Source organism: Vibrio sp. 1CM24A (genome assembly GCF_023161725.1).
Lineage (GTDB): Bacteria > Pseudomonadota > Gammaproteobacteria > Enterobacterales > Vibrionaceae > Vibrio > Vibrio coralliirubri.
The window spans coordinates 1-115343 of sequence record NZ_JALNTS010000005.1 but is presented as its reverse complement, the minus strand read 5'-3'; the positions used below and the strand labels follow the sequence as shown (position 1 = coordinate 115343).

Annotated in this window: 102 protein-coding genes and 1 tRNA gene (1 of these 103 running past the window's edge); 40 read left to right on the top strand and 63 right to left on the bottom strand. The window is 44.5% G+C overall.

Features of this window, described 5'->3' with window-relative positions; translation table 11 throughout:
* Positions 1-595 carry the 5' portion of a response regulator gene (locus MSG38_RS12565; RefSeq protein WP_048610462.1) on the bottom strand. 509 nt of this gene lie to the left of the window's left edge, so the window shows 595 of its 1104 coding nt (coding positions 1-595); it begins with the start codon at positions 593-595; its stop codon lies off the left edge, out of view.
* Positions 596-823: 228 nt separating this feature from the next.
* Here MSG38_RS12565 and MSG38_RS12560 point away from each other — a divergent pair, with 228 nt between their 5' ends.
* A complete protein-coding gene (locus tag MSG38_RS12560; RefSeq protein ID WP_017067604.1) occupies positions 824-1699 on the top strand; it encodes a LysR family transcriptional regulator in 876 nt (291 codons plus the stop codon).
* Between the two features lie 101 nt (positions 1700-1800).
* Here the strand turns inward: MSG38_RS12560 and purF are convergent, their stop codons facing one another.
* From purF to fabB, 10 genes are all read right to left on the bottom strand, one after another.
* Positions 1801-3315 carry an amidophosphoribosyltransferase gene (purF, locus tag MSG38_RS12555; RefSeq protein WP_017066676.1) on the bottom strand — a complete coding sequence of 505 codons (1515 nt, stop codon included), beginning with the start codon at positions 3313-3315 and terminating at the stop codon, positions 1801-1803.
* Between the two features lie 34 nt (positions 3316-3349).
* A complete protein-coding gene (locus MSG38_RS12550) occupies positions 3350-3841 on the bottom strand; it encodes a CvpA family protein (RefSeq protein ID WP_009848678.1) in 492 nt (163 codons plus the stop codon).
* A gap of 61 nt (positions 3842-3902) precedes the next feature.
* Positions 3903-4475, bottom strand: a complete 573-nt coding sequence (locus MSG38_RS12545; RefSeq protein WP_048611509.1) for an SPOR domain-containing protein — start codon at positions 4473-4475, stop codon at positions 3903-3905.
* On the bottom strand, positions 4476-5738 hold the full coding sequence (folC, locus tag MSG38_RS12540; protein WP_048611507.1) for a bifunctional tetrahydrofolate synthase/dihydrofolate synthase: 1263 nt from the start codon (positions 5736-5738) through the stop codon (positions 4476-4478).
* A gap of 42 nt (positions 5739-5780) precedes the next feature.
* Positions 5781-6707: an acetyl-CoA carboxylase, carboxyltransferase subunit beta gene (accD, locus tag MSG38_RS12535; protein ID WP_017062348.1), complete on the bottom strand. Its 927-nt coding sequence runs from the start codon at positions 6705-6707 to the stop codon at positions 5781-5783.
* Positions 6708-6883: 176 nt separating this feature from the next.
* Positions 6884-7678, bottom strand: coding sequence for a tRNA pseudouridine(38-40) synthase TruA (gene truA / locus MSG38_RS12530; RefSeq protein WP_004734161.1), 795 nt, complete (start codon positions 7676-7678; stop codon positions 6884-6886).
* 194 nt (positions 7679-7872) lie between these two features.
* Complete coding sequence (locus tag MSG38_RS12525; RefSeq protein WP_248401956.1) at positions 7873-12708, bottom strand: FimV/HubP family polar landmark protein; 4836 nt, start codon at positions 12706-12708, stop codon at positions 7873-7875.
* A gap of 207 nt (positions 12709-12915) precedes the next feature.
* A complete protein-coding gene (locus MSG38_RS12520) occupies positions 12916-13929 on the bottom strand; it encodes an aspartate-semialdehyde dehydrogenase (protein WP_010436890.1) in 1014 nt (337 codons plus the stop codon).
* Positions 13930-13941: 12 nt separating this feature from the next.
* Positions 13942-15075: a 4-phosphoerythronate dehydrogenase gene (locus tag MSG38_RS12515; protein ID WP_248401955.1), complete on the bottom strand. Its 1134-nt coding sequence runs from the start codon at positions 15073-15075 to the stop codon at positions 13942-13944.
* A gap of 483 nt (positions 15076-15558) precedes the next feature.
* On the bottom strand, positions 15559-16770 hold the full coding sequence (gene fabB, locus MSG38_RS12510) for a beta-ketoacyl-ACP synthase I (RefSeq protein WP_017062353.1): 1212 nt from the start codon (positions 16768-16770) through the stop codon (positions 15559-15561).
* A 56-nt stretch (positions 16771-16826) separates the two neighbouring features.
* Here fabB and mnmC point away from each other — a divergent pair, with 56 nt between their 5' ends.
* Positions 16827-18977, top strand: coding sequence for a bifunctional tRNA (5-methylaminomethyl-2-thiouridine)(34)-methyltransferase MnmD/FAD-dependent 5-carboxymethylaminomethyl-2-thiouridine(34) oxidoreductase MnmC (mnmC, locus tag MSG38_RS12505; protein ID WP_248401954.1), 2151 nt, complete (start codon positions 16827-16829; stop codon positions 18975-18977).
* A gap of 146 nt (positions 18978-19123) precedes the next feature.
* Here the strand turns inward: mnmC and MSG38_RS12500 are convergent, their stop codons facing one another.
* The 3 genes from MSG38_RS12500 to MSG38_RS12490 form a co-directional block, all read right to left on the bottom strand.
* On the bottom strand, positions 19124-19645 hold the full coding sequence (locus MSG38_RS12500; RefSeq protein ID WP_248401953.1) for an NADPH-dependent FMN reductase: 522 nt from the start codon (positions 19643-19645) through the stop codon (positions 19124-19126).
* A gap of 177 nt (positions 19646-19822) precedes the next feature.
* A complete protein-coding gene (locus MSG38_RS12495; protein WP_017063425.1) occupies positions 19823-20086 on the bottom strand; it encodes a YfcL family protein in 264 nt (87 codons plus the stop codon).
* 9 nt (positions 20087-20095) lie between these two features.
* Positions 20096-20626: an elongation factor P hydroxylase gene (locus MSG38_RS12490; protein WP_248401952.1), complete on the bottom strand. Its 531-nt coding sequence runs from the start codon at positions 20624-20626 to the stop codon at positions 20096-20098.
* A 299-nt stretch (positions 20627-20925) separates the two neighbouring features.
* On the opposite strand from MSG38_RS12490, the gene MSG38_RS12485 reads away from it, so the two are divergent.
* Positions 20926-21549 carry a trimeric intracellular cation channel family protein gene (locus tag MSG38_RS12485; protein ID WP_004734183.1) on the top strand — a complete coding sequence of 208 codons (624 nt, stop codon included), beginning with the start codon at positions 20926-20928 and terminating at the stop codon, positions 21547-21549.
* A 113-nt stretch (positions 21550-21662) separates the two neighbouring features.
* Here MSG38_RS12485 and aroC read toward each other — a convergent pair whose 3' ends face one another.
* Positions 21663-22748, bottom strand: coding sequence for a chorismate synthase (gene aroC / locus MSG38_RS12480; RefSeq protein WP_004734182.1), 1086 nt, complete (start codon positions 22746-22748; stop codon positions 21663-21665).
* Positions 22749-23046: 298 nt separating this feature from the next.
* Here aroC and MSG38_RS12475 point away from each other — a divergent pair, with 298 nt between their 5' ends.
* Positions 23047-23550 (top strand): GNAT family N-acetyltransferase, encoded by a 504-nt coding sequence (locus MSG38_RS12475; RefSeq protein WP_248401951.1) that lies wholly within the window; start codon positions 23047-23049, stop codon positions 23548-23550.
* 112 nt (positions 23551-23662) lie between these two features.
* On the opposite strand, the gene MSG38_RS12470 is transcribed toward MSG38_RS12475, so the two are convergent.
* Positions 23663-23739, bottom strand: a tRNA-Arg gene (locus MSG38_RS12470).
* A gap of 211 nt (positions 23740-23950) precedes the next feature.
* Between MSG38_RS12470 and folD the strand changes: the two genes are divergently transcribed.
* Complete coding sequence (gene folD, locus MSG38_RS12465; protein WP_248401950.1) at positions 23951-24808, top strand: bifunctional methylenetetrahydrofolate dehydrogenase/methenyltetrahydrofolate cyclohydrolase FolD; 858 nt, start codon at positions 23951-23953, stop codon at positions 24806-24808.
* Between the two features lie 126 nt (positions 24809-24934).
* Here the strand turns inward: folD and MSG38_RS12460 are convergent, their stop codons facing one another.
* From MSG38_RS12460 to MSG38_RS12440, 5 genes are all read right to left on the bottom strand, one after another.
* Positions 24935-26749: a sodium:proton antiporter gene (locus tag MSG38_RS12460; protein ID WP_248401949.1), complete on the bottom strand. Its 1815-nt coding sequence runs from the start codon at positions 26747-26749 to the stop codon at positions 24935-24937.
* A 185-nt stretch (positions 26750-26934) separates the two neighbouring features.
* Positions 26935-28134, bottom strand: coding sequence for a NupC/NupG family nucleoside CNT transporter (locus tag MSG38_RS12455; protein WP_248401948.1), 1200 nt, complete (start codon positions 28132-28134; stop codon positions 26935-26937).
* A 205-nt stretch (positions 28135-28339) separates the two neighbouring features.
* A complete protein-coding gene (locus MSG38_RS12450) occupies positions 28340-29260 on the bottom strand; it encodes a LysR family transcriptional regulator (RefSeq protein WP_017063421.1) in 921 nt (306 codons plus the stop codon).
* Positions 29261-29412: 152 nt separating this feature from the next.
* Positions 29413-30411: a lytic murein transglycosylase gene (locus MSG38_RS12445; protein ID WP_048615080.1), complete on the bottom strand. Its 999-nt coding sequence runs from the start codon at positions 30409-30411 to the stop codon at positions 29413-29415.
* Between the two features lie 30 nt (positions 30412-30441).
* Positions 30442-30732 (bottom strand): YcgL domain-containing protein, encoded by a 291-nt coding sequence (locus MSG38_RS12440; protein WP_017062372.1) that lies wholly within the window; start codon positions 30730-30732, stop codon positions 30442-30444.
* Between the two features lie 219 nt (positions 30733-30951).
* On the opposite strand from MSG38_RS12440, the gene minC reads away from it, so the two are divergent.
* The 3 genes from minC to minE are packed head-to-tail and all read left to right on the top strand — an operon-like array spanning position 30952 to position 32718.
* Complete coding sequence (gene minC / locus MSG38_RS12435; protein ID WP_248401947.1) at positions 30952-31614, top strand: septum site-determining protein MinC; 663 nt, start codon at positions 30952-30954, stop codon at positions 31612-31614.
* Positions 31615-31635: 21 nt separating this feature from the next.
* Positions 31636-32448, top strand: a complete 813-nt coding sequence (gene minD / locus MSG38_RS12430; RefSeq protein WP_008221225.1) for a septum site-determining protein MinD — start codon at positions 31636-31638, stop codon at positions 32446-32448.
* A gap of 6 nt (positions 32449-32454) precedes the next feature.
* Entirely contained in the window at positions 32455-32718 is a 264-nt protein-coding gene (gene minE / locus MSG38_RS12425) for a cell division topological specificity factor MinE (protein ID WP_010436847.1), read from the top strand.
* Between the two features lie 129 nt (positions 32719-32847).
* Here the strand turns inward: minE and rnd are convergent, their stop codons facing one another.
* The 8 genes from rnd to MSG38_RS12385 all read right to left on the bottom strand — a co-directional run bounded on the left by rnd (position 32848) and on the right by MSG38_RS12385 (position 40836).
* Entirely contained in the window at positions 32848-33966 is a 1119-nt protein-coding gene (gene rnd, locus MSG38_RS12420; protein ID WP_050620928.1) for a ribonuclease D, read from the bottom strand.
* Positions 33967-34109: 143 nt separating this feature from the next.
* The gene (gene fadD / locus MSG38_RS12415) at positions 34110-35804 is read right to left on the bottom strand and encodes a long-chain-fatty-acid--CoA ligase FadD (RefSeq protein ID WP_017062375.1); all 1695 of its coding nucleotides are present in this window, start codon (positions 35802-35804) and stop codon (positions 34110-34112) included.
* A gap of 106 nt (positions 35805-35910) precedes the next feature.
* Positions 35911-36762 carry an alpha/beta hydrolase gene (locus tag MSG38_RS12410; RefSeq protein WP_248402018.1) on the bottom strand — a complete coding sequence of 284 codons (852 nt, stop codon included), beginning with the start codon at positions 36760-36762 and terminating at the stop codon, positions 35911-35913.
* A 49-nt stretch (positions 36763-36811) separates the two neighbouring features.
* Positions 36812-37372, bottom strand: a complete 561-nt coding sequence (locus MSG38_RS12405; protein WP_248401946.1) for a Slp family lipoprotein — start codon at positions 37370-37372, stop codon at positions 36812-36814.
* Positions 37373-37407: 35 nt separating this feature from the next.
* The gene (locus tag MSG38_RS12400) at positions 37408-37713 is read right to left on the bottom strand and encodes a chromosome partitioning protein ParA (protein ID WP_248401945.1); all 306 of its coding nucleotides are present in this window, start codon (positions 37711-37713) and stop codon (positions 37408-37410) included.
* Between the two features lie 72 nt (positions 37714-37785).
* The gene (gene tsaB, locus MSG38_RS12395; protein ID WP_050052397.1) at positions 37786-38487 is read right to left on the bottom strand and encodes a tRNA (adenosine(37)-N6)-threonylcarbamoyltransferase complex dimerization subunit type 1 TsaB; all 702 of its coding nucleotides are present in this window, start codon (positions 38485-38487) and stop codon (positions 37786-37788) included.
* Positions 38488-38546: 59 nt separating this feature from the next.
* Positions 38547-40475, bottom strand: a complete 1929-nt coding sequence (locus tag MSG38_RS12390) for an ATP-dependent DNA helicase (protein ID WP_048611472.1) — start codon at positions 40473-40475, stop codon at positions 38547-38549.
* A gap of 160 nt (positions 40476-40635) precedes the next feature.
* A complete protein-coding gene (locus MSG38_RS12385; protein WP_050052396.1) occupies positions 40636-40836 on the bottom strand; it encodes a hypothetical protein in 201 nt (66 codons plus the stop codon).
* A gap of 282 nt (positions 40837-41118) precedes the next feature.
* On the opposite strand from MSG38_RS12385, the gene purU reads away from it, so the two are divergent.
* A complete protein-coding gene (gene purU / locus MSG38_RS12380; RefSeq protein WP_048611587.1) occupies positions 41119-41952 on the top strand; it encodes a formyltetrahydrofolate deformylase in 834 nt (277 codons plus the stop codon).
* Between the two features lie 312 nt (positions 41953-42264).
* On the opposite strand, the gene MSG38_RS12375 is transcribed toward purU, so the two are convergent.
* A complete protein-coding gene (locus MSG38_RS12375) occupies positions 42265-42861 on the bottom strand; it encodes a VOC family protein (protein ID WP_248401944.1) in 597 nt (198 codons plus the stop codon).
* 347 nt (positions 42862-43208) lie between these two features.
* Between MSG38_RS12375 and argS the strand changes: the two genes are divergently transcribed.
* Both argS and MSG38_RS12365 read left to right on the top strand, forming a co-directional pair.
* Positions 43209-44942: an arginine--tRNA ligase gene (gene argS, locus MSG38_RS12370; RefSeq protein ID WP_017063415.1), complete on the top strand. Its 1734-nt coding sequence runs from the start codon at positions 43209-43211 to the stop codon at positions 44940-44942.
* A gap of 530 nt (positions 44943-45472) precedes the next feature.
* Positions 45473-45901, top strand: a complete 429-nt coding sequence (locus MSG38_RS12365; RefSeq protein ID WP_248401943.1) for an HIT domain-containing protein — start codon at positions 45473-45475, stop codon at positions 45899-45901.
* A gap of 133 nt (positions 45902-46034) precedes the next feature.
* Here the strand turns inward: MSG38_RS12365 and MSG38_RS12360 are convergent, their stop codons facing one another.
* The 5 genes from MSG38_RS12360 to znuA form a co-directional block, all read right to left on the bottom strand.
* Positions 46035-46265, bottom strand: a complete 231-nt coding sequence (locus MSG38_RS12360) for a FeoC-like transcriptional regulator (RefSeq protein WP_050052394.1) — start codon at positions 46263-46265, stop codon at positions 46035-46037.
* Positions 46262-48535 (bottom strand): Fe(2+) transporter permease subunit FeoB, encoded by a 2274-nt coding sequence (feoB, locus tag MSG38_RS12355; protein ID WP_248401942.1) that lies wholly within the window; start codon positions 48533-48535, stop codon positions 46262-46264. Before feoB ends, MSG38_RS12360 begins: the two co-directional genes overlap by 4 nt.
* Complete coding sequence (locus tag MSG38_RS12350; protein WP_004734203.1) at positions 48536-48757, bottom strand: FeoA family protein; 222 nt, start codon at positions 48755-48757, stop codon at positions 48536-48538.
* 636 nt (positions 48758-49393) lie between these two features.
* Positions 49394-52777, bottom strand: coding sequence for an AraC family transcriptional regulator (locus MSG38_RS12345; RefSeq protein WP_248401941.1), 3384 nt, complete (start codon positions 52775-52777; stop codon positions 49394-49396).
* Positions 52778-53024: 247 nt separating this feature from the next.
* Positions 53025-53909, bottom strand: coding sequence for a zinc ABC transporter substrate-binding protein ZnuA (znuA, locus tag MSG38_RS12340; RefSeq protein WP_048617863.1), 885 nt, complete (start codon positions 53907-53909; stop codon positions 53025-53027).
* Positions 53910-53992: 83 nt separating this feature from the next.
* Between znuA and znuC the strand changes: the two genes are divergently transcribed.
* Both znuC and znuB read left to right on the top strand, forming a co-directional pair.
* Positions 53993-54772 carry a zinc ABC transporter ATP-binding protein ZnuC gene (gene znuC, locus MSG38_RS12335; protein WP_248401940.1) on the top strand — a complete coding sequence of 260 codons (780 nt, stop codon included), beginning with the start codon at positions 53993-53995 and terminating at the stop codon, positions 54770-54772.
* The gene (gene znuB, locus MSG38_RS12330) at positions 54772-55557 is read left to right on the top strand and encodes a zinc ABC transporter permease subunit ZnuB (protein WP_019820476.1); all 786 of its coding nucleotides are present in this window, start codon (positions 54772-54774) and stop codon (positions 55555-55557) included. Before znuC ends, znuB begins: the two co-directional genes overlap by 1 nt.
* A 113-nt stretch (positions 55558-55670) precedes the next feature.
* On the opposite strand, the gene sucD is transcribed toward znuB, so the two are convergent.
* The 8 genes from sucD to sdhC form a co-directional block, all read right to left on the bottom strand.
* Complete coding sequence (gene sucD / locus MSG38_RS12325) at positions 55671-56543, bottom strand: succinate--CoA ligase subunit alpha (RefSeq protein ID WP_004734209.1); 873 nt, start codon at positions 56541-56543, stop codon at positions 55671-55673.
* The gene (gene sucC, locus MSG38_RS12320; RefSeq protein WP_010436793.1) at positions 56543-57709 is read right to left on the bottom strand and encodes an ADP-forming succinate--CoA ligase subunit beta; all 1167 of its coding nucleotides are present in this window, start codon (positions 57707-57709) and stop codon (positions 56543-56545) included. The genes sucD and sucC overlap by 1 nt, the downstream gene beginning before the upstream one ends.
* A gap of 206 nt (positions 57710-57915) precedes the next feature.
* Complete coding sequence (gene odhB / locus MSG38_RS12315) at positions 57916-59124, bottom strand: 2-oxoglutarate dehydrogenase complex dihydrolipoyllysine-residue succinyltransferase (RefSeq protein WP_017056410.1); 1209 nt, start codon at positions 59122-59124, stop codon at positions 57916-57918.
* 21 nt (positions 59125-59145) lie between these two features.
* Positions 59146-61962 (bottom strand): 2-oxoglutarate dehydrogenase E1 component, encoded by a 2817-nt coding sequence (sucA, locus tag MSG38_RS12310; RefSeq protein WP_048660852.1) that lies wholly within the window; start codon positions 61960-61962, stop codon positions 59146-59148.
* A 97-nt stretch (positions 61963-62059) separates the two neighbouring features.
* On the bottom strand, positions 62060-62773 hold the full coding sequence (locus MSG38_RS12305; RefSeq protein WP_010436773.1) for a succinate dehydrogenase iron-sulfur subunit: 714 nt from the start codon (positions 62771-62773) through the stop codon (positions 62060-62062).
* Between the two features lie 12 nt (positions 62774-62785).
* Positions 62786-64552, bottom strand: a complete 1767-nt coding sequence (gene sdhA / locus MSG38_RS12300) for a succinate dehydrogenase flavoprotein subunit (protein ID WP_048606450.1) — start codon at positions 64550-64552, stop codon at positions 62786-62788.
* On the bottom strand, positions 64553-64900 hold the full coding sequence (gene sdhD, locus MSG38_RS12295) for a succinate dehydrogenase, hydrophobic membrane anchor protein (protein ID WP_010436768.1): 348 nt from the start codon (positions 64898-64900) through the stop codon (positions 64553-64555).
* Positions 64894-65286: a succinate dehydrogenase cytochrome b556 subunit gene (gene sdhC, locus MSG38_RS12290; protein WP_017061948.1), complete on the bottom strand. Its 393-nt coding sequence runs from the start codon at positions 65284-65286 to the stop codon at positions 64894-64896. Before sdhC ends, sdhD begins: the two co-directional genes overlap by 7 nt.
* 417 nt (positions 65287-65703) lie before the next feature.
* Here sdhC and MSG38_RS12285 point away from each other — a divergent pair, with 417 nt between their 5' ends.
* The gene (locus tag MSG38_RS12285) at positions 65704-66993 is read left to right on the top strand and encodes a citrate synthase (protein WP_048617859.1); all 1290 of its coding nucleotides are present in this window, start codon (positions 65704-65706) and stop codon (positions 66991-66993) included.
* A gap of 574 nt (positions 66994-67567) precedes the next feature.
* Here MSG38_RS12285 and MSG38_RS12280 read toward each other — a convergent pair.
* Entirely contained in the window at positions 67568-68326 is a 759-nt protein-coding gene (locus tag MSG38_RS12280) for a Nif3-like dinuclear metal center hexameric protein (RefSeq protein WP_048606455.1), read from the bottom strand.
* A 90-nt stretch (positions 68327-68416) separates the two neighbouring features.
* On the opposite strand from MSG38_RS12280, the gene MSG38_RS12275 reads away from it, so the two are divergent.
* Positions 68417-69175, top strand: a complete 759-nt coding sequence (locus MSG38_RS12275) for a DUF1853 family protein (protein WP_248401939.1) — start codon at positions 68417-68419, stop codon at positions 69173-69175.
* Positions 69176-69296: 121 nt separating this feature from the next.
* Here MSG38_RS12275 and pgm read toward each other — a convergent pair whose 3' ends face one another.
* Positions 69297-70943, bottom strand: coding sequence for a phosphoglucomutase (alpha-D-glucose-1,6-bisphosphate-dependent) (pgm, locus tag MSG38_RS12270; RefSeq protein WP_248401938.1), 1647 nt, complete (start codon positions 70941-70943; stop codon positions 69297-69299).
* A gap of 91 nt (positions 70944-71034) precedes the next feature.
* Entirely contained in the window at positions 71035-71574 is a 540-nt protein-coding gene (seqA, locus tag MSG38_RS12265; protein ID WP_019820493.1) for a replication initiation negative regulator SeqA, read from the bottom strand.
* 93 nt (positions 71575-71667) lie between these two features.
* Between seqA and MSG38_RS12260 the strand changes: the two genes are divergently transcribed.
* From MSG38_RS12260 to fldA, 3 genes are all read left to right on the top strand, one after another.
* The gene (locus tag MSG38_RS12260) at positions 71668-72429 is read left to right on the top strand and encodes an alpha/beta fold hydrolase (protein WP_048606465.1); all 762 of its coding nucleotides are present in this window, start codon (positions 71668-71670) and stop codon (positions 72427-72429) included.
* A gap of 108 nt (positions 72430-72537) precedes the next feature.
* The gene (locus MSG38_RS12255; protein WP_004737900.1) at positions 72538-72756 is read left to right on the top strand and encodes a DUF2788 domain-containing protein; all 219 of its coding nucleotides are present in this window, start codon (positions 72538-72540) and stop codon (positions 72754-72756) included.
* 58 nt (positions 72757-72814) lie between these two features.
* Positions 72815-73348, top strand: a complete 534-nt coding sequence (gene fldA, locus MSG38_RS12250) for a flavodoxin FldA (RefSeq protein ID WP_010436745.1) — start codon at positions 72815-72817, stop codon at positions 73346-73348.
* 96 nt (positions 73349-73444) lie between these two features.
* Here the strand turns inward: fldA and MSG38_RS12245 are convergent, their stop codons facing one another.
* Positions 73445-73951: a DUF4442 domain-containing protein gene (locus tag MSG38_RS12245; RefSeq protein WP_019820496.1), complete on the bottom strand. Its 507-nt coding sequence runs from the start codon at positions 73949-73951 to the stop codon at positions 73445-73447.
* Positions 73952-74158: 207 nt separating this feature from the next.
* Here MSG38_RS12245 and fcrX point away from each other — a divergent pair, with 207 nt between their 5' ends.
* Entirely contained in the window at positions 74159-74608 is a 450-nt protein-coding gene (gene fcrX / locus MSG38_RS12240) for a ferric iron uptake transcriptional regulator FcrX (RefSeq protein WP_048606469.1), read from the top strand.
* A gap of 54 nt (positions 74609-74662) precedes the next feature.
* Positions 74663-75280 carry a prepilin-type N-terminal cleavage/methylation domain-containing protein gene (locus tag MSG38_RS12235; RefSeq protein ID WP_248401937.1) on the top strand — a complete coding sequence of 206 codons (618 nt, stop codon included), beginning with the start codon at positions 74663-74665 and terminating at the stop codon, positions 75278-75280.
* 132 nt (positions 75281-75412) lie between these two features.
* Here the strand turns inward: MSG38_RS12235 and glnS are convergent, their stop codons facing one another.
* Together glnS and nagE are read right to left on the bottom strand one after the other, a co-directional pair.
* Positions 75413-77080 carry a glutamine--tRNA ligase gene (gene glnS, locus MSG38_RS12230; protein WP_059019902.1) on the bottom strand — a complete coding sequence of 556 codons (1668 nt, stop codon included), beginning with the start codon at positions 77078-77080 and terminating at the stop codon, positions 75413-75415.
* A 302-nt stretch (positions 77081-77382) separates the two neighbouring features.
* Complete coding sequence (gene nagE, locus MSG38_RS12225) at positions 77383-78942, bottom strand: N-acetylglucosamine-specific PTS transporter subunit IIBC (protein WP_048606474.1); 1560 nt, start codon at positions 78940-78942, stop codon at positions 77383-77385.
* A 475-nt stretch (positions 78943-79417) separates the two neighbouring features.
* On the opposite strand from nagE, the gene nagA reads away from it, so the two are divergent.
* The 4 genes from nagA to asnB all read left to right on the top strand — a co-directional run bounded on the left by nagA (position 79418) and on the right by asnB (position 85346).
* Positions 79418-80554, top strand: coding sequence for an N-acetylglucosamine-6-phosphate deacetylase (nagA, locus tag MSG38_RS12220; protein WP_248401936.1), 1137 nt, complete (start codon positions 79418-79420; stop codon positions 80552-80554).
* 2 nt (positions 80555-80556) lie between these two features.
* A complete protein-coding gene (locus MSG38_RS12215) occupies positions 80557-81771 on the top strand; it encodes an ROK family protein (RefSeq protein ID WP_017062194.1) in 1215 nt (404 codons plus the stop codon).
* A gap of 82 nt (positions 81772-81853) precedes the next feature.
* Complete coding sequence (locus MSG38_RS12210) at positions 81854-83440, top strand: cation:proton antiporter family protein (RefSeq protein ID WP_048606478.1); 1587 nt, start codon at positions 81854-81856, stop codon at positions 83438-83440.
* Positions 83441-83675: 235 nt separating this feature from the next.
* Complete coding sequence (gene asnB, locus MSG38_RS12205; protein WP_017062196.1) at positions 83676-85346, top strand: asparagine synthase B; 1671 nt, start codon at positions 83676-83678, stop codon at positions 85344-85346.
* 80 nt (positions 85347-85426) lie between these two features.
* Here the strand turns inward: asnB and rfaH are convergent, their stop codons facing one another.
* Positions 85427-85933 carry a transcription/translation regulatory transformer protein RfaH gene (gene rfaH, locus MSG38_RS12200; RefSeq protein ID WP_248401935.1) on the bottom strand — a complete coding sequence of 169 codons (507 nt, stop codon included), beginning with the start codon at positions 85931-85933 and terminating at the stop codon, positions 85427-85429.
* 502 nt (positions 85934-86435) lie between these two features.
* Between rfaH and MSG38_RS12195 the strand changes: the two genes are divergently transcribed.
* Positions 86436-87833 (top strand): peptide MFS transporter, encoded by a 1398-nt coding sequence (locus MSG38_RS12195; protein WP_017062198.1) that lies wholly within the window; start codon positions 86436-86438, stop codon positions 87831-87833.
* Between the two features lie 123 nt (positions 87834-87956).
* Here the strand turns inward: MSG38_RS12195 and hemH are convergent, their stop codons facing one another.
* The 3 genes from hemH to htpG form a co-directional block, all read right to left on the bottom strand.
* Positions 87957-88919, bottom strand: a complete 963-nt coding sequence (gene hemH / locus MSG38_RS12190) for a ferrochelatase (protein WP_050633832.1) — start codon at positions 88917-88919, stop codon at positions 87957-87959.
* Between the two features lie 277 nt (positions 88920-89196).
* A complete protein-coding gene (adk, locus tag MSG38_RS12185; protein WP_048617835.1) occupies positions 89197-89841 on the bottom strand; it encodes an adenylate kinase in 645 nt (214 codons plus the stop codon).
* Positions 89842-90229: 388 nt separating this feature from the next.
* Positions 90230-92134, bottom strand: a complete 1905-nt coding sequence (gene htpG, locus MSG38_RS12180) for a molecular chaperone HtpG (RefSeq protein WP_248401934.1) — start codon at positions 92132-92134, stop codon at positions 90230-90232.
* Between the two features lie 270 nt (positions 92135-92404).
* On the opposite strand from htpG, the gene MSG38_RS12175 reads away from it, so the two are divergent.
* The 4 genes from MSG38_RS12175 (at position 92405) to MSG38_RS12160 (ending at position 95044) form a co-directional block, all read left to right on the top strand.
* Positions 92405-93316 carry a transcriptional regulator gene (locus tag MSG38_RS12175; protein WP_048617831.1) on the top strand — a complete coding sequence of 304 codons (912 nt, stop codon included), beginning with the start codon at positions 92405-92407 and terminating at the stop codon, positions 93314-93316.
* Position 93317: 1 nt separating this feature from the next.
* On the top strand, positions 93318-93833 hold the full coding sequence (locus MSG38_RS12170) for a regulatory protein ToxS (protein ID WP_017066005.1): 516 nt from the start codon (positions 93318-93320) through the stop codon (positions 93831-93833).
* A 116-nt stretch (positions 93834-93949) separates the two neighbouring features.
* Positions 93950-94705 carry a sulfite exporter TauE/SafE family protein gene (locus MSG38_RS12165; protein ID WP_248401933.1) on the top strand — a complete coding sequence of 252 codons (756 nt, stop codon included), beginning with the start codon at positions 93950-93952 and terminating at the stop codon, positions 94703-94705.
* Between the two features lie 18 nt (positions 94706-94723).
* On the top strand, positions 94724-95044 hold the full coding sequence (locus MSG38_RS12160) for a SelT/SelW/SelH family protein (RefSeq protein ID WP_248401932.1): 321 nt from the start codon (positions 94724-94726) through the stop codon (positions 95042-95044).
* Positions 95045-95068: 24 nt separating this feature from the next.
* Here MSG38_RS12160 and yfcE read toward each other — a convergent pair whose 3' ends face one another.
* From yfcE to MSG38_RS12135, 5 genes are read right to left on the bottom strand one after another with little or no spacing between them, the layout of a single operon-like run.
* Positions 95069-95614 (bottom strand): phosphodiesterase, encoded by a 546-nt coding sequence (yfcE, locus tag MSG38_RS12155; RefSeq protein WP_017068995.1) that lies wholly within the window; start codon positions 95612-95614, stop codon positions 95069-95071.
* Between the two features lie 47 nt (positions 95615-95661).
* A complete protein-coding gene (locus MSG38_RS12150) occupies positions 95662-96069 on the bottom strand; it encodes a CBS domain-containing protein (RefSeq protein ID WP_017062206.1) in 408 nt (135 codons plus the stop codon).
* Positions 96066-96416 (bottom strand): P-II family nitrogen regulator, encoded by a 351-nt coding sequence (locus tag MSG38_RS12145; RefSeq protein WP_017062207.1) that lies wholly within the window; start codon positions 96414-96416, stop codon positions 96066-96068. Before MSG38_RS12145 ends, MSG38_RS12150 begins: the two co-directional genes overlap by 4 nt.
* Positions 96406-97200, bottom strand: coding sequence for a DUF1538 domain-containing protein (locus tag MSG38_RS12140; protein ID WP_248401931.1), 795 nt, complete (start codon positions 97198-97200; stop codon positions 96406-96408). Before MSG38_RS12140 ends, MSG38_RS12145 begins: the two co-directional genes overlap by 11 nt.
* Positions 97197-97931 carry a DUF1538 domain-containing protein gene (locus MSG38_RS12135; RefSeq protein ID WP_019820230.1) on the bottom strand — a complete coding sequence of 245 codons (735 nt, stop codon included), beginning with the start codon at positions 97929-97931 and terminating at the stop codon, positions 97197-97199. The genes MSG38_RS12140 and MSG38_RS12135 overlap by 4 nt, the downstream gene beginning before the upstream one ends.
* 289 nt (positions 97932-98220) lie before the next feature.
* Here MSG38_RS12135 and MSG38_RS12130 point away from each other — a divergent pair, with 289 nt between their 5' ends.
* The 6 genes from MSG38_RS12130 (at position 98221) to MSG38_RS12105 (ending at position 103336) form a co-directional block, all read left to right on the top strand.
* Complete coding sequence (locus MSG38_RS12130) at positions 98221-99135, top strand: TIGR01777 family oxidoreductase (protein ID WP_048606498.1); 915 nt, start codon at positions 98221-98223, stop codon at positions 99133-99135.
* Positions 99136-99178: 43 nt separating this feature from the next.
* Positions 99179-100006: an SDR family oxidoreductase gene (locus MSG38_RS12125; protein WP_248401930.1), complete on the top strand. Its 828-nt coding sequence runs from the start codon at positions 99179-99181 to the stop codon at positions 100004-100006.
* A gap of 396 nt (positions 100007-100402) precedes the next feature.
* Positions 100403-101257 (top strand): co-chaperone YbbN, encoded by an 855-nt coding sequence (locus tag MSG38_RS12120; RefSeq protein WP_050647344.1) that lies wholly within the window; start codon positions 100403-100405, stop codon positions 101255-101257.
* A 197-nt stretch (positions 101258-101454) separates the two neighbouring features.
* Complete coding sequence (locus MSG38_RS12115; protein ID WP_017063395.1) at positions 101455-102384, top strand: SPFH domain-containing protein; 930 nt, start codon at positions 101455-101457, stop codon at positions 102382-102384.
* Between the two features lie 3 nt (positions 102385-102387).
* Complete coding sequence (locus MSG38_RS12110) at positions 102388-102837, top strand: NfeD family protein (RefSeq protein WP_017061926.1); 450 nt, start codon at positions 102388-102390, stop codon at positions 102835-102837.
* 319 nt (positions 102838-103156) lie between these two features.
* Positions 103157-103336: a hypothetical protein gene (locus MSG38_RS12105; protein WP_017061927.1), complete on the top strand. Its 180-nt coding sequence runs from the start codon at positions 103157-103159 to the stop codon at positions 103334-103336.
* Between the two features lie 64 nt (positions 103337-103400).
* On the opposite strand, the gene cueR is transcribed toward MSG38_RS12105, so the two are convergent.
* From cueR to zipA, 5 genes are all read right to left on the bottom strand, one after another.
* Positions 103401-103793, bottom strand: coding sequence for a Cu(I)-responsive transcriptional regulator (gene cueR, locus MSG38_RS12100; RefSeq protein ID WP_048606508.1), 393 nt, complete (start codon positions 103791-103793; stop codon positions 103401-103403).
* 93 nt (positions 103794-103886) lie between these two features.
* Positions 103887-104702 carry a DUF2057 family protein gene (locus MSG38_RS12095; protein ID WP_248401929.1) on the bottom strand — a complete coding sequence of 272 codons (816 nt, stop codon included), beginning with the start codon at positions 104700-104702 and terminating at the stop codon, positions 103887-103889.
* A 98-nt stretch (positions 104703-104800) separates the two neighbouring features.
* Complete coding sequence (locus MSG38_RS12090) at positions 104801-105940, bottom strand: porin (RefSeq protein ID WP_061038745.1); 1140 nt, start codon at positions 105938-105940, stop codon at positions 104801-104803.
* 525 nt (positions 105941-106465) lie between these two features.
* A complete protein-coding gene (ligA, locus tag MSG38_RS12085) occupies positions 106466-108478 on the bottom strand; it encodes an NAD-dependent DNA ligase LigA (RefSeq protein WP_132762032.1) in 2013 nt (670 codons plus the stop codon).
* 92 nt (positions 108479-108570) lie between these two features.
* A complete protein-coding gene (gene zipA / locus MSG38_RS12080) occupies positions 108571-109614 on the bottom strand; it encodes a cell division protein ZipA (protein ID WP_050653762.1) in 1044 nt (347 codons plus the stop codon).
* Positions 109615-109843: 229 nt separating this feature from the next.
* Between zipA and cysZ the strand changes: the two genes are divergently transcribed.
* The 5 genes from cysZ (at position 109844) to crr (ending at position 114841) form a co-directional block, all read left to right on the top strand.
* A complete protein-coding gene (cysZ, locus tag MSG38_RS12075; RefSeq protein ID WP_029235129.1) occupies positions 109844-110602 on the top strand; it encodes a sulfate transporter CysZ in 759 nt (252 codons plus the stop codon).
* Positions 110603-110835: 233 nt separating this feature from the next.
* On the top strand, positions 110836-111804 hold the full coding sequence (cysK, locus tag MSG38_RS12070; RefSeq protein WP_017061934.1) for a cysteine synthase A: 969 nt from the start codon (positions 110836-110838) through the stop codon (positions 111802-111804).
* A gap of 302 nt (positions 111805-112106) precedes the next feature.
* A complete protein-coding gene (locus tag MSG38_RS12065) occupies positions 112107-112364 on the top strand; it encodes an HPr family phosphocarrier protein (protein WP_004734263.1) in 258 nt (85 codons plus the stop codon).
* A 136-nt stretch (positions 112365-112500) separates the two neighbouring features.
* Positions 112501-114225, top strand: coding sequence for a phosphoenolpyruvate-protein phosphotransferase PtsI (gene ptsI / locus MSG38_RS12060; protein ID WP_017061935.1), 1725 nt, complete (start codon positions 112501-112503; stop codon positions 114223-114225).
* A gap of 106 nt (positions 114226-114331) precedes the next feature.
* Entirely contained in the window at positions 114332-114841 is a 510-nt protein-coding gene (gene crr, locus MSG38_RS12055) for a PTS glucose transporter subunit IIA (protein WP_004737851.1), read from the top strand.
* Positions 114842-115343: the final 502 nt, after the last annotated feature.

The following is a 115343-nucleotide window of genomic DNA, read 5'->3' as shown; positions in this document are numbered from 1 at the left end:
ATCCTTGTCGCGTATCTTTCTCTGGAAGCAACGCATGCAGTAAGTCTTTTGCTGCGCTTGGATTATCTTGAAGGTAATTCAGATGCCAATGCAGTTCTTGGTCTTCAGGGATCTCCCCCCCGTCATCCACACAGAACCATTGGCTCGAAAAATCTCGTTGGTCTGAAATGTTATCGAACGAATCTGTCAATGTATTCGCAATCGCACTTCCTAGGTGACGGTGATCCTCTAACGGTTTCGCTAAGAAGTCTTTAATACCAAATCGCAAGGCTTTCGCCACATCAGACATATCATCAGTGCCGGACACAACGATCATAGGCAGTGACGGGTACTCTAAACTGAGCTCTTCCACAAGCTCGATACCATCAAGTATTGGCATTGATAAGTCACACACAATTAAATCTGGCGCTGAGTCTCTAAGTTTCTGCAAAGCGTCCAGTCCATTTTCAGCCTCAACCACTTTATAACCGACCTTGTCTAGGTACGCGCTGGTTATACGGCGAAAAATAGGATCATCATCAACCAACATCACGCATTTTTGGTTAATTACTTCCTGAGCCGAGGTCATTACTGGCTGACTGTGAGTTTTGTACATAATCTATAACCTCACAAAACTAAGTCGAATTATTATTGTTATCTGTTCTAAGAACTAATATAAAACTTAGTAATAAAATGCTAAATACACAAATTTGCACTCTTTACTGGTAATTCGTGACGAGGGTTGGAATACTTGTAAATAGTGCAACGAGTTGACGTAACGCAAACATTGATCTCACTGTTACGTATAAATTAGATGAGATTGTAAACAAATGTGTCTGGATTTATGAAATTAGATGATTTAAACCTCTTTCGACTCGTCGTTGAAAATGGGAGCTACACCGCAACATCGCGCAAGACTATGATTCCGGTTGCGACCATCACACGACGCATCCAAGCCTTAGAAGATTCTTTGAACCTTAGGCTTCTCAATAGACACGCGCGTAAACTTTCTTTAACAGAGGCAGGCGAACGTTTCTTCAATGAATGCTCTCCGCTGTTGCAACGTCTCTCTTCTACTGCAGAAGAGTTAACTGACGTGTGTAAAGGCGCTTCCGGTAAGATTCGTATTACGGCACCCTCAAATCTGACCAAGCGCATGATGATGCCAATGTTCAGTGAATTCATGACTCAATACCCTGATATCAATATTGAGCTGATGATGAACAACCAAGCGGATCAGCTGGATCCAACGGAGTGGGACGTGATTTTCCGTGTCGGACCGCAGCGTGATTCAAGCCTAATCGCTCGAAAAATCAGTGAAGTCAAAGATATTCTTATCGCGAGCCCTGAGTACTTAGCGAAGAACCCAGCTCCAAGCCATGCTGAAGAGCTAGCGAACCATTCGCTACTTAAAGGCTACCCGCTGATTAAGTGGCAGCTGAGTAATTCGAATGAAGAGACGGTGGTAAATAGCGAGAAAGGCCGTTTCAACGCCAATGCGCTTAATGTCGTGAGACAAGCGTGCTCAGAAGGCCTAGGTATCACCCTGATGCCTGACGTGATGATTCGTGAATACATTGAAGATGGCAGCTTAGTGCAAGTCTTAGAAGACTGGAGCGCTAACCCTCGTGATATTTACATGCTTTATAACCACAAAGACCATCTACCAGAGAAAGTGAGATTGTTTATTGATTTTGTGATCGCATACCACATTCATTAAGGTTAATCCCCTTCTCTATAAACAAAAAAACCAGAGCCGATGCTCTGGTTTTTTATTTTCTGTATCGCTAGCGAAACTCTGTATGACTAACGAAACGCTAATTAAGCGCCTTCGTTGTGTAACTCTAGGTTAGCAAGATCTTGTTGAATCTCACGCTGAACCTTTGAGTCGTCATTACGCAAAGAGTCTAGGAAATCTAGGTACGCTTGGTCGATATCGCCCGTTACATACTCGCCGTTAAATACAGAAGTATCGAAACGAGAAATGTCTTGATTGCCCATGCCCACTGCAGAAATCAGATCTGGTAGTGTTTGGAAAATCAATGCGTCTGCGCCAATCTGCTTACAAATCGTTTCGTTATCACGACCATGAGCAATCAGCTCTGTCGCGCTCGGCATATCAATGCCGTAAACGTTAGGGAAGCGAACCTCTGGAGCCGCTGAAACCATGAAGACCTTGTTTGCGCCAGAATCACGAGCCATCTCAATGATTTGCTCTGATGTTGTGCCGCGAACAATAGAATCGTCAACCAGAAGAACGTTCTTACCTTTAAACTCAGAGCGGATTGCGTTGAGCTTACGGCGAACTGACTTCTTACGCTGTTGCTGACCAGGCATGATGAACGTGCGACCAACATAGCGGTTTTTCACGAAACCTTGACGGTATGGCTTATTGATCGCTTGAGCGATTCGTAGCGCAATATCGTTTGATGTTTCAGGGATTGGGATAACCACATCAATATCTAAGTCTGCGTACTCTTCTTTAATACGCTTACCAAGCATCTCACCCATCTCAACGCGTGCGCTGTAAACCGAGATTTTGTCGATGAATGAATCTGGGCGTGCAAAGTATACAAACTCAAAGATACATGGGTTTAGTTGAGGATTGTCTGCGCATTGCTTAGTGAAAAGCTCACCGTCGAACGTTGCGTAGATAGCTTCACCTGGTGCTACGTCGCGCATGAAGTCGAAACCAACAGCATCGAGTGCTACCGATTCAGACGCAACCATGTACTCTGTTTTACCTTGAACTTCACGCTTACCAAGACACAGTGGACGAATACCGTGTGGGTCACGGAATGCGATCATACCGTGGCCGATGATCATCGCCGTTACAGCGTAAGCACCACGAATTGTACGGTGCACATTTGCCACAGCACGGAAAACGTCATCTGAAGTTACGTTACCTTTAACGGTATCGATCTCATGAGCTAATACGTTCAGTAGAACTTCAGAGTCAGAGGTTGTGTTTACATGACGACGGTCTTTTTCGAACAACTTCTCACGAACTTCGTTTGCGTTCGTCAGGTTACCGTTGTGCGCCAACGTAATGCCAAAAGGAGAGTTTACGTAGAAAGGCTGAGCTTCAGACGCACTTGAACTACCCGCAGTAGGATAACGAACATGGCCAATACCAACTTCACCTTGTAGGCGCTGCATGTGTTTTGCTTCAAAAACATCTTTTACTAAACCGTTCGCCTTACGCAGACGGAAACGATTGCTTTCTATGGTACAAATACCAGCGGCATCTTGGCCACGATGCTGCAATACCGTTAAAGCGTCATAAATAGACTGGTTTACAGGTGTTGAACCCACGATTCCAACAATACCACACATGTCCTAATCCTCGATTTTTCGACATTAACTGGCGCTAGAGCGCGCCAGATAAGAAACTAGATGTTGCTTGTAAATGCTCGAAGAACGGCGCAATGATTCGACTAAATTCCGGAACCAATTGCGAATTCTTCCACCACTCAGAACTTGGGAATGCAGTAAACGCATCCATGAAAAACAACACTGCAGAAACAATCAAAACACCACGTAAGCCACCAAAGACGACACCGAGGATTCTGTCTGTACCTGACAGGCCTGTTTTCTGAACTAGTTGACCGATGACATAGTTAACTAAGGCACCCACAACTAACGTTGCAACAAACAATGCTGCTATCGCAGTTCCGTTTCGAAACATCTCATCTTCGATATTGGTGAAGTACATCGCTAATTTAGCGTAGTACTGGCTAGCAATAAAAAATGCTCCAAACCAAATAACGAGTGACAAGGCTTCTTTAGCGAAACCACGGACTAAACTGATCACGGCAGAGAAGCCGATCACGCCTAAAATGACAAAATCTAACCAATTCATGAATTCTTCATCTTAAGTTGGCGCGCATTTTAACAGAAAAAATGCTGACGCAAACGTTTTCTTATGGATTTAACGGTTTAAATTTGAGCAATTGGCCTTTTGAACCCGTAATTTTTTCTAATTCCTTAATTTGTCGCTCAAGTTTGGATTTAGAGACATCCGGGCCAATAATTACTCGCGTAAATGTTTTTTCTTGCTTGGTGTGAGCCTGATAACCACGCTTTTGCAGATCCTTAACAACGTTTTTTGCATTGTCAGCATTCTTCAAAGCCATCAATTGAATAATCCAAGCACTGTCTTGGTATTCATTTTTTTCCGGTACTGGCTTAACCACGACTGCTACTTTATCTGCTTCTTTTTCAGAAACCGATGCCGTTTGCGAATCTGAATTATCAGTACGACCACTTTCAACCACTTGCTCAACCGGAGAATCTGGTAGCGCTATCTGATCTTCAACGGGATCGAGTACTTCAAACACTTCAACATTACTATCAAGCTCAGGCTTAATCGGAATGCTTGCAAACTCTTCTTTATAGTGGAGCTTCTTACCATCTAGCACATCGGGTAATACAATCACGCCAATGGCCACTAAAATGATGGTGCCGACTAATCGGCTTTGGAATTTACTTGCCATTTAGTTTCCTTTTTTCTGCCAATGCTCCAACACTTCACCCACGGTATGGAAAGAACCGACAACCAACACAACATCGTCACCTTTAACAGAAGCTAAAGCCGCTTCAAAAGCTGTGACAGGGTTTGAATGCTGTTCTACGCCTTCTGGTAGGCTTTGACACAGTTCAGCGGCTGTCGCAGCGCGTGGCCCTTGCAATGAAGCTGGATACCAATGAGTTGCGATTGGCGCTAATACTTCCAATGTCGCTGGGATATCTTTGTCATGAAGCATGGCGACTACAACGTGTAAATTTTTACCTGCATACTTTTTCGTAACTTGCTGCGCAAAGTATTCAGCAGAATGCGGGTTGTGCGCCACATCCAGCACAATCACGGGTTGTTCGCTAATTTGCTGCATACGCCCTGGAAGCTGCGCATTCTTCATGCCGTTAACCACGTTCACGTCACTAATACTAAGCTCTGATGTGCCCAATGCCATTAATGCTGTTGCCGCGTTAGGTAACGGCAGGCTTGGAATAGGTAGTGATTCTAGTTGGAATGCCCCACTGCGCCAGTTCCACGTATCACCGTCAACATCATAAGTGTATTGAATACCGACTTGGTAGAACTCAGCCTTAATATCATCAGCGTGCGCTGCAACCGTTGCTGGTGGCTTGGGTTGACCACAGATAGCGGGGTTACCGCTGCGATAAATGCCCGCTTTCTCAAAGCCAATCACATTAATGTCATCACCTAGCCAGTCAACATGGTCGACAGCCAAACTAGTAATCACAGAAACATCATGCTCAACGATATTGGTCGCGTCTAAGCGCCCGCCTAAACCCACTTCTAAAAGCACAACATCAACCGCTTCAGTTTGAAATGCACGTAACGCCGCTAAAGTGCCATATTCGAAAAAACTCAGGCTGATTTCGCCACGCTCTTTCTCAATGAAATCGAAAGACTGAACCATCTTTTCATCAGATAGATCTTGGCCGTTGATACGAACACGTTCGTTATAGCGAATTAAGTGAGGAGAGCTGTAGACACCAACTGAGTAACCAGCGTCCAATAGAATCGCTTCCATCAGTGCACATGTTGAGCCTTTGCCATTGGTTCCGGCAACAGTAATAACATGTTGAGCAGGTTTGGTGAGGTTTGCCTTAGAGGCGACGGCCTGAACTCGGTCTAATCCAAGATCAATAGCGCTTGTGTGGATGTTTGATAAATAATCAAGCCACATCTCCAAAGAGGATGTGGCTTGAGGAATAGGTTGTTGACTCATCTAACTCATAACCATAATAAAGTTGGTTTGTTAGAAGGTACTTTACCCTTTTTCTGGCGCTTCTGGTACTTCATAAGTAGCTTCATTCGGTGAATCGTTCACAGAAACTACTAATGGTGAAGGCTGGTTGGTCATTTTAGCAACAAGGCTTGCAACGCGCTGACGCATCTCACGACGGTCAACGATCATGTCGATAGCACCGTGGTCTAGTAGGAACTCACTGCGTTGGAAACCTTCAGGAAGGTCTTCACGTACCGTTTGTTCGATTACACGACGTCCAGCAAAACCGATCAGTGCTTTTGGCTCACCAATGTTGATATCGCCAAGCATTGCCAAACTTGCAGAAACACCACCCATTGTTGGATCAGTCATGACTGAAACAAACGGTAGGCCTTTCGCAGACAAACGCTCAAGCGCAGCACTGGTTTTCGCCATTTGCATTAGAGACATCAATGCCTCTTGCATACGAGCACCACCACTTGCAGAGAAACACACTAAACCACAGTTGTTCTCGATAGCAGCATCTACCGCTTTCACGAAACGAGCACCAACAACAGAACCCATTGAGCCGCCCATGAATGAGAATTCAAAAGCACACGCTACGATAGGTAAACCCAATAGTTCGCCTTTCATTGCAACTAATGCGTCTGTTTCACCACTGTTCTTTTGAGCAGCAGAGATACGTTCTTTGTAACGCTTAGAGTCTTTAAACTTCAGCTTGTCTTGTGGCTCAAGATCAGCACCTAGTTCAACACGCTCACCTTTGTCTAGGAATGTATCCAGACGGCGACGTGCTTTCATGCGCATGTGATGGTCACATTTTGGACATACTTCTAGGTTACGCTCTAGTTCAGCATGGTACAGAACCTGCTCACAAGAAGTACATTTAGTCCAAACACCCTCAGGGATAGACGCTTTACGAGATGTTACGATGTTGCTTTTTTCTAAAATCTTTTCAAGCCAACTCATGGAAGACCTTTTTGTTTCGATTCTTCCGCTTGATTGCGAAAGAAATAAATTTGGGAATTATGCGTGGGAATTAAAGCACATAAAACAGCGACTGTAGATAAAAAACTGGTTGTACCTATTTTCTGGGACTATCTTACGCACTAAACCGTAATAATTTTTGAACCTAAGTCTCACATTTAGTTCAAATTATCCGGTAAAAATAGAGGACCAATTGGCTCTCGTGGTAGCTCAAAATGTTCAGGATAATCAACATCCACCAGATACAAACCTTCCGCTTTTGCAGTTGCGCCGGCTACTTTTCGATCTTTAGCTTCTAAAAGCCACTGGATCCACTCTGGTTTCTGCTCACCTTTACCTACGGCAATAAGGCTACCAGTAATATTCCTCACCATGTGGTGAACAAACGCATTCGCTTTAATATCGATCACAATGTAGTGTCCATGACGAGTCACATTCAAGTGAATCATGTTTCTCCATGGGCTACGAGATTGACAATGTGTTGCCCTGAACGAAGTGAAGTCATTCTCACCAAGTAAGTACTGACCCGCTTCATGCATTTTTTTCTCATCAAGATGACCATGATAATGGCTCACACCTGAATTCAAAATGCCTGGGCGTAGTGCATGGTTAAAGATAATGTAGCGATAACGGCGAGCTGTTGCAGAAAAACGAGCATGGAAATCCTCATTCACTTCTGTCGCCCAACGAACCGCAATATCTTTCGGCATGTTGGCATTCGCGCCCATTGTCCATGCCACCATTTTACGATCGACATTAGTTTCAAAGTGAACGACTTGTCCCGTACCGTGAACACCGGCATCTGTACGACCTGCGCACATAACTTCTACAGGGTGATTCGCGACAACTGAAAGAGCCTTTTCCAATTCTTCTTGGACACTTTTCACGTCTCGTTGGCGCTGCCAACCAAAGTAGTGGGTACCGTTATATTCAATACCTAAAGCAATTTTCATGTTCTTGTTCTCTTTGAAAATGGGCGAGAAGTATATACGGAAATCAGTGCTAGCCCAAATAGGATGGGGCTAAAACTTTAATAAACAATCAGCATAGACCGAGACGATGCTGTTGAAAAACCAAATCAAGCAATAGTGCTCTGCACCGCCTTAAAATAAAGGGTAGCCAACGCTACCCTTTCTGATTTGTAAATTTATCGACCGTTTAACGTATCGATAAGATTTTTTGCCTCTCGACGAATATCATCGCTGCCATCAACGATTGCCTCTTCTAGAAGCTTAATTGCCCCTTGCGAGTCACTCATCTCGATGTAGATTTTGGCCAAATCAAGCTTACCCGCAGCTTCTGCATTGCTGTCGACATCATAATTGCCAATATCACCGATAACATCAGGGAATTCGTTTAGACCAACATCCAGTTTAAGCTCTTCATCGTCTGGGTTAATGACTTCTTCACCTTCTTGCTCGACTTGAGCCATCAGTTCATCAATCGTCATGTACTGCTTATCACGACTGTTGCCTGATTCGGTTAGGTTGTCTTGTTGAGCCCAATTCTCTTCTTTGATTTTCGGTTCAGCTTGCTGCTCAGCCGATGCCCAAATCTCTTGTTGGTCATCAGGCACATCATTATGCATGCTCGATTGTTGCTCTGGTGCTAGGTTAAAGCCTTTCCAGTCTTCGCCGCCAACTTCAAGCATGGCGTCAATATCTAGCCCTGCGCTATCAATCGAAGTTGCGTCCAATGGCTTATCAAACATGTTATCGACAGAGTCTTGAACATCTTCAGAAAGCAACTCAGCTAATGCTGTCTCATCAAAGTCATCAAAGCCTTCTAGTGGCTCGTCTTGAACCGCTGCAGGCGTTGAGTTTGGCTCTGAAGCCGCGCTCAGTGATTGTTCTGGCTGTGAAAAACCAGCCGGTTCAGAGTCTTCAGCGTTCGAGAAATCACCAGCCTGACTGTAGCTCTGCGGATTTGAGAACAAATCATGCAACGCATCTTGCTCTTCGCCTTGTGGGCTGAAAGAAGTCAGTGGTGTTGGCTTCTCTGCAAACGCATCGGAGATGGCTTCGTCTTCACCGTATTCCGGTAAATCAAACTCATCAAACTCTACGCCTTGGTCTTCCGCTACCGGCTCAGCATTGCTTTGCTCAATATCATCTAAAACAGAGTCCGCTTTTGCGCTTTCTTCATCGTACTCAGGAAGCTCAAGGTCATCGAACTCGAACTTCTCGGTGTCAGGCGCTAAGTCTTGCTCTAGCTGCGCTTCATCTGGTTCACTCACCACTTCCGCTAACGCATCGTCTTCACCAAACTCTGGAAGTTCGAAGTCATCGAATGAGAACTCTTCTTCGCTTTCTGGTTGCGCAGTATCAGCCTTTGGTGCGGCATCTAGCTGAGGCTCAGCGGTAGGTTGTGATTCAACACTTGGTTGAGCATCAATAGCTGGCGTTATTGGTTCAGGTGTTGATTCAGCATCAGCTTCCGCTAGTGCGTCTTCTTCACCAAACTCTGGTAACTCGAAATCATCAAACGAAAACTCTTCGTCGTCTTGCCCCTGAGCTTTAACTTGGGCTTCAGTTTGAGGTTCAACACTTGGTTGAGCATCAATAGCTGGCGTTACTGGTTCTGGTGTTGATTCAGCATCGGCTTCCGCTAGTGCGTCTTCTTCACTAAACTCTGGCAATTCAAAGTCATCAAACGAGAATTCTTCTTCGCCTTCTTGTCCTAGAACTTCAGCTTGTTCTGCTACTTCCGCTTGTGGTGTAGCTTCAACTTGCGGTTCAGCATCTAACTGAGGTTCAGCGACTGGTGTAACTAGCTCTGGTGTTACGTCAGTTTCCGCTAATGCTTCTGGTTCAGACGCCTCATCTTCAATCAGCCAATCATCGTCTTGTGGCACACCAAATTCATTCGGAATGATCTCTGGCATGTTTGCAGCACGAACTGGCTCTGGCTCTGGCTCTGGCTCTGGCTCTGGCTCTGGCTCTGGCTCTGGCTCTGGCTCTGGCAAGGATTCAACGACATCTTCAAGCTGATCGCTACCTTGGATTTTCGGTTCAAAGTCAAAATCAGAGGTAACGTTCGCTGGCGACTCTACATCGTCGATGGCTTCAGCTAACCAGTCTTCAACCGTATCTTCTTCATCTTCAGAGATATCATTTAAAGAGGATGGCGAAGTTTGTTCTTGTATGTCGGTTTCTTTTGGTTCTGGTTCTGGTTGTGCGATTTGTTCTTGAACTCGCTCTTCAAAATCTGGTTTATCAAAATCAGAATTCTCAGATAACAGCGAGTCGATATCCAATTCATCATCTTCAACCGATGATGCGCTTTCTTCCGCTGATACTTCGTTGCTGCTTGAAAGAGGCGCTTGCTCTGGTTCAACCGTATTGTCAATTGATGGTTCAACAGGCTCTTCTATCGCTGGAAACAAATCATTGTCATCAGAAGTCATTAACTCATCAAGCAAAGCATCCGTTGCCGGTGCGACACCGAACAAATCATCGATAAAACCATCACGATTAAAGGCTTCATCATTTTCTGGCTTAATGTCAGAACTTTCTTGAGTCATTTCAGAATCTAACGATTCATCAGTAACGACTTCAGGTTGTGGTGTTTCACTAATGTCCGATGCTTGCTCAGGCTCAACTTCGGATGTTTCCGAGGTTAACGGAGTAAGCTCAACGTCTGAGTCCTTTTCAGGCTCATCGTTGACGTTGTCAAAACCAAAGGCTGCATCTAACTCTTTATCAAATGTCTTATCTTCAGATTCAAGCTCGTCTTCAATGCCACTTGTCAGTAAGTCATCAAACGGGTCTAGAGATTCTGATTTTGGTGCATCCGCTGAAAGCTCATCATCTGACAATTCACTATCAAGGAAGTCATCCAGTAAGTCGGTACTTTCGGCGTCAAGTTCGAAATCATCATCGTCAGAATCACCTATCAATTCATCTAAAGTTTCCGTGCTATCTTCCGCAATGTTTAGATCATCATCGCTCGATAGGCCAGAAAGCTCTTCAAGCTCAGACAGAGAATCAAAGCCAAGAGGTTCGCTTTCAGACTCATCATCCGAATCGTCCCCTAGCATCTCATCAAGAAGGTCTGTCGAGTTACTTAGGTCTACGTCATCGCCTGCCAGTTGCTCATCAAGCAGATCAACGCTGTCTTGAGGTTCTTCATTAACGATGGGCTTATCGAACTGAGACAGAATGTTTTCGATATCATCATCAGACGCCAAACCACTGTTTAGGTTAGTGGCAATCTCATCGTCGCTATCGAGGTTGAAAGGGTTATTCGCTTGATCGTTCTGAGCGGCAACCTGGGCAAAGATGTCATCAATATCATCATTCGCTGTCGGTGAAGCTGGCTCAGGGGACTGTTGTTCAGAGATTAGAGCATCAATATCAAAGTCGTCATTGCTCAAATCAGCAGGCTTAGTCTCACTTTGTTGCTCAGAGATAAGCGCATCGATGTCAAAATCATCGCTTGCTGGTGTTTCAGTGCTAGAAGGCGAATCACTTTGCTCTTCCGAAATCAGAGCATCAATATCGAAGCTATCATCATCTCCGTCATCAAGAGCAAACAGATCATCTAATAAAGATTGGTCTAGCTCGTTGGAACCGAGATCTTCAGTTTCAGACTCTTGAGATAGTAAAGCTTCAATGTCATCAGCAGACATTGCGTTATCATCAGAAAGGTCGAAGTCGACATCATCAGTATCGACGGCGCTTTCCGCAGTTTTGTCTAGCGCACGCTCCATCTCTTCAAGACCAAGCGCCTTCTCTTCGCCATTAACACTAATGCCGTTGCTGCTGTCTAAGTCTAGATCGTCGAAGTTGGTGTCTAAATCGCCGTTTTCGCCAATGCTAGCAAACGGGTCATCGTCTTCACCATCTAAATTGAAATCAAGATCAGATTCATCTAAACCAGCAAAGACATCGTCTTCCTCCGCTAGCGCTTGATCGTCAAACAACTTGTTGGCGTCATCTTCCGTACCAAACAAGTCATCGTCTAAAGACAGCTCGTTAAGGTCATCCATCTCGTCGCCCAATGTAATAGGCGCAACGGTGCTTGGTTCTGGCTGGAGCGGTTGTTCTTGAGTCGTCTGCTGTTGCTCATCATTTTTAGAACGACGACCCAACAGCATCACAACGATCAAACCAATGAGCAGGCCTGGAATAATCGCTAGAGCCGCCACTAACCAACCATTCGATAACAGTTCGTCCATGGCACTTGGTGCCATTTTTTCAATTTCAGCGTTCTTTCTGCGCTCTTCATCAAGCAGTTTTTCCACTTCACTACGAATGCGATCTTCATCACTGAGCTCAGTTTTTAGCTCATCCACTTCCGATTGAACATTCGATAACATCAAACGAAGTTGGTGATTTTTCTCTTCAAGTGACAACAGTTCAGTTTCTGAAAGCTCTAGCTGCTTCTCTAACTTGTTCATCTCTTGGGTTGGTGCAGATTGAGCTAGAGAGGATTGAGTTGTAGACAATAGCTTTTTAGCGGTTTCAGTAGTGCTTACTTGCTTAGCAGGAGCAACATTTTTTGCATCAGAACTCGGCGCTTTGGGTTTTGAAGCGACAGGCTTACTTGCGGGAGCATCAAGCTTAGCAAGATGTGAGTTCATGATGTTGATAGCTTGCTGTGTGGAGCTTGCACGTGCTTGCTCTAAAGAAGGCACACGTAAATTACTGGCAGGCAGCAGGCTATGGATATTCTGATTTTCAAACGCTTGTGGGTTTAAGCGATAAATAGCCAACAGGGTTTGTTGGACTGACACGGAGTTATCAGGGCGTAACTTTGAAGCAATAGACCACAATGTTTCTGAGCCGCGAGTTGGACCATAGAAACGTGAAGGCTCAGCGCTATTCGATTGCGCTCTTTGAAGAGGTTCTGAAAACGTAGGCGCTGATTGTATCTGGCCATTAGGCCCTACAACTCGAATGGAATCTGCACGAACAACGGAAATCTGAGTCGCAAGGATAAAGGCAAAAGGCATTAACCACGGCTTGAAAATTTGAAACATAAAAGGCTCAGCTAGGTGCTTAAATTCGGAAAAGTGATGATCTATTAAATATATCGGATAAATGACGTAAAACTATAGAGATGAAAACAAAAAATGTGTTGCAGCAACAATATTCGCAGCAATTTCACACAATTTGACTAACAATATTTTTAATCGATTAAAAAAGCCCCACTAAAGAGTGAGGCTTGTTTATCAAAGCAATAAAGCTTAGAAGTAATCGCGAATCAGAACTTCAGCGATTTGAACTGCGTTTGTTGCTGCGCCTTTACGAACGTTATCAGCGACAACCCACATGTTCACGCCGCTGTGATGGCTGATGTCGTTACGAATACGACCAACCATTACGTGGTCTTTACCACCAGCATCACGAACTTGAGTTGGGAAGTCTAGCGCTTGGAATACTTCAACACCTTCTGTGTTCTCTAGAAGCTGAACCACTTGCTCTGCACCGATTGGTGCGCGAGTTTCAATGTGTAGAGATTCTGCGTGACCGTAGAATACTGGTACACGAACACAAGTCGGGTTCACTGTGATTGAAGAGTCAGCAAAGATTTTTTGAGTTTCCCAAACCATCTTCATCTCTTCACGCGTGTAGCCGTTCTCTGTAAATTCATCGATTTGAGGGATACAGTTGAAAGCGATCTGCTGTGAGAACGCTGAATTTTCAGCTGGCATACCGTTAAGAAGCTTAGCCGTTTGACCCGCTAGCTCATCGATACCTGGCTTACCTGCACCAGACACAGATTGGTAAGTTGAAACGTTAATACGCTCAAGGCCCACTTCATCGTGAATTGGTTTTAGCGCTACTACCATTTGGATAGTCGAGCAGTTAGGGTTCGCGATGATGTTACGGTTACGGAATTCAGCAATTGCTTCAGGGTTCACTTCTGGCACAACCAGGGGAACATCGTATTCGTAACGGAAACGTGATGTGTTATCGATAACAACCACACCTTCATCAGCCGCAATTGGAGCCCAACGCTCTGAAAGCTCACTACCTGCAGAGAAAAACGCAATATGTACTTGAGACCAATCGAAGTCTTCTACGTTTTGTACTTGTATTGTTTTGCCGTTAAAACGGGAAGTTTTGCCTTCACTACGTTCACTTGCTAGTAAGTGCAGTTCACCGACAGGGAATTTACGCTCTTTAAGTACTTCAAGAATGGTTTCACCAACCGCACCAGTCGCACCTAAAATAGCAATATTAAATTCTTGGCTCATTGTTTCTCTCTTTTATAAAGTTGGCTTTACCATAAAACCGAGTTTAGATAACGGCGTTAAATTACAAGATTCGTCGCCCGTTAACTCGACTGCACTGTACTCTCTGCGGTCCCAATATTCTTTACGCATCTTGTCAAAAGAACCCGGCGTAACGATATTGCGACGGAATAAGGCGTCGTCTTTGCGCACATCATAGATCAACTGAGTCAAATTGTGCAGTGTTGCTTCATCCCAAGCTCTATCTAATTTCATTTGAGGTACAGGCGCTGTCGGCAATAAGTCGCTCGCATAAGCACGCTGTTCAGTACCTAAAAACTCACAATAGCTGTTGAAGATCATCGTGGTACCACGCGCTTTACCCTCTAAACCGTAGCCCGCTACGTGAGGAGTCGCAAAAGCGAGTAACGGAAGAAGCTCAAAGTCGACTTCAGGTTCAAACTCAAACACATCAAGCACTGCGGTAAAACCATCGTTTTTTTGCAGGCGAGCTTTTAGCGCTTGGTTATCAACCACAGGACCGCGAGCTGCATTAATCAGAATTTGATCAGCACGTAAGTTGTTCAGCACTTGCTCACTGATTAAGTGATGCGTTGGAAACTCACCTGTCTTAGTGATCGGTGTGTGTAATGTAATAACGTCTGATTGCTCAAGCAGAGCCTCTAAATCAGTAAATTCGCGAGTGTCACCCTCTTGTTGTTTTAGAGGATCGTTCAGCAGAACTTTAATACCAATGCCTTCTAGGCACTTCGCTAAGTAACTGCCCACTTGACCACAGCCGATAATACCAACCGTTTTATCAAAAACAGAGAAGCCTTGTTGCTGCGCAAGCACCATCATCGCACTGAACGCGTACTCAGCAACACCCACCTTGTTACAGCCAGGCGCCGCAGTAAAGAAAATACCACGCTCTTTCATCAATTCTTGGTCAACATGATCCATACCAGCGGTCGCAGTACCGACAAACTTCAGCTTATTGGCTTTGCTGATCAATGACTCGTTTACCTTGGTAACAGAGCGAATCATCAATGCGTCTACGTCAACTAGGTCGTCAGCTGTTAATGTGCGACCAGACTTCATTGTCACTTCCCCTAGCTGGCTAAAAAGCGCTTCAGCGTAAGGCATATTTTCGTCGATTAAGATTTTCATTTGGCGAGTACTTTTGTTGGGGTCTATCGACCTAAATGTGAATTGAAATGATTGTGCAAAATTCCACACACGGTGTCGAGTAGCAATTGGAATACATTATAAATAAAGGGCTGAATCACTGAGTCTGCACAAACAACAGGCATAAGATTCCATACCCAAATATCAAACGGCTAAAACGAAAAATGCCCGATTGAATAAACAATCGGGCAAACATCCAGAACAAAAGGATCCTATCTCGCTCTCCAGGAGACAGAGTCTTGCGTCTGTTCAACCAGTACTAACCAAGGTCAGTACTGGTCAAGCTCTGGAAACCTTTCAATTTCTAAACCCAGATTTAAAAACTATGTTCAAAAAACACGTTTACCAACCTATGTCTAAAAACTTTGTTCTGATGGTCATTATTACTGGGTGACCTGTGCGTGTTGAATCGGCACTAGCGCAACCCTTTAACGATTAACCTTGTCTCTGTAACTCAAGCTTAAGTTAAGCTTGGTACTTTTTGATTACTAGCGTTGCGTTCGTACCGCCGAAACCAAAACTGTTAGACATAACTGTAGTTAACTCTTGATCACGAGCTTCAGTTACGATGTCTAGGCCAGCAGCAGCTTCGTCTAGGTTCGAAACGTTGATGCTTGGAGCGATAAAGCCGTTATCTAGCATTAGCGTTGAGTAAATAGCTTCGTGTACGCCAGCAGCACCTAGAGCGTGACCTGTCATCGCTTTAGTTGCAGAAATTGCTGGGCTGTTGCCACCAAATACTTCTTGGATAGCGCCTAGCTCTTTAACGTCACCAACTGGAGTTGAAGTACCGTGAGTGTTCACGTAGTCAACGCCATCAACGTTTTGCATTGCCATCTTCATACAACGAACCGCACCTTCACCAGAAGGAGCAACCATGTCGTAGCCATCTGAAGTTGCGCCGTAACCCACGATCTCGCCGTAAATTTTTGCGCCACGAGCAACTGCGTGCTCAAGTTCTTCGATAACTAGCATGCCGCCGCCACCAGAGATAACGAAACCGTCACGGTCAGCATCGTAGGTACGAGAAGCAAGTTCTGGAGTGTCGTTGTACTTAGTAGAAAGTGCGCCCATTGCGTCGAACATCATAGTCAGAGACCAATCCAGCTCTTCACCGCCACCAGCAAATACAACGTCTTGTTTACCCAGTTGGATAAGCTCCATTGCGTGACCAATACAGTGTGCAGATGTCGCACATGCAGAACTCATAGAGTAGTTCACGCCACGGATTTTGAATGGTGTAGCAAGACAAGCAGAAACCGTAGAAGCCATTGTACGTGGCACCATGTATGGACCAACGCGCTTCACGCCTTTCTCACGGATGATGTCTACCGCGTTTACTTGGTTTAGAGATGAAGCACCACCTGAACCCGCAACGATACCCGTGCGGTCATTAGATACTTGATCTTCAGTTAAACCAGAATCAGCAATTGCTTGCTCCATTGAAAGATAAGCGAATGCCGCTGCATCACCCATAAAGCGCATTTTTTTGCGATCGATATGGTCAGCAGGGTTCATTTTTAGGTTACCCCATACTTGAGAGCGCAAGCCATTTTCCTTGAACTGCTCTGAAGCGGTAATACCAGATTTACCCTCTTTCAGTGATGCTAAAACTTCTTCGACGTTGTTACCGATACTTGAAACAATACCCATACCGGTGATTACGACTCGTTTCATGTGACATTCCTATAATTCTAAATTCAGCTAGATGATAACTAAGAAGCCTAACAAAAGTGGTCAGCTTTCCTAGAAATTCGTACAATCCCTACCAACATATCGCTTCAAATCACAAAATGATAGATTTTATGACTTCAATTACTAATGCAGAACTGGAATGGAATGAGTCTGGCACGCCAGTTTCAGACCAATTTGACGACGTTTACTTTTCCAATGTTAACGGTTTAGAAGAAACTCGCTACGTCTTTTTAAAGCAAAACCACCTTCCAGAGCGTTGGCTTGAACATGAACAACGCCGCTTTGTGATTGCTGAAACCGGCTTTGGCACAGGTTTGAACTTTCTTGCAGTTTGGCAATGGTTCGATGCTTTTCTTAAAGATAGCCCACAAGCGATGACCAAAGAGTTACATTTCATCAGTTTTGAAAAATATCCTTTAAATAAAGAGGATCTCATCAAAGCGCACCAATCGTGGCCAGAATTAGCCGAGTATGCGACGCAACTCCAAGAACACTACCCTATCGCTCTACCTGAGTGTCACCGCATTGTGCTGGGCGACGGTGCAATCACGCTTGATTTGTGGTTTGGCGATATTAAAGATTGCATGCCTAACGTACCAACCCCACGTGAAGGTTTGGTTGATGCTTGGTTCTTAGATGGTTTTGCTCCGAGCAAGAACCCAGAGATGTGGAATCAAAACCTATTCAACGGCATGGCCAAGCTCGCTAAGCAAGATTGTAGTTGCGCCACTTTCACCGCTGCTGGCTTTGTTCGCCGTGGCTTAATTGAAGCTGGCTTTGAAATGAAAAAGGTTAAAGGCTTTGGTACTAAGCGAGAAATGATTGCCGGCCGACTTGGCGAAAAGCAGGCTCATACCAACATAAAACCTTGGTATGACCTTTCTAAACACAGTGAATCACAAGACATTGCGATCATTGGTGGTGGTGTAGCCAGTGCTGTATTAGCCAAAACGCTAAGCCGTCGTGGTAAAAATATCACCCTTTACTGTGAACACCCACAAGCTGCGGGCAATGCCTCGGGTAACAACCAAGGTGCGATTTACCCGTTATTGAGTGAAGCGACCTCGAACGTGTCTCGCGTATTTGGCCCAGGGTTACTGTTTGCTCGTCAATTTATTAATCAAGCGGCTCAGTCTATCCAATTTGATCACAGCTGGTGTGGCGTGAACATCTTGATGTGGGATCAAGGCTCCACTAAAAAGCTCAACCGCATGTTGGAAGGCAACTTCCACACCGACCTAATTCAGCGTTTATCGCCAGAGCAAGCCAACGAAAAGATTGGCTTACCGGTCGATAAAGAGAGTGTTTACTTTCCTCTGGGTGGTTGGCTAAGCCCTCTTCAACTGACTCAAGGCTTGATTGGCAAGCTAGAAGAGAGCAACCAAGTGAGCGCACACTATCAACATCAAGTAACACAACTTGAGTGGCTCGAAGCTGAACAACAATGGTTACTGACGATTGAGACACCTCAAGGTGAGATTCAAACCAAACACGACCAAGTGGTTGTCGCGAATGGACACAAGTTCATTCAGTTTGAACAAACTCAGCCAGTACCTCTGACGCCAGTTAAAGGGCAAGTGAGCCATATTCCGACCACGGAAAATCTCAGCCAGCTAAAAACCGTGTTGTGCTTTGATGGCTACCTGACGCCACAGAATCCAAACAATGGTCATCACTGTATTGGTGCGAACTACGACAAAACCAATATCGATCAAGAATTTGATATTGAGGTTCAGCAGCACAATGGCGAGCGCCTACATGGGTCGTTACCAGACCAAGCATGGACAAAAGATGTCGACACCAGTGACAACTTAGCGCGCCAAGGTATCCGAAGCGTAAGCCGTGACCACCTTCCGTTTGTCGGAAACGTTGGTGACTTTGAAGCCATTAAGGAGCAGTACCAAGACCTGCACAACTTCAACCCGCAGCGTGACTCGGTTGAGGATGTTGAAACGGTAACAAGCTTCCCTAACCTATACTGCTTTATCGGGCTAGGCTCACGTGGCTTGAGCTCTGCACCATTATTGGCCGAAGTGTTAGCATCACAGATCTGTGGCGATCCGCTGCCCTTGCCTGTTGATGTGCTTGAGGCGATTCACCCAAGTCGAATGTGGGTACGCAGACTGCGTAAAGGTAAGGCATTAACGGCTGGATGGGTTGCTGACAAGCATTCTAAATCAAAGCCGTAGTTTCTAGTTCAGCTATTCTGAACATCTGAAATTTCTGAATATCTTGAACTAATAAGTTAAAAGCTAAAAAGCCCGAGCGACATTATGTCCCTCGGGCTTTTTGTTGTTCGTGTTGATCTAAACTGATGTTCTAAACGGAGCAGTATTTACAGCTTAGCAACCGCGTCTTTAATCTGTAGAGCGATCTCTTCGTTGCTGATAGAACCAGATTCAAAATCAAAGTTATCGTAGAAGCTTGGTACTGAAACTGACGCTTGCACGTTGCCACCGAAGTAAGGTGCAGAACCTGTTGCTGCGCCAAGTACCGCTTGTGCACCGCCAGGGCCCGGTGAAGTCGCTAGGTAAACCGCTGGCTTCTCGCCAAATACTGAACGCTCAATGCGTGTCGCCCAATCAAATAGGTTTTTGTACGCTGCTGGGTAGTGACCATTGTGTTCTGCGAACGAGATAACAAACGCATCAGCTTCAGCTAGGTCGCGCAAGAATGCTTGAGCGCCTTCCGCTTGGCCAATCTCTTTTTCAGTATCTTCACTGAACATAGGAACATTGTAATCGTTGATGTCTAGGACTTTAACTTCAGCACCTTCAATCAAGTTTGCTGCGTAAGTTGCTAGTGTTTTGTTGATTGAGGTAGAACTTGTGCTTGCGCCAAATGCGATAACTTTCATGATGTGACCTTTTCTGTAATTCCGTTAAGTGGGATTAGAATAACGTAGTAAGAAAATGGAACCATCACAAGAAATGAACGGACTCATTCAAAAATTTCGAACGAGTCTCAAATAAACCAGTTCGCTCAGCAAAATGGAAAGGAAGGGACTGAGCGGATAGTGATAAATAGTTAGCGATTAAGCTTGGTTTTGTAGCTCAACCCAAAGGTCATTAACGATAGTGCGGTCTGCTGGTGTTAGTTCAGAGCGAGCGTCGTCTAGGCTCTGTTCAATACGAGCTTTTACTTCAGCCACATCTTCAATGCCTTCTTCTTCACATGAAGCCACTGAAAGAGAAATATGACCACGTAAGTAACCACCAGCAAACAGTTCATCGTCTGATGCATTTTCAATGCGAGCATCAATTACTTCAAGTAGTTTTTCTTCAAATTCGATAATCATAATATTCTCTTATTTCACAATAAATTGGCTAGTACATAAAGGTTCTACATCGTAGAAGCTGCGTAATGCTTCAGAGAGCATTTTCACGCGAGGCGGAAGACCAGCTTCAAAGATACCCATGACTTCACTGTGTACTTTATTCATAAAGGCCAAACGATCTGGCTCAAAATCGCCGTGTAGATTGTCACAGCTAACATTAAAAGGAAAGCCCGCACTCATCGCAATGATCCATTCATACGCTTGTGGGCGAATTTCTACTTTTTCAAACTCAGCTTGAACCGTCTCAGTTCGACCATCAGGCTCATACCAATAGCCAAAATCTTCCAACAAACGACGCTCAGGCCCAGCGACACACCAGTGTGCTATTTCGTGTAGGGCTGACGCGTAAAAACCGCGAGCAAAAACGATACGGTGATGAGAAATCTGTTCGTCGGCTGGCAGGTAAATAGGTTCGTCTGCACCCAGTTCGAGCTTAGTATTGTAGCTCTCGAAAAAGGTTTGATTGAAAATATCGATGATGTCTGAGTATTGGTGCGTCATAAAATCAAATTTAAGTAAAAAGAACGGGGGCATTTTGCGTTTTTTTAAGCGCTCGGTAAAGCCCTATCACAAGCAATGGCATTGGGTTGACCCCAATACTTTACCGTGACAATCGATTGCAGATCCCAGATTACACTACTTTGAGGTGAATGATTAGTTTAGCTAATCTGAAATGCCCATTCACGGTACAAATATTCATTCGTCAATCAGCGTTTTTACTACTACACTCGCGCTTCATTTTTATATCCCTAAGGCCTATAAGACTCCAATTTATAGACCTATATTATAGAGCTACAGCAATGCTACTAAGTGTTTTGTATATCATTGGCATCACGGCAGAAGCCATGACCGGCGCTCTCAGTGCTGGCAAACAAAAAATGGATTGGTTTGGTGTAATGTTGGTTGCGAGTGCAACGGCAATTGGCGGCGGCACAGTACGCGATATCTTACTTGGCCATTACCCTTTAGGTTGGGTTGAAAACCCGCAGTATCTGGCGATCACCTGTATCGCAGGTGTTATCACAACAGGACTGGCTAAATGGGTAATCAAGCTAAAAGGCTTGTTCATTCGTTTAGATGCACTCGGGCTTATCGTGTTCAGTATCATTGGTACTAAGGTAGCGATGACTATGGGTCTTCACCCAATGATCTGCATGGTGTCTGCGCTAGTCACTGGCGTCTTTGGTGGTTTGCTGCGCGATCTTATCTGTCGTCAAACACCATTGGTATTGCATGAAGAGCTGTATGCATCTGTCGCACTTGTCGCTTCAGGTTTATACCTAGGTTTGCTTGAGCTTGGCATCAACGACGTAACCGCGACGATTGTTACGCTTGTGGTTGGTTACTTGCTGCGTATGGCGGCCGTGCGATTCAAGTGGCGTTTACCTTCGTTCCAGCTTGATCCGGAAAGCTCGGTACATTAGATAATATATTCTCAATTACGCACAATATAAAAAGGGTTGCTTCATTACGAAGCAACCCTTTTTTGTTTCTATCAAATCAGTTTCAAATCTGTTCTGAATTAAACGAAGCAGAACTAGATTTTTGGCGTTTCAGTGGTCACACCAAAGTTTTGACCACGGTGACGTAGCAAGTGATCAAGCAATACAATCGCTAACATCGCTTCTGCGATCGGCACAGCACGGATACCCACACATGGATCATGACGACCTTTAGTGATTAGCTGCGTTGCTTCACCGTCTTTAGTGATCGTGTCACCAGGAACGGTAATGCTTGATGTTGGTTTAAGCGCAATGCTTGCCACAATATCTTGGCCAGTAGAAATACCACCTAAGATACCGCCAGCATGGTTGCTGCTGAAACCTTCTGGAGTTAATGGATCACGGTGTTCACTACCGCGTTGATTAACCACATCAAAGCCATCACCAATCTCAACACCTTTCACCGCATTGATGCTCATTAGAGCGTGCGCGATGTCTGCATCTAAACGATCAAAGATTGGCTCACCAAGACCTACAGGCACTTTAGTCGCAACCACTTGAATCTTCGCACCAATCGAGTTGCCTTCTTTTAGCAAGTCACGAATCAGTTGGTCAAATTCCGGTACTTTGTCGGCATCTGGACAGAAAAAAGCGTTGTTTTCAATCTCGTTCCAATCCACTTTATCAATTGAGATATCACCCATTTGAGAAAGGTAAGCTTGGATCTCAACACCAAATTCTTGTTTTAGGTATTTCTTCGCAATCGCACCTGCCGCTACACGCATTGCAGTTTCACGAGCTGAAGAACGACCACCACCTCGGTAATCACGCACACCGTACTTTTGATGATACGTATAATCAGCGTGTCCAGGGCGGAACTTGTCTTTAATTTCGGAATAGTCTTTAGAGCGTTGGTCTGTATTTTCAATCAATAGACCAATAGAAGTGCCCGTAGTTTGGCCTTCAAATACACCTGATAAGATTTTCACTTCATCCGCTTCACGGCGAGCCGTTGTATAACGAGAAGTACCAGGGCGACGACGATCCAAGTCTCTTTGAAGGTCTGCTTCGGTAATTTCTAATCCTGGTGGGCACCCATCTACGATACATCCTAGTGCGATACCGTGACTTTCTCCGAACGTGGTCACGCGGAAATGTTGTCCGATACTGTTTCCTGCCATTACTTCCTCTAAATCAGCTATTGAGCAAAAGGTTTGATTCCTAAACCGACTGGCTAATAGCTTTACTTGTCTATTCTTCGTGAATTCATAGTGGCTTTATTACCAAATGATGTAAACCCCAAAAAACGAACAATTTTAACTTTCTATTACATGAGCCGAATGAAATGAATGACGAGGAGAAATGAGCGTCGCTTTGAAGTGTCCATTTTCACCAGTAACATTGCCCAATTAACAAAGGTTAATGAAGTCACTTTAAATACTCTCTATGTTGTACCCCACAATAATAAGGAGAAGAATAATGATTGAGTGGAGAGTTAAAAAGTTTACGGATCTGTCTGTTCAAGAGCTCTATAATTTCTTGCAGCAAAGAGTTGATATTTTTATTGTGGATATGAACACGCCCTACAGTGATTTGGATGGCAAAGATAACCATCCGGAGACTTATCACGTCATGGGCTACGAGAACGGACACTTAGTGGCTTACAGTCGAATTATGGCTCAGAAACTTGGGTATCCAACCGATGTACTTCCCCTGCTCGATTCAGACGCAAATGATGTTTGTATCGGACGAGTGATTGTCGCGAAGGACTATCGAGGCAAACAGGTAGGTAACCAACTCATGCAGGTGAGTTTTGATGCAACTCGAAAGATTTATCCTGACTGCTCAATTTTTATTTCGGCACAAGCACACCTTAAAGACTACTATGGTAAATTCGGTTTCGACGTGGTGACGGATAGTTATTTAGAAGATGGGTGCACGATGTTAGGCCTTCGATACATTCCAGAGGTCGTGGCTGTTTAACATAAACCAACAGATACGCCGACAAGCGAAGCCACAAATACAAAGAAGATTAGATTGCCCTGAAATGCAAAAAACCCGACAACTCGGAGAGTTATCGGGTTTCTTTAAATAATGGCACGCCCTGAAGGATTCGAACCTTCGACCACCTCCTTAGAAGGGAGGTGCTCTATCCAGCTGAGCTAAGGGCGCGCTACAGGAACGAATTATACGAATTCGAATCAGTAAAGCAACGGCTTTATGTAACATTCTGATCTAAGTGGGTAAAAAAAGGCCAACAAACATATAATTGTTGGAAAATAGACCAAAGCAAACGTTTGCTTGATGGTAATCAAAAAGATTTTCTGGAATAATGCGCCAAAAACATCAGCCACTAACTTGAATATCAATACTAAGGAAATTCATGACTGCTCAAAATATTGATGGAAAGCTAATTTCTCAAACGGTTCGCTCCGAAGTTGCTGCACGTGTAAAAGCTCGTACTGAAGCTGGATTACGCGCTCCGGGCCTAGCGGTTGTTTTAGTGGGTGAAGACCCTGCTTCTCAGGTTTACGTTGGAAGTAAGCGTAAAGCGTGTGAAGAAGTTGGCTTCGTATCTAAATCTTACGACTTGCCAGCCACTGCGACAGAAGACGAATTGTTAACACTGGTAGACCAACTGAACGACGATCCAGAGATCGACGGTGTTCTTGTTCAACTGCCTCTACCAGCAGGCATTGATAGCACTCACGTTCTTGAGCGTATCACGCCAGAAAAAGACGTTGATGGCTTCCACCCATACAATGTCGGCCGTTTGGCTCAGCGCATGCCTAAGCTTCGCTCTTGCACGCCAAAAGGCATCATCACGCTGCTTGACCGTTACAACATCGACTTACGTGGTAAGCACGCGGTTGTGGTTGGCGCATCAAACATTGTAGGTCGCCCAATGACGCTAGAGCTTCTTCTAGCAGGTTGTACAACGACTACATGTCACCGCTTCACCAAAGACCTTGAAGGCCACGTACGTCAAGCAGACGTTGTTGTAGTTGCCGTTGGTAAGCCTAACTTCATTCCTGGTGCTTGGATTAAGAAAGGCGCTGTTGTGGTCGATGTGGGTATCAACCGTTTGGAGTCTGGCAAACTAGTGGGTGACGTTGAATACGACGTAGCGAAAGAAAGCGCAAGCTTCATCACACCTGTACCGGGTGGTGTTGGTCCAATGACGGTTGCAAGCCTAATCGAGAACACAATGATCGCTTGTGAGCAATTTCACTCGAAGTAATCCGCAGCGCATATAAATAAAATTAGAAAGCCGCAACGTGATGAACGTTGCGGCTTTTTTGATGCTTTGGTACTTAGCTATTCGTTTTTACAACGGGGTGACTCGCTTTTGATGAAGTGCTCGTTGCTACTTATCTGGAGTCTCAACTTTTTCCGTCTGTTCAGAAGGCGGTAATAAACTAATAAGCTCACACTCCGTTGATATAAGTTTTTCCAACTCAGCTCCTTGTGTAATTAAACGGAAATCACCGCCATTAAACACCCCAAGAGGGATAGCTTTAGGGTACAGCGCGTTAAACTCTTTTAAATCAAATGCCTCGGTCAAACCTGTACTTTTAATTTGGCTACCCTGAGCCATCAACGAGTTAAGCTTGGAATAGGTAATCCCTTCCGAAAATAGACTTCTATTGCCATCGCGACTCACTTGATGCCTTTCATGTTTATTCTCTGAGGATTCAAGCTCAAACACCTTATTCTCACCAAACTCGTCTTGATAGTGCATGCTAACTAACGGGTTAGTTTGACGATAAGGCGACACGATCATCGCACGCCCTATCCCATCCAATTCCAGATTGTTTTCAGCGTGGCTCGAAGCCGGGTTACCAAAATAAACATTCAAGTTTTCCATGCGTGCTAAGCGAATGCTTTCCCAGTTGGTATCGGCAAGCACACTGTTGATGTTGTGTGTCGCCAACACTTTGGCAAACTGGCGTGAAAACTGAGTCGCACCAAAGAAGATAACGCCTTGTGCCTTCTCTTGAGTCACACCCAACCTTCTCGCCCACCAACTTGCGGTAAGGCTTTGAATCACAACCGTACCGATGATGACCAAGAACACCATTGGCACCAGTAGATCAGCCCCTTCAATCAATTGCTTCTCTTGAAGTTTGATAGCAAACAGAGAAGAAACTGCGGCAGCAACGATCCCGCGAGGTGCCATCCAGCTCAAAAACCATTTATCTGCTGAAGTAAGATCCGTGCCGATCCCGCTGATCCACACGCTCAAAGGACGAGCCACCAGCATGACGACCGCTAATAAGCCAATACCGCCCCAACCTATTGAAAGGAAAGTCCCAGAATCAAGTCTACTCGCCAGTAAGATAAACAAGGCAGAAATGAGTAACACGGTTAAGGTCTCTTTGAACTCAATAATATCTTCAAGATCCAAGCCTTTCACGTTGGCGAGCCAGATACCCATGATGGTCACGGTTAATAGGCCAGACTCTTCACTCAGATCATTAGAAAAAGAGAACGCCGCCAACATCAACGTTAGGACTGCCACGTTACGCAAATAATGCGGAACCCAATGCCCTTTCAGCATCTTGGCAATCAAATAGCCACCGATGATCCCTAAGCCTAAACCGATGGCTAGAGTCAGCCCCAAAGCCGACAGTACATGGCTTGTAGGATCGGCTGAAGAAACAATGTATTCGTAAACGAGAACGGCAAACAGAGCGCCAATCGGATCAATCACTATCCCTTCCCAGCGCAAGATGCTGCCTAACGAAGATTTGGGCTGAATGCTGCGCAGCATGGGAACAATAACGGTTGGACCCGTCACCACCACTAAGGCAGCAAACAGCGCGGCTAATGGCCAACTGAAGTCCACAAAGTAATAAGCACCAACAACAATACACGCCCAAGTAATCAGCATGCCGAAACTCACGAGGTGCGTCACCATACGACCATGACCTCTTATTTCCTTGAAATTCAGGGTCAATGCACCTTCAAACAGAATAATAGCGACACCTAATGAAATCAGCGGAAATAGCACGTCACCAAAAATGGCATCGGGATTAAGGATGTTAAGACCGGGACCTAAAAGTAGGCCGACAATAAGAAGAGGAAGAATAGCAGGAAGACGTAAGCGCCAGCCTAACAATTGACACGTTAAGGACAGCAGTCCAATTAACGCCAAGGATGAAGTAATCGACAAATCCATTTGTGCCCCTAAAAAATTTGCACCACACCTTGTGATACAAACCTATTTGCTGAAACAAGAAAGCCTATGTAATTAAACTATAGGCTCTCTTTTTCATGCTAACCGAATATTAGTGTGATTAATCAGTCACTTTACTATAGGGGAAATAAAGTGACTGACTCATCCACTCTGTACTTATCATCTAGCTACAGAGAAAGCACCACGCCAGCGATCGCAGCGCTCATTAAGTTGGCAAGCACACCCGCACAAATCGCTTTGAAGCCATATTGTGAGATGAAAGAGCGACGCTCTGGAACTAAGCTACCCAAACCGCCAATCAGAATCGCCATGGTAGAGATGTTAGCAAAACCACATAGTGCAAAAGTAACGATCGCTTTTGAGTGCTCACTCAGTGCATCTTTTACGTCCATTAACTGGATGAAAGCCACAAACTCATTCACAACGATTTTGTTACCGATCAGCGAGCCTGCAACCACAGCTTCAGACCACGGTACACCGATCAGCCATGCAACGGGTGCGAACACATAACCTAGGATAAGTTCGAAGCTTAGGTTTACGCCAAACCAGCCACCAACAATACCTAACAAGCCATTCAGCATCGCAATCACACTGATAAAGGCTAGAAGTGTCGCACCCACCGCAACGGCAATACGAAGTCCAGACATAGCCCCATCTGCCATTGCCTCAACTACGTTTGTTGCTCGTGGAATCTCTACACCAGACTCAATATCTTCTTGAACATCCTCTGGGCTGCCTGGTACTAAGATTTTAGCCATCAATAGACCAGCTGGTGCCGACATGAATGCCGCAGCGATCAGATAGTTTAGGTCAACACCCAGCGATGCATAACCCACTAGCGTGCCGCCAGCAACAGAAGCCAAACCACACACCATAACAGCAAACAGTTGTGAATCTGTCATGTGTTTTAAGTAAGGTTTAACCACCAATGGCGCTTCAATCATGCCGACAAAGATATTGGCAGTCGCAGACAGTGATTCCGCACGACCTGTGCCCAAGAATTTCTGTAGCGCACCACCAATAAGGTTGATCACCTTTGGCATAAAGCCGATGTGGTACAAACCTGAAATCAGTGCAGAGAAAAAGATAATGATGCCAAGAACATTAATCGCGAAAACAAATCCGTTATTCGTTAGGCCACCAAATAGGAAGTTAATCCCCTCTTGACCGTAGTTGATCAAGCTAGATACCGCACCCGTGGCTGCATTCAACGCTTCTTTACCCATTGGTACATACAGAACCAATAGCGCGAATGAGATTTGTAATAAGAAAGCCAAAGAGACTGTTCTTAGTGGAATATTTTTTCTGTCCGTAGATAGTAACCAAGCGGCAACTAAAATAGTGATAATTCCAAGTAGGGAAGCCATGTGCGTCAACCTAAAAGTTGTAGATAGGAAAGGCGACGCATTCTATAGAGGAAATCGTTTGCGGCAAGCTGAGGTTGTTAACGTGATGTTGGGGTATTCACGATTTAACTATGAATATAATTAAGTTATTGAATTTTAATAATTAACTTTGATTAAAAAGCGTACTTTTTCCATATGGAAATTATATTTATAGATTAGGAAACAGTTAACGATGCAGTTCAACGCAAGTTTTGAGGTTTTTGTCCCAATACGTCGGCGACCCAATATGATCTTTGATGAACTCAATCACAGCTGAAAGCTTCTTCGGCATGTTCTTTCGGCTCGGGTAAACGGCATAAAATGGCATCAGCTGACTGGCTCTCCACTCTGGTAATACTTGAATCAGCTTGCCCGTTCTAAACTCTTCTTTCACTAAGTAAGTCGCCAAATAAGCAACGCCCCACCCTGATACTGCCGCGTCTCGTACTGCCTCAGCCAAATCGACTGAGTAATCGCCCGCGACTTTGACGCTGAGGTTTTCTTGCCCGTTGTCAAACGCCCACGATGTGTAATCTCGTTCACGGCTGCGATAGATAAGACAGTTATGGTCAATCAAATCGGAAGGTACATGTGGCGTCCCAGCCTTAATCAGATAATCCGGTGACGCAGCCACCACAAACTGGCTGTCGGCTAATCGCTGCGCAATGTAACCTTCAGGCAAGTCTTCATTGTTGGTGATCCAGAGATCCAAGCGCTCTTCAATCATGTCCACCTTGTAGTCGAACAAGTGGACCTCGATTCTCAACTGAGGATAAAGCTGTCTGAGTTGATCAATCGCAGGAATGATATGGAGTGTGCCAAATGACTGCGACAAACCGACGCGTAGTATTCCAGAGATATCATCGCGCTGGCTGTCCATATCCATCTGAGCTGCTTTTACCGTGTTAAACAACTGCTCACAATGTTGATAGAACACGTCTCCCGCTTCAGTCAGCGTGAGGCTTCGTGTGGTTCGTTGCACCAGCTTGATGCCGATTGAGTCTTCAAGCAAAGCGACTTGCTTACTGATATGAGACACCGAAACGTTCAAGCTTTTTGCAGCACTGGTAAAGCCTTCGTGCTTGATCAGCGCATGAAATATCACCATCTGTGCAGCTCTATCTGTTAGCACAAGATCACCTTATTAAATCTCTGAAATATAAAATCAAAAAGGACTCCGAAGAGTCCTTTAGTTCGTTCTGCCTATGGTAGGCCAATTGCTATCAAAGCAAGCTATACCGATAAATACAATTAGGTCTACTAATCAAACTTGATTCTGTCTGCTAGATGGCTAACAGCCAAAGCAAAGTAGTAAGAACGATTCCACTTCATTAACACATTGTAGTTGTTATAAATGAGGTACGAACGACCCGCTTCGTCATCCGGCATAATCAACCAAGCTTTAATGTCTTCATCAAGCGTTGGCAGTGGGCGATCGTCATAGCGTTTAATACCGAGTTCAGACCACTCTTTTAAGTATTTCGCTTTGTCTTCGTCTCGACCCTGTAAATCGATCGACACGGTTGACGGAACATGAACCTGACGACCCCAAGTATATTTGTCATCCCACCCTGATTGGCTGAGATAATTGGCCGCCGAAGCAAATACGTCTTCTTCAGTGCCCCAAATGTCTTTCTTGCCATCACCACTGCCATCAGCGGCGTAAGCTAAGAATGAGCTTGGCATAAACTGAGGTTGACCCATCGCACCAGCCCAAGAGCCTTTCATCTCTTTTGGTGCAATATGGCCTTGATCAAGAATCTTCAATGCCGCCATCGCTTCGCTACGGAAGAAAGCTTCTCGGCGTCCTTCATAAGCCATGGTCGTTAAGGCGTCGATAACGCTGTAATTGCCCGTAAACTTACCAAAATTACTCTCAACGCCCCATAGCGCGACAATGAATCTTGGTTGAACACCATATTCATCACCAATACGCTTTAACGCGGTGTAATGCTCCTTGTAGAGTGACCTTGCTTGCTTCACTTTCCAATCTGGAACTGCTCGTGGAATGTATTCATCCAGAGTCAGTTTTTTCTCAGGTTGGTTTTTGTCGGCTTTTACCGCTCTTGGCTTAAACGTTACACCATCAAAGGCTTCATCAATGATCGCTTCAGAGATGCCTTCTTCACGGCCTTGTTGTTTTAGTTTTTCTACATATTGCTCGAAGCTCAGTTCTTCAGCTTGTACTGAACTTATGGTCAGGCTATTACCCAATAGTAATGCCGACACAGCCAATATGGTTTTCGAAAATTTACTCAACGATCACTCCTCCTTGAATTGAGGTGGCTATCACTCTTCGTCTTGAGATTTCTGTTGGGCTTTACGCTCTTTATGAAGCTCAAGTTCGTTAACTGGTGGTGGTGGAACCTGCAAAAAGAAACCATCGGTATTCAGTGATTCTTTCACTTTTTCGATGTTTACTTGAGCCAGTTTACGGCCATCCATTTTAATTACCATTACAAAACTAGGTTTACCAAACATTTGCATCAATGCGTCAGGAACTTGTGAAAAATCATCCTTCTTAGGGATATAAAGGTATGTTCCTTCTTTCTTTGAGCTTTTATATATAGAACACAGCATGACAAACCTTTTAATTGATTATGACTACAAAACTCTCACTTGCGAGATCAATAGTTTATGTTAGGGAAATATTGGGAACAAAACGTCCATTTGACAACAAGATTACTTGCTGTGCTTGGTTTGGGAATATAACATGATAAACCTAGTTTCAGGCAATGCCCTTTATTTTATTGATAAAGAAATTGTACCAATCCGCTATTGAGGTCCTGTAGTTTTTCGATGTCTAGTAACCCAGATCTAAAAGGTAGCAGCTTTACGCTATCTGTTTTGCACTTATCCGATGATCAAGTCGAAAATGCAGTCTCTTTTCTTCAAGAGAAAGTAGACCAAGCACCTACGTTTTTCGCTGCCGCGCCTGTTGTTATCAACATCAGCAAAGTTGTGGGCGATATCGATTTTGTGCAACTTAAAAATGGTATATCTCAAGCGGGCATGATCCCAGTTGGTGTGGCTGGCTGTTCTGATAAGCGCATGCAAAATCTCGCCAAAGAAGCCGGTTTTGCGGTGATGACGGCAAGCAAGTCGCCATCTCAAGCTCCAGCGAAGATGGCACCAATCAAAGTGATTAGAACCCCTATTCGTTCTGGTCAGCAGGTTTATGCGAAAGATGGCGATCTATTGATACTCAGCCATGTGAGTGCAGGCGCGGAAGTGATTGCCGATGGTAGCATCCATATTCATGGCACTTTACGCGGCCGTGCGATTGCAGGTGCAAGTGGTCAAACTGAAGCAAAAATAATTTGTAATGACTTACAAGCCGAGCTGGTTTCCATTGCTGGAAATTACTGGCTCAGCGATCAAATTGAAAGCGAGTACTGGCAGAAGAAAACCATGTTCAGTATGGCAAACGATGTATTACACGTTGATGTCCTCGCAATATAAGAGAAATAAAAGGAAAACAGAATGGCACGCATTATCGTTGTAACGTCAGGTAAAGGCGGGGTAGGCAAAACGACCTCCAGTGCAGCTATTGCCTCGGGTCTGGCTTTAAAAGGAAAGAAAACCGCAGTTATCGACTTTGATATCGGTCTGCGTAACCTAGATTTAATCATGGGTTGTGAGCGTCGTGTTGTGTACGACTTCGTTAACGTTATCAATGGTGAAGCGACGTTGAACCAAGCGATGATCAAAGACAAGCGCACCGAGAACCTGTTCATTCTTCCTGCTTCTCAAACTCGTGATAAAGACGCACTAACAAAAGATGGTGTTCGTCGTGTATTTGATGAGCTGGATGAAATGGGCTTTGATTTCATCATCTGTGATTCTCCTGCGGGTATCGAACAAGGCGCTCTAATGGCGTTGTACTTCGCTGATGAAGCGATTGTAACCACGAACCCAGAAGTCTCTTCAGTACGCGATTCAGACCGTATTCTAGGTATTCTTGACTCTAAATCTCGTCGTTCAGAAGACGGCCTAGAGCCAGTGAAAACACACCTTCTACTGACTCGCTACAACCCAGCTCGCGTAAATCAAGGTGAGATGCTGAGTGTGGAAGATGTTGAAGAGATCCTACACATTTCTCTACTGGGCGTAATCCCTGAGAGCCAAGCGGTACTGAACGCATCGAACAAAGGTGTTCCAGTGATCTTTGACGAAGCAACCGACGCAGGTATGGCTTACAATGATACTGTAGAGCGACTACTGGGTAGCCAAGTTGACTTCCGCTTCTTAACGGAACAGAAGAAAGGCATCTTCAAACGACTGTTCGGGGGCTAATGCACAATGTCATTATTAGAGTTTTTTAGACCACAGAAAAAGACAACCGCAAACCTAGCCAAAGAACGTTTGCAAATCATTGTTGCCGAACGACGCAGCCATGACGATCCAGCGCCGTCTTACCTGCCGCAACTGAAAGAAGACATCTTGAAGTGTATTGCCAAGTACGTTGAGGTTGATCCTTCAATGGTTGATCTGACTTTTGAACACAAAGATGACGACATCTCAGTACTAGAACTGAATGTTAAGCTTCCAGAAGAAGATCGATAATCTTTCTGTACAAGATCGGCAGGTAATACACTTGCTTGTATTGATTGAATAAAAAAGAGAGCCTAGGCTCTCTTTTTTATATGTGCAGTTTATAGCTGTAACTAAGTTAGGCTTTAAAGCAGCAAACGGTTATTTGATCGCTTTACTCAGCTTTTCGCCAACCACATCTAAACGCCAGCCTTGCATAACATCAGGCAGCTTCTCTGGGTTACGATCGTGCTTCCACACCCAGCTTAACACTTGGTTAAGTTGCTTCTTCGATGCCAAGAATTCCGTCGCCAAACCACTGTGCTGTGATGCCGTTTTCACTTCATCTTTCAACACTTTGAACAGTTGCTTGTAGCCAGGGAAGTCCATTAGACGTTCTACTGGTGCTGGGTACTCTTCTTCTGGTGTATGTTCAGCTAACTTAACAATTGAGCTGATCTTCGCACCATGGCGACGCACAGAGCGGTAATCGAAACCTTCTTGCTCCATGTGCTTAGGATCTTTCATCGCAAAACGCGCCACAGCCCATAGGTCTTGTTCCTTGAAGACAAAGTTCAGCGCCAAATCGCGCTTTATTGCTTCTTTTAGACGCCAAGTTGCTAAAGGTCGTAAGATCGCTAATTGCTTAGGTTTAAGCTGCCACGCCCCTTTAATATCAAGATAGGCTGTATCTGGGTTTACTTTACGAATACGCTTGGCAACTTGTAAATCAGACTCTTGTTGAGCCGCTTCCCACCAGCCAGCTTCCATCACTTTTTCTAGAAGCTTGTTGTACATTGGCATTAGGTAATGCACATCTGCCGCTGCGTAGTCTAACTGCTTTTGAGAAAGCGGACGCGCTAGCCAATCAGTGCGCGATTCACTCTTATCGAGATCAACACCAACAAACTCTGAAACCAGAGCAGCAAAGCCCGTTGATAAACCATGACCTAAGAAAGCTGCCATGATCTGGGTATCAACCATTGGGGTTGGTGTGCAGCCAAATGCGTTTTGGAACACTTCCAAATCTTCACCGCAAGCGTGCAGCACTTTCAGAACAGAAGCGTCTTTCAACAGTCCAACAAATGGTGTCATTTCACCAAGAGCAATAGGGTCAATCAGTGACAGCGTTTCACCATCAAATAACTGAATTAAGCCTAATTGAGGGTAATAGGTTCTTGTACGAACAAACTCCGTATCAAGCATAACGACATCGGCTTCACGTGCTTGTTGGCAAACTCGCTCAAGGTCTTTCAATTGGGTAATGATTTGATAATCCACAAAAACTCTCACAGGTTTCTATTTGATCGCCGGATACAAAAATGCCGACATTAACTGTCGGCATTCTAACACCATTTTTCAGCGCTCGCTTAGATTAAGCGCCTCAATGGTTTTGGTGCAGTACTTTCTGGTAAACGGGCTAGTTATTCGCTAGCGCGTTTCGCAAGTTCTGCATCGTTTTCTTCACGCAGTACGCGGCGTAAGATCTTACCTACGTTAGTCTTTGGAAGATCATCTCTGAACTCGACTAATTTAGGGATCTTGTAACCCGTTAGGTGCTCACGACAGTGCGCGATAATGTCTTCTTTGGTCAGGCTAGGGTCACGCTTAACCACGTAGATCTTAACCAACTCACCAGACACTTCATGAGGCTGGCCGATAGCTGCTACTTCTAACACTTTGCCATGCAGAGCCACTACGTCTTCAATCTCGTTCGGGTAGACGTTGAAGCCTGATACAAGAATCATGTCTTTCTTACGGTCAACGATGTACAACAAGCCTTCGTCATCAAACTTAACGATGTCACCTGTCGATAACCAACCGTCTTGATCGATCACTTCTTTAGTCGCTTCAGGGCGCTGCCAGTAACCTTGCATCACTTGAGGACCACGAACTTGTAGTTCGCCTACTTGGTCATTAGCAATAACCTTACCTTCATCATCAACAATACGAACTTCTGTCGATGGTACTGGTAGGCCGATAGCACCTGTGTAGTCTTTCAGGTCGTATGGGTTACCCGTTACCAGTGGTGAACACTCAGTTAAGCCATAGCCTTCCAATAGGTGAATGCCTGTCGCTTTCTTCCATTGCTCAGCAACAGCGCGTTGAACCGCCATGCCGCCGCCAACAGATAGGCGTAGGTTACTGAAATCCAACTCGTGGAAATCTTCGTTATTAACTAGCGCATTAAACAAGGTGTTTACGCCGGTAATTGCGGTAAACGGAACCTTTTGCAGCTCTTTAATAAAGCCAGGAATGTCACGAGGGTTAGTAATTAGAAGGTTACGACCACCCATCTCAACAAACAGTAAGCAGTTCACCGTCAGTGCAAATACGTGGTAAAGCGGTAATGCCGTTACAACCAACTCGCGGCCTTCTTGCAGAACAGGACCATAAGCCCCTTTCGCTTGAAGTACGTTCGCAATCATATTGCGGTGCGTTAGGATTGCGCCCTTCGCTACACCCGTAGTACCACCTGTGTACTGTAGGAACGCGATGTCATCACCCGCCATGAACGGCTTCACATATTGAAGACGACGACCTTTGTGCAGCGCTTTTCTGAATGAAATAGCACCCGGCAGATCATACTTAGGCACCATGCCTTTTACGTATTTCACTACGAAGTCGACAATGGTCCCTTTCGCGCGTGGCAGCATTTGCCCTAGGCTAGTTAGAACAACGTGTTTAACCGGTGTGTTATCAACGACTTTCTCTAAAGTGCTCGCAAAGTTAGATACGATAACAATCGCCTTTGCACCAGAATCGTTCAGTTGATGTTCAAGCTCACGAGGTGTGTACAGTGGGTTGACGTTCACTGCAATCATACCGGCACGCAATACACCAAACAGTGCAATTGGGTATTGCAGTAGGTTTGGCATCATTAGCGCGACGCGATCGCCCTTCTTCAGTTTCAAGTCATTCTGTAGGTAAGCAGCGAAAGCACGGCTGCGCTCTTCAAGCTTACGGAATGTCATAATCGAGCCCATGTTCTCGAATGCAGGTTGGTCCGCGTACTTCTGTACCGACTGTTCAAACATTTCGACAAGAGATGGGTACTGATCTGGGTTGATCGTTTCTGGTACGTCACTTGGATAACGTGAAAGCCAAGGTTTATCCACGATGTTACTCCTCGTTTATCAGCTGACGACTGCTTCGCCGCTTTTTATCATTGCGGTATTACAGCACAGCTTTAGTGCATGAGCACTAAAAGGCTCAAACACTTGTTTAAATTTTGTTAACTACACCAAGAATTAGCTCTGAAACTAGCTCTGGGCTCTCTAAATGACAATGATGTCCACCAGGAACAGTCTCTATTTGCAGAGGACTATGCACTGATTTGTAGCGATTATGCTGCAAATGTCGGAATCCATCATTCCCTAGGATTATTAATTGAGGGCATTCAATAGCCGCCATAATCGCTTCAGCGTGCGCCTGTGACATTCGATATAACGAGTCACATTTTAGATTAGGGTCGCATCGCCATTGCCAAGAGTTCTCGAACTCGACAATACCTCGCTCAACAATAGGAGCGATTAATTCAGCATTAATTTGGTTGGCGTGAGCTCTCAGCTTAATAGCATCCTCAAGGCTTGCCAGAGGACGTGAAGGCTTTCTTCGCTGTCGAAGACGACTGAGTACCCCATCCCTCAAACGAGAGACTGTTTCGTGGGGAGCTTCAGAAAGAGGTCCGTGACCTTCAATTTGAATTAATCCTGACACCTTTTCAGGAAAGGCGGCACTATAGCAACTTGCTATCAATGCACCAAGTGAATGTCCTACCAGTACCAGTCTGTTTGGCGATAATTTAGTCACCAACTGATGCAAGTCATCAATATAATCATGAAATGGGTAGTAACTTCCCGATTTGTGCGACGAGAAGCCGTGTCCGAAGAGGTCGATAGCTACAAGGTGAGCATTGGGAGCAAGTTTGGCGACTTGCTGCATAACCTGGTTAAAACTGGACGAATTGTCCAACCACCCATGAATAAAAACGACCGTCGTTGCGGTCGTTTGTGGGTTGCCAATCTGTTGTGTTGCAAGCGTCCCGCCCGCAAGGGAGTATGACTTTTCAATCATCAAACATGTAGTTCCATCTGTTTGCGCAATCAACGTGGAATAAAGTTAATTACTCTACGTCCTGTATCACTCGGCCTTGTCTTGGCATCGTTTGAAAGCTGCGGCAATGTAAACTTCTGCACGAGTAGTAGGTTGGTGCAAAATCGTTAACAACAACGCGCTCAGTAATGTTCCACAGTCGTTGGTTGTCCACTTTCATTACAGGGAAGGTGTAAGGGTATTCCCCTATTTTTCCATCTTCACTTCCAATTGACTGACCAACCAAAGTAATCAGACGACCTTCTGCAAAGCTTAGAGGCTCAACGTACCCTTCAATATAACCAACAAAACGTCCGCTTGGCTCTGCGTCTAGGTCTGGCTTACCGCTACTCGAAATCGGCATATTAGCGACTTCGATTCGAGTCCTGTCTTTCAAGTTGGTCACTTTAGAGATAACGCCACCTAATCGAACACTTTTCGCATCCGGTAGTTGGTCGACCCATTGTTGGTAATCGCTAATCACAGGCTCTGATTTTGCTTCAAGCTCGCTAGGAAGTGATGAACACCCGGCAAGTACCAAGACACCAAGAGAAAGGGCTATTAAGCGTGATTTAGAGAGATAATTTGACATGGTTCTGGTCCTTAAACAGGCATTAATAAGAAGCTCTAGATGTAGATATCGACACCGATAAGCTTTGCAAGTTCTTCTTTCTTCGCCTGATTCATTACATCCATATACTCTTCCATAGCCTTACGTCCTCGGCCTTCTGGAAGATCATACTGGATTTGAGCCTTATGGAGTTCAGACTCTTTAACTTGACGAATAGAATGAGAAACAGCATTAGCCACCTTAGTCGGTTGCCCAGCAGCAGTGCTAGCATCAGATTTTTTTGCCTGCTCCTTCTTTTTAATTCGATTCGGCTTAGACGTGCTCCCTATCGAAGAAGGAGGTAAGTTGTTAATTGATACCATGACTAAATATCTGCCCTCTCAAATCTAAATAATACGCATTTAGACCTAATTTGCATCAGAACCTTGTAAAAATTATTCGCGACCTGGCAGTTTCTTCCAAGTCACTTTGTCACGAAGATAAACTGGCTCAGACTCTTCTGCTGCAACCGCTTTACCTTCTGCATAAGCGAATTGAGCAAGGAACGCCATATCTTGAGCTTCTGGGAATAGCACTTCACACGCTTTGGTGTTGATCGCTAGTGTATCCATATGCTCAGAGTAAGCTTCCCAACCGGTACCGACTTTCGCCCATGTTTCAGAATCTGCTTCTAACTGCGCAGCCAATTCACTTGGTGGCGTTACACATTCGGCATCAATCGCAGTCCAACGACCGTCTTGTTCGCGGCTGTAACGCGCCCAGTACACTTCGCTCATACGCGCATCAATTGCTGTCGCAACATGAGTTTCACCAAATTTACGGTAGCTGCCTTGCGCCATCGCTGCCAGTGTAGAGACACCGATCATCGGTAAATCAGCACCAAAAGCTAAGCCTTGAGCAATACCAATACCAATACGTACACCCGTGAAACTGCCTGGGCCTTGGCCAAACGCGATAGCATCGATATCGGTTAAAGCGACATTCGCTTCTTTCAGTACTTCATCCACCATAGGTAGAATTTTTTTCGTATGGTCTCGAGGAGCCTCTTCGCTACGTGCGAACACCTGGTCACCCATTACTAATGCAACTGAACAGTTTTCAGTTGCGGTATCTACTGCAAGAATTTTCGCGCTCATTTGTGTCTCAAATATCTGTTATCTAATCTAAAAATAATGGCTAAACTCAACAATGCCAATTAATCAGCAGCGGTTGAATGGTCTTTAGCTAAGAATTCTTTAATGACCCCTAAGTCACGGGTACGTGGGATAGGCGGTAAACTCGCCAAAAATATGCCACCGTAATCGCGAGTCACCAATCGGTTATCGCAAATAATCAAAGCGCCATTATCGCGCTTGTCACGTATCAATCGGCCGACACCCTGTTTCAAGGTAATCACGGCGTCTGGCAACTGTACCTGTGCAAAAGGATCACCCCCTTTTAACTTACAGTCCTCGATTCGAGCCTTAAGTAAAGGGTCATCAGGGGCCGTAAAGGGCAATTTATCGATGATAACACAGCTTAATGCGTCGCCCCTAACATCTATCCCCTCCCAGAAAGCACCAGTAGCCACCAGCAATGCGTTACCTAATTCCATGAATTCGGCTAAGGTTTTTTGCTTACTTGTCTCACCTTGCAGCAGAACTGGAACCGAGAGGGTTTCACGGAATCGCTCCCCCAACTCTTTCATCATGCTGTGTGAAGTACATAAGAAGAAACAGCGACCTTGGTTTTGCTCAATCACTGGGGTCAGCATTCTTACTAACTTATCGGCTAAGCCTGGGCTATTCGGTTCAGGAAGATAACGAGGTACACATAAGCGCGCCTGATTCGGATAGTCAAACGGGCTTGGCAGTGAAAACTGTGCCGACGGTTTTAGTCCCAAGCGTGAGGTGAAATGGTCGAAATCGTCCGATACCGCCAAGGTTGCAGAGGTAAACACCCAAGCGCCCGGTTTCAGCTCAATCTGTTCGTGGAATTTATCGGCGACAGAAAGCGGTGTGATGTGCAAAGCAAAGTGGCGCGGTGTAGTGTCATACCAATACGAATAGCCAGTGATCGACACATCGCACACACGCTCAATACGTGACTTAATCATGTTTGCACGTTCAAAAGCCGTGTCTAACAGCTGGCTTCGCCCAAGTGCTAACTTCAATACATCAACCGCAAGTTGCAGCGCATCTTGCAAACGAACCAACTCTCGTGCAATCGACTCGGATTTCAAGGCTTCACGCCAGTTACCGCGAAAGCCGGTATCACCAAGCACAATACGCAGGTCGGCTGACGATTGAACGAGCCTATCCCCTACTTTCTGTAGCTGACGCATGTCTTTGGCTTCAGTTCGGTAAGCGATTTCAATGTCTTTGGCTAACTCTTGGATCTGTCGACTGGAAACCGATTGTCCGAAGTACTGGCTGGCGATGTCAGGAAGTTGATGCGCTTCATCGAAAATAAACACATCAGCTTCAGGAATCAGCTCACCAAATCCGGTCTCTTTAATCGCCAAATCCGCTAAGAACAAGTGGTGGTTTACCACAACCACATCAGAGTCCATCGCTTTTTTACGCGCTTTCAGCACGAAGCAATCGGTGTAGCTTGGGCACTCTTTACCTAAGCAGTTGTCATTGGTCGAGGTAATCGTCGGGATAACCGGGCTGTCTTCGGCAATATCATCACAATCCCCCAAATCACCCGTTTGAGTGGATGACGACCAACTACGCACTTTGACTAACTGAGCCAGCAGTGTTGGGTCGGTATGAGCACCATGACTCTCGATCATTTGACGGCTGAGCCTATCCAAACACAAATAGTTTGAACGCCCTTTGAGTAACGCAACTTGACCATAAAAGCCAAGCGCATCGACCATCAAGGGTAAATCTCGGTGAAACAGCTGTTCTTGAAGGTTTTTAGACCCCGTACTAATGATGGTTTTCTTACCACTCAGCAGCGCTGGCACTAAGTAAGCAAAGGTCTTACCGGTACCCGTTCCCGCTTCAACAACTAATTGGCTCTGTTTCTCAATCGCTTGTGAAACCGCTTCAGCCATGTCTAGCTGAGCTTGTCGTGGTTGAAACCCGGGGATCGCTTTACCCAGAGCACCATCAGCAGAAAACGTTTTAGATATCATAGAGTACGAAGTTTAGAAAAATAGAAGGCGAATTATGGCAGGTTTAGTGAGCCGGCGCGAATCAAGATTGACTTCGCACCGGAGGTGTTTGGTTTAGTTTGACGTGACTTAAGTTACCTTGAAGGTAAGAACTGAAGAAGTAAGAATTAGAGAATCGTTTTTATTTTCGACTTAGATAACGTGACAGCCAAGGGGCACCTTCAAAATGGTTATCATCGGGCTGTATGGCTTTCGCTGCATCGGTTGGTGAGGTCTTACTTTCCCACATTTCATCTAGAACATGACCATCTAACTCGGTACCTCTTGCCAATGAATTCACTCGCTTACAGTACAGTTTTTTGGCTAATAACTCTTTATCCATAAGTATCACCTCTATTTTTGGCCAAGGCATAAATGCCTCGGTTGAAGTTCAAATGCGTACTACGGTCAAAACTTTTAAAAATGAAGCTTCTGCCTGTTTTTCTATCTAAAAACTGATATTTCTATATCAAACAATTTATCAAAGCGATAAATCAGCAGCAGAATTTGTTGAAACCAACTTGATAATAGATTAATTATAACGGTGATATTGCGGCTCAGTTCACCGTTCGACGGCCTGCATTTAATTTGAAGAATAAAAATATTTCATGGAAGTAAGATGCAAATGGAAAGAAAAACTTTACTAACACATTGTACTGATGCCCCGGGCCTCATCTCTAAGATCACCAACATTTGTTATAAGCACCAACTCAACATTATTCACAACAATGAGTTCGTAGATAACACAAGTGGTCACTTCTTTATGCGCACCGAGCTTGAAGGGTATTTCAATGATGAAACCTTGCTTGCCGATTTAGACCAAGCCCTGCCAGAAAACACGAAACGTAAGCTCGTTGATTCATCTCGCAAGCGTGTTGTGATACTCGTGACCAAGGAAGCACACTGCCTTGGCGACATTCTAATGAAGAACTTCGATGGCAGCTTAGACGTTGAAATTGCTGCGGTTGTCGGTAACTACGACATTCTACAAAGCCTGACCGAGCGTTTTGACATCCCTTACCACCATGTTTCTCACGAAGGGCTAAACCGTGAAGAACATGAGAAGAAGATGCTAGAAGTAATTGACCAATACGAGGCTGATTACCTTGTTTTAGCTAAGTACATGCGAGTGCTGACTCCAGGATTTGTTGAAAAGTACAACCACAAGATCATCAATATCCACCACAGCTTTTTGCCAGCGTTCATTGGCGCGAAGCCATACCAACAAGCGTATGAGCGCGGCGTGAAGATCATTGGCGCAACGGCACACTTTGTGACTAATGATTTAGATGAAGGCCCAATCATTAAGCAAGATGTTATCCCTGTGGATCACAACTTCAGCGCGAAAGACATGGCACAAGCCGGTCGTGACGTAGAGAAGAATGTATTAAGTAAGGCGCTAAACAAGGTGATCAACGATCATGTGTTTGTTTACGGCAACAAGACTGTGATTCTGTAAGTCGGATAACGATTTCCGTTAAGACTTCCAGTTAGAACCCAATAAAAACGCGCAATAGGGACAGCCCATCGCGCGTTTTTTGTATCTGATGATCAAACTCGCTTTATGAGATTCCCGACTACGCTCCTTCGTCGCTATCGGGAATGACGAACTCGGTGACGAATCTTCGAACAATAAGCTCTAACATACGCCCTCGAACGCTCAGTTTGTCAGTACCCAAAGATAGACTCTGGCAAATTTCATAGAACACCCCGTCATTCCGACGAGCCTAGGCGAGATCAGGAATCTTTTCCTAGCAACTCTCTATTCAAATTAAGCCTGTTCTGATTCGACAATACGCTTAAGTGAGTGTGGATGCAGCTTGATGCAAATCCCTTGATGTTTAAAAGCCACTGTTGGGTTATTCAAGCGTTCACCCTCGCCTTTCGGGCTAGAGAGTTTGATCTTAACGCCTTTCTCAGCCAGCGTTTCAAAGTTAGCAGCGAACTGCGGGTAAGTTTCTTTAAGATCCGCTAAATACTCATCAGCCGTTTGGGCGTGAGAGGGAATCACAAACTCTACATGTTCCCAATCTTGGCTTGGGTAAATCTTACCTTCAGCTGGATATGGCAGCTCTAAGCATTCAATGCTCCAACCAAGGCTTTGCAACGGTTCATCGAAAGCCAACACCACAATTGGACGACCATTAATCATCGCCTCTGAAATCGTAGAGCCGTAATCAGACCACGCTTGATGGGCAGATTTCGCTAGCTCAGTTTCATTGATTCGAAGCGCAATATGATCGGCTTGAGCAAAGCTTAAATCCAAACCTAAGGCATTTCCTAGGTTCTCGATTTTTGACATAAAGGTATCAAGGCGGGCAATCATTTGTTGTGGTTCTAGTTCAGCTTGCTTCAGGCTCATCGTCATTGTCTGTGTTCTCCAAATAATGGCTGCATGTTATCAGTTTTGCCTTTTGCAACAAGCGTTGCTTTTACAAAAAATACTCAATAAGTATGTTCTTTTCGCTCCTTAAACATGCAAACGCGTCTTGGTAAAAGTCGATTGTCAAAAACCACTCAGGAAATGTTAATTTTCTATCAATTCGACCTATAAGAAACCCCACAAAATTGGTATGATTAACGCCATTTTTGTGAACTTAAACAGTGTCTGTTGTTCATTTCGGCATTAAATCGTTAACTAGACGCATAATTAACCAATTTAATGACCTCGAAATAACGGCCACTCTTATCATCCTTGAATTGAAGGAAACGCGTGTGAATATCCAAGCACTTATTAATGACAAAGTATCTCAGGCTCTAGAAGCCGCTGGCGCACCTGCAGGCTCTCCTGCGGCTGTTCGCCAATCTGCAAAACCACAATTTGGTGACTACCAAGCAAACGGCGTTATGGGCGTTGCTAAGCGACTAGGCACTAATCCTCGAGAATTTGCTCAAAAAGTATTGGACGTTCTTAACCTAGACGGTATCGCTTCTAAAGTAGAAATCGCAGGCCCAGGTTTCCTTAACATCTTCTTAGATGAAGCTTTCCTAGCTCAACAAGCAGACGCAGCATTGGCTGATTCTCGCCTTGGTGTTGCAGTAGCAGAAACACAAACAATTGTTGCGGATTACTCTGCACCAAACGTTGCGAAAGAGATGCACGTTGGTCACCTACGTTCAACGATCATCGGTGATGCGGTAGTTCGTACTCTTGAATTCCTAGGCCACAACGTTATCCGTGCTAACCACATCGGCGACTGGGGTACTCAATTTGGTATGCTTATCGCAAACCTTGAGCGCGTTCAGGCTGAGTCTGGCGAAGTTTCAATGGAACTTGCTGACCTTGAAGGCTTCTACCGTGAATCTAAAAAGCTTTACGATGAAGACGAAGAGTTCGCAGTTAAAGCACGTGGCTACGTTGTTAAACTGCAAAGCGGCGACGAGTTCTGCGCAGAGATGTGGAAGAAGCTTGTTGACGTAACAATGATTCAAAACCAACGCAACTACGATCGCCTAAACGTGTCTCTAACACGCGATGACGTAATGGGCGAAAGCATGTACAACCACATGCTTCCAACTATCGTTGCTGACCTAAAAGAGCAAGGTCTTGCAAAAGAAGATGACGGCGCACAGGTTGTATTCCTTGACGAATACAAAAACAAAGATGGCGACCCAATGGGCGTTATCATCCAGAAACGTGACGGCGGCTTCCTTTACACAACCACTGATATCGCTTGTGCAAAATACCGTTTTGAAGAACTAGGCGCAGACCGCGTACTTTACTTCATCGACTCACGTCAGCACCAACACCTAATGCAAGCTTGGACTATCGTTCGTAAAGCAGGTTACATCCCAGAATCTGTTTCTCTTGAGCACCACGCGTTCGGCATGATGCTTGGTAAAGATGGTAAGCCATTCAAGACTCGTGCAGGCGGTACTGTTCGTCTTGCAGATCTTCTTGATGAAGCAGAAGTTCGTGCAGCGCAGCTAATCGAATCTAAGAACCCAGAACTAGCAGAAGACGAGAAGAAAGCGATCGCGAACACAGTTGCTATGGCAGCGGTTAAGTACGCAGACCTTTCTAAGCACCGTACTACTGACTACGTGTTCGATTGGGACAACATGCTTGCATTCGAAGGCAACACAGCACCGTACATGCAGTACGCATACACTCGTGTTGCTTCTGTATTTGCTAAAGCTGGCATTTCTATGGACTCGCTTGAAGGTGAAATCAAAATCACTGAAGAGAAAGAGAAAGCGCTTATCGCGAAACTTCTACAATTTGAAGAAGCAGTTCAGTCTGTTGCTCGTGAAGGTCAACCACACATCATGTGTAGCTACCTGTTCGAACTAGCTGGTCAATTCTCTAGCTTCTACGAGGCGTGCCCTATCCTAGTTGCTGAAGACGAAGCTGTTAAGCAGAGCCGTCTGAAGCTTGCTGCACTAACAGCGAAGACGATCAAGCAAGGTCTATCGCTTCTAGGTATCGATACTCTAGAGCGCATGTAAGCGATTCGAGAAAATTAGAAAGGTTGGCGTGAAAGCGTCAACCTTTTGTTTTATCTGGAGGTTTGTTTACTCGATTATTTATACGATTAGCGAACCTACACGCAAGAGATCTCCTATTACGCTCCTTCGTCGCTCTAGGGGATGACGAGAATAGGTGTAGTGTAGTGAATCCAAGACTGCATCAATAAAGCGCCATCAAGCCACACCAAATCGTTGTTACTTTCCCCAACCATCATTCCCTACAGTGAGGGACAAACATGATAGGCAATCCCCTAAAACACGTAACAACAGCAAACCAATTCGTTATCACTCTCCCCAATCGTCACTTCCTTTAGTGAAGAACCAACGTCATTGAGAATCCACCTCTAGGCGCGTAACACTAGCAAAGCAATACACCATCACTTCCCCAAACGTCAGTTCCCTACAGTGAGGCACGAACGTGATAGGGAATCTGCTTATTGAGAACGTAAGCCCTAGCCACATTCAAACTCCGACCTTATACTCATGTAAAACAATTAATTGGAAAGATCATGAGCTTCGAACTTCACCCGCAACTTACGAAAGACACCACACTTATCGGCGAATTTCCGCTGAGCTTAGCTCTGCTGCACAAAGATAACGCTGTACCTTGGGTTATCTTGGTACCAAAGCGTGCCAACCTCAAAGAGTTGCACCACTTACCAATGAAAGAGCAACAACAGTTCCTACATGAATCTCAGGCGGTAAGCCAAGCACTTGAAGCCACGTTCCAACCAGACAAATTGAACCTTGGTGCGCTGGGTAATATGGTGCCACAACTGCACATCCACCATATTGCACGCTTCAAAGACGACATTGCTTGGCCTGGCCCAGTATGGGGAAATACAAAGGGCGAACAGCGCAGTGAAGAAGATCAAACCGCTATCCTGACTCGTATTCAAAACGTTCTGTCACTGAGCTCTATCTTCAAGAAAGCGTAATTCGAGCTCATCCCATTGAGCTTAAAAGCAATACACTTCAGAAAAGACACATAACAAAAAGCCGCTCATTTTAGATAAGCGGCTTTGTCATTTTCTAATCTCGCCTTTTTCAACGAGATAATGAAGACCTGAACTACATCATCACGTTAAGCGACAAACCATCTTGTTTGCTAATGGTGTAGCGAATACGCGTTGTATGACCATGCTTATTCGTATCGACCAAGCGAGATACTTTCCCTTTCCTGACCCACACACTCAGCATCGCATCGACGCCATCTTCACTCATGCCAAACTTTGCAGCGAGCTCTTTACGAGCCGCAACGCCTTGGCTATCAATATATTGATGAAGTTCAGTTAAAATCATACTACTTGCACCTCTAGTGCTTTCTGCTTACTGCCCACTTTCTTGAAGACGCGATACGTAACCACAAAACCACCAGCAATCGCCACCATCCATACTGCACTTGTCACTGGGTGTGCAGCAAAGTTTGCCGCTTGGTAGTAGAAAGTCGCACCAAAGTAACCAAGAGCCATCGTCCAAACCGCGATGAAGCGTGCAAAAGTCTGACCAAATTCACGAACATAAGCCCCCATCGCGGCCACACAAGGCGTGTAAAGCAGGATAAGAATCAAGTAAGCGAACGCCGCATGACCAGATACAAACTTGTCTTTCAAGTTACCAAAGATAGAGGTATCGACTTCTTGGTCAGCTGCTACAGAATTAGAGTCAGACAAGTCGCCAACTTCAATACCTAATGGGTCTGAGTAGCTCAAACCGGCTAGGTTTTCAGGGATTGTCATTACCGCTTCTTGCAGGCTTGCTGCTAAGTCAAACTCAGCCGCTTCTTCATCAGAAGGCGTTGTGTATAAGCTATTTAATGTACCTACAACAGCTTCTTTAGCGAAAATACCTGTGATGATACCAACCGTTGCAGGCCAGTTCTCTTCAGTGATACCAATCGGTTGGAATACAGGCGTTACAATTTGAGCCGCTTTAGACAGTACTGAGTTTTCGCTGTCTTCGTTACCAAAGCTACCGTCCATACCTAGAGAGTTTAGGAAGCTAAGAATAGCCACAACCATCACGATTGTTTTACCTGCACCAAGTACGAAACGCTTCAGCTTCTGCCAAGTTTTTAGCATTACGTTTTGCACTGTCGGCAATTCGTAATCTGGCATTTCCATCACTAAGCTATCGCTGCTACCTGGGTAGATCGTGTTTTTCAGGAAAAGGCCCGTAAACACAGAAGCAACGATACCCATGATGTACAGAGCGAATACTACGTTTTGTCCTGCACCAGGGAAGAACGCCGCTGCGAACAGTGCGTATACCGGTAAACGAGCACCACATGACATAAACGGCGCCATTGATGCTGCCAGTTTACGTTCGCGCTCTTGGTCAAGAGTACGCGTTGCCATGATTGAAGGCACGTTACAACCAAAGCCCAGTACAAGTGGCACAAATGCTTTACCCGGTAAACCAATCTTCTGCATCACTTTATCAAGTACGAATGCAGCACGAGCCATGTAGCCAGAGCTTTCTAGTACCGCTAAGAATAGGTAAAGCGCTGCGATAACAGGAATAAAGGTCGCAACCGTTTGGATACCACCGCCAATACCATCAGCAAGTACAGTGACTAACCAAACTGGTAAATGACCATCTAATAAGTGGTGTCCACCATCAACTAATATTGCCCCAACACCAATATCGAAGAAGTCGATAAACGCACTACCGATATTGATAGAGAACATGAACATTAGGTACATGATGACGAAGAAGAAAGGAATACCGACCCATTTGTTCAAAATGAATTGATCGGCTTTCTCTGTAAAGTTACGGCTTAGTTTGCCTTCGCTGCGACGAACGCGTTTACAAAGGTCATGTAAGAAAGTGTATTTAGCGTCAGCAACAGCAAGGTCAATATCGAAATCGGCACTAAGACGCACGCTATCAATTTGAGTGCGAGTTTGTGGAGCCAGTCCATTCAATACCAAGTAATCATTTTCTAAAGCACGAATCGCGAGCGCTCGGTGAGATACGTCAGCATCATCAAATTGTGACTCAACAGAAGGGATAAGAGCTTCTAACGCGGCATCGTAATCAATAGAGATAGGGTCAAGGCTCACACCTTGAACAAGCAGTTTATGCAGACGCTCTTTAAAGCGAACCACTTGACCTTTATCGTTTGCAGACAAGCTTAGAACTGGGCAACCTAGCTCTTTCTCTAGTGCTTTAAGGTTAATCACCTGACGTTCGCGCTTTAATACATCCATTTTGTTCAACACAACGATCATTGGGCGACCCAACTCACGTAGCTGTAATGTCATGTATAAGCTTCGTTCTAAGCAGCTAGCGTCGACAACATTAATGATCACATCTGCAGGGTGAGTTAAAACAGCGCGAGACGCGATAGACTCATCGATGCTGTTCGCATCATTACCACTGTCTAGTGCGTAGATACCCGGTAAATCCGTTAGTTGAAACTGATCACCTGCGTGCGAGTATAAACCCGTCTTCTTTTCAACAGTGACACCAACCCAGTTACCAACGTGCTGCTTAGCACCAGTCAGTGCGTTGAACAGTGTTGTTTTACCACTATTCGGGTTACCAACGGTAAGAACTTGATAATCCATTTAGATAACCTCGATTTGTTCTGCAATGCTTTCACGAATGGCGATAGAAACACCTCTCACTTCAACTTGAAGCGGATCACCCATAGGTGCACGGCGGATAAGCGTCACCTCGGTTTTTGGCAACATACCCATGACCATAAGTTTCTTCCTTACGTCTGGTGTTAAACCTGTTAGTGCAACAATAGAAGCCGCCTTTCCTTGCTCTAGTTGTGAGAGTTTCATAAGTACCCAATTCGTGACTGATAATGAGAAAGATTGTTATTAACGCTATGATACACATACATGCCCACAATTCTATTGTGTGAAATCAATGTTTTCGAAAATACATACTCGTAAATTTCGTTAAAAACGTTTACGTCAAAAACGTTACTTTCAACAACTAGCGAGAACTACCCCACTAGTACAAACCCTCCCAGACAACAACAAATCATTAATTATCAATCATTTAAAACAATGTCGGTTTTCTCATAGGCATCTGTCGTTAATTTTATAAGTAAAATAAGTAGCTGGACGTATAGTTACTCCATCGAAGAGAAACTACTTCTCTTTAATTTTATTCCAGAGGTGATATGGCTTTGCTATATCACTCCGGCAGCAAGCGAAGGTGTCATTGGCACCCGTGGTATAGTCCCCCCGGCTATGCCACGATATTTTTTTTCTTCCCTTTGTATTATCCCAACAACCTTTTTAAACTCCCCATTTATCTCGTATCTCGTATCTCGTATCTCGTATCTCGTATCTCGTATCTCGTATCTCGTATCTCGTATCTCGTATCTCGTAGAAGCATAAAAAAGCCCCAACACGAATGTCGAGGCTAAAGTATCTTTATTTATGTTCTAGCTGAGTATCCGCTGCGCGCTACTCGTCATTGTTTTCAGCAAACTTAGATGGTGACATACCAAAGTGATGCTTAAACCTTTGACTGAAATAGGAAGGGTCATTGAAGCCCGAATCAAACGCCACATCAGAGATCTTCTCTCCAGCGAGTAAGCGCTCACACGCATGTTCTAGACGTACTTCATTCAAGTGCTCTTTGAAGGTCTTGTTGTAAGCCAATTTAAAGCGTCTCTGTAAGCTTCTCTCAGACATAAACAAATACTTAGCGGCAGTTGCAGTACTGAACTCGGCATCAGCGTAGTTTTCACTCACAAGCTGCGACACTCTGTTCTTCCACTCTTGTTCCGCTGTCAGTTTTTGCTGCTCTGGCGTTGAAGCGGCAAGCTTAATGGTTTCAATCTGTTCAATTGTGCTGGCTTCAAGATTAACGAGCACTTGATACTCAATTGGCCACGACAGCTGAACCTTATTTTGAGACTCCGAAACAAAGGCATTAAGCTCGCCACCGCTCTGATTCATCAATAGCGGCAGCTTTTCGATGTTGAGGTCGGTCGACTTTCCGGTATTGTCACCCATGCTTGATGCCAGCTTAGGGAAAGGCATCCCATGATCTCGAATGGTCACAACAAGATGCTCCTTAACCTCTTCAACCAGAACCACCATACTCTGCGACTTAAAGTTTCTCTTGATGATGCTCGCAACCAAGCTATTGAAGATAATATCGAGATTAAAATACAGCAACGAGACATATCGTTGTTTTGTTTCGACTTTAATATCCAGTTCAATACCAGCTTTGGCTAAATCATCCTGCCAAGCTTTGAGTACCGCTTCTAAGATTAAAATTATATCGTAACAAACTTGCCCTTCTCCTTGAGGGGTATTACTCAATTGAGCTAAGCCATTTTTCAAGGTTAAAATTGGCGACTTCCCATGCTCGTCATTCCAATTCGGGATCATCGCAGCAATATGATTCACTTCAGAAGAGAGTTCATTGGCAGTATGAGACACAAGCGCATTCTTAACGGATAGCTGCTTTTTAAGCTGTTGATTAGTCGCGAGTAATATCCGGCTTTGGTGCCTCAATTGATCCGTCTTCAATGCAACTTGCGCTTTTAAGTGCCTGTTGGCAAAAGTGACATAACGAGAGCGCCAAAAGACCAAGATAGTCACAACGCCAATCAGTAACATCAGAGAGCTTGCTGCAGCCCAATTGGTCAGATACCAAGGCTCTGCAATCGAGAAGCTTTGATTGGTTGATACAAAGCGATAATGGGAGTCCTTAACCGGTTTCACTTCAAGTGTGTAATCCCCAGGAAGAAGATGGTCGAGCGTTAACAAGCCCCCTTCAAACTCACTCCATGGTTCATCGTCGCTCAGTCGATATTCCATCGCCGGTGCGAACGTTGCTGGTAAGATGCCCAGCTTAAACCCCATCGATGAGCCATAAGGAATCTCATCCAGTTCAGCCGTTTTCCCGCCAAGTGACACCGTTTGTTGGTCGACACTTATCTTACTCAACAAGGCACGGCTATGAGGTGTGGTTGATACCAGTAACTCGTTAGACAACGCGCTGACTACGCCATACTTTGAGCCGAAAACAAGCCTCGAAGGTTGGCTCTCTTCACTGTAAAATAGAGCACATGCTCCCGCCGCCAATTCATTGGTGATCAAACCAAATGGCGAACCTATGTGTTTATGCAGCTGCCCATCCAATCCGTAATAACTGATGCCTTTCGAAGAGCCTAACCAAACACCATTGTCATCGCTTATCAGGCAGTTGGGGCTAATATTGTCTTCAACAAGAGTGATTTCTTGAATAATAGAGCTGTCATCCGGGATTCGATACACGCCATAACTGCTAGCAAACCACTGCGCTCCATCCTTCGCTTTTTCAATATCGACGACTTTGCCAAACCGTTCGCTTGAACGACTAAAGCTAATTCGTTTATCAATGAACGAGTAGAAACCATGATCTGTTCCTATATAGATGCGACCTAGCAAGCCGACATTGAGAGCGGTGATCTTCGCAGGCAAGAACTTGTCGACTAACCAGTCAGTGCCATAACTCGTCAGTTTCATGGTTTCGATAGATAACGAATACAGGTTTTGCCCAGAGGTCATCCAAAGAACGTTATCAGCCTGAAGCGCAAAGTTTTCAACGTGCACTCCCTTAATCGGCCTTGGTAAATCAAGGGCTTCGGGTTGTAGCGTTTCCGTATTTAGACTGATGATGCCTTGTTCGGTCGCCAACCAAATGGAAGAGCCAAAGAGCTCAAAATCATTAACAGGGTTAGAGTAAACACGAATTGGGTTCTCTTCACTTTCAGAATCAACCAAGTAGAGCCCCATTGAGGACGCGACCCAAGATAACTGGTCACTGACAGGCAGTACTTTATTGATCACCACACTACTCGAATGCATGCCCATTCCAGTTAGGGGGGTTCTCGAGAAGGTCTTACTGAACAGTGAGAAATATCGGATACCGTTGTTTGTCGCAATCCACATGCCACCAGCATGATCGTTTATCAACGAATATATTTTCTCACCCGGTAACGAGAAGTCTTGATTAGCGGCTTGTTCGAATCGAGTAATTTGTCCCGTAATAAAGTTGTAGCTAATAAGGCCATGTTCTGTACCAATCCAATACTGGTCCGAAGTTTCGGCCAACGAAAGAACATGCGACCCTTTAACTATGGTCTCTTTATCTGGGTTCGCGAGATCTACAATCACAGCACCATTTAAAGTACCGATCACTAACTCACGTCGAGCATTCGAAAAATAAACCGTCTCAATATGGTTTTTGTCGGATGCGGTGACATGGGTAAACTCTTGATTCTCTGAAAGGTAAACGCCAGAACTGGTCGCTAGCACCCACTTTGATAGCACCCACTCCGCGTCGTTAATCGCAATGTCACTGCTGTTATTGTATCGGTACAGTTTGAGTAGAGAGTAGGTGTTGAATTCTAAAGATTGAGTGTTGTAGGTATAGAAATTACTACCGTCAGTAACCCAAATATAATCGCCCGATGCACCGATATTGGTTATTTCAGCGCCGGGACTTAGGCTAAACGCCAATTCGTTGCCAATTCCAGGGTTATGTCGATACACCTCGTTATCGAAAAATGTCCAAAACTCATCGTTCAGAAACGCGACTCTTTCCGAAGAAAATTGCAGTAAGCTCCCCTTGCGAGGGAATAGAGTTCGGCCGTCGTAAAAGAGTACTTTTCCATGCACATCATGAACCCAAAGCCCGCCTCCGGCACCTAAGTACAAGTTTTTAGCCGCAAGGAAATTCCCTTGCGCTTGAACAGGCAAAGGATAGAAAACGGAGGGTGATGTATTTACCGCTAGAACGCTAAATGAAATGCTCATTAACATGAACATTTTGAAGATAATTCGATACAACTCTTAATCCTGAACAGCAACAACGCATGAAATTTTGGGCACCACAACGTCTTATCGTTGCTTAACCAAAAACTGAGTTTTTTTGTGCTTATTATTATCTTTCTATTTTAGCGGAAATTAGAAAAGGAGAAAGGAGGTTTGCTATTTGTTGGGAGGTTTTATCTTAGCGGTCACGAAAATGCCGCAAAAAGCGGCATGATTCATAAATTAACGAGAGCAAAGTAGAGTAAAGAATACTCGTTATGAATTACTTCCCGCTTAAGCAGCTTGTGTAGCTGTCTGTAAGTTGCTGAAGAAAATCGAAATAACTTCCACTCTTCACTTCAACTGTTGAACCGATAGGATCAAGCTGGCCTTGCTTAGCGTTACTTCCGCGAGTCACTGATTCAATCACAGCAGGGGTAAATTGAGGCTCTGAGAATACACATTGAACATTATCGCGTACTAGCGTTTTCTTAATAGCGATCAGGCTTTTTGCACCCGGTTTACGCTCTGGACTCACCGTGAAGTGGCCTAAGTTATTCAGTTCAAACTCTTGCTCAAAGTAGCCATACGCATCGTGGAATACGTAGTAACCTTTATCTTTCACTGGCGCAAGTTGTTCATGAATAGACTGCTGCTTTTCTTTCAAAGCAAGCAGGAAAGAATCTAGGTTTTCTTGATACGCCATTGCGTTATCAGGGTCAGATTCAATCAACTTTGCTGAGATATATTTTGCGGCTACTTCAACTTGGTCGATACCTAACCAAAAATGCGGGTCATGGCTGCCATGATTATGTCCTTCATGAGAATCGTGGTCATCATGTCCGAACTCTCGCAAGTTAATTCCTGGAATCTCACTGATCTTGATAACGTTTTCTTTTGAACCAATCACCTTAGTCAGAAAGGCTTCTAGGTCAGGACCAAACCAGATAACCATATCGGCACTGTGAACTTTTTTGACATCAGATGGCTTAAGCGCATAATCGTGCGGCGAAGCATTGCTGTTCATCAACACATCCGGTTCACTAACGCCCTGCGTTAATTCCGTCACAATCATTTGAATTGGTTTAAAGCTTGTTAGAATAGTATTGGCACTTGCGACACTTGGCGCTAAAAGCAAAGTAGCAAGTATAAAAGATGAACGTGACATAATCCCTCGATAATAGAAAAGTAGCTTAGGCTTGAGGTAAATGTTACATTATAACATTAGCGAATTGCAAATGAGTTCTATTCATGGATAACTTAATCCAACTAGATTCTGTGAGCGTCGAATTTGACGGTCGAAAAGTTCTAGACAACATCTCTCTAAATTTAGAGCGCGGCAGAATCACCACCCTGATTGGGCCAAACGGTGCAGGAAAGTCGACATTAGTAAAAGTGGTACTGGGTTTACAGACCAAATTTTCAGGCACAATAACAAAAGCTAAAAAACTGAAAATTGGCTATGTACCACAAAAATTAAAGCTCAATGATTCCCTACCGCTCAACGTAGAGCGTTTTCTAAAGCTCACTGGCAAGTTCAGTCAGCAAGAGATCCTTGAAGCATTGAAGCTCGTTGGTGCTGAACATCTGCAGAAGAGTAACATGCACCAGCTATCCGGCGGTGAAAACCAACGTGTGCTGATTGCTCGTTCATTGTTAAGAAGACCAGACCTACTGGTTCTCGATGAACCGGCTCAAGGCGTTGATGTTCAAGGGCAAATTGACCTGTATGATTTGATTGACACCATTCGTCACCGCTTTGGTTGTGCCGTATTTATGGTTTCGCACGATCTGCATTTAGTGATGGCAAAAACAGACGATGTGATCTGTTTGCATCACCACATCTGTTGCTCGGGTGCACCGGCTGATATCAAACACCACCCTTCGTATATCGCCTTGTTCGGTACTGCGGTTCAAGAGAGCTTGGCTTTCTACCACCATCAACATGACCACCATCACCATGACTTGGCAGGCCAGCCTGTTTCTGGGGATGTGCACGACTGCTCCAACCATAAACACGGACACCACTAATGCTTGAGTTTCTTTTACCTTCTATTCTTGCAGGCTTAGGCATTGCTCTTATTGCAGGCCCACTAGGTTCATTCGTGGTGTGGCGTAAGATGGCTTACTTTGGTGACACGCTTGCTCACGCTTCTTTGATGGGCTTAGCGCTTGGCTTTCTGTTCAACATTAACTTGTATTTCGCGCTGCTGATTTGTTGTTTGATGCTGGCCGTGTTGCTAGTTACTTTACAAAAACAAAAGCTGGTCGCGACCGATACCCTACTCGGTATTTTGGCTCACAGTGCGCTATCACTTGGTTTGGTTGCTGTCAGTTTCTTAGATAATGTTCGTGTTGATCTGATGAGCTACCTGTTTGGTGACTTGCTGGCAGTATCTCCGACTGATTTAGTATTTATCTATGCGGGTGCTGCTGTGATCGGATTGGTGCTTGCTATCTTTTGGCGACCACTACTATCAACGACGGTTAACGAGGATCTCGCGGCGGTTGATGGTATCAATATTGATTTAATGCGTCTGATTCTGATGCTATTGGTTGGTATCGTGATTGCTGTCGGTATGAAGTTTGTTGGTGCGTTAATCATGACATCGCTACTAATTATTCCTGCAGCAACGGCAAGGAAGTTCTCGAGCACACCTGAGCAGATGGCCTTCCTCGCATCGGTTATTGGCTCTATCGCAGTCTTCGGAGGGTTAAGCTTGTCTTGGTTCTATGATACGCCCGCTGGCCCGTCTGTTGTTATCAGTGCAGCTGCGATGTTTATGTTATCTCAAATGGTTAGAAGCCGAGCTTAATACTTAGCAGTACGATCTCGTATCACGAGAACGTAAAAAAAGGCTTGGTCAGTGACCAAGCCTTTTTAATATCGTTCAGTTAACTTCTATCTCAATCGATAAAAGCCAGCTGATTACCAACCCGTGATTTCACGTAGGCCTTTACCGATGTCAGCAAGAGACTTAACAGTCTTAACGCCTGCTGCTTCTAGTGCTGCGAATTTATCTTCAGCAGTACCTTTACCGCCAGAGATGATTGCGCCAGCGTGGCCCATACGTTTACCCGGAGGAGCAGTAACACCAGCGATGTAAGATACAACCGGCTTAGTTACGTTTGCTTTGATGAACTCAGCCGCTTCTTCTTCCGCAGTACCACCGATTTCACCAATCATTACGATTGCTTCAGTTTCTGGGTCTTCTTGGAAAAGTTTTAGGATATCAATGAAGTTTGAACCTGGGATAGGGTCACCACCGATACCAACACATGTAGACTGACCAAAGCCTTCATCTGTTGTTTGCTTAACTGCTTCGTACGTCAGGGTACCGCTGCGAGATACGATACCTACTTTACCCTTCTTGTGGATGTGACCAGGCATGATACCAATCTTACACTCGTCTGGAGTGATAAGACCTGGGCAGTTAGGACCGATCATGCGAACGCCAGTTTCTTCTAGCTTCACTTTAACGTCGATCATATCTGTTGTAGGGATACCTTCAGTGATCGTTACGATCAGCTCGATACCTGCATCAATCGCTTCTAGGATTGCATCTTTACAGAAAGGAGCTGGTACGTAGATAACTGTTGCTGTTGCGCCAGTTACTTCTACTGCTTCACGTACTGTGTTGAATACTGGAAGGCCTAGGTGAGTTTGACCACCTTTACCAGGTGAAACACCACCAACCATTTGCGTACCGTATGCGATAGCTTGGTCTGAGTGGAATGTACCTTGACCGCCAGTGAAACCCTGACAGATTACTTTAGTGTCTTTGTTAATTAATACAGACATTATTTAGCCTCCGCAGCAGCAACAACTTTCTGAGCAGCATCTGTTAGAGATTCAGCTGCAATGATATCAACATCAGAATTAGCAAGTACTTCGCGACCTAGGTCTGCGTTTGTACCTTCTAGACGAACAACTACTGGAACTGTTACGCCGACTTCTTTAACTGCACCGATAATACCTTCAGCGATCATGTCACAACGAACGATGCCACCGAAGATGTTTACGAGTACTGCTTTAACATTGTCATCAGAAAGGATGATCTTGAATGCTTCAGCTACACGTTCTTTGGTCGCGCCGCCGCCTACATCAAGGAAGTTTGCTGGCTTGCCGCCGTGTAGGTTTACGATATCCATCGTACCCATAGCAAGGCCTGCACCGTTAACCATACAGCCAACGTTACCATCTAGTGCTACGTAGTTCAGTTCCCACTGTGCTGCGTGAGCTTCGCGCTCGTCTTCTTGTGAAGGATCGTGCATTTCACGAAGTTTTGGCTGACGGTACATTGCGTTTGAGTCAATGTTGATCTTGCCGTCAAGACAAAGCAGGTTGCCTTCGCCAGTAATTACAAGCGGGTTGATTTCTAGTAGAGCTAGGTCGTACTGAGAGAACATTTGGCCAAGACCCATGAAGATCTTAACGAACTGTTTGATTTGATCGCCAACTAGACCAAGTTTGAACGCCAGTTCACGGCCTTGGTAAGCTTGAGGGCCAACTAGAGGATCGATCGCAGATTGGTGAATCAACTCTGGAGTTTCTTCAGCGATTTTCTCAATGTCCACACCGCCTTCAGTTGACGCCATGAATACGATTTTACGCGTTGCACGGTCAACAACAGCACCTAGGTAAAGTTCATTAGCAATGTTTGATGCTTCTTCAACTAGGATCTTTGTTACAGGCTGACCATTAGCGTCTGTTTGGTAAGTCACTAGGTTTTTACCTAGCCACTTTTGTGCAAACTCTTTAACGCCTTCTTTAGTGTCATGTAGCTCTACGCCGCCCGCTTTACCGCGACCACCAGCGTGTACTTGACACTTAACGACTTTCTTGGCTGTACTGATACGACCTGCAGCTTCGAAAGCTTCTTGTGCAGTATCACATGCGAAACCTTCTGGCACAGGCAAACCGAATTCTGCAAACAGCTGTTTGGCTTGGTATTCATGCAAATTCATTTTGATATTCCGTTTATTTTCCCTTAAGGGATTATTATTTCCATAACGACACAGTTTCCTGTGTTACGTCTGTAGGGTCTTCTCAAATCAACTGCTGTCCATTTTCTAATGGCTTTACAGTTCAATTGAAGGCCAGACGTTGAGCAGCCTAGCCTTTGAAACTTTTTACGTCTAGCTAACGGGGTTAACTAGACGTTTTAGCGATACTAAACGTCTAATAGCAGACGTGCAGGATCTTCTAGAAGCTCTTTGATGGTCACTAGGAAGCCAACTGATTCACGGCCATCGATTAGACGGTGGTCGTAAGAAAGCGCTAGGTACATCATTGGTAGAATCTCTACCTTGCCATCAACAGCCATAGGACGGTCTTGGATTTTGTGCATACCCAAAATTGCCGCTTGAGGCGGGTTGATGATTGGCGTAGACATTAGAGAACCAAATACACCACCGTTTGTGATAGTGAAGTTACCGCCCATCAGTTCATCAACAGTTAGCTTGCCGTCACGGCCTTTGATTGCTAGCTCTTTGATGCCTTTTTCGATATCAGCGAAACCTAGTGTGTCACAGTCTTTCAGTACTGGAGTCACTAGACCACGTGGCGTAGATACCGCCATGCTGATGTCGAAGTAGTTGTGGTAAACGATATCTGTACCATCAATAGAAGCATTCACTTCTGGGAAACGCTTCAGTGCTTCTGTTACTGCTTTCACGTAGAAAGACATGAAGCCAAGACGCGTATCGTGACGCTTCTCGAATTGGTCTTTGTACTGCTTACGAAGGTCCATGATTGGCTTCATGTTCACTTCGTTGAAAGTCGTCAGCATTGCTGTGCTGTTTTTCGCTTCTAGAAGACGGTTTGCAACTGTCTTACGTAGGCGAGTCATAGGCACGCGTTTTTGGCTGCGAGCCGCTGCTGGCGCTTCAACTGCTGGTGCAGATGCTGCTGCCGGAGCCGCTTTCGCTGCTGCTAGATGTGCGTCGATGTCTTCACGAGTAATACGGCCACCAACACCTGTGCCTTTAACGTCAGCTGGTTGTAGGTTGTGCTCAGCAAGCAGGCGACGAACAGCTGGGCTTAGTGCGTCGTTGTTCTCTTCTGTTAGCGCAGCTTTATGGCGCTTGTCAGGAGATGCTTCTGTATCTTCAGTGGTGTCTTTCGTTGGTTCACCAGCGACAGCACCCGGCTTGATTTTAGCCAGAAGCTGCTTAGAAAGTACCGTAGCACCCTCTTCTTCGATGATAGCTTCCAGAACACCCGCTTCAGGAGCCGGTACTTCTAGAACTACTTTATCTGTTTCGATATCTACAATGACTTCATCACGTGCAACCGCTTCGCCCGGTTTTTTGTGCCAAGTAGCAACTGTTGCATCAGCCACAGATTCAGGTAAATCTGGAACCAGAATTTCAATTGTCATGTGCGTATTTTCCTTTTACTTCTAGTTCTTAAGTAGGGTCAAAGCGTCGTCAACTAACGCTTTTTGTTGTTTCAAGTGTACTGACATATAGCCAACAGCTGGTGATGCTGATGCAGGACGACCTGCGTATTGAATATCAGCACCTACTGGGATAGCAGCTCGGAAATTATGTTGGCTACTGTACCAAGCACCTTGGTTTTGTGGCTCTTCTTGACACCAAACGTAATCGACTACATTTGTGTACTGTGCGATTGCAGCTCTCACGTCCTCGTAAGGGAACGGGTAAAGTTGCTCAATACGTACAATAGCGACATCGTCTTGCTCGTTCTTACGTCTTTGGTCAAGCAGGTCAAAGTAAACCTTGCCTGAACAGAATACGACGCGTTTTACGTTCTCAGGTGCCAGATCATCAATTTCTGCGATAGCTGGTTGGAACGTGCCTTCTGCCAAATCTTCAAGAGAAGAAGTACACAGAGGGTGACGAAGCAATGACTTAGGTGACATTACAATCAGTGGACGACGCATTGGTCGAACAACCTGACGGCGAATCATGTGGTAAACCTGTGCCGGTGTTGAAGGAACAACAACTTGCATGTTTTGTTCAGCACATAACTGAAGGTAACGCTCAAGACGTGCAGAAGAGTGCTCTGGGCCTTGGCCTTCATAACCGTGAGGAAGCAGCATAGTTAGACCACATAGACGTGCCCACTTTTGCTCACCTGATGAAATGAATTGGTCGATAACAACTTGTGCACCGTTTGCGAAGTCACCAAATTGTGCTTCCCAAAGGGTTAGACCGCTTGGCTCTGCTGTTGCGTAACCATACTCAAATGCGAGTACCGCTTCTTCAGATAACACAGAGTCAAACACTTGGAATGGCCCTTGTTTATCATGAATGTTCGCAAGAGGAACATACGTGCTTGCATCTGATTGATTGTGCAGTACTGAGTGACGGTGGAAGAACGTACCACGACCTGAATCTTGGCCTGAGATACGAATACGCTTACCGTCGTCAACAAGTGTTGCGTAAGCCAGAGTTTCAGCCATACCCCAATCGACTTGTTTCTCACCATTCACCATGGCAGTACGATCGTTGTACAGTTTATTTACTCGGCTTTGCAGCTTGTGGCTGTCTGGGTATTGGCAAAGTTTGGTACCAAGCTCTTTCAGGCGCTCGATATCAATCTTGTTATCCCACTCGATGTTCCAGTCGTGACCTAGGTAAGGAGACCAGTCTACTGAGTGAAGTGCCATTGGACGCCACTCTTTAACCACAACTTCACCGTGATCAAGTGCATCACGATATTCGTTAACTAGCTGAGTTGCTGTATCAATACCAAACTCACCGCGCTCCATTAGCACGTCAGCGTAAAGCTTACGTGGTGTTGGGTGCTTTTTGATTTTTTGGTACATCAAAGGCTGTGTTGCATTCGGCTCATCGGCTTCATTGTGACCGTGGCGACGGTAACAAACCAAATCAATAACAACATCACGCTTAAACGTATTACGGTAATCCAATGCAAGACGCGCAACGAACGCAACCGCTTCTGGATCATCAGAGTTAACGTGGAAAATCGGAGCCTGAACCATCTTCGCGATATCGGTACAGTACATCGTAGAGCGTGTATCGCGAGGGTTAGACGTTGTAAAACCAACTTGGTTGTTTACAACGATACGAACCGTACCACCAACACAGAAACCACGCGCTTGAGACATGTTAAACGTCTCTTGTACGACACCCTGACCAGCGATAGCTGAGTCACCGTGGATAGTAATTGGAAGTACACGGCTACCATCATTATCACCAAGGCGATCTTGACGTGCACGTACTGAACCGATAACTACCGGGTTTACGATTTCTAAGTGAGATGGGTTAAATGCTAGTGCTAAGTGAACGTTGCCGCCTGGCGTTGCGAAGTCCGCAGAGAAGCCTTGGTGGTATTTCACATCACCCGTACCCCACGTGTCATCATGCTTGCCCGCAAACTCGTCAAACAGGTCTTGTGGCTTTTTACCAAGCACGTTGACCAACATGTTTAGACGACCACGGTGAGCCATACCAACAACAACTTCACGCATGCCTTGTCCGCCAGCATGACGAATAATTTCTTTCGTCATTGGGATAAGAGCATCACCACCTTCCAACGAGAAGCGTTTTGCGCCTGGGAATTTCGCACCAAGATAGCGCTCAAGACCTTCAGCAGCAGTTAGCTCTTCTAGGAAAGCTTGCTTTTCTTCTTTGTTGAAAGAGGGTTGACCAGATACAGACTCTAAACGTTGTTGGATCCAACGCTTTTGCTCTGTATTTGTCATGTGCATGTATTCAGCACCAATAGAGCCACAATACGTTTGCTTTAGAGATTTGTAGAGATCTTTAAGCACCATCGTCTCTTGGCCAATGGCGTAAGAGCCGACGTTAAACGTCTCATTGAGGTCATCTTCGGTAAGAGTGTGGAAAGAAGGGGCCAGTTCATCAACTGTCGCTCTTTTCCATAAACCTAGGGGGTCTAGGTTTGCTGCTTGATGCCCTCGGAATCGATAGGCATTAATAAGTTGCAGAACCTTTACTTGTTTCGCATCGACATCTGGATCACTAACTTGGACACTGTAATGCTTTGTTTCTTGAGCGAGTCGACGGAAGTATTCACGAACACGAGAGTGTGGTTGTTCCACTGCCTCTGAAGCTTGCACAGGCAATTCTTCAAAAACACTTCTCCATTCGTCACTTACCGAATCTGGGTCACTTAGATACAGTTCATAGAGTTCTTCTACGTACGTTGCATTGGCGCCAGCCAAGTGTGAAGACTCGAGCCATGCCTTCATCACGCCGTTGTGCATATTTTCCCTTAACCAGTAGTTTTCACGTTTGCTGCGGTCTATGCCGAGCTATTAAAAGGCCGCCCCAAAACTTCTAGGGCGGCAATTTTTATATAACTTAAACCGAACGATTCACTAGCATGGTCTTGATGTGACCAATCGCTTTCGTCGGATTTAATCCCTTAGGACAAACACTTACACAATTCATGATGCCATGGCAACGAAAAACGCTAAATGCATCATCAAGATCGGACAAACGTTCGTCTGTCGCTGTATCTCGGCTATCAATTAGCCAACGGTACGCTGCAAGCAGGCCTGCTGGTCCGATGAATTTGTCAGGGTTCCACCAGAACGATGGGCATGACGTTGTACAACATGCACACATGATACATTCGTACAATCCATCTAAATGAGCACGCTCATCAGGGCTTTGTAAGTTTTCACGAGCCGGTGGCACATTGCCATCAGACACTAAGAATGGCTTCACTTTTTCGTAGTTATCGTAGAACTGAGTCATGTCTACAATCAGGTCACGAACAACAGGTAAGCCAGGCAGTGGGCGAATCACAATCTTGTCTTGGCCAGAAAGCGCAGACAATGGCGTGATACACGCTAGGCCATTTTTACCGTTCATGTTCAAACCATCCGAGCCACATACACCTTCACGGCATGAGCGACGGAATGAGATTGTTGGATCTTGCTCTTTCAACAGAATAAGCGCGTCCAAAAGCATCATGTCTGAACCTTCATCCACTTCTAGAGTGTATTCCTTCATGTAAGGCTTCTGGTCGACATCTGGATTGTAACGGTATAAAGAGAAATTCAGTTTCATGGTCATATCTCCTTAGTACGTACGTGCTTTTGGTGGGAACGCTTCACGATGGATAGGTTCCATGTTTACACCACGCTTAGTCATGCTCTCTGACTCTGGGTTGTAAAGTGAGTGGCATAGCCATTGCTCATCATCACGGTCAGGGAAATCGAATCGAGCGTGTGCGCCACGGCTCTCTGTACGGAAGTTTGCAGCAACAGCCGTTGCGAATGCCGTTTCCATCAAGTTTTCAAGCTCTAGACACTCAATACGTTGAGTGTTGAACTCTGTAGACTTATCAGATAGGTGTGCATTCTTCAGACGCTCGCGAATCGCCTTAAGCTCTTCTAAGCCTTCAGCCATTGCTTTACCTTCACGGAATACCGAGAAGTTGTTCTGCATACATTGCTGAAGATCTTTACGAATTTGCGCTGGGTCTTCGCCGTCTGTGCTGTTTTCCCAACGGTTGTAACGCTCTAGTGAACGTTCAATGTCAGCTTCAGTTGCAGGTTTCGCTTCGTCTTGCTTCTTCAGTGTCTCACCTAGGTGTAGACCTGTCGCACGACCAAATACCACTAAATCAAGCAGTGAGTTACCACCTAGACGGTTGGCACCATGTACTGATACTGATGCGATTTCACCACAAGCAAATAGACCTTGGATTTCAACATCGCTGCCGTCTTCGGTTTGCTTGATAGCTTGACCAGAAACTTGTGTTGGAACACCACCCATCATGTAGTGACATGTCGGGATTACTGGGATTGGCTCTTTCACTGGATCAACGTGAGCAAAGGTACGAGAAAGTTCACATACACCAGGAAGACGAGATTCAAGCGTCTCTTTACCTAGGTGATCAAGCTTAAGCTTAATGTGTGGACCCCAAGGGCCATCGCAACCGCGACCTTCACGAATTTCAACCATCATTGAACGAGCAACAACATCACGACCCGCTAAGTCTTTAGCGTTTGGTGCGTAACGTTCCATGAAGCGTTCGCCGTCTTTATTGAGAAGGTAACCACCTTCACCACGACAACCTTCCGTTACCAATACACCTGCACCAGCGATACCCGTTGGGTGGAACTGCCACATTTCGATGTCTTGCATAGGAACGCCAGCACGGATCGCCATACCAACACCGTCACCAGTATTAATATGTGCATTGGTTGTTGATGCGTAGATACGACCAGCACCACCAGTAGCAAGGATTGTTGCCTTCGCTTTGAAGTAGCAAACCTCACCCGTTTCCATACAAAGCGCAGTAGTACCTAAGATTGCACCATCTTCGTTCTTAACAAGATCCAGTGCATACCACTCAGAGAAAACGGTCGTTTTGTGTTTAATGTTTTGTTGGTAAAGCGTGTGAAGCAGAGCGTGACCAGTACGGTCGGCTGCAGCTGCGGTACGAGCCGCTTGCTCACCACCAAAGTTTTTCGATTGACCACCGAAAGGACGCTGGTAAATAGTACCGTTCTCAAAACGAGAGAAAGGTAGGCCCATTTTTTCAAGTTCGATTACCGACTCAGGACCGTTTTTACACATGTATTCGATAGCGTCTTGGTCACCGATGTAATCAGAACCTTTTACTGTGTCATACATGTGTTGTTCCCAATGATCTTCATGCGCGTTACCAAGAGCAACAGTGATGCCGCCTTGCGCTGAAACCGTATGAGAACGAGTAGGGAAAACTTTAGAAAGCAATGCACAAGAAAGGCCTTGCTCAGAAATTTGCAGTGCGGCACGCATACCTGCACCACCAGCGCCGATAACTACGGCATCAAACTCACGAACAGGAATAGTCACTTACGCACCCCACAAAATAAACAGACCAGAGAAGAAATATCCAAGAAGAACTGCAACAACACCGACTTGAAGACCAACACGCAGTTTTGCGCATTTGATGTAGTCAGTTAGTACTTGCCATAGGCCGATCCACGCGTGAACCAAAACAGAAGTAAGCGCTAACATGGTGAAGACTTTAGTGAAGGTTCCACCAAAGAATTGCGTCCAAGATGCGTAAGAGATATCACCAGAGAAAGCACAGAAGCTAACTAGGTAGATAGTGTAAAGCGTCATAATGATGGCAGTAGCACGAATCAATAGATAATCGTGGACACCATTACGACCAAAAGTAGAAACGTTGTTTACCATACTAAGATCCCCGCTAGTAGAGACAATACCGCTGTTGCTGCGAATGCAACCTTAGCGCTCTTAGCGCCAGATTCCAGCTCTTCAAAGTGACCAAGGTCCATAAGAAGGTGACGAATACCACCAGCAATGTGGTAAGCCAAAGCGGTTAAAATGCCCCACAGAATAAACTTCACGAAGAAACCATCGACAATGTCGCTAGCTTCGGCAAAGCCTACTGGGGATGAGAGGGAAATGGATAGTAACCAAAGCAAAATTCCAATCGCGACAAAAGTTATCACCCCAGACACACGGTGTAGGATGGAAGCTATTGCTGTGATTGGAAAGTGGATGGTCTGTAAATCTAAATTAACAGGTCTTGTCTTTCTTTCTTTCACGGGCTTGCTCACTCAGCTCCATTGAGCATTATGGTCATTAAATAACCTTATGATATTGTTATGGACAAAATTTGATTGCAAACCTTCAAAATTTAACATTAACTTAACAAATAACTGAAGTTGAGCCTTAGATAATTGTAAAATAATTGTTAACTGCTCGATTAAGAAAGACACCTCACATTTCTTCTTAGCCTTGCATTTATAAGGTTTTAACCAAACTTTTCAGCGCCACTATACGGCTGGCAACATTCTAATACAATTGATGTAACAAATAATGCTACACAGACCAGATTTTTAACGAATTTAATGTAAAAAACACTAACAAGTGCACACAAAGCTTCAGAAAAATTGACTTTCCCACGTAAGACCAGTAAAAAAATGGCACATAAACATCCTGGACGGATTAAATAATAAACAAAGGAGATTGTTATGGCGGATAAGAAAGCTACCCTTCACATTGAAGGTCAAGCGCCAATCGAGCTGCCGATTACAGAAGGTGTACTTGGTACTCCAGTGATCGATGTTCGTACACTAGGTTCTAATGGTTTTTTCACTTTTGACCCTGGTTTTCTTGCCACTGCATCCTGTGAGTCTCAAATCACTTTTATTGACGGTGGAAAAGGCATTCTTTTACATCGTGGTTATCCAATTGACCAACTTGCCAATAACGCTGATTACTTAGAAGTATGTTACATACTTCTTTACGGTGAAGCCCCATCTCGAACTGAGTACGAAAAGTTCAAGACTACCGTGACACGTCACACTATGGTGCATGAGCAAATCGCTAGTTTCTTCCACGGCTTCCGTCGTGACGCTCACCCTATGGCTGTAATGTGTGGTGTTGTAGGCGCTCTAGCGGCGTTCTACCACGACTCACTTGATGTCAACAACGATACACACCGTGAAATTGCGGCATACCGCCTGATTTCAAAAATGCCGACACTGGCTGCAATGTGTTACAAATATTCAATCGGTCAGCCGTTTATCTACCCACGTAACGACCTAGGCTACGCAGAAAACTTCTTACACATGATGTTTGCAAACCCATGTGAAGAGTATGAAGTGAACCCTATCGTTGCTCGTGCAATGGATAAGATTTTCACTCTACATGCTGACCACGAACAGAACGCTTCTACGTCTACAGTACGTCTTGCTGGTTCATCTGGTGCTAACCCGTTTGCGTGTATCGCAGCAGGTATCGCATCACTTTGGGGCCCAGCTCACGGCGGTGCAAACGAAGCTTGTCTGCGCATGCTTGAAGAGATCGGTAGCGTAGATAACATTGAAGAATACGTTGCGAAAGCAAAAGACAAAGATGACCCATTCCGTTTAATGGGCTTCGGTCACCGTGTTTACAAGAATTACGATCCACGTGCAACAGTAATGCGCGAAGCGTGTCACGAAGTACTTAAAGAGCTAAACATCCAAGATCCACTACTAGACGTAGCAATGGAACTTGAGCGTATCGCTCTTTCTGATGAGTACTTTGTTTCTAAGAAGCTATACCCGAACGTAGATTTCTACTCAGGTATCATTCTGAAAGCAATCGGTATTCCAGTATCTATGTTTACTGTAATCTTCGCGATGTCTCGTACCATCGGTTGGATTGCACACTGGAACGAAATGCACAGCGATCCGACGAACCGTATCGGTCGTCCTCGTCAGCTGTATACTGGTGAAGAACAACGTGACTTTAAAGCACTTCACGAACGTGAATAGTTGCTATAAATTATAATGTTAAAAGGGGTTGATGTGAGAACATCAACCCCTTTTCTTTTGTACGCTCTCAACTCCGTCATCCTCAAGAGTGAGGGACGAACGAGTTGGGGATCTCATTAATTGCATCTACAAGCTTTCAGAGATTCCCTACTCCTTCCTCCGTCAGTCTAGGGAATGACGAATTACTTATGAACTCTCTAAGTTGAATCCATTAGAGTTCTAATTAGCCCGCCCCATCCAAGGGTACAAATTTACAGTTCATCATGATCCTCAACAGTGAGAAGCGAACGAATAAAATAATATCGTCATCCCCAAGAACGAGGGACGAGTGAGTTGGGGATCTCATTTAGTTTATAGAGAACCTTAAGAGATTCCCTACTCCTTCCTTCGTCAGTCTAGGGAATGACGGTACTTATAGAGCGAAACAATGTCGTCATCCTCAAGAGCGAGGGACGAGTGAGTTGGGGATCTCATTTAATTTATAGAGAACCTTAAGAGATTCCCTACTCCCTCCTTCGTCAGTCTAGGGAATGACGAATACTATTTACTCGTATCCCTCACCTCGCATCTGCTCTTATACTGGATTATCGATATCAATAAACTCAACATCCAAGCCATGCTCTTTCGCTAACCATTCACCTAGCGCTTTTACACCATAGCGTTCTGTCGCATGGTGGCCAGCAGCAAAATAATGAATGTCTTGCTCGCGTGCTGAGTAAGTAGTGCGCTCTGAAATTTCACCAGAGATAAAAGCATCAATACCTTGAGAAGCCGCAAGCTCAATGTAGTCTTGACCGCCACCGGTACACCAACCGACGGTCGTAATCATTTTGTCTTGATTTTCTGGAGCGATATGCAGTGGTTTACGATTCAGAACTTGATCGATTTTTGCTGCAAATTCAGTACCTGTCATTGGCGCTTTTAATTTACCAAACATAGCAACCGATTGTGGGTGCCCTTCCAAACCGCCTTCGACTTCTATCTCAAGTAACTCCGCCAGTTTCGCGTTGTTACCAAGTTCAGGGTGGATATCAAGCGGTAAGTGATAACCTAAAAGATTGATGTCATTTTTAATCAGGGTACGAATGCGCTTGCCCTTCATGCCACGAATGGCTTCTGACTCGCCTTTCCAGAAAAAACCATGATGGACTAACAAAGCGTCTGCGTTCAGTTCTACCGCTTTATCAATCAAGGCTTGAGAAGCTGTCACACCAGTAACGATTCGCTTCACTTCTGTTGCGCCTTCAACTTGAAGACCATTAGGACAGTAATCTTTAATCTGCTGTGGCTGCAGTTTTTCGTTAAGTAGCTTTTCTAATTGTAAGTTATTCATTTTTCTTTCCAGCTTACCTTTATAATAACGTCGTTATATCAATTTACGGGTAGAATGTCGAAAGCCCCACGATAAGTTTATGAGGAAGAGATGACAGCACTGCAACGTTTTTACCAATGGGTCATCGACTCACCGCCATTACTAGAAATCAAGCCACCGGTTTCGGATCTCAGTGCATTCTCTAGCCACCATGCCATCGACTCATCACATACTTATGATGGTAATCCTAGATTAGGTTTCCTCTACCAATATCTATGCGAACAAGTGATCGCTGGCTCACCGAATTACTCGATAAAGCACGACGAGATTCAGATCAATGTGGAAGGCAGAACTCTCGGTGCAATCGACTTTATTCTTGAAGAAGAGAGCAGCCAAAAGCTAGAACATTGGGAAGTGGCGATTAAGTTTTATCTGCTCCACGAACAAACATGGTTTGGACCCAACTCTCACGACCAATTGGATAAGAAACTCGACAGGATGCTCAGCCACCAGCTCGAAATGTCCTCTTCGGCCGCCTTTGTTGATCAATATCCAGAGATCGATGTCGACTCAAAGCACTTACTGATGCAAGGTCGTCTATATACCAACCCATTCTTAGAGCAAAACGTACCGACAAAATGCTTGGGCTACGACATTAACCCAAGCCAAGTAAACGGCTTTTGGTGCTATCAAGATCAGGCTCAGTTAATCAGTGAACCACTGTATTCACTCACCAAAGAGCAATGGGCAGCTGGCACTGATGACTTCACCTGTGAACCTATCACCGAATTTGGTGATCGCTTCGTCCATGGGCAAACAAAGTCGGGGCAATTCTGGTTTGTGATGCCACAAAGTTGGCCACACGGTTAGTCGTCTGAGCTAACTCAGTTAACTTTCCCGCTTACACAAAATCAACACAAATAAAAAGGGCTGATGCTTTCACATCAACCCTTCTTCTATTTACGTAGCAACTCTAGTAATCGAGATTCGATTATAGGCCAGCCGCTGCAAATACTTGGTTCACAATCTCTTGAGCTTCTGCTTCGATTGCTTTCAGGTGCTCTTCACCCTTAAAACTTTCACAGTAGATCTTGTAGATGTCTTCAGTGCCTGATGGACGAGCAGCAAACCAGCCGTTCTCAGTTGTCACTTTCAAGCCACCAATCGCAGCACCGTTACCTGGAGCGTGTGTTAAGCGTGCAGTAATTGCATCACCAGCCAGCGTCTCAGCAGAAACCATCTCTGGAGATAGTTTCTTCAGCACGTCTTTTTGTGCACCATTTGCTACCGCTTGAATACGGTTGTACTTAGATTCACCGTGTTTAGCGGCAAGTTCTTCGTAGTATTCTTGTGGGTTCTTACCTGTCACAGCTGTGATCTCAGCCGCAAGTAAGCAAAGAATCAGGCCATCTTTATCTGTTGACCAAGGCGTACCGTCTTTACGTAGGAAAGAAGCACCTGCACTCTCTTCACCACCAAAACCAAACTTGCCGTTGTATAGACCATCAACGAACCATTTGAAACCAACTGGCACTTCACAAAGCTCACGACCTAAGTCAGCAACAACACGATCAATCAATGCGCTTGATACCAGTGTCTTACCAACAGCAACGTCTTTACCCCAACCTTCACGGTTACGGTATAGGTAATCAATACAAACCGCTAAGAAGTGGTTTGGATTCATCAAGCCTTTAGGTGTCACGATGCCGTGGCGATCGTAATCAGGGTCGTTACCAAACGCTAGAGCGTACTCGTCTTTAAGCGCCAGTAAGCCTGCCATTGCGTATGGAGAAGAACAGTCCATACGAACCACGCCATCTTTATCTAGAGACATGAATTGAAATGAAGGGTCAACCGCTTCACTAACCAGAGTAAGATCTAGGTTGTACGCTTTACCAATTTGACGCCAGTAATCAATACCGCTGCCACCCAGTGGATCAACACCAATCTTGATGTTTGCTTTCTGGATCGCTTCCATATCCACAACGTTCACCAAATCAGCGACGTATGGCGCGACTAGGTCAACTTCTTTTACTAGCTCAGACTGTTTAGCCTGTGCGATAGGCGTACGCTTAACACCTTGCATTTGCTCAGCAATGATCACGTTCGCACGGTCTTCAATCGCTTGAGTCAGTTCAGCTTCAGCTGGGCCACCGTGTGTCGGGTTGTATTTAATACCGCCGTCTTGAGGTGGGTTATGTGAAGGCGTGATAACAATGCCGTCGGCTTTTTTATCATTCACTAGGTTGTGCGTAAGAATCGCGTGCGAGATACCAGGTGTTGGAGTAAAGCCGTTGTTTTCTTGAATAATAACTTCAACACCGTTCGCTACAAGCACTTCGATAACCGTAGAGAACGCAGGCTCAGATAGAGCGTGAGTATCTTTACCTAAGAAAAGAGGACCAGTTGTACCTTGCTCGGCACGAACTTCAGCAACCGCTTGTGCAATTGCTAGAATGTGGTTTTCGTTAAATGTTGATTTGTCTGCTGTACCGCGGTGACCTGAAGTACCGAAAAGTACTTTATGATCTGGGTTCGTAGCATCCGGTTGCTGTAAGAAATAGTTAGCAACTAAAGCCGGGATATTATGAAGATCTTCCTGCTGAGCTTTCTGCCCAGCACGAGGGTGCATAGCCATTTTCGACATCCTTATATATAAAATTTAAAAACAAAAAAACCTCATAATATCTTCTTATCCATGGATATTATGAGGTTTAAATCAGATTTCGTTAAATTGAACCTGTTACTTTTTCTATCAATTCTGCTTGGAAACTCATGCGGCTCATAAGCTGCTCAACCATCTGTCTTTTTCGGCTTGTATTGTTATTAGTAATAACCCAAAAAGGACTTTGTGGAATAGCTTTAGGCTTAGTCGTGTTGCCGTTTGCTAGCAACGTCGCTTCGTTATCTGCAAAGTAAACGCGCTTACGGCCTTTTACTTGAGTTGCTTCTGAAAAGCTTAAAGGGTCGATTTTATGCAGTGTTGATAACACAAGCATGAAACGATCAATGGCTTTCTTTAGTGATGCAAACTCATCTGATATTAGTAGTGAGCGCATTTCTTTAACGCCATCGAACTTCTCTGGAGTAAAGCCTACCTCTTTGCTAACAACGATACCTTTTGGCTCAACGATCTCTTCGATCGGAGCCATGCCTTGGCTATCAACCTGTAACAAGCGGCGCAGAATATCTGAAGCGCTTTCGCCAATACGTTCTGTCTGACCCGCAATAAAACGGTATAGGTCCTCATCAACCTCAATTGTTTTCATTCGCTTTTCACAATCTCAATGTTTAAACTCTGGGGGATTATAGCGAGATCCGCGCGGATACTCTACGTCAAACCCACCATGAATAAGATAAAAATGTCAGTACAGCTCAACTATAAAATTGAAGGTGAGGGTCACACCATTGTTTTGATCCATGGATTATTCGGTAATCTGGACAACCTTGGCTTGCTCGCTAGGGATCTAAAAGCCGATCATAAGGTACTTAGTATCGATCTCCGCAACCACGGTCAATCCTTCCATAGTGACACTCATAACTATCAAGCGATGGCACAAGACGTGGCTCAACTGCTGCATGATCTTAAGTTAGAAGACGTCACTGTGATTGGTCACTCGATGGGTGGCAAAGTAGCGATGGCACTGACACAGCATCTTGCACTGCATAAATTGATTGTCTTGGATATGGCGCCAGTCGCGTACACTCAAAGTCGCCACGACAACGTATTCGCAGGCCTGCAAGCCGTGATAGAAGAAAAACCAACTTCACGCTCAGATGCACTCAAGGTTCTCGCAAAACATATCGAGATCGATGGCGTTCGCCAGTTTTTAACCAAATCTTTGTTCAAAACAGAGCAAGGCATCATGGAGTGGCGCTTTAACGTCGCATCACTGCTCGCTAATTACGCGCACATCATTGGCTGGGAACCGATTGAGAAAACCTCGGTCAAAACCTTACTCATAAAAGGTGGGGATTCTGATTACCTCACAGCAGAACATCAAGCAGCCGTTCAGCAGCAATTTTCTAACGCAAAAGCGCACGTCATTGCCAACACCGGTCACTGGCTGCATGCTGAAAAACCAGCAGAAGTACTTAGAGCAATTAGAAAATTCATCGCTTAACTGCGCTTTTTCGTGCAGATAAATGAGAGCTGTGTAATTACTGCAGATTAACTTTATCTCACAACAGTGATATAGTGCGCCCAAGCAAAATTGGTATATAAGGTTCCCATGCTTTACGACTACATGAACATCATCGAATCTGTTGGTTTAGATCTCCTGTTTGCCGCGATTTTCTTTTTAATCGGTATGGCAATTAAGGACGTTCTCAAGCAGGGAAATGTTCCTCCATTTGGTCGTCGCATCGTATGGTTAGTACTTTTCCTTGGCTGTGCGGGTTTTATCGCCAAAGGGATAATCCAACTAAGCTGGGAAGGAACTGGGATCTAACGATTCTCTTCCGAACTTTATTACACCGACAACAGACAAAATGAAAGGTAATGATTCTATGGCAAGTGTAGGTCTCTTCTTTGGTAGCGATACAGGTAACACTGAAGCTGTTGCTAAGATGATTCAAAAGCAATTGAGCAAACAGCTCGTTCACGTTCAAGACATTGCAAAAAGCAGCAAAGAAGATATCGATAACTTCGATCTACTGCTGCTTGGTATCCCTACGTGGTACTACGGCGAAGCACAATGTGATTGGGATGACTTTTTCCCAGAGCTAGAAGCTATTGATTTCTCAACTAAGCTTGTTGCTATCTTTGGTTGTGGCGACCAAGAAGATTACGCAGAATACTTCTGTGATGCTATGGGTACTATCCGTGACATCGTTGAAGCGAAAGGCGGTACTATCCTAGGTCACACATCAACTGAAGGCTACGAATTCGAAGCATCGAAAGGTTTAGTTGAAGGCGATGACAGCCAATTCGTTGGTCTATGTATCGATGAAGACCGTCAACCTGAGCTAACTGATGAGCGCGTATCTAACTGGGTTAAACAAATCCACGAAGAGATGTGCCTAGCAGAGCTAGAAGACTAATTCTCTAGTGGTTGTTAATTGTTACAATTAATAACCATTATGTAGACATGAAAAAACCTCCTTATAGGAGGTTTTTTGCTATTTAAAATCTATTAATTAGCACTCAGCTTCTAATGCTTCATCGTCATCTCTAAATTGCGGCTTCTTTCTTACATAGAGGGTGCGTTGAATTTCTGAAACCACATTACCCTGCTTATCTTTCACGTGAATAATAAATTCAGGGAAACACTTTTCACCGAGTTGCGTCTGACGATAGATATCGTCAAGCTGCCCTTGGCTTATCTCAAAATCTGCATACAAGTCCGATTGCCCCGGCTTGATGAAGTTAATGCTCGCTTCTTTATCCCAAACATAATATCGCTCACCTAAAATTCCCATTAACATCAATGAGTAAACGGGATCGGTAAGAGAAAAGATACTGCCGCCATATTGAGTACGATTGGCGTTCTTATTCCACCAGCGTAGCTTAAGTACAGTCTTAACAACCCTAAAGTCAGCGCTAATGTGGGCTATTCGAATACCCGCTCCCCAAAAGGGAGGCCAAATATTAAGAGCAAATTTTACAATGTTGGGTTTATATATTTTTGCGAGTTGCTTATTCATAACAACATTCCATGTTTATATCAGAAACACCGTCACCTTGACTGGTCGTACCTCCACTATAAGTGAGATACTTCCAATTTACAAAACAGATTGTGATGTCAGTAAGTAACCCTTTGAAGTTCGTGGTTTATTGTTATGCCTGACTAAACTATAATGGTATTAATATTGAATTCTGTTAATTGCTGCAGATCATCAACAGGAAAGTATATGTCAGACAATAATCAAGCGCTAAAAGATGCAGGTCTTAAAGTGACCCTTCCACGGCTCAAAATTTTAGAAGTATTACAACAGCCAGACTGCCAACATATTAGTGCTGAAGATTTATATAAGAAGCTGATCGACCTAGGTGAAGAAATCGGTCTTGCAACCGTTTATCGAGTACTTAACCAATTCGATGACGCTGGCATTGTAACTCGTCACCACTTCGAAGGCGGCAAGTCTGTATTTGAACTTTCTACACAGCACCACCACGACCACCTTGTATGTTTAGATTGTGGCGAAGTGATCGAATTCTCTGATGACATCATCGAAGAAAGACAAAAAGAGATTGCTCAGCGTTACAACGTGCAACTAACAAACCACAGTTTGTACTTGTACGGGAAAAGCATTAGCGGAGATTGCAAAGGCAATCCAGACGCGCATAAAGCGAAGAAGTAATACAGAACGCTGGCTTAGGCCGGCGTTTTTTATATAGGGCTCCATAAAGTATCCATGAAAAGAATCCCGCTAGCTAAGGCTTTTACTTTAATTGAGATGTTGGTTGTTGTGGTGATTATCGCCGTACTTGCTGTTGTTGCCCTTCCCCGTTTTCTTAACATTCAAACCGATGGCCGTATCGCTCTGTTTGACGCTGCTCAATCTCAATTTCAAAGTGCGATCACGTTTGCTCACAGTAAATGGCTAGTCAGCGGCGGCGGCAACGCTGAAATGAATGACATGCCAGGTTTTGGGGAAGACGCAGACGGCAATGCTCAATTGGACATAAATGACGTCGGCTACCCACTTGGCGTCGATAAAGGCAACCCTATGGGTCAGCCTTACAACATAGGTCAAGGTGATCAAGGGTGTGTGTCAATATGGAATGCCATTATGACAACCGACCTGACCGCGACCACAAACCCAAGCCAGTCCAACAATTTTGATTTTGTTACCCGCCGTCAAAACCATAGCTTTGTTGCCAAAGACGGTACTCCTCAAAACAAACTCGCGCTTTGCTACTACATCTACACTGGAGTCGATTTCGACAGCGATCCTGGAAATGCAGGTTATGTTTTCTGGTACAACTCACGCACGGGTGAAGTAACCCAACAAGACCCCAATAATCCCTAAAGCTCTGGCTCTAGTGCTTAAAACGCTAGTTGGTCACTAGAAGCGCCTTAGTAATCAAATTTAAGATACAAAAAAACCGGCTCTAAGCCGGTTTTTTATTGGGTCGTTTTTAACAAACTAAATACTCAAGCATTAAGCTTCAGTTTTACCCCAAGTATCACGTAGACCAACCGTACGGTTGAAGACTAGTGCATCTGCTTTAGAGTCTTTCGAATCCACACAGAAGTAGCCTGTACGTTCAAACTGGTAAGCTTGCTCTGCAACACCTTCTGCTAGGCTAGGTTCAACAAAACCATTTAGCGTAACAAGTGATTCAGGGTTTAGCGTTGCAGCGAAGTCATCAGCAGCGGCTGGGTTTGGCACTGTGAATAGACGATCGTACAAACGAATCTCAGCAGGCAGCGCTTTATCAGCTGATACCCAGTGGATAACGCCTTTCACTTTGCGGCCATCTGCAGGGTTCTTACCCAATGTTTCATTGTCGTAAGAACAGAAGATAGTCGTAATGTTGCCTTCTGCATCTTTTTCGATACGTTCAGCTTTGATCACGTAAGCGCCACGTAGACGAACTTCTTTGCCTAGAACCAAACGCTTGTACTTTTTGTTTGCTTCTTCACGGAAGTCATCACGCTCAATCCAAACTTCACGTGTAAATGGTACTTCACGAGTGCCCATTTCTGACTTGTTTGGGTGATTTGCAACCGTTAGCGTTTCTACTGTATCTGCTTCGTAGTTTTCGATAACGATCTTAACTGGATCCAGAACAGCCATTGCACGAGGTGCATTTTCGTTCAGATCATCACGGATGCAAGATTCAAGTGAACCGAACTCAATCATGTTCTCTTGCTTAGTCACACCAATACGCTTACAGAATTCACGAATCGAGCTTGAAGTAAAACCACGACGACGTAGGCCAGAAATAGTAGGCATACGTGGGTCATCCCAACCTTGAACTAGGTTTTCAACCACAAGTTGGTTCAGCTTACGCTTAGACATCACTGTGTATTCAAGATTCAGGCGGCTAAACTCGTACTGACGAGGTTGGCAGTCAATCGTGATGTTATCTAGAACCCAATCGTACAAACGACGGTTATCTTGGAATTCAAGCGTACAGATAGAGTGCGTAATACCTTCCAACGCATCAGAGATACAGTGAGTAAAGTCGTACATTGGGTAAATGCACCACTTGTCAGCCGTTTGATGGTGGTGAGCAAAACGAACACGGTAGATAACAGGATCGCGCATAACCATGAACGAAGAGCTCATGTCGATCTTAGCACGTAGACATGCTTTACCTTCTTCGAAGCCACCGTCACGCATTTTTTCAAACAGCGCTAGGTTCTCTTCGGGGCTACGGTCACGGTATGGGCTCGCTTTACCTGGCTCTTTTAGCGTGCCACGGTACTCACGGATTTGATCAGGACTTAGCTCGTCAACATACGCTAAGCCTTTATTAATTAATTCCACAGCATAAGCGTAAAGCGTATCGAAGTAGTTTGATGAGTAACAAATATCACCAGACCATTCGAAGCCTAACCAGCTTACATCATTCTTAATTGACTCAACGTATTCAACGTCTTCTTTTTCAGGGTTTGTATCATCGAAGCGAAGATTACATTGTCCCTGGTAGTCCTGAGCAATACCAAAGTTCAAGCAAATAGATTTAGCGTGACCAATGTGCAGGTAGCCATTTGGCTCCGGCGGGAAACGAGTATGCACGCTACTGTGTGTACCATCCGCTAAATCTTTATCAATAATTTGGCGAATGAAATTCGATGGACGAGCCTCAGCTTCACTCATCTATAGCACCTCTATGTATTTAGTATTGTCAGAGAAAGTTATCTTTCGTCTCCAAGAAAACGGTCGCTTATAGCGCCAGTCAAAGATAGAAAGATCATTGTTGCTAATCATCCACAATTCTTAGCCTTTGCACAATAAGAACCGTCTGTTAATTACGATTATTTCTGCTATTCGATGAAGAATAGAACGAACCGTGTTCACTCATCTTAAACTACAGGCACAAAAAAGCCTCCCATGTGGGAGGCTTTCAATTTGACACTTACTTAAGAGTAACTTTACGTCTTAATTAAGTACTTCCCTTACTATGGAAGTTTTACATCAGATAGGTCTTCGCCTGCACCGATAGCTTTCATTTCGCCAGCTACGATTTCAGCTAGTGGGCCTAGGATAACCTGTAGGTTGTTCTCACCTAGTTTAACCACACCTTTAGCACCTAGTTTCTTAAGAACAACTTCATCTGCAACAGAGCGGTCTTTAAGAGTTAGACGTAGACGAGTGATACAAGCGTCGATTGAAGTTAGGTTTTCGTGACCACCTAGAGCTTTCAAGTATTGACGTGCAAGGTCGCCCTTTGGTGCGTCGCCAGCAGGAGCAGCAACAGCTTCGTCATCATCTTCACGACCTGGCGATTTCAAGTTGAAAGCGCGGATTGCGAAAGAGAAAGTGAAGAAGTATAGAGCACCGAAGCCAAGACCGATCAGTAGTAGTACGAATGGTTTAGTTGCAAGACCCCAGTTCAATACGAAGTCGATAAGACCAGCAGAGAAACCGAAACCGTGCAGAGTACCAAACATGTTAGCAACTACTAGAGACAGACCTGTAAATACAGCGTGCATTGCGTATAGAGCAGGAGCTAGGAATACGAACATGAATTCTAGCGGCTCTGTGATACCTGTTAGGAATGAACAGAATGCAACTGAGAATAGTGCGCCACCAACTTGGCTACGTTTTTCGGCAGGAGCAGCTAGGTACATTGCAAGTGCAGCACCTGGTAGACCGAACATCATTACTGGGAAGAAACCGTTCATGAATACGCCAGCGCCTTTATCGCCACCGAAGAAACGGTGTAGGTCGCCAGATTTAACAGTTTCAGTCACTTCTTTAACTACAGTAGTGATTTCTGGAGTTACAGAGTTAGCGAATGTGAATGTGTGCTCTTGGCCAACAACTAGAGTTTTAGCAAGTGCTGGGTCAACACAAAGTTGAGTGATGTTAGCGAATGCGCCTTGACCAGCAACGATGATTTCTTGACATGTACCCATACCGAACCAGAAGTATGAGTTCAATACGTGGTGTAGACCTACAGGGATAAGTGCACGGTTAAGAGTACCGTAAACGAATTGGCCGATAGCGCCAGACGTTGATACTGCATGAGCAAGTGCGTCTAGACCAGATTGAACACCAGGCCATACCACACCAGACACAGCACCTGCAACAAGTGCGAATAGACCGGCCATGATAGGTACTAAACGTTTACCCGCAAAGAAAGCCAGCCATTCAGGAAGGCGTGTCGCGTGGAAAGCGTTGTAAGAGTGACCTGCGATGATACCTGCGAAGATACCGCCGAAGAATGACATGTTAACGTCTGCGTTAATTGTCGTTGCTGTAGCAGTTAGTACGAAGTAAGCAACTGCACCAGCAAGACCTGCTGCGCCGTTACCGTCTTTAGAAAGACCAATCGCGATACCTAGACCAAAGAGCAATGGTAGGTTACCGAAGATAGCACCACCAGCTTGCGCCATGAATGGAATATCAAGTAGATCGCCTTGACCTAAACGTAAAAGAAGCGCCGCAATCGGAAGCGTTGCGATTGGTAGCATTAACGCCTTACCAAGCTTCTGTGCATATCCTAGAATATTCACCAGTTGTTTCCCCCTATAGGATTTTTTAGAATTCGTTTGAGAAACTTATTTTAGTCGCTCAATTTAGTCCTATTCAGTGTATTCAATTAATTTTGCTCCGCAAATTAAAACCTTACCATTTGTGATCCTAATCACCAGTTTTTACCAAATCCAGAGGTTTTTGCTAGCGAGATCATAAAACTTATTTTATCATTCAAAAAAATGAACATTTATGGATAAAATCCAAATCTAATCATTAGGCAAAAAGATGGTATCTCCGGGCTTATAGAGCACCGTGAACAATCATTATCAATGAACCTAAATGTATAATAACAATCAATTGTTCATATATTTTTCAACAACTTAAATCGATTCCCGTTTTGAAGCCGTTTGCCCATAAAAGATAAATCGTTACGTAAATGATGCTCGCAAACTAAGTCCACATTTAGGTAACGAACGAATTTAAAAGATCTCACGAAATAAGGATTAGCTGACTATGTACGCGCTAAGTAACTGTAAAATTTACACTGGTAGTGATGTTCTAACCGATCATGCTGTTGTAATCGAAAACGAACTGATCAAAAAAGTCTGTCCTATCTCTGAATTGCCAGAAGGAATCGAGGTTCGCGACCTAGAGGGAGCAAACCTAAGCCCAGGTTTCATCGACCTACAATTGAATGGTTGTGGCGGTGTAATGCTTAACGATGAGATCACTGCAGAAACCATGCAGATCATGCACAAAGCAAACCTGAAATCTGGCTGTACTAGCTTCCTGCCAACACTTATCACCTCTTCAGACGAAGATATGCGTGCGGTTATTACGGCAGCTCGTGAATACCACAACCAATACCAGAACCAATCTTTAGGTCTACACCTTGAAGGCCCTTACCTAAACGTAGCGAAAAAAGGCATCCACAGCGTCGATCACATTCGTAAATCTGACAGCGAAATGATTGAGCTTATCTGTGAGAACCGTGACCTTGTTGCAAAAGTAACATTGGCTCCAGAGCTGAACGACCCTGAACACATCGAACGCCTACACAAAGCTGGCGTTGTGGTTTCTATCGGCCACACTAACGCAACTTACGCAGAAGCGCGCCAAGGTTTCGAATCTGGTATCACGTTCGCTACTCACCTGTTCAATGCAATGACACCGATGGTTGGTCGTGAGCCTGGCGTTGTTGGCGCGATTTACGATACGCCTGAGGTTTACGCTGGCATTATTGCCGACGGCTTCCACGTTGATTACGCAAACATCAGAATTGCGCATAAAATCAAGGGAGAAAAGTTGGTATTAGTGACGGATGCCACAGCTCCTGCAGGTGCTGACATGGAATACTTTATTTTTGTCGGTAAGAAAGTATATTACCGTGATGGTAAGTGTGTTGATGAAAACGGCACACTGGGCGGCTCAGCTCTGACTATGATTGAAGCAGTTCAGAATACAGTTGAGCACGCTGGTATCGCTTTAGACGAAGCTCTTCGCATGGCTACGCTATACCCAGCTACGGCTATCGGTGTAGAAAGCAAGCTAGGTCGAATCAAAAAAGGCATGGTTGCAAACCTAGCTGTATTTGACCGAGACTTTAACGTTAAAGCGACTGTTGTTAACGGACAATACGAGCACAATTAAGTATGAATGGCGGACAAATAGGTAACGTAGACTTAGTTAAACAACTAAACAGTGCGGCGGTATACCGACTTATAGACCAACAAGGGCCTATCAGTCGTATACAAGTGGCTGATGTAAGCCAACTCGCACCGGCAAGTGTTACAAAAATTACCCGCCAACTTTTAGAGCGCGGCCTAATTAAAGAGGTTGCGCAGCAAGCGTCTACTGGCGGTAGACGCGCTATCTCCCTAACCACAGAAGTAGAACCTTTTCATTCTGTCGCTGTGCGCTTAGGTCGAGACTACATTCAAATAAGCCTGCATGACCTTGGTGGTCGTGAATTGGCTTTCCAACAGCAAGACCTGAATTATTCAGACCAATCAGACCTTACCCAAGGCTTGGTCAATAACCTCAAGGCTTTCATTGCTGAGCATCAACCAAAGATCGACCAGCTGATTGCCATAGGTGTCACGCTTCCAGGCTTAGTTAACCCAACGACCGGTGTTGTTGAGTACATGCCGAATACCGACATCGATAACCTCGCATTGAGCGACATTATTCGCGATACATTCCATGTTGCTTGTTTTGTTGGTAACGATGTTCGAGGAATGGCGCTTGCTGAGCACTACTTCGGTGCAAGTAAAGACAGCCAAGATTCTATTTTGGTCAGTGTCCACCGTGGTACAGGTGCAGGTATTATCGTTAATGGTCAGGTTTTCCTAGGTCATAACCGTAACGTGGGTGAAATTGGTCATATCCAAATTGATCCGCTAGGCGAACAATGCCAATGTGGTAACTTCGGCTGTCTTGAAACCGTAGCAGCAAACCCAGCTATCGTTGAACGCGTGCAGAAGCTGATTAAGCAAGGCTATGAGTCTTCTTTAACAGAGCTTGAGCATATTACGATTCAAGACGTTTGTGACCACGCGATTAATGGTGATGAGCTAGCCAAGCAAAGCTTAGTTCGAGTAGGAAACCAGTTAGGTAAGGCTATCGCGATGACGATTAACTTATTTAACCCTCAAAAAGTTATCATTGCTGGTGATATTACCAAGGCACAAGAGATTGTTTTCCCTGCAATTAAGCGCAATGTAGAGAATCAGTCGTTAACGACTTTCCATAGCGGCCTGCCTATTGTAGCATCACAGATCGATAAACATCCTACGATGGGAGCTTTTGCTATGATTAAGCGCGCCATGCTCAACGGTGTGTTGCTTCAAAAGCTTCTCGAAGACTAAAGTCTCAATCAGATTGACCAACGGGCCGTGTTTGTATAAACACGGCCCGTTTTTACAGCTAGGGATTCAATAAAATAAATCTATGGAACTAATATTAATCACGACTGCTTTTTTAGCAGGTTTTATCGCTCTCAAATTCAACCTTCCACCTCTGGTCGGTTTTTTGCTAGCAGGCTTTGGACTTCAAGCGTTTGGCTTTGAAACTAATGATACTATCACCGTTCTAGCCGACCTCGGGGTAACGCTGCTGCTCTTTACCATTGGGTTAAAACTCGATGTAAAGGTCTTACTATCCAAAGAAATTTGGGCAGGTGCTACGTTTCACAACCTTCTTTCAACACTATCCTTTAGTGCAGCGCTGCTTTTTTTCAAGTTTCTCGGTATATCTAGCCTAGCAACCATGCCTATCGAGCAATTAGTATTACTCGCGTTCGCCCTCTCCTTTTCATCCACCGTTTTTGCAGTTAAGACTCTGCACGAAAAAGGTGAAATGAATTCAACCTACGGTACGCTAGCAATCGGTATCTTGGTTATGCAGGATATCTTTGCAGTTCTCTTCCTAACCATATCAACGGGCAAAGTTCCAGAATGGTACGCTATCTTCCTATTCGTACTGCCAATTTTGCGCCCTCTTTTTTATCGCCTGCTGGATAAAGTCGGTCATGGCGAAATGTTGGTTCTCTGCGGCGTATTCTTCGGCTTAGTCGTTGGCGCTGGGCTATTCAATTTCGTCGGTATCAAACCAGATTTAGGTGCTCTGATACTCGGTATATTGCTAGCAGGTCATAGCAAAGCATCAGAACTGTCAAAATCATTGTTTAATATTAAAGAGCTACTTCTGGTATGTTTCTTCCTAAGTATCGGTCTATCGGGAGCTCCTACCCTCTCCGCGATCTCTCTTTCAATCCTATTTCTATTACTGCTACCAATTAACGGTATTCTTTACTTTTTGGTACTCAATGCCTACAAATTCCGCGTTAGAACATCGCTACTAACGTCTCTATCACTCTTTAACTTTAGTGAATTTGGCCTGATTGTTGGCGGATTAGCCTTTAAGAACGGTTGGATGTCGAGTGATATTCTGATCGCATTAGCACTGACTATATCCCTCTCATTTATCATTGCCGCGCCGATTAACCGTATAGGCCATAAGCTCTACCAGCAATCAGGAAAATGGCTGAAAGAACATGCCGCAGAAAGTCTCAACCAACGCGATCAGCTTATTAACCCTGGCCAAGCCCAAGTACTGATCCTAGGTATGGGACGTATTGGTACTGGAGCTTATGACGAATTACATTCTCGCTACGGCAAAGTCAGCCTAGGTGTCGAAGTTCGTGAAGAAGCTGCGCATAACCATAGAAGCCATGGCAGAAACGTGATTTCTGGCGACGCGACTGACCCAGATTTTTGGGAACGAATTCTAGATACAGCAAATGTAAAACTGGTGATTTTGGCAATGCCTCACCACCAAGGTAATCAAACCGCTTTAGAACAATTAAAGTCACGTAACTTTAAAGGCCAAATTGCCGCGATTGCTGAATACCCAGATCAACTCGAAACACTGAAAGAGAATGGCGTTGATGCGGCATTTAACATTTACAGCGAGGCTGGTAGTGGTTTTGCTCGCCACGTTTGCGAACAGTTAAATCCAAATATCAATAAAATCTAGTATTAGACGGTGTTCAACTAAACCTCTCAAAATTGCCTATTTTTCGCACTTTTGAGAGGTTTTTGTTTAAAAAACCAACCGCAATTAAACACCACACACCAAAAGCACATAAAAATTAGATAATTTCTAACAGAACACCCTTTATATTATTTTTTTGCTCACATCCGGTTGCTTTTTTTAGCCAGAATGGCAAATTGAATGCAGTTGATTTGGAAATTATTTAAAAGGAAGTTCTATGTGTTCAGTATTTGGCATTCTCGACATTAAAAGTGATGCCGCAGCACTTCGCCCTATTGCTTTAGAAATGTCTAAAAAGCTTCGTCACCGTGGTCCAGACTGGTCTGGTATCTATGCGGGTGAAAAAGCAATCCTTGCTCACGAACGTCTTGCTATTGTCGGCTTGAACAGTGGTGCTCAACCACTATACAGCCAAGACAAAAAGCACATTCTTGCAGTAAACGGTGAAATCTATAACCACAAAGAACTTCGCGCACGCTATGAAGATAAGTACCAGTTCCAGACTGATTCTGACTGTGAAGTTATCCTAGCGCTATACCAAGAGATGGGTGCAGACCTTCTAGAAGAGCTTAACGGTATTTTCGCGTTCGTTTTATACGACGAAGAGAAAGACGAGTACCTAGTGGGCCGCGACCATATTGGTATTATCCCGCTTTACCAAGGTTACGATGAGCACGGTAACTACTACGTGGCTTCAGAGATGAAAGCATTGGTTGAAGTTTGTAAGACGATCAGTGAGTTCCCTCCTGGTAGCTTCTACTCTTCTAAAGATGCAGAACCTCAACGCTACTACATCCGCGATTGGAACGAGTACGCTGCGGTACAAGGCAACAGCACAAGCAAAGAAGAACTGACTGAAGCGCTAGAAGCAGCAGTTAAACGTCAACTAATGACTGACGTTCCTTACGGTGTACTTCTATCTGGTGGCCTTGATTCATCAATTACTTCAGCAGTCGCAAAACGCTTTGCTGCAATGCGTATCGAAGATGATGAGCAATCTGAAGCTTGGTGGCCACAACTGCACTCATTCGCTGTTGGCCTTGAAGGCGCACCAGATCTTATCGCTGCTCGTGAAGTTGCGGACAAGATCGGTACTGTACACCACGAGATGACTTACACCATCCAGGAAGGCTTAGATGCCATCCGTGATGTTATCTACCACATCGAGACTTACGATGTAACGACGATTCGTGCATCAACGCCAATGTACTTGCTTGCTCGTAAGATCAAAGCAATGGGCATCAAAATGGTACTGTCTGGTGAAGGTGCTGATGAGATCTTTGGTGGTTACCTGTATTTCCACAAAGCGCCAAACGCGAAAGAGTTCCACGAAGAGACAGTACGTAAACTGCTTGCTCTAAGCATGTTCGACTGTGCTCGTGCAAACAAATCGCTAGCGGCATGGGGTGTTGAAGGCCGTGTACCATTCTTGGATAAAGAGTTCATCGATGTCGCAATGCGTCTGAACCCTGAAGATAAGATGTGTGGTAACGGTAAGATGGAGAAGCACATCCTGCGTGAGTGTTTTGAAGACTACCTACCAGATTCAATCGCATGGCGTCAAAAAGAGCAGTTCTCTGATGGTGTTGGCTACGATTGGATTGATACATTGAAAGCAACGGCTGAAGCAAAAGTAACGGATCAACAAATGGAAGCTGCTAAGTTCCGTTTCCCTTACAACACGCCAACAACCAAAGAAGGTTATGCTTACCGTGAAATCTTTGAGGAGCTATTCCCTCTAGAATCTGCGGCAGAGTGTGTACCTGGAGGTCCTTCAGTGGCTTGTTCATCAGCGAAAGCGATTGAGTGGGATGAGTCATTCAAAAACTGTGTCGACCCATCAGGCCGTGCCGTACAAGCCGTTCACAACGATGCTTACAACGCTTAGAGCGTTTTGAACAAATCCTAAAGACTAAAAAAGGCGCATTATGCGCCTTTTTGTTTTAAGCCTATTTTTTATTACTGCAGTTATGCGCGAGCTTGTAGTGCTTCGTTCTCAATACTGATTGGAACGACTTGGCTGATCATTTTCACCAGCATAATCGATCGAGCCTCACCGTCTTTCTGATCGAAAATAGCTTCAACCCCAGCAAACTGGCCACTCTGAATCTTGACTACCTGCCCAGATTCAAACTCAACACAACAATCTTCCACTTCGTTACTGCAGCACTTCTCAAACTCTTTGAGTTCAAATACCAAGTCTCCTTGGACCTCGTGCGGCCTCGCACCGAACTTAATAAAGTCCACAACACCACGTGTTGAACGAACGGTCGTGAAACTAGGGCCTTGCTCATAGTCAAAGCGAACAAAGATGTAAGACGGAAACAGCGGTTCTTTGACCTGCTTTTCTTTCCCTCTCACCACCTTATTGACTTCTATTTGAGGGTAAAAGCACTCTACCCCTTGATTCTCTAAGTGCTGCTGGGCGCGTTTTTGATCACCACGCTTACAGTAAAGCAAATACCAACGTTTCATTTAACTAGCCATTTTATATTTTTGGATATTTTACCACATGCCTAAAACGGTTGAATCGCCATTAATAAAATGAATCGTCGCGAACGAAAAATAATGCGTAGCAGACCAATTTATCAACAAAAAGTTATAGGTGTCGAAAGTGGTTAAGCATTGTACAGGGATAATTTAGAGATCAAAAGGCTCATTGTTGTAAACATATGTACGCCCCAATTAATGAGAATGCCATTCCATTTAAACTCAAAACGATACACCAGAGCAATACATCTAAACATCTTTATTCGACATGGCTTTAAAGAAGGTTATTAACCAACCAGCTCAAATCTGGAAAATTAGTTTGCAGCACACTTAAAATGGGTAACATTAAAAGTAAAAGCCATAAGTATCAATACCTTAGTCAATTCGAGTTATCGTGACCATAAAATACGTCTATTGCAGACTTTTATCCCACTGTGTATACATGAATGACTATAAAATCTTTTAATACCTAAAATTAGTAAAACTTATGCCAAGCAACCACAACATCTTTGGCCACCCTAGAGGCCTATTTCTACTTTTTAGCACAGAGCTATGGGAACGTTTCTCTTACTATGCGATGCGTGCCATCCTTGTCTTATTTTTGACTGACACTACCCTCAACGGTGGACTTGGTTGGTCAACAAAAGACGCACTCGATCTCTACGGTATTTACACCGGCTTAGTCTACATCACACCATTAATTGGTGGCTGGATTGCCGATAACTACCTAGGTCAGCGTAAATCAATTCTGATTGGCGGTGTATTAATGGCACTTGGCCAATTTACACTGGCTCTACCTAACGGCTTCATCGGTTTAGACCAAGTGAACGCTCTCTACCTTGGTTTAGCACTGCTAATCAGTGGTAACGGTATGTTTAAGCCGAACATCTCAACCATGGTTGGCGATCTGTACCAAGAAGGCGATAACCGCCGTGACGGTGCTTTCACCATTTTCTACATGGGCATCAACTTAGGTGCGCTGCTTGGTGGCTTAATTTCAGGTGCTGCTGTCGATTCATTCGGTTGGAAAGCAGGTTTCCTAGCCGCTGGTATTGGTATGGTTATTAGCTTGATCATGCAAGTGACAATGGCTCAGTCTTGGTTAGGCAACATCGGTTCTGTGCCTGCTGCTGCTCGAGCGAAAGCACTGAACAAATCTAAAGAAAAAGCGCCACTGACCAAAGAAGAGTTCGACAGACTAAAAGTGATTCTTATCATGGGTCTGTTCGTGATTGTTTTCTGGGCGGGCTTTGAACAAGCTGGCGGCCTAATGAACATCTACACTCAACAATATACTGACCGTATGATTGGTGGCTTTGAAGTTCCTGCTGCGTGGTTCCAATCTTTGAACCCATTCTTCATCATTACACTTGCTCCAATCATTGCGGCGTTCTGGGTGAAACTGGGCAAGCGTGAACCCAACTCTCCTGTTAAGTTTGCAATGGCATTGTTCTTCTTAGCTCTGGGCTTTGTGTGCATGATGGGCGCGGTAATGGAGCAAGGCGGCGACCTAACAGTGAAAACATCAATGCTATGGCTAGTCGGTGCTTTCTTCTTCCATACCCTTGGTGAGCTTTGTCTATCTCCTATTGGCCTGTCGTTGGTCACTAAGTTAGCTCCGCTTCGCCTAGCATCATTGATGATGGGTGCATGGTTTGGCTTCAATGCGGTGGCAAACTACGTGGCAGGCCTGGTTGGTTCTCACGTTGGTGAGCTTGGTGCTATGTCTATCTTCAGTGGTATTGCTATCACAGCAACGGTGAGTGGCATATTACTGCTGCTTTGTGCTGGTAAGCTTGTGTCATGGATGCATGGCGTAGAAACCAACATGACGCTTGAAGCAGAGCCAAAAGCTAAGCAAGCAACAGAAACATCTGCGGCTTAACTCTCACGCTGTTTCAACACCAAATATCCTGATCAAAAAGGGCTGCTCAATGAGCAGCCCTTTTGTTATTTGTATGATATGGCTTAATGTTAACGATAAGCCATAATCAAGGCTCAGCAGCTGTTAGCGATATAGAGCGACTAACTCTGCCATCATATCGATGTGCGAGTCTCTATCGTTCAAACACATAATGTAGCTAAAGTCCGAACCACCAGCGTCAATGAACGTCTCTTTACACTGGTCTGAAATCTCTTCCAACGTTTCCAAACAGTCAACCGAAAATGCAGGTGCCATGATGTCGATCTTCTTGATACCTTTACTTGGCAATGATTCAAGTGTCTCGTCAGTGTATGGCTTCAACCACTCTTCTCGACCAAATCGCGATTGGTAGGTCATGGTGATGTCTTCTTCAGATAAACCTAGCTCTGCCGCAAGCAGCTTTGTTGTCGCTTCACAATGCTGAGGGTAGATATCGCCTTCATCAGCCAGTCGCTTCGGAATACCGTGGAAAGAACACACTAAATGATCGGCTCTGCCATTTTTATCCCAATGACTACGAACGCTTTCAGCCAATGCTTTTGCATAGCTTGGGTGCGCGTAGTAGTCGCGAATAAAGCGATAGCTCGGGATAACTGGCATCTGCTTAAAGGCTTTGGTTAAACCATCAGAAACCGCCGCTGTGGTTGTGCCAGAGTACTGCGGATATAAAGGCAGTACGATGATGTCCTCAACGCCCTGCTCCATCAGTTGCTCAACACCAGTCTTTAAGCTTGGGTTGCCATAGGTCATACCCAGTGCAACAGGCATCTCTAGCTTCTTCTGGAGCTTTTCCGCTTGTCTTTGAGAGTACACAAGCAGTGGTGAGCCTTCATCCATCCAGACAGACTGATACAGCTTAGCAACTTTAGGCGAGCGAATCGGTAAAATCACCCCATGCAAGATAGGACACCAAAGCCAACGCGTTAGGTTTACAACTCGCTTGTCGTGTAAGAATTCACTCAAAAATCGACGAACGCCAGCGGGGGTCGCCGAATCTGGTGTTCCTAAGTTCACCAGTAAAACGCCCTGCTTTTTATTATTTTCCATAGATACCTGAGACCAATATGTGATTTTCTGGAAAGTAATATACTAATCTGCATAAGTTTAAGATCATTGCGCCTCAATGAAAGTCTGAATAATCATTCTTCATATGAGAGACACAACATCCACTCTCAATTGCTAGCCACTACCATCGGGCCTGAACCGTTCTGAATCATGTGCAATCAAATTATCTAGATTGGTATCGTACTAAAAATTGAAACAAAAAAAGCGACCCTTAAGGTCGCTTCCAATATATCAAATTCTAAAACTGGCTGTTAGCCAATTATGCTAGTGCTTTCTCAAGTTCTGCACTAACTTCAGCAACTTGCTTAGTACCGTCAAACTTAAGGTACTGAGTGTTACCTGTTTCAGCTTCTTTACCGTAGTAAGAGATTAGCGGAGCTGTTTGATCGTGGTATACACCTAGACGTGCACGAACTGTTTCTTCTTTGTCGTCATCACGTACAACTAGGTCTTCACCAGTTACGTCATCTTTACCTTCTTCTTTAGGTGGGTTGTACACATTGTGGTATGTACGACCAGAAGGAAGGTGAGCACGACGACCAGCCATACGCTCAACAATCACATCGTCAGCTACGTCAAATTCAACAACGTAATCAACAGCGATGCCCATTTCTTTTAGGCCATCAGCTTGTGGGATTGTGCGTGGGAAACCGTCTAGTAGGAAACCTTTCTCACAGTCATCTTGAGCGATACGCTCTTTGATAAGACCAAGGATAATTTCATCAGAAACTAGCTGACCAGCGTCGATTACTGATTTTGCTTGCTTACCAAGCTCAGTACCCGCTTTGATAGCAGCACGTAGCATGTCACCAGTTGAAATTTGAGGGATACCAAATTTGTTCATGATGAAGTTAGCTTGAGTACCTTTACCCGCGCCAGGAGCACCTAGAAGAATGATGCGCATGTTTAATCCTCTTATAAAATTATGATTTATACCGAAGCTCACTATCCCTCCATTCTTGCTCATTTTTAGGATGAACAGAAAGCGTTAAGTAACCATTGAGGCTAAGCAAAACTGTGAACAGAAGCAAAACGGTAAGTTTCGGTATAACGTTTAAAAATCATACAACTGGAGATAGTCGCTTCCTAACCCCAGCTGATTAGGTCGAGCATTCTATCACATTAATATTCAATTTGGCTGAATTTACGACTAAAGAATGCATCGACAACATTTGTTATGACGATAACGGTGACGTTGACCACGTTAGGTCATTTTTCAACGACGTTCATAAAAAAAGCCCGCATTTGCGAGCTTTTTATTACAATTGTTGGCTTAACCTAAAGTCGAAAGACTAACGCTTTGTTAGTAGCTCGTTGATTGCACCCAAGAATTGTGACGGATCTTCCATTGAGCCTTTTTCAGCTAGCATAGCCTGGCCAAGGAGTAACTCAACCCAACGGCCGAACGCTTGCTCATCGGCTTCATCAGCCATCTGTTTCACAAGTGCGTGCTCAGGGTTAATCTCAAAGATGTACTTAACTTCCGGTGCCGCTTGACCCGCAGCTTCAAGAAGCTTCGCCATTTGCGTGCCCATTTCGAAGTCGTCAGTTACGACAACCGCAGGTGTTGTTGCTAGCTTGAAGGTAGTGCGAACTTCTTTAACACGACCACCTAGGTAAGATTGCGTACGCTCAACAACAGATTTGAACTCTTCTTCTGTCTCTTTCTGCTTCTCTTTCTCTTCTTCACCTTCAAACTTGCTTAGGTCTAAGCCCGCTTTAGTGATCGATTGGAACTGTTTACCGTCGAAGTCAGTCAGGTAATTCATCACGTATTCATCAATACGATCGTACATTAGAACCACTTCAATACCTTTAGCTTTGAACTGCTCCAAGTGTGGGCTGTTCTTAGCGGCAGCGTAGCTATCTGCTGTTAGGTAGTAAATCTTATCTTGGCCTTCTTTCATACGCTCAACGTAAGATTCTAGGCTGATGGTTTGTTCAGCAGAATCCACTTCCGTTGACGAGAAACGAATTAGACCAGCGACCTTCTCTTTGTTCGCCATGTCTTCAGCTGGGCCTTCTTTCAATACTAGGCCGAACTCTTTCCAAAACTCTAGGTACTTATCATTGTCATTCTTCGCCATGCGCTCAAGCATAGTCAGGACACGCTTGGTACATGCGCCACGAAGAGACTGAGTTACCTTATTATCTTGCAGAATTTCACGAGACACGTTCAATGGCAGATCGTTTGAGTCAATCAGACCGCGAACGAAACGCATGTAAGATGGCATGAACTGCTCTGCGTCATCCATGATGAATACACGCTGCACGTAAAGTTTTAAGCCGCTCTTGTGGTCACGGTTCATCATGTCCCAAGGTGCTTTCGCTGGGATGTAAAGCAGGCTTGTGTAGTCGTTCTTACCTTCAACTTTGTTGTGGCTCCAAGTTAATGGATCAGCAAAGTCGTGAGATACGTGCTTGTAAAACTCTTGGTACTCTTCTTTCTCGATATCAGACTTGTTACGAGTCCAAAGCGCTTGCGCCTTGTTGATCTGTTCCCAATGTTTCTCTTCGGTGTCTTTACCTTCGTCATCTTTCACTGCTGTGAAGATAGAAACAGGAATACCGATGTGGTCAGAATATTTACCAATCACTTCACGTAGACGCCACTCATTTAAGAACTCTTTACCGTCTTCACGCATATGAAGAATGATGTCAGTACCACGAGTCTCTTTAGTGATGTCTTCGATTGTGTAATCGCCTTCACCTGCAGAGTGCCACTGAACAGCTTCATTGTTCGGCAGGCCAGCTGCACGTGTGCGAACCGTTACCGCGTCTGCGACGATGAATGCAGAATAGAAACCCACACCAAATTGACCAATCAGTTGAGAATCTTTGCTTTGGTCTTCAGACAGCTTTGAGAAAAAGTCTGCAGTGCCTGACTTAGCAATCGTACCTAAATGCTCAATAACGTTGTCACGGCTCATACCGATACCGTTATCAGAAATGGTTAACGTGTTTGCTTCCGCGTTGAATGAAAGTTTTACACCTAGATCTGCATCACCTTGGTAAAGGTCACCGTTCGATAGAGCTTGAAAACGAAGCTTATCAGCCGCGTCAGATGCGTTAGAGATCAGCTCACGTAGAAAGATTTCTTTATTTGAATACAGTGAGTGAATCATTAGATGAAGTAGTTGTTTTACTTCAGATTGAAAGCCACGAGTCTCTTTATTTTGCGTTGCCGTTTCGCTCATTTTTACTCCAAAACATCTATACTTTATGTTGAATAATCATAGGGGCGTAACACTTGATGCCACTCTTCTGTTCATTAACATGAGGATGACAAATGTAAATTCAAGGTCAAAAATCATAAAAACACTGTTTTTTTGATCTGTTTTTATTATCCTTGAGTCTGATAAATATAAAAGAACATAAAAGAAGCCATGATTTGGTGAAGAATTAACGGAACTTCACCTGAGATTTGTCTATTTCGCACCCAAAACAACCCAAAATAGAAGAATTCAATGAGCAATATCGGCACAAAGTTTATTCTCGCACAGCGGTTCGTATTCGACCCAAACAGCAATTCACTTGTTGATCAAATGAGCGACGGTGAAGTCGTACGTCTTGGTAGCAATGAAAGCCGCATTCTCCTGATGCTGTCAGAAAGACCCAATGAAGTTATCACTCGCAATGAGTTGCACGAGTATGTTTGGCGAGACCAAGGTTTTGAGGTGGATGACTCAAGCTTGACGCAAGCCGTATCGACGCTGAGAAAAATGCTCAAAGACTCGACTAAATCTCCTGAATTCGTAAAGACAGTACCTAAGCGCGGTTACCAATTTATTGCGACCGTTGAGCGCTCTGCCCCACTATCATCAAATGATCAGCCAGTAGCCGCTGAAATTGCAGAAAATGACGTAGAGCCTATCCTAACGTTTGCAACGCCTGCAGCGACTGAAGATGCGATCACTGAAACGGTTGAACCTGAGCCAATTGCAAAAGTTCAAGAGAACAAGGTAGAAGTAGAACCAGTAACAGCGCCTGTTGTGGCTCCGACTAAAAGCACCAATAAATGGCTAACATTTTGGTTGCTGCTTGCCGCTTTCATCATGCCGATTCTCGTTTTAACGTTTACCAACCCGGCAGAGTCTGAGTTCAAAACATTGGCTGAAGTCGATGGCGTAAAGGTTCAATCACCGGTTAACCACCCAGACCTCAGCAGTTGGCTGCCAGCGATAGAAAAGTGTGTATTACGTTACAACACGAATCACACTGGCATGCTAAAGCCGACTGAAGTGATTGCAACAGGTGGACAAACTAACAACCTTGCCCTCAACTACATTCATCCGCAAGATTACTCGAGCGAAAATGTAACTCTAAGAATTTACGCAAATCAGTCGGATCTAAACGACATTTGTAACGGTGGTCAGTAACATGAAATTAAAAGTATCGATTATTTTACTGGTTCTATCGGCATTCTTGAGTGGTTGGTTATATTGGGGCAGCGATGCAAAAGTAGAGCGCTTGCTCACTCAGCATGAATGGCAATCGAAAATGGTGACGCTGATTAGTGATAACAAGCAAGCTGACTCAATCGGCCCACTTCGTAGAGTTGAACTATCATCGAATGCGAAATACCTACCAAATGGTACATATTTAAGAATGTCAGTGGTTAGACTTTACGGTAATCAAACTGAGCCTGCGAATGTCATCAACATCTCTGAAACGGGTCAGTGGGATATTAACGATAACTACTTACTGGTTTCGCCAACGGAGTTTAAAGATGTGACTTCGGCTCAGCGCCAAGACTTTTCAGAAGAACAGCTAGAGCTTATCACTCAAGTCATTAAGATGGACGCAGAGCAAAGCCGCCGCATAGACATTGTTAACCCGAAGGCACTGCTACTGACTAGCTTAAATCATGGTTCTACCGTATTGTTTTCAAACTAAGATTGGATCGCTATTTACTGTTTATGAATAGCTGAATACCATGAAACGGAAAACCAATAGAAAAAGGGGCATGAAGCCCCTTTTTGTTATCTGAAGCTAACAAATACGAAGACTCTATGGATTGGATAAACTCGCTAGCTCTGTTCTTTGGCTCTTTAATCGCCAATACCTTAGCCTCCTTATCGGGTGGCGGAGCAGGACTCCTGCAATTCCCACTGCTTATATTTCTTGGCTTACCCTTTTCAGTCGCTTTAGCCACTCACAAAGTCGCCAGTGTCGCATTAGGTTTGGGCGCCGCGTATACCCACATTAAAGGCGGAACTCTGAATTGGAAGCTTTGCTGTTACTTGATTGTTGTCGGCAGCATTGGCGTGGTCATTGGCGCGAATATTGTGCTAATGATTCCCGACAATATTGCTCAGAAACTGCTTGGGGCAATGATCTTAGCGCTAGGTGTCTACTCTCGTCTAAAGAAACAACTAGGCCAAGAGGAGCACCTGAAAAACCGCAATACCCGAGGGTGGATCATCGGTGGCTTTGGTCTGGCACTGATCGGTGTTATTAACGGCTCACTGACCGCAGGTTCAGGGCTATTGGTGACCTTGTTTCTCGTTCGGTGGTTTGGCTTCACATACAAACAGGCGGTTGCACTCACCATGATATGCGTGGGTTTGTTCTGGAATGGTATTGGTGGGTTCGCCATCGTTCAAGCGGGAGCCCCCGTCTACTGGTTATGGCTACCAATATTGTTGGCAAGTTCATTTTTAGGTGGCAGTTTAGGAGCCTATCTAGCCAACCGTTCAAGCAATCAGCTCGTCAAAACCGCTTTTGAAATATTGACGTTTGCCGTTGGCATTAAACTACTGATATAGAATTTAAAAGGATTAACCATGAAGACGGAACAACCCAATCTAGCGCCAGCGAAAGAAACAGCAATAAAAGCCACAATCGCCATACACTATTGCCGTCAATGCAACTGGATGCTTCGCTCTAGTTGGTTATGCCAAGAGCTACTGCATACCTTCAGCGAAGAAATTGAACAAGTGAGCTTACACCCAGACACAGGAGGCAGGTTCGAAATTTTTTGTAATGGTGTGCAGATTTGGGAAAGAAAAGCAGATGGCGGTTTTCCAGAAGCTAAAATTCTGAAGCAAAGAGTGCGAAACATCATTGCTCCAGACAGAGATCTCGGCCACGTAGACTCAAAATAAGCCTTTCACAGCCGATCCAATGATTTAAAGCTGGCCACTCACGAGAACATCACCTTCAAGGCTAATGACTTTGAAGGTATTGTTTTCATAGATGCCATAGCTCGCCGCGTGTCCCTCTCGCGGGAATGTCACCGAGCTAGGATTAAAGATAAAGATGTCATCTTGGTATTCGGCGACAGGAATATGGGTATGACCGTGTGCAATGATATCGCCCGCCTTCAGCGCAGGGCGTTTATTGGTATTGTACAAATGGCCATGGGTTAGGAAGATACGTTGACCTGATTCTAATAGCACCCACGAGTAATCCATCATCATTGGAAAAGACAACAACATCTGATCCACTTCGCTATCGCAGTTACCACGAACGGCAATGATCTCTTGAGAAAACGCATTCAACTTATCTGCAACCGCCGGCGGGTTGTATCCTTCTGGGATCGGATTTCTTGGTCCATGATTCAGAATGTCACCCAATAGAACTAAATATTGCGCACCAGACGCTTGGTAGAGTTCTAATACCTTTTCTGTTGCTGGCAGCGAACCGTGTAGGTCTGAAGCAAAAAATAATTTCACACGTACTTCTCCATAAAATTTATGAGCCTATTGTACGTATCTAAATGCTACACGTCATCTCTCGCCATACCGTTGATCACGATATTATTGTAACTAACCATACCGACTATCTTGTTATCACGAACTACTGGCGCACGACTGATACCAAAGCGTTCAAACAGGCGAGCGCAATACTTTACGTTCATCTCAGCAGACACGCTTAGCGCTGGCTTGGTCATGATCTCATAAACATTAGTTCGCTTCGGAGATCGGTTCTTAGCCAGTACTTTCTTGGCAATGTCATTCATCAATACGATGCCGTATTCGTCATCTTCGTGGCGCTTATCGACAATAATTGCTTTCACTTTGTGCTTCTTCGCCATCTCTATCGCTTCTAACACAGTGGTTAGCCCATCGATAATCACGTACGTATTGGCCATGACATCACCTACTCGGATTTTTTCACTGGTACTCATAACTCATCCTCCACAACCTTAGTTAATGTCTCGACTTGGTGCGCAACCCCGACTGCGTCTTCGATATCGATCTGCACCGCTATACCTTGTCCTGACTCCTGGTCAAACTCACCGACTTCGCCAATAGTTTCAAGAATATGCCTAGCTAAATGCTCCTCAACCACAAACAGCAACACATCTTTTTGCACCTCTAACGTTAAGCCGAAGAAGGTGGTTTTTTGGTTTAAGCCTTGCCCTCTGGCGTTATTAATCACCGTTGCTCCAGTCGCGCCCGCATCACGCGCGGCATCGAGCACAGTATCGGTCTTGCTCTCTTCTACAAACGCTAAGATAAGTTTAAAGCGCATCTTTGCTCTCCTTAGAGGTGTGTAAACGGTTTAACCATTGTGTTATTTGGGCATAGCCCATCACTGAAATGATGGGAAATAAACTGGCAAAGGCGATCAACCCAAAGCCATCAATAACAGGATTTCTTCCTGGTACGGTTGAAGCGAGTCCAAGCCCGAGCGCCGTCACTAAAGGGACTGTCACCGTTGATGTAGTTACGCCACCCGAATCGTAGGCCAATGGAATAATGAGTTTTGGGGCGTAAAAGGTTTGAATGACCACGACGACATAACCAAAAATGATGTAGTAATGGATCGGGTCACCCGCAACGATACGGTAGCTACCCAGTGAGATACCGATAGCAACGCCCAATGCCACTGCGATCCTCAGCCCATTGACGCTAATACTGCCACCGGAAACTTGGTTCGCCTTAATCGCTACAGCAATCAAAGAGGGCTCGGCTATCGTGGTGCTGAAACCAATGCAAAACGCGAAAAGATAGACCCAGTAATAATCAAACCAAACCAAAGCAAGACCAGAACTGATCTTAAACTCAGTCAAAAAGCTTGGCTCGGTGAGTTGCATTGCCATCGTCTCCCCTAAAGGAAACAACGCGAGCTCCAACCCCATCAAGAATAGAGATAAACCGAGGATGACGTAGAAGAAACCGATCAGCACTTTGGCTAGGTTATTGACGGGCTTACGCAGTACCGCTAACTGAAAACCGAAGATGATGATCGCAATCGGGATCACATCCATCACAGTGCCTAAAAAAGTGTCGATAAATTGTTGGGCACTGATCATGTCACTACCATCCCGTACACCATGACAAACATCATCGGCAACAACGAAGCAAACGCGATCAACCCAAAACCATCTATCATCGGATTACGCCCTTTAATTGCCGAGGCTAAACCCACTCCTAATGCGGTCACTAATGGGACGGTGATCGTCGATGTCGTCACTCCGCCAGAGTCATACGCAATTCCAATGATGTTTTCCGGAGCAAATGCAGTTAGCACCACCACTCCAATATATCCACCGATGATCATGTACTGGATTGGCCAACCTTTTAAGATTCTCAGCACACCGAGTAAAATAGCGATACCGACTGACAGTGCCACAGTAAAGCGCAGGCCATCGGCATACTGCTCCATTTCATCTAACGTATTGGGGATTACCCCTCCCTCGGCAGCCACTTCTGCGGCTTCGGCAGCGACTGCGGTTAACGCTGGCTCGGCTATGGTAGTACCAAAACCCAAACAAAAGGCGAAGATCAATAACCAGAACACACTCCCCTTTCTGGCAAATGCTTGAGCCATCGATTCGCCAATTGGAAACAACCCCATTTCAAGGCCAAAGATAAAGAAAGTGAGTCCAAAAACGACGAGCACTAATCCGGTTAGAATAGATAAAAGATGAGGAAGTGGCTCTTGTAAGACAGCAAGCTGGAAGAAAGCGATTACCGCCACGATTGGCAATAGATCCCTCAGGCTACCTAACATGGATCGAAACAAAGCAAGCACCGCCGTCATCGCAATTCCTTGTCGTTGATTATGAATTAACAATAATCATGGCAAATCCTTATCATTGCTTATGTGACAAATATTACGCAGTTGGTAACATATCCGAGTAAAGTGCATAAGTGTGATAACGGTACACATCCTGACTTGATGAATTTAATTTCACTCCTTTGTAAATTGAAAAAGGCGTAATTTGGGTATCACACGATTGAAACCTTATGATCGTTATAGTGATTTTTTCGTATTGATTGGCGACTAAAAACAAGCCATGTCTATAATTATGTTTAATAGGGAGATTGGTATGAAGATATTGTTAACGGGTGGTACTGGATTTATTGGCTCTGAATTGGTCAAGAGTTGGAACACTGACGACGTGACACTGCTGACGCGGAGTCCTGAAAATGCGAAGCAAAACCTAAATCACCTCAACCAGAACAACCTTCATTATATTCAATCCCTTGATGAGCTCAGTGATCTCAACGACTTTGATGTGGTGGTCAACCTTGCAGGTGAACCGATTGCCGATAAGCGTTGGAGTACAGAGCAAAAAGAGAGGATCTGTAACAGCCGCTGGCACATCACTGAAAAGCTGGTCGAATTAATTCATGCCAGTAGCAACCCGCCACACGCTTTTATTAGCGGTTCAGCCGTGGGTTACTATGGCGATCAACAGCAGCACCCGTTTGACGAGTCACTGCAAGTAGAAGATGAAAGCTTTCCTCATAAAGTCTGTGCCCACTGGGAAGAGATAGCCAAAAGAGCACAATCAGAAAGCACACGCGTGATACTACTGCGAACAGGGGTTGTACTTGGCGAGAATGGCGGCGCACTCAAGAAGATGCTATTGCCTTATAAACTCGGCGTCGGTGGTCCACTAGGTTCAGGTGAGCAGTACATGCCATGGATTCACATTCTCGATATGGTGAGAGCCATCAACCACTTGTTGTCTATCCCTCACGCTCAAGGGGAATTCAATATGTGTGCTCCTCACCCTGTGACCAACAAACTGTTCAGCAGCACGTTAGCGAAACAATTAGGCCGACCGCATTTCTTATTCACGCCGAAATGGGCGATGTCGATTCTAATGGGGGAATCATCTTGTTTGCTATTTGACAGCATTCGCTCCAAGCCGAAGAAACTCACTGAGATGGGATTCATCTTTAGTTATTCAAGAATCGAGCCAGCACTAAAAAACTTGTTACAACATCAAGACTAATTCTTTACCCTAGAGCGATAGAGACTCTAATAAAGGATTAAGTGTGAACAAGTCGATTCTGATTACCGGTTGCTCAACAGGTATTGGCTATACATGTGCTCATGCACTTCAAAAGCGTGGTTTTCATGTCATTGCATCTTGTCGTGATCCACAAGATGTTCAACGCCTTCAAGATGAAGGCCTCACCTGTATTCAATTAGATCTTTCCAACCAAGAAAGTATTGAGCATGGCACCAAGCTTGCTATTGATCTCGCACCTAATGGATTGTATGGATTATTCAATAACGGTGCTTACGGTCAAGCAGGTGCGCTAGAAGACTTACCAACCCAAGGACTCAGAGAACAATTCGAAACCAACTTCTTTGGTTGGCATCATCTCGTCTGTCAGATCCTTCCGCACATGCGCGAGCGTGGCGAAGGTCGAATCGTACAAAACAGTTCCGTATTAGGTTTTGCAGCCATGAAGTATCGTGGTGCTTATAATGCTTCTAAATTCGCGATTGAGGGTTGGACGGATACCTTACGATTAGAACTGCATGGCAGCGGTATACAGATCTCATTACTGCAACCAGGGCCAATTGAGACTCAATTTAGAACTAATGCCCTGAAAGCGTTCAATAAATGGATCAACGTTTCTGGCAGCGCTCACCAAGACGCTTACCAACAACAAAAAGATCGACTCGAAAAAGAATCATCGAATAATGCTTTTGTTCTACCTCCAGAAAGTTGTATTGAGCCGGTATTCCATGCTCTCACCGCCGACAAGCCCAAGCTAAGATACCGAGTGACAACCCCGACTAAAGTGTTCGCGGTATTGAAAAGGATCCTACCGAGTCGCTTGCTAGACCCTATTTTGAGAAAAGCTGCATAAATTACTAACTTTGAATGCAGAGTCGCAAACTTTAATGTAACGATGTAATTTTTCCGTAACAATAAGATGTCATGATTATCCTATCCCATCAGTTATTCCCAATTGATGGTTCTACTCTGGAAATCTCATGACTTTAAACCGCCTTAATTGGGTAGGTGTGGGTCTGGCTATTACGTTGTTTATACTGTTTTGAGTATCTCACGCAACGCCTCACTAACTACCTCGATGATAACGCTATGCCTTCCATGTTGAGATAACAACTCTATCAACATCGAAGCATAGCGTTTTTCTATTTTTGGTTCTTTTTATCCGAGATAACCGAGTTAGATCTTGAAGTTACCGACTAATCCCCCCATATTTGCAACGTATCCACAAAACAAACCTCAAGGAACGTAAATGCAATCTCCGCATATTGTTGAACTTAATGAGCAGAACTTTCGTCAAGTATTAGAAGGTTCGATGCAGACCCCTGTACTCATCCATTTTTGGGCACCAATGAGCCAAGAGAGCGCCCAAGTCATTCCTGAACTTCAAACTTTAACTCAGCAATACAACGGTGCCTTCACCTTAGCCCTGCTCAATTGCGAACAAGAGCAAGCTATTGCTAGCCAGTTTGGTGTTCAAGCACTGCCTACTATTGCACTGTTTGTTAACGGTCAGCCAGTCGATGGGCTCGGTGGCCCTCAAAGCATAGAAGCTATCGTCGATATGCTAAGCAAGCACCTTCCTAGCCAAGATGAACTTGCTTTGCGTCAAGCTCTTGAGCAAATGCAAGCTGGCGAGCACACACAAGCACTAGCAGCAATGCAACAACTCCCAGCAGAGCTGACGAATAAAGGTGAAGTAAAACTGGCGATCGCAGAGTGTTTGTTAGAAACGCAACAATTTGACCTTGCTGAAGCTCAGCTAGCAACCATCCCTCTTGAGTACCAAGACAACTACTACAAAGGCTTAGTTGCAAAGCTTGAACTTCATAAACAAGCAGCAGACAGCCCTGAAATACAAGCACTAGAAGCCGCTCTTCAGCAAAATCCGAGCGACGCTAAAACAGCATCTGAATTAGCATTGCAATATCACCAAGTGAACCGCAGTGAAGAAGCTATGGATCTATTATGGTCTTTCCTAGCCAAAGATCTTAATGCTCTCGATGGTGACATGAAAAAAGAGTTCATGGACATCTTGAGTGCCCTTGGACAAGGTAACCCAGTTGCCAGTAAGTACCGTCGACAGCTGTACTCTCTGCTTTACTAGTTAAACCTAAAAAGCGGTAGATTAAACATCGAAAATTGACAATTTAATCAATTAGTTTATCGAATAACAGAATGTAAAATGGGCCATGAAATCAATATTTTATGGCCCATTTCTCGTTTATAAATTTGCTCAGAATTTAAATATGAGCCAGTATCAATACTGAACTATCAAAAACTTAAACTTGCAAAGGATTTTGTATGCCTATTGATACCTTGATTACTATCGGCGTCTTTACTGCCGTCGCACTGTTATTTATCTTCGCTGGCGTAAAAACCGTTCCACAAGGCAACAACTGGACCGTTGAACGCTTCGGGCGATACACACACACCCTTAAACCGGGTCTTAACTTAATTATTCCATTTATTGATAAAGTTGGACAGCGCATCAGCATGATGGAGCGTGTTCTCGACATCCCAGCACAAGAAGTCATCTCCAAAGATAATGCAAATGTGGTTATCGATGCGGTTTGTTTTGTTCAAGTTATCGACGCGCCTAAGGCGGCTTATGAAGTGAATGACCTTGAACATGCGATCCGTAACTTAACCCTCACCAATATCCGTACTGTGCTTGGCTCGATGGAACTGGATGAGATGCTGAGCCAGCGTGACATGATCAATACCAAGCTACTGAACATCGTTGATGAAGCGACAAACCCTTGGGGCGTAAAAGTCACCCGTATCGAAATTAAAGACGTACAGCCACCAGCAGACCTTACTGCTGCGATGAATGCCCAGATGAAAGCCGAGCGTAATAAACGTGCTGATATCCTAGAAGCAGAAGGTGTACGACAAGCTGAGATCTTGAAAGCAGAAGGTCACAAGCAATCAGAGATCCTGAAAGCCGAAGGTGAGAAGCAAGCGGCAATATTGCAAGCAGAAGCCCGTGAGCGTGCTGCAGAAGCAGAAGCTAAAGCGACAGAAATGGTATCAACGGCGATTGCTCAAGGTGACATGCAAGCGGTCAATTACTTTATTGCACAAGGTTACACCGACGCATTAAAATCTATAGGCCAAGCTGAAAACGGCAAGATCATCATGCTACCACTCGAAGCAACTGGCCTTATGGGTTCTGTAGCGGGTATCGCGGAGATGTTTGCACATAAGAATGACAAAGGTAGTAAGGACTAACTTATGGTCGAATTACTAGAACAAGTAAACCACTGGCATTGGTTAGCGTTTGGTCTAGCATTGTTAGCGCTTGAGCTAATTGGGACCGCTGGTTACTTTTTATGGATAGGCATATCTGCCATGCTGGTCGGTGCCCTATTAGGCGCACTACCAATCGGTTGGCAGATGCAATGGCTGTCCTTTGCAAGCTTCTCTCTGATTACCACTTGGTTGTGGTGGAGAAGACAACTGTCTAATGACAAGCAGTCAGATGCAGGACGAGAGTTAAACCAAAGAGAAAAACAACTGGTAGGTCAAACCGTTATTCTAAGTGAAGACGTAAAGAAAGGTAGCTGTCGAATTAAGTTCGGTGACTCTTCTTGGTCAGCAAAGGCCAGTCAAGATATTCCATCTGGAACCGAGATTAAGATTGTCGCTTTAGACGGAATCGTTCTAATAATAGAACCTTTATAAACAAGAGCTATATGAAGCCTGCATTTTCAATAAATACAGGCTTTTTCTATTTTTGAACCTTAATAATATTCGAATTATCATTGCGATAGATTGAATTGAAAAAAAAATAAGTTCTTATTTCGTAAAGCTAAAAAGTTTGATTGAGCTAAAAAGGTATAAGAAAGCCAGATTTCTTACCCAAGATATATATGAATAGTTAACCTTACTCTCGCTTATTTATAATTATTAAAAATGTTAAGTCCGTTCAATTTTTGAAATTTTCTTTTCCTTGTCCATACTTTCAATTATCTCAATTAGAGATAAACCTAATGGAGTTTGTATGAGACATTTTTTAATAATTCTAACGGCTATTTTCAGCTTATCATTTGGAAGCGCTCTAGCGAGCAGCCAGTCTCCTGGTAACGGAAACATGGGGCCGATTGTTAAGTGTTCAGATGGTAACGCAGTCACTCATGTACCACTGTTGATCTGTAAACATTACGGCGGAAAGGTGCTGTGATAGGTGATTAAAGTCAGGCTAGTAATGTAATTGCTGCCTGACGATTATTTAGAACTGGAATAACCTAACTGCGGCCAGATAGATTATTCAAGATAGGACATTCCGTTGAAGTATCTCCAGGGCAGTCATGTACCCAAGATTGTAGCTGAGCCTTCATCTTGTTTAACTCCGCAAGCTTCAACTCTATTTCATCTAACTTCTGAGTGGCCTTCTTCTTTACTTCGTAGCTTTCTCTGTTTGGATTCATTGCCAACTCGACAAGTGACTTACACTCTTCGAGAGTGAAACCAACCATTTTAGCTCTCAATACGAACTCTAACTGTTCTATATGAATCTCGCCATATTGCCTGTAACCATTTTCTGATCGGTGCGGTGGACTCATCATGCCTTTACTTTCGTAAAAACGAATAGATTTCGCTGTTGTACCAACACGTTTCGCTACTTCACCAATATTCACAATCTTACCTGTAAGCCTAAAATGAAAAACCGCAGTACTGTTGTTATACAATACTGCGGTTGAAAAACATAGCTAGAGACTTACGTTAGAAGCCTACTCTTGCTCCAACAGCCAAATCATAGTTTGAGATTTTTCTTCGCTGTTTAGCTTATTAAACCAATATGAAACCATTTCGATTTCTTTTGAGCCTTCTAGTGATGCCGGCGTCGCGTTCTTACGGTTTTGGAATGCCCAATCCGTCACAGCAGATTGCTCTTCTTTTGTAGCTTGTCCATACCAGTAATTAACCATCTCTTGAGCTTGAGACGCTTTTGGTTCTTGAGCAACAACAGCTGCTGCTGCTGCTGCTGCAGGCACGACTACTGGAGCAACCGCGATAGCAGTATGATTATTTGCACCGTTATAAATTGTGTCGATATACGCTTTCGGCACAATGAAAGTTGTACTCATTACTGAGTTTTGTCCATCAAGCGTAAATTCTAAGTTCTTCTCTCTTGCTTGTTGGATATCAGCGTCGCTCAACGGAAATTTAATATATTGAGTCTTTGTGCAGTGTTCACTGCAACTCTCTCTTGGAACCTGTCTCTCTTCAAGGTCTATCGTCTTTCCAAGAAAGCTTACAGTTTCGTATTCTTTATAGCTCTGGAAGTAACTCACATCCATGATAATTGAAGATTCTGGCGCTGAATTCTGCGTTACTTCTTTGTTGTATGTAAAGTAAAGTGACGATTTCAGGATATCAGCACCGACGTTCGCTTTACTTTCCGCTACATAAGATTGTCCAGTCACTTGAATGTAACCACCTTTTGGCTGTACATCTGCGACTGAGTCTGCAAAATTACTTTGTGAATCGAGTGAACTACAAGCTCCCAAAAATAATGATAATACAACTACACTAACTTTATTCATTATGACTAATTCCTTATGTTCACTATGGAAAAACGCTGGCAAACAAAATTTACCAGCGTTTTGATTTTTATCTAACTGTTTAAGCTAAAGATTCTAGCTTAGAAACCGTACTCAAGACCAACGCGAGTTACGATATCTGTATCAGCATCACCAACAGTACGACCCGCTACACGTAGGTAAGGTACGAAACCGTTATGAACAGCCATTAGCTGACCAGAAATAGTGTTGCTGTCAGAGTTAGCATCTTTAGAACCATTTGTTTCAGACTCAAGGTTAGCTGCGTAACCTAGTTTGAAACCGATTGGACCATTCCAGTATTGACCAATGATTGAGTAAGAATCTTGAGTCACTTTACGGATGCCGTTGTCTAGCTCTTCGCCTTTATATGCTGCAGCGAAACCGAAACCAGCTGGTAGGCTAGCTTCAAAACCAACGATGTATGCGAATGTGTCGTCATCGTAACCAGCTACAGCATCAGTTTGGTAAATTTCACCTTTAGGCGTAGTTACGTTGCCGTTTGCATCTTTAATGTCTTCTTGAGCTACAACATACTCACCACCAGAAGCCGCAACTACACGAGTACCAGATTCAACCGCACCCATGAATGTGATTTTCTCAAAGCTGTATTTAGCACTTGCGCCAACGAAGTTTGCATCACGAGTCGCTGCGCCACCACCGTTGTCGTTATCATCACGACCAACAGAAGCTGCAAAAGAGAAACCGCCAAATTTAGCTGAATCGTAACGTACTTGGTTAGATTGACGATCGTAGTGACCGTTGATGCCGCCCCAATCGAATACAGAACCTAAACCAGGGTTAGAGAATGGCCAGTCGACGATTTCGTATAGTGGTGTAAGAACACGACCCACACGAAGGTTACCCCAAGAGCCAGAAGCACCAACGAACGTATCACGGAAACCTAGAACACCACCTGAAACGCCACCGTGAGACCAGTCTGTGCTATCTACGTAGCCAGATTCGATCTGCATTGTGATAGTAACGTCTTCAAACATATCTTTGTGAGCACGGAAGCCGATACGAGATTCGTTCTCTACTGCGTAACCAGAGCTAGAGTCATTGTTGTCAGTTGTGTTGTAGTTCACTAGAGAGATAGCTGCAACACCGTAAACGTCAACGTTGAAGTCAGAGTTGATACCAACTTCTTTCGCCATTACGCCTGTCGATAAAAGTGCAACAGATGCACCTAGTAGAGTACGTTTGAAAATTTTGTTTTCCATGGAATAAAACTCCTAAAAATGGATATAGCTGTTTGAATATTCCCCGCCTAAAGTTGGCCGCCGTAGAGAGAAATACCTTTTCTTGTTTGAGAACCCTAAACTCTGAATTCTCTATTTCCTTTCTGGTTATACACATCGTGTGCATCCATGGCATTAAGACTAACTTCGCCCTCAAAAAGATCAATGAGAACTTAATTTTCATCTAAAAAAATATGAGTTGGTGCAAATTTAGTAGGTACTTAGTGATCCAGATCGATAAATTGTAAAGCTCACAACCAAAAACAATAAAAACAATAAATATCAACCACTTGAATGGAGCGCACTCTTGTAAAAATAGAAGTGACTCGCATTTTTGATACAACTACAATGGTATTTCATTAATGTTGAGCAGCGTCACTGTCCTGATTTTAGAGTTCGTATAGGAACAAAATTCTCAACAATTAAAAAGCCCTCATTTTTATATCAGAAACAAAAAAGGCACTCCCTTGAAAGAAGTGCCTTTGAGCTTTTTTTATCTGTATTTACTTACGAAATAAGGGCTATTAGATCTTCTTCGGTTCTTATTTCGATACCTAAATCTTGTGCTTTGGTTAATTTAGAACCCGCAGCTTCTCCGGCAAACAAGATGTCCGTTTTCTTCGATACGCTACCCGTCACTTTCGCACCTAATGCTTGTAACGCAGCTTTAGCTTCACTTCGACCTAATTGCGACAATGAACCTGTTAACACAACGACTTTACCTTCCAAAGGCAGTTCTTGGTCATCAGGAGCTTCTTCGATCACAGGCCAGTTCACACCAAGCTCGATTAACTGATCAACAACCGCTCTGTTTTTCTCTTGTGAGAAGAAACTGGTGATATGGCTAGCAACGATGTCACCAATATCTGACACTTCCACTAGCTGTTCATGAGTTGCAGCTTGAACCAGTTCCAACGTCTTAAAGTGTTGCGCTAGGTTCATCGCTGTCGCTTCACCGACTTCACGAATACCGAGTGAATAGAGGAAACGCGCTAATGTCGTGTCTTTGGCTTTATTCAGCGCGCTCACGACGTTCTGTGCCGATTTAGGCCCCATTCGGTCAAGAACAGTAATCACGCCAGCACTTAGCTTAAATAAATCAGCAGGTGTTTCGACCATTTCACGGTCCACAAGCTGCTCAATTACTTTCACGCCCAGTCCATCAACGTCTAGCGCCTTTCTAGAAACAAAGTGTTTAAGGGCTTCTTTACGCTGCGCCTGACACACTAAACCGCCGGTACAACGCGCTACCGCTTCGCCTTCTACACGCTCAACCGCAGAGCTACATACTGGGCAAGCATCAGGGAAAACAATGTCTCTAGCCGTTTCAGGGCGACGATCTAGTACAACAGCCACTATTTGTGGAATGACGTCACCTGCACGGCGAATAATAACACTGTCTCCTACCTTCACGCCTAAACGCGCAATCTCATCGGCATTGTGTAAAGTGGCATTGCTGACTGTCACGCCGCCAACGAAGATAGGTTCCAGTTTAGCAACCGGCGTAATAGCGCCAGTACGGCCCACCTGGAACTCAACATCGTTAAGCAGAGTGATTTCTTCTTGCGCTGGGAATTTGTAAGCAATCGCCCAACGAGGAGCCCTAGCAACAAAGCCAAGTACTTCTTGAGCCGCGATATCATCGACTTTAATCACCACGCCGTCGATTTCATAAGCTAGTGCATCACGACGAGTCATAATATCTTGGTAATAGGCTTTCACGTCTTCGAGAGAGCTCAGTTGCTTAGTCTCGGGACACATAGGTAAGCCCCAACCTTTAAGCTGTAAGAAGCGTTGGTAGTGACTATTTGATAGCTCAGCGCCTTGTACAACACCGACACTGTATGCGTAGAAAGCCAATGGACGTTTCGCTGTAATACGAGAATCAAGCTGACGTAGGCTACCTGCAGCGGCATTGCGTGGGTTAACAAAGACTTTCTCGCCTTTCTTTAATGCCATCTCATTCAACTTATCGAAACCCGCTTTTGGCATAAACACTTCGCCACGAACTTCAATACGCTCCGGCCAGCCTTCACCTTGCAACTTAAGTGGGATAGAGCTGATAGTACGCACGTTTTCAGTGATGTTTTCCCCCGTCGCACCGTCACCACGTGTCGCAGCCTGAACTAAAGTGCCATTCACATAGAGTAGGCTAACTGCAAGGCCATCAAGCTTAGGTTCACAACAGAAAGTCTTGAGGTTTGCGGTTGGCGCTCTATCAGACATTCGCTTATTGAACGCATCCAAATCTTCATCAGAGAAAGCATTGTCCAGAGAAAGCATTGGGATCTCATGAGTCACTTGAGTGAAACCATCGAGAGGCTGACCACCAACACGTTGGCTCGGAGAATCTACCGTCACTAGTTCCGGGTTCTCTTCTTCGATCTTTAGCAATTGCTGCATTAATCGATCGTACTCGACATCAGGGATCTCAGGGCTATCTTCTACGTAATAACGAACGGCGTGATAATGCAGAGTTTCTCTTAACTGCTCTAAGGTAACTTGAATCGATTCTTTCATATCATTCTCTGTCGTGATTGAAATATCAAAAAGGGCTCCCTTAGGAGCCCTTTTCTATAAATATAGATTATTTACAAGGCTAAACAATACGGCTAGGCATTCGATGCCGTCATAAAGTCTCTGATTTGCTTGCGGTAGTCAGATAAACGGTTTGGTGTCATTAAGTTGCGTGACTCATCCAACACGTTTCCGCCCATATCGTCGGCAATTTTCTGCGCCGCACTCAGCATCACATTGAAGTTTTGATCAGCTTGACCGTAACAAGGTAGCGTCATAAAGAACGAAATACCTTTAGTCGTGAAGTCAGCAGGATCATCATGCTCTAGCGTTCCCGGCTGCATCATGTTCGCTACGCTGAAAATAACCTTTGGTGTGTCTGTAGATTGTGCAAAGCAGTGGTAGATAGACATCTCACCATAAGTTAGACCGTTGTTCTCCATGCTGCGGAAAAGTTCCGTCCCAACGAACGGGACCTCTCCAGCACAATGAACATTAAGAACAATCACGTCTAAGCCAAGTTCTTCATCTGGCTGAGTTTCTTCAACGGGCGCACTTTGCGGAGTCACGACTTCTTTCGCAACAACGGGCTCTCTTTGAGTAAGCGTTTCGTTTGGAACGACTGGCTCATCAACTGTCTCAGAAGGTTCTTCAAACGAACCGTACTGCTCTTTAAAGCCGGCATGGTTTTCTTTTTGCTCGTCAGTCAACTCAAAGCTTGGAACTTCAGGCTCAACGACCTTCTCTTCCTCAATCACTTCAGGTTCACTTTCAACCTTAATTGGGTCTTCTACGCTGAAAGAAGGAAGATCATTCAATTCGATGTCATCTTCGTAAGCTTCTTTCGATTGTGGCGCTGTTAACGGATCTGAGTCGATCAGCGGATCAGTCTCAGAGGGTGAAACAGCAAAATCCGGCTCTTTACGTTCTTTTCGGATTATCTCAAAATCATCTTCTGGGGCGAATGAACGGTTTGGAATAGTTTCTGCTTCATCTAAGCTGTCGTTATCAAGCTTACCGAGCGGCTTATCTCCAAACTTTGCTTTCCCTTCTTTTTTACTCGTCCATAGACCATGGAACAATAATGCGGCGATAGCTAATGCGCCAACAATAATGAGTACAAATCGCAATTCCTGCATTTTTCGCTCTCAGCTTTCTTAGTCAACTAGCTATAAACACGCTGTCACTAAGTTGGGTTAATTTGGCTAATCTCACTACTCTATCAAAAGTAGCCACTGTTTTAGAACAACTTAATACAATTAGTTCCTTACATGGTGTGATTTTCACCACGCTTTTTTTCTTAATTTCGGTCGAGTACACTAGACATGTTTGCTATTTAACCAAATTCACATGTGACCTAATTTAAATATGACTATTGAATCTGTTCCCCGCTCCGGCTTTGGCTATTTTATTTTCGGAATAAAAATCGCTTTATCACCGAGCATTCGTAAGTTTGTACTAATGCCACTTATCGCGAACGTGTTACTCGTTGGTGGTGCCTTGTTTTATATCTTCTCCAACCTAAACACTTGGATTGAAGGTTGGATTGGTGCATTGCCAAGCTTCTTGTCGTGGTTGTCATACATTTTATGGCCACTGCTTGTGTTAACCGTTTTGGCCACGTTCTCGTATTTCTTTAGTACGCTCGCTAACTTCATTGCCGCACCGTTCAACGGTTTACTCGCGGAAAAAGTTGAAGAGTTGTTGAGTGGTAAAAAAGTTAATGACGATGGTTTACTTGATGTTCTCAAAGATACCCCACGTATATTAGCGAGAGAATGGCGCAAGCTTGTCTACATTCTGCCAAAAGCGATCGGTTTATTCCTGCTTTTGTTAATTCCAGCACTAGGACAAACCGTTGCACCGTTTTTATGGTTTATTTTCACAGCATGGATGTTAGCGATACAATACGCCGACTACCCATTCGATAACCATAAAATCAAGTTTGATGATATGAGAAACAATTTGAAACAAAAACAAGGCAAGAGCTACAGCTTTGGCGCGCTTGTTTCTGTGTTCACCACAATTCCAATTCTAAACCTGATCGTGATGCCCGTTGCCGTTTGCGGCGCGACGGCAATGTGGGTTGCTGAGTTTAAAGACCAAGCTCTGCGCTCTCGTCTATAACCGTCCCTACATTTCCTACACGCCCTAGTCTCGCCTATCTTTTTGAAGTTCTAATTTCAATAAAGATAGGCGTGAATTCTGCTACATATCTATATGATATAACTTTTTAATCCTTTTACCTTTTTTTCAACTTGTTTAATCTAAATTCAAGCTGAACAAACATCGAAAGACACTAGACGGTAAAGTGATTGATATACTACGTTTAGTTCTGTCATTAAATGAAGGAATATCGCATGAGCAAGATCTACGAAGACAACACCCTAACGATTGGTAACACACCTCTAGTCCGCCTTAACAAAGTAAGCAAAGGTAACGTCCTAGCTAAGATCGAAGCTCGTAACCCAAGCTTCAGTGTTAAGTGTCGTATCGGTTCAAACATGATCTGGGAAGCAGAAAAAGCGGGTACGCTTAAGCCAGGTATCGAGCTTGTTGAGCCTACCAGTGGTAACACAGGTGTTGCACTTGCATTCGTAGCAGCAGCACGCGGTTACAAACTAACACTCACTATGCCTGAATCAATGAGCCTAGAACGTCGTAAGCTGCTTAAAGCGCTTGGCGCAAACCTAGTGCTAACTGAAGCGCCAAAAGGCATGAACGGCGCGATAGCTAAAGCAGAAGAGATTGTTGCTTCAGACCCAGACAAGTACTTACTACTACAACAGTTCAACAACCCAGCAAACCCACAGATTCACGAGCAGACGACTGGTCCTGAAATTTGGGAAGCAACAGACGGCGAAATCGATGTGTTTGTCGCGGGTGTAGGTACTGGCGGTACTATTACAGGTACAAGTCGTTACATTAAAGGTGAAAAAGGCAAAGCGATCACCTCAGTAGCGGTTGAACCAGCAGAGTCTCCAGTGATTGCACAGGCACTTGCAGGCGAAGAAATCAAACCAGCTCCACACAAAATTCAAGGTATCGGTGCAGGTTTCATCCCTGGAAACCTAGATTTAGAGATTATTGACCGTGTTGAATCGGTAACTTCTGAAGAAGCGATTGAGATGGCTCAACGCCTAATGAAAGAAGAAGGTATTCTTGCTGGCATCTCATCTGGCGCGGCAGTTGTAGCAGCGAACAGAATCGCCGAACTACCTGAATTTGCAGGAAAAACCATCGTTACCGTACTGCCAAGTTCTGGTGAACGTTACCTAAGCACAGCCCTATTTGCTGGCATCTTTACGGAAAAAGAGAACCAACAATAATATGTGGTCAAATCAATTTTTCGTCCAAAAAAGCCCCGTTTAGGGGCTTTTTTGTTGATCCCTGCCCCACCTTTGGTAATATCGGGTCTGTTTTATTTTTCGCTTCAAAATAAAAGAAGCAATAAACAAATTCTGAAAGTCATGAGTACTCAACAAAAGACGACCATGGCTGGATAAAAATTTATAACCAGTCTAAGTTCTAACACGAACATGGCGTACTAGCCTCTAGCGCATTTGGGCTAAAGCAGTTAAGCTAATCTGGTTACAAACTTACAAAAAATAAATTAATTGGGGTATATAAAATGTACGAGAAGCAAGTAGAAATCACAGCAGAAAACGGTCTTCACACTCGTCCAGCTGCACAGTTCGTTAAAGAAGCAAAATCTTTCGACGCTGACATCACAGTGACTTCTAACGGCAAAAGCGCTAGCGCGAAAAGCCTGTTCAAACTACAAACTTTAGGCCTAGTAAAAGGTACTAACGTTACTATTTCAGCTGAAGGTCCTCAAGCTCAGCAAGCAGTAGACCACCTAGTTGCTCTTATGGATCAACTACACTAATACGGTCTCCTTCTTTCAAAGCCATTTTGCATAGCAAAGTGGCTTTGTTCGAAATAGATAGGAATAAGCGCGACATTAGTCGACGACTTAAAGTCACACACTCTCCCGTTTACAGTTGAACAACTAAGGTAAGGCTATGATTTCAGGCATCCTAGCATCTCCTGGTATTGCTTTCGGTAAAGCACTACTACTTCAAGAAGATGAAATTGTCCTAAACACTCAATCTATCTCTGACGACCAAGTTGAAGCAGAAGTACAGCGTTTCTTTGACGCTCGTAACAAATCTTCTCAGCAACTTGAAGTTGTTAAGCAAAAAGCACTTGAAACTTTTGGCGAAGAAAAAGAAGCAATCTTTGAAGGCCACATCATGCTGCTTGAAGATGAAGAGCTAGAAGAAGAGATTTTAGCACTCATCAAGAAAGACAAAATGCACGCAGACAACGCGATCCACACTGTGATCGAAGAGCAAGCTGTTGCACTAGAGTCTCTTGATGATGAGTACCTAAAAGAACGTGCAACTGATATCCGTGATATCGGTACTCGTTTCGTTAAAAATGCTCTAGGCATCAACATTGTATCTCTAGCAGATATCAATGAAGAAGTTATCCTAGTTGCTTACGACCTAACGCCATCTGAAACTGCACAAATCAACCTAGACTACGTTCTTGGTTTCGCTTGTGACATCGGCGGTCGTACATCTCATACTTCAATCATGGCACGTTCTCTTGAGCTTCCAGCTATCGTTGGTACTAACGATATCACTAAGCAAGTTAAGAACGGCGACATGCTTGTGCTAGACGCAATGAACAACAAGATCATCATAAACCCTTCAGATGCTGAACTAGCAGAAGCTAAGAAAATCAAAGAAGATTTCGAAGCAGAAGCGGTTGAACTAGCAAAACTAAAAGATTTACATGCTGAAACTCTAGACGGTCACCGTGTAGAAGTTTGTGGCAACATCGGTACAGTAAAAGACTGTGACGGTATCCTGCGTAACGGCGGTGAAGGCGTTGGTCTGTACCGTACTGAGTTCCTATTTATGGACCGTGACGCGCTTCCTACTGAAGAAGAGCAATACGTTGCTTACAAAGAAGTAGCTGAAGCAATGGAAGGCGAGTCAGTGATTATCCGTACTATGGATATCGGTGGCGATAAAGACCTACCATACATGGACCTTCCACAAGAGATGAACCCTTTCCTAGGCTGGCGTGCAGTACGTATCAGCTTGGATCGTCGTGAAATCCTACGTGACCAACTACGTGGTATCCTACGTGCATCTGCACACGGTAAACTACGTATCATGTTCCCAATGATCATTTCTGTTGAAGAGATCCGTGAACTGAAAAAAGCAATCGAAGAGTACAAAGTTGAACTTCGCGCTGAAGGCCTAGCTTTCGATGAAGAAATCGAAATCGGCGTAATGGTTGAGACTCCAGCAGCTGCTGCAATCGCACACCACCTAGCGAAAGAAGTATCTTTCTTCTCTATCGGTACTAACGACCTAACGCAATACACTCTTGCGGTAGACCGTGGTAACGAGATGATTTCTCACCTGTACAACCCACTATCTCCTGCTGTTCTTACAGTAATCAAGCAAGTGATCGATGCATCACACGCTGAAGGTAAGTGGACTGGTATGTGTGGTGAGCTTGCTGGTGATGAACGTGCAACGCTACTTCTTCTTGGTATGGGTCTAGATGAGTTCTCTATGAGCGGTATCTCTATCCCTAAAGTGAAGAAAGTAATCCGTAACTCTAACTTCGCTGAAGTTAAAGCTATGGCTGACGAAGCACTATCTCTACCTACAGCTGCAGAAATTGAAGCTTGCGTAGAAAAATTCATCGCTGAGAAAACTCAGTAATCGCCAAATGCTTAATAAAGTTAGACGGCTAAAAATAGTCGTCTAATTTGTTAGATTGGTATAGTATATTCTACAGAATAAAACTAAACGTTAGGAGCATGACACAATGGGTCTGTTTGACAAACTGAAAAAGCTTGTATCTGATGACAGCGCTGATGCTGGTGCAATCGAAATCATCGCACCTCTTTCTGGTGAAATCGTAAACATCGAAGACGTGCCAGATGTAGTTTTCGCTGAAAAAATCGTTGGTGACGGCATCGCTATCAAACCAGCTGGCGACAAAATGGTAGCTCCAGTTAACGGTACTATCGGTAAGATCTTCGAAACTAACCACGCATTCTCTATCGAGTCTGACGACGGTGTTGAGCTTTTCGTTCACTTCGGTATCGATACTGTTGAACTTAAAGGCGAAGGCTTCACTCGTGTAGCTGAAGAAGGTCAATCTGTTAAAGCTGGTGACACTATCATCACTTTCGACCTAGCGCTTCTAGAAGAGAAAGCGAAATCTACGCTTACTCCAGTTGTTATCTCTAACATGGACGAAATCAAGGAGCTGAACAAGCTTTCTGGTTCTGTAACTGTTGGCGAAACTCCAGTTCTTAAAGTAACTAAGTAATTTCGATTACTTATCTGCTTTAATTAAAACGCTACCTAAGGGTGGCGTTTTTTGTGCCTGTTATATTTGTTCAATACCTCAGATAGGCATTACTGAGTATCACACCGAAAACCTTCTCCTAGCTCCCTCAATCAGTGACAAACACACTGACCGTTTGTCCTCTGCTATCCGACCTAGTTTTTTACTAAACGTTGTTAAGCGCTATTCAAAGCATTTCAGCCATACATCAAATTACACTTGTGAATTTTAACAAACAGCAGATCTCTGATATCTCGTTCTACTCGATTCTGAGATGACGACTAAAGACTTCGACTCATGTAAACAATGGATCAATACCACCCTATAGTCTTCATTCCCTACAGTGAGGCACGAACGCGATAGGGAATCTCGCTTTTGCTCCTGCCTACCAACATTGCACTTTTCTAATACCAATTCCATTAATTAACTTACCAATAGAGTCCAATCTCTAAAGCAGAGGGATTGGACTCTGCGTTTATCTTCA

Excerpts from the sequence above, each read along its gene's own strand:
- MSG38_RS12560 (WP_017067604.1), top strand. The coding sequence starts at position 824 with ATGAAATTAGATGATTTAAACCTCTTTCGACTCGTCGTTGAAAATGGG.
- purF (WP_017066676.1), bottom strand. The coding sequence starts at position 3,315 with ATGTGTGGTATTGTTGGAATCGTGGGTTCAACACCTGTAAACCAGTCT.
- MSG38_RS12550 (WP_009848678.1), bottom strand. The coding sequence starts at position 3,841 with ATGAATTGGTTAGATTTTGTCATTTTAGGCGTGATCGGCTTCTCTGCC.
- MSG38_RS12545 (WP_048611509.1), bottom strand. The coding sequence starts at position 4,475 with ATGGCAAGTAAATTCCAAAGCCGATTAGTCGGCACCATCATTTTAGTG.
- folC (WP_048611507.1), bottom strand. The coding sequence starts at position 5,738 with ATGAGTCAACAACCTATTCCTCAAGCCACATCCTCTTTGGAGATGTGG.
- accD (WP_017062348.1), bottom strand. The coding sequence starts at position 6,707 with ATGAGTTGGCTTGAAAAGATTTTAGAAAAAAGCAACATCGTAACATCT.
- truA (WP_004734161.1), bottom strand. The coding sequence starts at position 7,678 with ATGAAAATTGCTTTAGGTATTGAATATAACGGTACCCACTACTTTGGT.
- MSG38_RS12525 (WP_248401956.1), bottom strand. The coding sequence starts at position 12,708 with ATGTTTCAAATTTTCAAGCCGTGGTTAATGCCTTTTGCCTTTATCCTT.
- MSG38_RS12520 (WP_010436890.1), bottom strand. The coding sequence starts at position 13,929 with ATGAGCCAAGAATTTAATATTGCTATTTTAGGTGCGACTGGTGCGGTT.
- MSG38_RS12515 (WP_248401955.1), bottom strand. The coding sequence starts at position 15,075 with ATGAAAATCTTAATCGACGAAAATATGCCTTACGCTGAAGCGCTTTTT.
- fabB (WP_017062353.1), bottom strand. The coding sequence starts at position 16,770 with ATGAAACGAGTCGTAATCACCGGTATGGGTATTGTTTCAAGTATCGGT.
- MSG38_RS12500 (WP_248401953.1), bottom strand. The coding sequence starts at position 19,645 with ATGAAAGTTATCGCATTTGGCGCAAGCACAAGTTCTACCTCAATCAAC.
- MSG38_RS12495 (WP_017063425.1), bottom strand. The coding sequence starts at position 20,086 with ATGATTATCGAATTTGAAGAAAAACTACTTGAAGTAATTGATGCTCGC.
- MSG38_RS12490 (WP_248401952.1), bottom strand. The coding sequence starts at position 20,626 with ATGACGCACCAATACTCAGACATCATCGATATTTTCAATCAAACCTTT.
- MSG38_RS12485 (WP_004734183.1), top strand. The coding sequence starts at position 20,926 with ATGCTACTAAGTGTTTTGTATATCATTGGCATCACGGCAGAAGCCATG.
- aroC (WP_004734182.1), bottom strand. The coding sequence starts at position 22,748 with ATGGCAGGAAACAGTATCGGACAACATTTCCGCGTGACCACGTTCGGA.
- MSG38_RS12475 (WP_248401951.1), top strand. The coding sequence starts at position 23,047 with ATGATTGAGTGGAGAGTTAAAAAGTTTACGGATCTGTCTGTTCAAGAG.
- folD (WP_248401950.1), top strand. The coding sequence starts at position 23,951 with ATGACTGCTCAAAATATTGATGGAAAGCTAATTTCTCAAACGGTTCGC.
- MSG38_RS12460 (WP_248401949.1), bottom strand. The coding sequence starts at position 26,749 with ATGGATTTGTCGATTACTTCATCCTTGGCGTTAATTGGACTGCTGTCC.
- MSG38_RS12455 (WP_248401948.1), bottom strand. The coding sequence starts at position 28,134 with ATGGCTTCCCTACTTGGAATTATCACTATTTTAGTTGCCGCTTGGTTA.
- MSG38_RS12450 (WP_017063421.1), bottom strand. The coding sequence starts at position 29,260 with ATGGTGATATTTCATGCGCTGATCAAGCACGAAGGCTTTACCAGTGCT.
- MSG38_RS12440 (WP_017062372.1), bottom strand. The coding sequence starts at position 30,732 with ATGCTGTGTTCTATATATAAAAGCTCAAAGAAAGAAGGAACATACCTT.
- minC (WP_248401947.1), top strand. The coding sequence starts at position 30,952 with ATGTCTAGTAACCCAGATCTAAAAGGTAGCAGCTTTACGCTATCTGTT.
- minD (WP_008221225.1), top strand. The coding sequence starts at position 31,636 with ATGGCACGCATTATCGTTGTAACGTCAGGTAAAGGCGGGGTAGGCAAA.
- minE (WP_010436847.1), top strand. The coding sequence starts at position 32,455 with ATGTCATTATTAGAGTTTTTTAGACCACAGAAAAAGACAACCGCAAAC.
- MSG38_RS12410 (WP_248402018.1), bottom strand. The coding sequence starts at position 36,762 with ATGATTGAAAAGTCATACTCCCTTGCGGGCGGGACGCTTGCAACACAA.
- MSG38_RS12405 (WP_248401946.1), bottom strand. The coding sequence starts at position 37,372 with ATGTCAAATTATCTCTCTAAATCACGCTTAATAGCCCTTTCTCTTGGT.
- MSG38_RS12400 (WP_248401945.1), bottom strand. The coding sequence starts at position 37,713 with ATGGTATCAATTAACAACTTACCTCCTTCTTCGATAGGGAGCACGTCT.
- tsaB (WP_050052397.1), bottom strand. The coding sequence starts at position 38,487 with ATGAGCGCGAAAATTCTTGCAGTAGATACCGCAACTGAAAACTGTTCA.
- MSG38_RS12390 (WP_048611472.1), bottom strand. The coding sequence starts at position 40,475 with ATGATATCTAAAACGTTTTCTGCTGATGGTGCTCTGGGTAAAGCGATC.
- MSG38_RS12385 (WP_050052396.1), bottom strand. The coding sequence starts at position 40,836 with ATGGATAAAGAGTTATTAGCCAAAAAACTGTACTGTAAGCGAGTGAAT.
- purU (WP_048611587.1), top strand. The coding sequence starts at position 41,119 with ATGGAAAGAAAAACTTTACTAACACATTGTACTGATGCCCCGGGCCTC.
- MSG38_RS12375 (WP_248401944.1), bottom strand. The coding sequence starts at position 42,861 with ATGACGATGAGCCTGAAGCAAGCTGAACTAGAACCACAACAAATGATT.
- MSG38_RS12365 (WP_248401943.1), top strand. The coding sequence starts at position 45,473 with ATGAGCTTCGAACTTCACCCGCAACTTACGAAAGACACCACACTTATC.
- MSG38_RS12360 (WP_050052394.1), bottom strand. The coding sequence starts at position 46,265 with ATGATTTTAACTGAACTTCATCAATATATTGATAGCCAAGGCGTTGCG.
- feoB (WP_248401942.1), bottom strand. The coding sequence starts at position 48,535 with ATGGATTATCAAGTTCTTACCGTTGGTAACCCGAATAGTGGTAAAACA.
- MSG38_RS12350 (WP_004734203.1), bottom strand. The coding sequence starts at position 48,757 with ATGAAACTCTCACAACTAGAGCAAGGAAAGGCGGCTTCTATTGTTGCA.
- znuA (WP_048617863.1), bottom strand. The coding sequence starts at position 53,909 with ATGTCACGTTCATCTTTTATACTTGCTACTTTGCTTTTAGCGCCAAGT.
- znuC (WP_248401940.1), top strand. The coding sequence starts at position 53,993 with ATGGATAACTTAATCCAACTAGATTCTGTGAGCGTCGAATTTGACGGT.
- znuB (WP_019820476.1), top strand. The coding sequence starts at position 54,772 with ATGCTTGAGTTTCTTTTACCTTCTATTCTTGCAGGCTTAGGCATTGCT.
- sucD (WP_004734209.1), bottom strand. The coding sequence starts at position 56,543 with ATGTCTGTATTAATTAACAAAGACACTAAAGTAATCTGTCAGGGTTTC.
- sucC (WP_010436793.1), bottom strand. The coding sequence starts at position 57,709 with ATGAATTTGCATGAATACCAAGCCAAACAGCTGTTTGCAGAATTCGGT.
- odhB (WP_017056410.1), bottom strand. The coding sequence starts at position 59,124 with ATGACAATTGAAATTCTGGTTCCAGATTTACCTGAATCTGTGGCTGAT.
- sucA (WP_048660852.1), bottom strand. The coding sequence starts at position 61,962 with ATGCACAACGGCGTGATGAAGGCATGGCTCGAGTCTTCACACTTGGCT.
- MSG38_RS12305 (WP_010436773.1), bottom strand. The coding sequence starts at position 62,773 with ATGAAACTGAATTTCTCTTTATACCGTTACAATCCAGATGTCGACCAG.
- sdhD (WP_010436768.1), bottom strand. The coding sequence starts at position 64,900 with ATGGTAAACAACGTTTCTACTTTTGGTCGTAATGGTGTCCACGATTAT.
- MSG38_RS12285 (WP_048617859.1), top strand. The coding sequence starts at position 65,704 with ATGGCGGATAAGAAAGCTACCCTTCACATTGAAGGTCAAGCGCCAATC.
- MSG38_RS12280 (WP_048606455.1), bottom strand. The coding sequence starts at position 68,326 with ATGAATAACTTACAATTAGAAAAGCTACTTAACGAAAAACTGCAGCCA.
- MSG38_RS12275 (WP_248401939.1), top strand. The coding sequence starts at position 68,417 with ATGACAGCACTGCAACGTTTTTACCAATGGGTCATCGACTCACCGCCA.
- pgm (WP_248401938.1), bottom strand. The coding sequence starts at position 70,943 with ATGGCTATGCACCCTCGTGCTGGGCAGAAAGCTCAGCAGGAAGATCTT.
- seqA (WP_019820493.1), bottom strand. The coding sequence starts at position 71,574 with ATGAAAACAATTGAGGTTGATGAGGACCTATACCGTTTTATTGCGGGT.
- MSG38_RS12260 (WP_048606465.1), top strand. The coding sequence starts at position 71,668 with ATGTCAGTACAGCTCAACTATAAAATTGAAGGTGAGGGTCACACCATT.
- MSG38_RS12255 (WP_004737900.1), top strand. The coding sequence starts at position 72,538 with ATGCTTTACGACTACATGAACATCATCGAATCTGTTGGTTTAGATCTC.
- fldA (WP_010436745.1), top strand. The coding sequence starts at position 72,815 with ATGGCAAGTGTAGGTCTCTTCTTTGGTAGCGATACAGGTAACACTGAA.
- MSG38_RS12245 (WP_019820496.1), bottom strand. The coding sequence starts at position 73,951 with ATGAATAAGCAACTCGCAAAAATATATAAACCCAACATTGTAAAATTT.
- fcrX (WP_048606469.1), top strand. The coding sequence starts at position 74,159 with ATGTCAGACAATAATCAAGCGCTAAAAGATGCAGGTCTTAAAGTGACC.
- MSG38_RS12235 (WP_248401937.1), top strand. The coding sequence starts at position 74,663 with ATGAAAAGAATCCCGCTAGCTAAGGCTTTTACTTTAATTGAGATGTTG.
- glnS (WP_059019902.1), bottom strand. The coding sequence starts at position 77,080 with ATGAGTGAAGCTGAGGCTCGTCCATCGAATTTCATTCGCCAAATTATT.
- nagA (WP_248401936.1), top strand. The coding sequence starts at position 79,418 with ATGTACGCGCTAAGTAACTGTAAAATTTACACTGGTAGTGATGTTCTA.
- MSG38_RS12215 (WP_017062194.1), top strand. The coding sequence starts at position 80,557 with ATGAATGGCGGACAAATAGGTAACGTAGACTTAGTTAAACAACTAAAC.
- MSG38_RS12210 (WP_048606478.1), top strand. The coding sequence starts at position 81,854 with ATGGAACTAATATTAATCACGACTGCTTTTTTAGCAGGTTTTATCGCT.
- asnB (WP_017062196.1), top strand. The coding sequence starts at position 83,676 with ATGTGTTCAGTATTTGGCATTCTCGACATTAAAAGTGATGCCGCAGCA.
- rfaH (WP_248401935.1), bottom strand. The coding sequence starts at position 85,933 with ATGAAACGTTGGTATTTGCTTTACTGTAAGCGTGGTGATCAAAAACGC.
- MSG38_RS12195 (WP_017062198.1), top strand. The coding sequence starts at position 86,436 with ATGCCAAGCAACCACAACATCTTTGGCCACCCTAGAGGCCTATTTCTA.
- hemH (WP_050633832.1), bottom strand. The coding sequence starts at position 88,919 with ATGGAAAATAATAAAAAGCAGGGCGTTTTACTGGTGAACTTAGGAACA.
- adk (WP_048617835.1), bottom strand. The coding sequence starts at position 89,841 with ATGCGCATCATTCTTCTAGGTGCTCCTGGCGCGGGTAAAGGTACTCAA.
- htpG (WP_248401934.1), bottom strand. The coding sequence starts at position 92,134 with ATGAGCGAAACGGCAACGCAAAATAAAGAGACTCGTGGCTTTCAATCT.
- MSG38_RS12175 (WP_048617831.1), top strand. The coding sequence starts at position 92,405 with ATGAGCAATATCGGCACAAAGTTTATTCTCGCACAGCGGTTCGTATTC.
- MSG38_RS12170 (WP_017066005.1), top strand. The coding sequence starts at position 93,318 with ATGAAATTAAAAGTATCGATTATTTTACTGGTTCTATCGGCATTCTTG.
- MSG38_RS12165 (WP_248401933.1), top strand. The coding sequence starts at position 93,950 with ATGGATTGGATAAACTCGCTAGCTCTGTTCTTTGGCTCTTTAATCGCC.
- MSG38_RS12160 (WP_248401932.1), top strand. The coding sequence starts at position 94,724 with ATGAAGACGGAACAACCCAATCTAGCGCCAGCGAAAGAAACAGCAATA.
- MSG38_RS12150 (WP_017062206.1), bottom strand. The coding sequence starts at position 96,069 with ATGAGTACCAGTGAAAAAATCCGAGTAGGTGATGTCATGGCCAATACG.
- MSG38_RS12145 (WP_017062207.1), bottom strand. The coding sequence starts at position 96,416 with ATGCGCTTTAAACTTATCTTAGCGTTTGTAGAAGAGAGCAAGACCGAT.
- MSG38_RS12140 (WP_248401931.1), bottom strand. The coding sequence starts at position 97,200 with ATGATCAGTGCCCAACAATTTATCGACACTTTTTTAGGCACTGTGATG.
- MSG38_RS12135 (WP_019820230.1), bottom strand. The coding sequence starts at position 97,931 with ATGACGGCGGTGCTTGCTTTGTTTCGATCCATGTTAGGTAGCCTGAGG.
- MSG38_RS12130 (WP_048606498.1), top strand. The coding sequence starts at position 98,221 with ATGAAGATATTGTTAACGGGTGGTACTGGATTTATTGGCTCTGAATTG.
- MSG38_RS12120 (WP_050647344.1), top strand. The coding sequence starts at position 100,403 with ATGCAATCTCCGCATATTGTTGAACTTAATGAGCAGAACTTTCGTCAA.
- MSG38_RS12115 (WP_017063395.1), top strand. The coding sequence starts at position 101,455 with ATGCCTATTGATACCTTGATTACTATCGGCGTCTTTACTGCCGTCGCA.
- MSG38_RS12110 (WP_017061926.1), top strand. The coding sequence starts at position 102,388 with ATGGTCGAATTACTAGAACAAGTAAACCACTGGCATTGGTTAGCGTTT.
- MSG38_RS12105 (WP_017061927.1), top strand. The coding sequence starts at position 103,157 with ATGAGACATTTTTTAATAATTCTAACGGCTATTTTCAGCTTATCATTT.
- MSG38_RS12095 (WP_248401929.1), bottom strand. The coding sequence starts at position 104,702 with ATGAATAAAGTTAGTGTAGTTGTATTATCATTATTTTTGGGAGCTTGT.
- MSG38_RS12090 (WP_061038745.1), bottom strand. The coding sequence starts at position 105,940 with ATGGAAAACAAAATTTTCAAACGTACTCTACTAGGTGCATCTGTTGCA.
- ligA (WP_132762032.1), bottom strand. The coding sequence starts at position 108,478 with ATGAAAGAATCGATTCAAGTTACCTTAGAGCAGTTAAGAGAAACTCTG.
- zipA (WP_050653762.1), bottom strand. The coding sequence starts at position 109,614 with ATGCAGGAATTGCGATTTGTACTCATTATTGTTGGCGCATTAGCTATC.
- cysZ (WP_029235129.1), top strand. The coding sequence starts at position 109,844 with ATGACTATTGAATCTGTTCCCCGCTCCGGCTTTGGCTATTTTATTTTC.
- cysK (WP_017061934.1), top strand. The coding sequence starts at position 110,836 with ATGAGCAAGATCTACGAAGACAACACCCTAACGATTGGTAACACACCT.
- MSG38_RS12065 (WP_004734263.1), top strand. The coding sequence starts at position 112,107 with ATGTACGAGAAGCAAGTAGAAATCACAGCAGAAAACGGTCTTCACACT.
- ptsI (WP_017061935.1), top strand. The coding sequence starts at position 112,501 with ATGATTTCAGGCATCCTAGCATCTCCTGGTATTGCTTTCGGTAAAGCA.
- crr (WP_004737851.1), top strand. The coding sequence starts at position 114,332 with ATGGGTCTGTTTGACAAACTGAAAAAGCTTGTATCTGATGACAGCGCT.